At 70.6% G+C, this 112250-nt stretch carries 103 protein-coding genes and 1 riboswitch (1 of these 104 running past the window's edge); of the genes, 57 read left to right on the forward strand and 46 right to left on the reverse strand.

Translation table 11 applies throughout. The features are described 5' to 3' along the window. Window positions 1–266 precede the first annotated feature (266 nt). The 5 genes from F0L46_RS15225 to pgsA form a co-directional block, all read right to left on the reverse strand. Window positions 267–1646, reverse strand: coding sequence for a sensor histidine kinase (locus F0L46_RS15225; RefSeq protein ID WP_240540014.1), 1380 nt, complete (start codon window positions 1644–1646; stop codon window positions 267–269). A gap of 286 nt (window positions 1647–1932) precedes the next feature. Next, window positions 1933–2628 (reverse strand): winged helix-turn-helix domain-containing protein, encoded by a 696-nt coding sequence (locus F0L46_RS15230; RefSeq protein ID WP_149819034.1) that lies wholly within the window; start codon window positions 2626–2628, stop codon window positions 1933–1935. Window positions 2629–2804: 176 nt separating this feature from the next. After that, window positions 2805–4007, reverse strand: a complete 1203-nt coding sequence (locus tag F0L46_RS15235; RefSeq protein ID WP_438646684.1) for a trypsin-like peptidase domain-containing protein — start codon at window positions 4005–4007, stop codon at window positions 2805–2807. Window positions 4008–4333: 326 nt separating this feature from the next. Next, a complete protein-coding gene (moaD, locus tag F0L46_RS15240; RefSeq protein WP_149819039.1) occupies window positions 4334–4591 on the reverse strand; it encodes a molybdopterin converting factor subunit 1 in 258 nt (85 codons plus the stop codon). After that, window positions 4591–5190 (reverse strand): CDP-diacylglycerol--glycerol-3-phosphate 3-phosphatidyltransferase, encoded by a 600-nt coding sequence (gene pgsA / locus F0L46_RS15245; RefSeq protein WP_149819041.1) that lies wholly within the window; start codon window positions 5188–5190, stop codon window positions 4591–4593. The genes moaD and pgsA overlap by 1 nt, the downstream gene beginning before the upstream one ends. Before the next feature lie 199 nt (window positions 5191–5389). On the opposite strand from pgsA, the gene F0L46_RS15250 reads away from it, so the two are divergent. From F0L46_RS15250 to F0L46_RS15300, 11 genes are all read left to right on the forward strand, one after another. Further along, window positions 5390–6823, forward strand: coding sequence for a LutB/LldF family L-lactate oxidation iron-sulfur protein (locus F0L46_RS15250; RefSeq protein WP_149819043.1), 1434 nt, complete (start codon window positions 5390–5392; stop codon window positions 6821–6823). After that, the gene (locus F0L46_RS15255; RefSeq protein WP_240540028.1) at window positions 6823–7326 is read left to right on the forward strand and encodes a DUF29 domain-containing protein; all 504 of its coding nucleotides are present in this window, start codon (window positions 6823–6825) and stop codon (window positions 7324–7326) included. Before F0L46_RS15250 ends, F0L46_RS15255 begins: the two co-directional genes overlap by 1 nt. Continuing rightward, a complete protein-coding gene (locus tag F0L46_RS15260; RefSeq protein WP_149819047.1) occupies window positions 7323–7997 on the forward strand; it encodes a LutC/YkgG family protein in 675 nt (224 codons plus the stop codon). The genes F0L46_RS15255 and F0L46_RS15260 overlap by 4 nt, the downstream gene beginning before the upstream one ends. Window positions 7998–8247: 250 nt before the next feature. Further along, window positions 8248–9669 (forward strand): L,D-transpeptidase family protein, encoded by a 1422-nt coding sequence (locus tag F0L46_RS15265; protein ID WP_240540015.1) that lies wholly within the window; start codon window positions 8248–8250, stop codon window positions 9667–9669. Between the two features lie 121 nt (window positions 9670–9790). Beyond that, complete coding sequence (locus F0L46_RS15270) at window positions 9791–10039, forward strand: (2Fe-2S)-binding protein (RefSeq protein ID WP_149819049.1); 249 nt, start codon at window positions 9791–9793, stop codon at window positions 10037–10039. Window positions 10040–10108: 69 nt separating this feature from the next. Next, entirely contained in the window at window positions 10109–10591 is a 483-nt protein-coding gene (bfr, locus tag F0L46_RS15275; protein WP_149819051.1) for a bacterioferritin, read from the forward strand. After that, complete coding sequence (locus F0L46_RS15280) at window positions 10584–11258, forward strand: cytochrome b (RefSeq protein WP_149819052.1); 675 nt, start codon at window positions 10584–10586, stop codon at window positions 11256–11258. Before bfr ends, F0L46_RS15280 begins: the two co-directional genes overlap by 8 nt. 345 nt (window positions 11259–11603) lie before the next feature. Next, window positions 11604–12050: an NUDIX hydrolase gene (locus F0L46_RS15285; RefSeq protein WP_240540016.1), complete on the forward strand. Its 447-nt coding sequence runs from the start codon at window positions 11604–11606 to the stop codon at window positions 12048–12050. After that, window positions 12047–12499 carry a TIGR02301 family protein gene (locus F0L46_RS15290; RefSeq protein ID WP_149819056.1) on the forward strand — a complete coding sequence of 151 codons (453 nt, stop codon included), beginning with the start codon at window positions 12047–12049 and terminating at the stop codon, window positions 12497–12499. The genes F0L46_RS15285 and F0L46_RS15290 overlap by 4 nt, the downstream gene beginning before the upstream one ends. A gap of 178 nt (window positions 12500–12677) precedes the next feature. Next, window positions 12678–12935 carry a hypothetical protein gene (locus F0L46_RS15295; RefSeq protein WP_149819058.1) on the forward strand — a complete coding sequence of 86 codons (258 nt, stop codon included), beginning with the start codon at window positions 12678–12680 and terminating at the stop codon, window positions 12933–12935. Between the two features lie 139 nt (window positions 12936–13074). Further along, window positions 13075–13641 (forward strand): NUDIX domain-containing protein, encoded by a 567-nt coding sequence (locus F0L46_RS15300; protein ID WP_149819060.1) that lies wholly within the window; start codon window positions 13075–13077, stop codon window positions 13639–13641. 40 nt (window positions 13642–13681) lie between these two features. Here F0L46_RS15300 and F0L46_RS15305 read toward each other — a convergent pair whose 3' ends face one another. Next, window positions 13682–15013 (reverse strand): dihydroorotase, encoded by a 1332-nt coding sequence (locus F0L46_RS15305; RefSeq protein ID WP_149819062.1) that lies wholly within the window; start codon window positions 15011–15013, stop codon window positions 13682–13684. 496 nt (window positions 15014–15509) lie between these two features. Here F0L46_RS15305 and ygfZ point away from each other — a divergent pair, with 496 nt between their 5' ends. After that, window positions 15510–16382, forward strand: coding sequence for a CAF17-like 4Fe-4S cluster assembly/insertion protein YgfZ (gene ygfZ, locus F0L46_RS15310; RefSeq protein WP_149819064.1), 873 nt, complete (start codon window positions 15510–15512; stop codon window positions 16380–16382). Next, window positions 16379–16981: a DNA-3-methyladenine glycosylase I gene (locus tag F0L46_RS15315; RefSeq protein ID WP_149819066.1), complete on the forward strand. Its 603-nt coding sequence runs from the start codon at window positions 16379–16381 to the stop codon at window positions 16979–16981. The genes ygfZ and F0L46_RS15315 overlap by 4 nt, the downstream gene beginning before the upstream one ends. A gap of 236 nt (window positions 16982–17217) precedes the next feature. On the opposite strand, the gene F0L46_RS15320 is transcribed toward F0L46_RS15315, so the two are convergent. Next, on the reverse strand, window positions 17218–17706 hold the full coding sequence (locus F0L46_RS15320; RefSeq protein ID WP_149819068.1) for an NUDIX domain-containing protein: 489 nt from the start codon (window positions 17704–17706) through the stop codon (window positions 17218–17220). Between the two features lie 366 nt (window positions 17707–18072). Between F0L46_RS15320 and mbfA the strand changes: the two genes are divergently transcribed. Together mbfA and F0L46_RS15330 are read left to right on the forward strand one after the other, a co-directional pair. Beyond that, window positions 18073–19044: an iron exporter MbfA gene (gene mbfA / locus F0L46_RS15325; protein ID WP_149819070.1), complete on the forward strand. Its 972-nt coding sequence runs from the start codon at window positions 18073–18075 to the stop codon at window positions 19042–19044. A 54-nt stretch (window positions 19045–19098) separates the two neighbouring features. Continuing rightward, a complete protein-coding gene (locus F0L46_RS15330) occupies window positions 19099–20049 on the forward strand; it encodes a metallophosphoesterase family protein (RefSeq protein WP_149819542.1) in 951 nt (316 codons plus the stop codon). A 16-nt stretch (window positions 20050–20065) separates the two neighbouring features. Here the strand turns inward: F0L46_RS15330 and ccoS are convergent, their stop codons facing one another. The 5 genes from ccoS to F0L46_RS15355 form a co-directional block, all read right to left on the reverse strand. Beyond that, window positions 20066–20215, reverse strand: a complete 150-nt coding sequence (gene ccoS, locus F0L46_RS15335; RefSeq protein WP_149819072.1) for a cbb3-type cytochrome oxidase assembly protein CcoS — start codon at window positions 20213–20215, stop codon at window positions 20066–20068. After that, window positions 20212–22452, reverse strand: a complete 2241-nt coding sequence (locus F0L46_RS15340; RefSeq protein WP_149819074.1) for a heavy metal translocating P-type ATPase — start codon at window positions 22450–22452, stop codon at window positions 20212–20214. Before F0L46_RS15340 ends, ccoS begins: the two co-directional genes overlap by 4 nt. Before the next feature lie 5 nt (window positions 22453–22457). Beyond that, window positions 22458–22976, reverse strand: coding sequence for a FixH family protein (locus tag F0L46_RS15345; RefSeq protein ID WP_149819076.1), 519 nt, complete (start codon window positions 22974–22976; stop codon window positions 22458–22460). 28 nt (window positions 22977–23004) lie between these two features. Next, window positions 23005–24444 carry a cytochrome c oxidase accessory protein CcoG gene (gene ccoG / locus F0L46_RS15350; protein WP_149819078.1) on the reverse strand — a complete coding sequence of 480 codons (1440 nt, stop codon included), beginning with the start codon at window positions 24442–24444 and terminating at the stop codon, window positions 23005–23007. Window positions 24445–24564: 120 nt separating this feature from the next. Continuing rightward, a complete protein-coding gene (locus F0L46_RS15355; protein ID WP_149819080.1) occupies window positions 24565–25392 on the reverse strand; it encodes an alpha/beta fold hydrolase in 828 nt (275 codons plus the stop codon). Window positions 25393–25614: 222 nt separating this feature from the next. Between F0L46_RS15355 and F0L46_RS15360 the strand changes: the two genes are divergently transcribed. Continuing rightward, window positions 25615–25881, forward strand: a complete 267-nt coding sequence (locus F0L46_RS15360) for a hypothetical protein (protein WP_149819082.1) — start codon at window positions 25615–25617, stop codon at window positions 25879–25881. 3 nt (window positions 25882–25884) lie between these two features. On the opposite strand, the gene F0L46_RS15365 is transcribed toward F0L46_RS15360, so the two are convergent. After that, entirely contained in the window at window positions 25885–26607 is a 723-nt protein-coding gene (locus F0L46_RS15365; RefSeq protein ID WP_149819083.1) for an aspartate/glutamate racemase family protein, read from the reverse strand. 173 nt (window positions 26608–26780) lie between these two features. Here F0L46_RS15365 and F0L46_RS15370 point away from each other — a divergent pair, with 173 nt between their 5' ends. The 7 genes from F0L46_RS15370 (at window position 26781) to F0L46_RS15400 (ending at window position 36104) form a co-directional block, all read left to right on the forward strand. Next, the gene (locus F0L46_RS15370) at window positions 26781–28427 is read left to right on the forward strand and encodes an ABC transporter substrate-binding protein (protein ID WP_149819085.1); all 1647 of its coding nucleotides are present in this window, start codon (window positions 26781–26783) and stop codon (window positions 28425–28427) included. A 226-nt stretch (window positions 28428–28653) separates the two neighbouring features. Continuing rightward, window positions 28654–29607 carry an ABC transporter permease gene (locus F0L46_RS15375; RefSeq protein WP_149819087.1) on the forward strand — a complete coding sequence of 318 codons (954 nt, stop codon included), beginning with the start codon at window positions 28654–28656 and terminating at the stop codon, window positions 29605–29607. Between the two features lie 4 nt (window positions 29608–29611). Continuing rightward, a complete protein-coding gene (locus F0L46_RS15380; RefSeq protein ID WP_149819089.1) occupies window positions 29612–30511 on the forward strand; it encodes an ABC transporter permease in 900 nt (299 codons plus the stop codon). Next, window positions 30508–31572 (forward strand): ABC transporter ATP-binding protein, encoded by a 1065-nt coding sequence (locus F0L46_RS15385; RefSeq protein ID WP_149819091.1) that lies wholly within the window; start codon window positions 30508–30510, stop codon window positions 31570–31572. The genes F0L46_RS15380 and F0L46_RS15385 overlap by 4 nt, the downstream gene beginning before the upstream one ends. After that, entirely contained in the window at window positions 31565–32566 is a 1002-nt protein-coding gene (locus F0L46_RS15390) for an ABC transporter ATP-binding protein (protein ID WP_149819093.1), read from the forward strand. Before F0L46_RS15385 ends, F0L46_RS15390 begins: the two co-directional genes overlap by 8 nt. 332 nt (window positions 32567–32898) lie before the next feature. After that, on the forward strand, window positions 32899–34128 hold the full coding sequence (locus F0L46_RS15395) for an HlyD family secretion protein (protein WP_149819095.1): 1230 nt from the start codon (window positions 32899–32901) through the stop codon (window positions 34126–34128). After that, window positions 34110–36104, forward strand: coding sequence for a glycosyltransferase family 2 protein (locus F0L46_RS15400; RefSeq protein WP_149819097.1), 1995 nt, complete (start codon window positions 34110–34112; stop codon window positions 36102–36104). The genes F0L46_RS15395 and F0L46_RS15400 overlap by 19 nt, the downstream gene beginning before the upstream one ends. A gap of 15 nt (window positions 36105–36119) precedes the next feature. On the opposite strand, the gene F0L46_RS15405 is transcribed toward F0L46_RS15400, so the two are convergent. After that, window positions 36120–37733 carry an ABC transporter substrate-binding protein gene (locus F0L46_RS15405; protein ID WP_149819099.1) on the reverse strand — a complete coding sequence of 538 codons (1614 nt, stop codon included), beginning with the start codon at window positions 37731–37733 and terminating at the stop codon, window positions 36120–36122. Window positions 37734–38179: 446 nt separating this feature from the next. Between F0L46_RS15405 and F0L46_RS15410 the strand changes: the two genes are divergently transcribed. The 5 genes from F0L46_RS15410 (at window position 38180) to F0L46_RS15430 (ending at window position 46566) form a co-directional block, all read left to right on the forward strand. Beyond that, window positions 38180–39244 (forward strand): TRAP transporter substrate-binding protein, encoded by a 1065-nt coding sequence (locus F0L46_RS15410; RefSeq protein WP_149819101.1) that lies wholly within the window; start codon window positions 38180–38182, stop codon window positions 39242–39244. A gap of 88 nt (window positions 39245–39332) precedes the next feature. Next, window positions 39333–42386 carry a bifunctional diguanylate cyclase/phosphodiesterase gene (locus F0L46_RS15415; RefSeq protein ID WP_149819103.1) on the forward strand — a complete coding sequence of 1018 codons (3054 nt, stop codon included), beginning with the start codon at window positions 39333–39335 and terminating at the stop codon, window positions 42384–42386. Window positions 42387–42614: 228 nt separating this feature from the next. Further along, a complete protein-coding gene (locus tag F0L46_RS15420) occupies window positions 42615–43274 on the forward strand; it encodes a biliverdin-producing heme oxygenase (protein ID WP_149819105.1) in 660 nt (219 codons plus the stop codon). Continuing rightward, window positions 43271–46078, forward strand: coding sequence for a bifunctional diguanylate cyclase/phosphodiesterase (locus F0L46_RS15425; protein ID WP_149819107.1), 2808 nt, complete (start codon window positions 43271–43273; stop codon window positions 46076–46078). Before F0L46_RS15420 ends, F0L46_RS15425 begins: the two co-directional genes overlap by 4 nt. Window positions 46079–46344: 266 nt before the next feature. Continuing rightward, complete coding sequence (locus tag F0L46_RS15430) at window positions 46345–46566, forward strand: hypothetical protein (protein WP_149819109.1); 222 nt, start codon at window positions 46345–46347, stop codon at window positions 46564–46566. A gap of 192 nt (window positions 46567–46758) precedes the next feature. On the opposite strand, the gene F0L46_RS15435 is transcribed toward F0L46_RS15430, so the two are convergent. The 3 genes from F0L46_RS15435 to F0L46_RS15445 all read right to left on the reverse strand — a co-directional run bounded on the left by F0L46_RS15435 (window position 46759) and on the right by F0L46_RS15445 (window position 47939). Continuing rightward, entirely contained in the window at window positions 46759–47289 is a 531-nt protein-coding gene (locus tag F0L46_RS15435) for a YidB family protein (RefSeq protein ID WP_149819111.1), read from the reverse strand. Between the two features lie 59 nt (window positions 47290–47348). Continuing rightward, the gene (locus tag F0L46_RS15440) at window positions 47349–47648 is read right to left on the reverse strand and encodes a hypothetical protein (protein WP_149819113.1); all 300 of its coding nucleotides are present in this window, start codon (window positions 47646–47648) and stop codon (window positions 47349–47351) included. Between the two features lie 99 nt (window positions 47649–47747). Then, entirely contained in the window at window positions 47748–47939 is a 192-nt protein-coding gene (locus F0L46_RS15445) for a hypothetical protein (protein WP_149819115.1), read from the reverse strand. A 477-nt stretch (window positions 47940–48416) separates the two neighbouring features. Between F0L46_RS15445 and F0L46_RS15450 the strand changes: the two genes are divergently transcribed. The 3 genes from F0L46_RS15450 to F0L46_RS15460 are packed head-to-tail and all read left to right on the forward strand — an operon-like array spanning window position 48417 to window position 51191. Next, complete coding sequence (locus F0L46_RS15450; RefSeq protein ID WP_188311983.1) at window positions 48417–49517, forward strand: TAXI family TRAP transporter solute-binding subunit; 1101 nt, start codon at window positions 48417–48419, stop codon at window positions 49515–49517. A gap of 14 nt (window positions 49518–49531) precedes the next feature. Further along, window positions 49532–50119: a hypothetical protein gene (locus tag F0L46_RS15455; protein ID WP_149819119.1), complete on the forward strand. Its 588-nt coding sequence runs from the start codon at window positions 49532–49534 to the stop codon at window positions 50117–50119. Between the two features lie 19 nt (window positions 50120–50138). After that, window positions 50139–51191: a hypothetical protein gene (locus tag F0L46_RS15460; RefSeq protein ID WP_149819121.1), complete on the forward strand. Its 1053-nt coding sequence runs from the start codon at window positions 50139–50141 to the stop codon at window positions 51189–51191. Window positions 51192–51201: 10 nt separating this feature from the next. Here F0L46_RS15460 and F0L46_RS15465 read toward each other — a convergent pair whose 3' ends face one another. From F0L46_RS15465 to F0L46_RS15475, 3 genes are all read right to left on the reverse strand, one after another. Next, window positions 51202–52224 (reverse strand): methionine synthase, encoded by a 1023-nt coding sequence (locus F0L46_RS15465; protein WP_149819123.1) that lies wholly within the window; start codon window positions 52222–52224, stop codon window positions 51202–51204. Window positions 52225–52295: 71 nt separating this feature from the next. After that, on the reverse strand, window positions 52296–52661 hold the full coding sequence (locus F0L46_RS15470) for a LysR family transcriptional regulator (protein ID WP_188311984.1): 366 nt from the start codon (window positions 52659–52661) through the stop codon (window positions 52296–52298). A 53-nt stretch (window positions 52662–52714) separates the two neighbouring features. Further along, complete coding sequence (locus tag F0L46_RS15475) at window positions 52715–54040, reverse strand: TadE/TadG family type IV pilus assembly protein (protein WP_149819127.1); 1326 nt, start codon at window positions 54038–54040, stop codon at window positions 52715–52717. 227 nt (window positions 54041–54267) lie between these two features. On the opposite strand from F0L46_RS15475, the gene fliF reads away from it, so the two are divergent. From fliF to flbD, 4 genes are all read left to right on the forward strand, one after another. Further along, window positions 54268–55881, forward strand: coding sequence for a flagellar basal-body MS-ring/collar protein FliF (fliF, locus tag F0L46_RS15480; RefSeq protein ID WP_149819129.1), 1614 nt, complete (start codon window positions 54268–54270; stop codon window positions 55879–55881). 49 nt (window positions 55882–55930) lie between these two features. Further along, the gene (locus tag F0L46_RS15485; protein WP_149819131.1) at window positions 55931–56512 is read left to right on the forward strand and encodes a FliH/SctL family protein; all 582 of its coding nucleotides are present in this window, start codon (window positions 55931–55933) and stop codon (window positions 56510–56512) included. Window positions 56513–56593: 81 nt separating this feature from the next. Continuing rightward, window positions 56594–56875, forward strand: coding sequence for a flagellar motor switch protein FliN (fliN, locus tag F0L46_RS15490; RefSeq protein ID WP_438646685.1), 282 nt, complete (start codon window positions 56594–56596; stop codon window positions 56873–56875). Between the two features lie 31 nt (window positions 56876–56906). Continuing rightward, entirely contained in the window at window positions 56907–58271 is a 1365-nt protein-coding gene (gene flbD / locus F0L46_RS15495) for a sigma-54-dependent transcriptional regulator FlbD (RefSeq protein WP_149819135.1), read from the forward strand. Window positions 58272–58289: 18 nt separating this feature from the next. On the opposite strand, the gene F0L46_RS15500 is transcribed toward flbD, so the two are convergent. After that, entirely contained in the window at window positions 58290–58505 is a 216-nt protein-coding gene (locus F0L46_RS15500; protein ID WP_149819137.1) for a hypothetical protein, read from the reverse strand. A 181-nt stretch (window positions 58506–58686) separates the two neighbouring features. Between F0L46_RS15500 and F0L46_RS15505 the strand changes: the two genes are divergently transcribed. Beyond that, the gene (locus tag F0L46_RS15505; RefSeq protein WP_149819139.1) at window positions 58687–60483 is read left to right on the forward strand and encodes a sensor histidine kinase; all 1797 of its coding nucleotides are present in this window, start codon (window positions 58687–58689) and stop codon (window positions 60481–60483) included. A 541-nt stretch (window positions 60484–61024) separates the two neighbouring features. On the opposite strand, the gene F0L46_RS15510 is transcribed toward F0L46_RS15505, so the two are convergent. Then, entirely contained in the window at window positions 61025–61465 is a 441-nt protein-coding gene (locus F0L46_RS15510; protein WP_149819141.1) for a VOC family protein, read from the reverse strand. Between the two features lie 131 nt (window positions 61466–61596). On the opposite strand from F0L46_RS15510, the gene F0L46_RS15515 reads away from it, so the two are divergent. The 3 genes from F0L46_RS15515 to F0L46_RS15525 all read left to right on the forward strand — a co-directional run bounded on the left by F0L46_RS15515 (window position 61597) and on the right by F0L46_RS15525 (window position 68248). Beyond that, complete coding sequence (locus tag F0L46_RS15515) at window positions 61597–63009, forward strand: cation diffusion facilitator family transporter (RefSeq protein ID WP_149819143.1); 1413 nt, start codon at window positions 61597–61599, stop codon at window positions 63007–63009. An 82-nt stretch (window positions 63010–63091) separates the two neighbouring features. Next, window positions 63092–65731, forward strand: coding sequence for an aminopeptidase N (gene pepN / locus F0L46_RS15520; RefSeq protein WP_149819145.1), 2640 nt, complete (start codon window positions 63092–63094; stop codon window positions 65729–65731). 285 nt (window positions 65732–66016) lie between these two features. Then, the gene (locus tag F0L46_RS15525; protein ID WP_240540017.1) at window positions 66017–68248 is read left to right on the forward strand and encodes a PAS domain-containing sensor histidine kinase; all 2232 of its coding nucleotides are present in this window, start codon (window positions 66017–66019) and stop codon (window positions 68246–68248) included. A gap of 286 nt (window positions 68249–68534) precedes the next feature. Here the strand turns inward: F0L46_RS15525 and F0L46_RS15530 are convergent, their stop codons facing one another. The 14 genes from F0L46_RS15530 to F0L46_RS15595 all read right to left on the reverse strand — a co-directional run bounded on the left by F0L46_RS15530 (window position 68535) and on the right by F0L46_RS15595 (window position 84487). Next, window positions 68535–71465, reverse strand: a complete 2931-nt coding sequence (locus tag F0L46_RS15530) for a bifunctional [glutamine synthetase] adenylyltransferase/[glutamine synthetase]-adenylyl-L-tyrosine phosphorylase (protein ID WP_149819149.1) — start codon at window positions 71463–71465, stop codon at window positions 68535–68537. Between the two features lie 88 nt (window positions 71466–71553). Further along, the gene (locus tag F0L46_RS15535; RefSeq protein ID WP_240540018.1) at window positions 71554–71754 is read right to left on the reverse strand and encodes a hypothetical protein; all 201 of its coding nucleotides are present in this window, start codon (window positions 71752–71754) and stop codon (window positions 71554–71556) included. Window positions 71755–71919: 165 nt separating this feature from the next. Continuing rightward, window positions 71920–72864: a 2-hydroxyacid dehydrogenase gene (locus F0L46_RS15540; RefSeq protein ID WP_149819153.1), complete on the reverse strand. Its 945-nt coding sequence runs from the start codon at window positions 72862–72864 to the stop codon at window positions 71920–71922. Continuing rightward, the gene (deoA, locus tag F0L46_RS15545) at window positions 72861–74174 is read right to left on the reverse strand and encodes a thymidine phosphorylase (RefSeq protein ID WP_149819155.1); all 1314 of its coding nucleotides are present in this window, start codon (window positions 74172–74174) and stop codon (window positions 72861–72863) included. Before deoA ends, F0L46_RS15540 begins: the two co-directional genes overlap by 4 nt. Before the next feature lie 236 nt (window positions 74175–74410). Further along, window positions 74411–75175 carry a deoxyribose-phosphate aldolase gene (gene deoC / locus F0L46_RS15550; RefSeq protein WP_149819157.1) on the reverse strand — a complete coding sequence of 255 codons (765 nt, stop codon included), beginning with the start codon at window positions 75173–75175 and terminating at the stop codon, window positions 74411–74413. After that, window positions 75159–75986 carry a purine-nucleoside phosphorylase gene (locus tag F0L46_RS15555; protein ID WP_149819159.1) on the reverse strand — a complete coding sequence of 276 codons (828 nt, stop codon included), beginning with the start codon at window positions 75984–75986 and terminating at the stop codon, window positions 75159–75161. The genes deoC and F0L46_RS15555 overlap by 17 nt, the downstream gene beginning before the upstream one ends. Further along, window positions 75983–76402 carry a cytidine deaminase gene (locus F0L46_RS15560; RefSeq protein ID WP_149819161.1) on the reverse strand — a complete coding sequence of 140 codons (420 nt, stop codon included), beginning with the start codon at window positions 76400–76402 and terminating at the stop codon, window positions 75983–75985. Before F0L46_RS15560 ends, F0L46_RS15555 begins: the two co-directional genes overlap by 4 nt. An 88-nt stretch (window positions 76403–76490) precedes the next feature. Further along, the gene (locus tag F0L46_RS15565; protein WP_240540019.1) at window positions 76491–77972 is read right to left on the reverse strand and encodes a glycoside hydrolase 5 family protein; all 1482 of its coding nucleotides are present in this window, start codon (window positions 77970–77972) and stop codon (window positions 76491–76493) included. 84 nt (window positions 77973–78056) lie between these two features. Beyond that, window positions 78057–78965: an ABC transporter permease gene (locus tag F0L46_RS15570; protein WP_149819163.1), complete on the reverse strand. Its 909-nt coding sequence runs from the start codon at window positions 78963–78965 to the stop codon at window positions 78057–78059. Window positions 78966–78968: 3 nt separating this feature from the next. After that, entirely contained in the window at window positions 78969–80075 is a 1107-nt protein-coding gene (locus tag F0L46_RS15575; protein WP_149819165.1) for an ABC transporter permease, read from the reverse strand. Then, window positions 80072–80512: a VOC family protein gene (locus tag F0L46_RS15580; RefSeq protein WP_149819544.1), complete on the reverse strand. Its 441-nt coding sequence runs from the start codon at window positions 80510–80512 to the stop codon at window positions 80072–80074. The genes F0L46_RS15575 and F0L46_RS15580 overlap by 4 nt, the downstream gene beginning before the upstream one ends. A gap of 271 nt (window positions 80513–80783) precedes the next feature. Then, window positions 80784–82304, reverse strand: a complete 1521-nt coding sequence (locus tag F0L46_RS15585) for an ABC transporter ATP-binding protein (RefSeq protein WP_149819167.1) — start codon at window positions 82302–82304, stop codon at window positions 80784–80786. Between the two features lie 260 nt (window positions 82305–82564). Next, window positions 82565–83572 carry a BMP family lipoprotein gene (locus F0L46_RS15590; protein ID WP_149819169.1) on the reverse strand — a complete coding sequence of 336 codons (1008 nt, stop codon included), beginning with the start codon at window positions 83570–83572 and terminating at the stop codon, window positions 82565–82567. Window positions 83573–83779: 207 nt separating this feature from the next. Further along, on the reverse strand, window positions 83780–84487 hold the full coding sequence (locus F0L46_RS15595) for a hypothetical protein (RefSeq protein WP_149819171.1): 708 nt from the start codon (window positions 84485–84487) through the stop codon (window positions 83780–83782). Window positions 84488–84583: 96 nt separating this feature from the next. On the opposite strand from F0L46_RS15595, the gene F0L46_RS15600 reads away from it, so the two are divergent. Beyond that, window positions 84584–85390, forward strand: coding sequence for a HesA/MoeB/ThiF family protein (locus F0L46_RS15600; RefSeq protein WP_149819173.1), 807 nt, complete (start codon window positions 84584–84586; stop codon window positions 85388–85390). Window positions 85391–85605: 215 nt separating this feature from the next. Here the strand turns inward: F0L46_RS15600 and hppD are convergent, their stop codons facing one another. Genes hppD through F0L46_RS15615 form a run of 3 tightly spaced genes read right to left on the reverse strand, consistent with a single transcriptional unit; the run spans window position 85606 to window position 87853 of the window. Continuing rightward, a complete protein-coding gene (gene hppD / locus F0L46_RS15605) occupies window positions 85606–86724 on the reverse strand; it encodes a 4-hydroxyphenylpyruvate dioxygenase (protein WP_149819175.1) in 1119 nt (372 codons plus the stop codon). A gap of 32 nt (window positions 86725–86756) precedes the next feature. Next, complete coding sequence (maiA, locus tag F0L46_RS15610; protein WP_149819177.1) at window positions 86757–87380, reverse strand: maleylacetoacetate isomerase; 624 nt, start codon at window positions 87378–87380, stop codon at window positions 86757–86759. Continuing rightward, on the reverse strand, window positions 87377–87853 hold the full coding sequence (locus F0L46_RS15615; RefSeq protein WP_210247646.1) for a MarR family winged helix-turn-helix transcriptional regulator: 477 nt from the start codon (window positions 87851–87853) through the stop codon (window positions 87377–87379). Before F0L46_RS15615 ends, maiA begins: the two co-directional genes overlap by 4 nt. 99 nt (window positions 87854–87952) lie before the next feature. On the opposite strand from F0L46_RS15615, the gene hmgA reads away from it, so the two are divergent. Continuing rightward, entirely contained in the window at window positions 87953–89326 is a 1374-nt protein-coding gene (gene hmgA / locus F0L46_RS15620) for a homogentisate 1,2-dioxygenase (protein ID WP_149819179.1), read from the forward strand. 213 nt (window positions 89327–89539) lie between these two features. On the opposite strand, the gene F0L46_RS15625 is transcribed toward hmgA, so the two are convergent. Continuing rightward, complete coding sequence (locus F0L46_RS15625; RefSeq protein WP_149819181.1) at window positions 89540–90628, reverse strand: TRAP transporter substrate-binding protein; 1089 nt, start codon at window positions 90626–90628, stop codon at window positions 89540–89542. 60 nt (window positions 90629–90688) lie between these two features. On the opposite strand from F0L46_RS15625, the gene F0L46_RS15630 reads away from it, so the two are divergent. From F0L46_RS15630 to thiC, 11 genes are all read left to right on the forward strand, one after another. Continuing rightward, window positions 90689–91702 (forward strand): fumarylacetoacetate hydrolase family protein, encoded by a 1014-nt coding sequence (locus tag F0L46_RS15630; protein ID WP_149819183.1) that lies wholly within the window; start codon window positions 90689–90691, stop codon window positions 91700–91702. Next, window positions 91692–92072 (forward strand): VOC family protein, encoded by a 381-nt coding sequence (locus tag F0L46_RS15635; RefSeq protein WP_188311985.1) that lies wholly within the window; start codon window positions 91692–91694, stop codon window positions 92070–92072. Before F0L46_RS15630 ends, F0L46_RS15635 begins: the two co-directional genes overlap by 11 nt. Continuing rightward, entirely contained in the window at window positions 92065–93021 is a 957-nt protein-coding gene (locus F0L46_RS15640) for an MBL fold metallo-hydrolase (RefSeq protein WP_149819185.1), read from the forward strand. Before F0L46_RS15635 ends, F0L46_RS15640 begins: the two co-directional genes overlap by 8 nt. 4 nt (window positions 93022–93025) lie before the next feature. Next, on the forward strand, window positions 93026–94636 hold the full coding sequence (locus F0L46_RS15645; protein ID WP_149819187.1) for an FAD-dependent oxidoreductase: 1611 nt from the start codon (window positions 93026–93028) through the stop codon (window positions 94634–94636). Further along, a complete protein-coding gene (locus tag F0L46_RS15650) occupies window positions 94633–94860 on the forward strand; it encodes a DUF2783 domain-containing protein (protein ID WP_149819189.1) in 228 nt (75 codons plus the stop codon). The genes F0L46_RS15645 and F0L46_RS15650 overlap by 4 nt, the downstream gene beginning before the upstream one ends. A gap of 132 nt (window positions 94861–94992) precedes the next feature. After that, window positions 94993–96042: a TRAP transporter substrate-binding protein gene (locus tag F0L46_RS15655; protein WP_240540020.1), complete on the forward strand. Its 1050-nt coding sequence runs from the start codon at window positions 94993–94995 to the stop codon at window positions 96040–96042. A 65-nt stretch (window positions 96043–96107) separates the two neighbouring features. Continuing rightward, window positions 96108–96596 carry a TRAP transporter small permease gene (locus tag F0L46_RS15660; protein ID WP_149819191.1) on the forward strand — a complete coding sequence of 163 codons (489 nt, stop codon included), beginning with the start codon at window positions 96108–96110 and terminating at the stop codon, window positions 96594–96596. Next, the gene (locus F0L46_RS15665; protein WP_149819193.1) at window positions 96593–97912 is read left to right on the forward strand and encodes a TRAP transporter large permease; all 1320 of its coding nucleotides are present in this window, start codon (window positions 96593–96595) and stop codon (window positions 97910–97912) included. The genes F0L46_RS15660 and F0L46_RS15665 overlap by 4 nt, the downstream gene beginning before the upstream one ends. Before the next feature lie 83 nt (window positions 97913–97995). Continuing rightward, window positions 97996–98727: a pyrimidine 5'-nucleotidase gene (locus tag F0L46_RS15670; RefSeq protein ID WP_149819195.1), complete on the forward strand. Its 732-nt coding sequence runs from the start codon at window positions 97996–97998 to the stop codon at window positions 98725–98727. Between the two features lie 163 nt (window positions 98728–98890). Then, entirely contained in the window at window positions 98891–99172 is a 282-nt protein-coding gene (locus F0L46_RS15675) for a hypothetical protein (protein ID WP_149819197.1), read from the forward strand. Window positions 99173–99258: 86 nt separating this feature from the next. Further along, window positions 99259–99366, forward strand: a riboswitch (TPP riboswitch). Between the two features lie 48 nt (window positions 99367–99414). Next, entirely contained in the window at window positions 99415–101244 is a 1830-nt protein-coding gene (thiC, locus tag F0L46_RS15680) for a phosphomethylpyrimidine synthase ThiC (RefSeq protein WP_149819199.1), read from the forward strand. A 113-nt stretch (window positions 101245–101357) separates the two neighbouring features. On the opposite strand, the gene F0L46_RS15685 is transcribed toward thiC, so the two are convergent. From F0L46_RS15685 to F0L46_RS15695, 3 genes are all read right to left on the reverse strand, one after another. Further along, entirely contained in the window at window positions 101358–103487 is a 2130-nt protein-coding gene (locus F0L46_RS15685) for a P-loop NTPase (protein WP_188311986.1), read from the reverse strand. A gap of 508 nt (window positions 103488–103995) precedes the next feature. Then, window positions 103996–104262, reverse strand: coding sequence for a hypothetical protein (locus F0L46_RS15690; protein WP_149819203.1), 267 nt, complete (start codon window positions 104260–104262; stop codon window positions 103996–103998). Between the two features lie 194 nt (window positions 104263–104456). Continuing rightward, the gene (locus F0L46_RS15695) at window positions 104457–105335 is read right to left on the reverse strand and encodes a branched-chain amino acid aminotransferase (protein WP_149819205.1); all 879 of its coding nucleotides are present in this window, start codon (window positions 105333–105335) and stop codon (window positions 104457–104459) included. A 171-nt stretch (window positions 105336–105506) separates the two neighbouring features. Between F0L46_RS15695 and F0L46_RS15700 the strand changes: the two genes are divergently transcribed. The 3 genes from F0L46_RS15700 to F0L46_RS15710 are packed head-to-tail and all read left to right on the forward strand — an operon-like array spanning window position 105507 to window position 108105. Continuing rightward, window positions 105507–106028 carry a MarR family winged helix-turn-helix transcriptional regulator gene (locus F0L46_RS15700; RefSeq protein WP_149819207.1) on the forward strand — a complete coding sequence of 174 codons (522 nt, stop codon included), beginning with the start codon at window positions 105507–105509 and terminating at the stop codon, window positions 106026–106028. Next, window positions 106025–106744, forward strand: coding sequence for a response regulator (locus F0L46_RS15705; RefSeq protein WP_149819209.1), 720 nt, complete (start codon window positions 106025–106027; stop codon window positions 106742–106744). The genes F0L46_RS15700 and F0L46_RS15705 overlap by 4 nt, the downstream gene beginning before the upstream one ends. After that, complete coding sequence (locus F0L46_RS15710; protein ID WP_149819211.1) at window positions 106741–108105, forward strand: ATP-binding protein; 1365 nt, start codon at window positions 106741–106743, stop codon at window positions 108103–108105. Before F0L46_RS15705 ends, F0L46_RS15710 begins: the two co-directional genes overlap by 4 nt. 282 nt (window positions 108106–108387) lie before the next feature. On the opposite strand, the gene F0L46_RS15715 is transcribed toward F0L46_RS15710, so the two are convergent. Beyond that, entirely contained in the window at window positions 108388–108735 is a 348-nt protein-coding gene (locus tag F0L46_RS15715; RefSeq protein ID WP_149819213.1) for a tRNA-binding protein, read from the reverse strand. Window positions 108736–109308: 573 nt separating this feature from the next. On the opposite strand from F0L46_RS15715, the gene F0L46_RS15720 reads away from it, so the two are divergent. Next, on the forward strand, window positions 109309–110436 hold the full coding sequence (locus tag F0L46_RS15720) for a branched-chain amino acid ABC transporter substrate-binding protein (RefSeq protein WP_149819214.1): 1128 nt from the start codon (window positions 109309–109311) through the stop codon (window positions 110434–110436). 52 nt (window positions 110437–110488) lie between these two features. Here the strand turns inward: F0L46_RS15720 and F0L46_RS15725 are convergent, their stop codons facing one another. After that, complete coding sequence (locus F0L46_RS15725) at window positions 110489–110959, reverse strand: DUF1203 domain-containing protein (protein ID WP_188311987.1); 471 nt, start codon at window positions 110957–110959, stop codon at window positions 110489–110491. Between the two features lie 75 nt (window positions 110960–111034). Next, the gene (locus F0L46_RS15730; RefSeq protein ID WP_149819219.1) at window positions 111035–111763 is read right to left on the reverse strand and encodes a cytochrome c biogenesis CcdA family protein; all 729 of its coding nucleotides are present in this window, start codon (window positions 111761–111763) and stop codon (window positions 111035–111037) included. Window positions 111764–111859: 96 nt separating this feature from the next. Between F0L46_RS15730 and F0L46_RS15735 the strand changes: the two genes are divergently transcribed. After that, window positions 111860–112250 carry the 5' end (the start) of a P1 family peptidase gene (locus F0L46_RS15735; RefSeq protein ID WP_149819221.1) on the forward strand. 608 nt of this gene lie beyond the right edge of the window, so 391 of the gene's 999 nt are visible here — the first part of the coding sequence; the start codon lies at window positions 111860–111862; its stop codon lies off the right edge, out of view.

Genomic DNA, 112250 nt, shown 5'->3' on the forward strand with positions numbered 1-112250 from the left:
GGGGTGAGGGGGTACGACGCTGGTCCAGCGGTCTCCAGCCCCCTCATGCTGAGGCGCCCTGCGCAGCAGGGCCTCGAAGCACGCAGCACCTCGCCACAGCCGTCCGGAGATCCCCGGAGCGCCCTTCGAGGCCCTGCTCCGCAGGGCACCTCAGGACGAGGGTGCGGGCGGGGGCACCGGAGCGGGAGACCGCTGGTTTGCCGTCGTACCCCCTCACCCCCTGGCACTTCGTGCATCCCTCTCCCCTTAGAGGGGAGCCACCCCCGTCACCTCAGCGGGATCGCCAACGTCGCCCGCAATCCCGGACCGTTGTCCTCCAGGATCAGCCGGCCGCCGTGCAGCCCCGCGACGGCGGTAACGAGGCTCAGGCCGAGGCCGAAGCCGGGGCGGGTGCGGGCGGTCTCCAGGCGCACGAAGCGCTCCAGCACCCGGTCGCGCTCGGCCGCCGGGATGCCCGGCCCCCGGTCGGCCACCGTGATCAAGGCCTCGGCTCCCACGCGGCGGGCGCTCACGACCACGGGCTTCTCCCCCTCGCCGGGCGCGGGCGCGCCGTACTTGATGGCGTTGTCGACGAGGTTCGCGATGGCCTGGCCGAGGAGCTCGCGGTTGCCGCGCACCGGCAGGCTCCCCTCGATCCGCGCCTCGAAGCTCATGCCGGCCTCCTCGGCCAGCGCATCGTAGAGCTCCGCCACGCCGCGGGCAGCCTCGGCAGCGTCGATGTCGGAGAGGATGTCCTGCGCGTTGCCCGCCTCCAGCCGCGCGATCATCAGGAGCGCGTTGAAGACGCGGATGAGGTTCTCGCTCTCCTCGATATTAGCCTCGAGCGCGGCGCGCAGCTCGTCGGGGGTGCGGGCGGTGCGCAGGGCCTCGTCGGCCCGGTTGCGCAGACGGGTGAGCGGGGTCTTCAGATCATGGGCGATGTTGTCCGACACCTGCCGCATGCCGGCCATGAGCACGCCGATGCGGTCCAGCATGGCGTTGAGGTTCCCGGCCAGGCGGTCGAGCTCGTCGCCGGTGCCGGCGAGCGGCAGCCGCCCGTGGAGGTGCCCCGCCATGATGAACTGCGTGGTGTCGGTCATGGCATCGATGCGCCGCAGGACGCGCTTCGTGACGAACAGCCCGCCGAAGAAGCCGAGGCCCAGCACGAGCAGCATGGACCAGCCGAAGGCGCGGCGGATCACGTCGCGCAGGCGCGCCCGCTCCTCCACGTCGCGCCCGACGAGGAGGCGGAAGCCCCCCGGCAGGACGAAGACCCGCACCACCGCCCGGTGCGGCTCGCCGAAACGCTCCTCGCGCCGCCCGCGCTGATAGGTGATCTCGCGCTGGCCCGGCCGGTCGAGGACGCCGGGCTCCAGGGCGTCGACATTGCCGGCCACCCGCTCGCCGGCGGGCGTGGTGACGAGGTAGAGCGAGGCGCCCGGCTCGCGCGAGCGCGCCTCCACCACCGCGATGAGCTGGCGCAGGCCCCCCACCCGGTACTGCTCGGCCAGCCCCGTGATCTCCGCCTCCACGGTGCCGACCAGCCCCTGGAACAGCAGGCGCTGCGCGTTCCAGGCCACGTAGCCGAGGGTGCCGAACGCCGACAGGGCAAAGACCACGAGATAGACGAGCGACAGGCGGAAGGCGGTGGAGCGAAAGAGCTTCACGACCGGCCCGGGGCGCCGGAACGCACTCCCCTCTCCCGGATGGGAGAGGGGCCGGGGGTGAGGGTGGGCGGCCGGTCGTGTGGTCACCACGGCGCCGCCCCTTCCCCGGTCATCCCCGGGCTTGACCCGGGGACCCAGGCCGACGCTCCGGGGGGATGGCCGGGTTGCGCCTGGTCATGACAAGCGGAAGGGTTGGAGCGAGCTGGTTTCAGCGCGCTACCCTCACCCCCTGGCACTTCGTGCATCCCTCTCCCATCCGGGAGAGGGGAGCGCGTCGCGTCCGCCCTCACGCGCCCCCCTCCCCACCGACGCGGATCATGTAGCCGGCGCCGCGGACCGTGTGGATGAGGGGGCGGTCGAAGCCGCGGTCGATCTTGCCGCGAAGGCGGGAGACGTGGACGTCGACCACGTTGGTTTGGGGGTCGAAATGGTAGTCCCAGACGTGCTCCAGGAGCATGGTCCGGGTCACCACCTGGCCGGCGTTCTTCATGAGGTATTCGAGGAGGCGGAACTCCCGGGGCTGGAGCACGATCTCGGCGCCGCCGCGGGTGACGCGGTGGGAGAGGCGGTCGAGCTCCAGGTCGCCGACGCGGTAGACGGTCGACTCGGCCGCGGGCGCCGTGCGGCGGCGGCGCGCCAGGACCTCGACCCGGGCGAGGAGCTCGGAGAAGGCGTAGGGCTTGGGGAGATAGTCGTCGCCGCCGGCCCGCAGGCCCTTCACCCGGTCGTCCACCTGGCCCAGCGCCGAGAGGATCAGGACGGGCGTCTCGCCCCCCTGCTCGCGCAGGGAGCGGATGAGGGACAGGCCGTCGAGCTTCGGGAGCATGCGGTCGACGACGAGCACGTCGTAGTCGCCGCTCTCGGCCATGCCGTAACCCGTGAGCCCGTCGGCCGCATGATCCGCCACGTGGCCCGCCTCGCGGAACGCCTTGACGAGGAAGGCCGCGGCCTCGCGGTCGTCCTCGATGATCAGGATGTGCATGGGCGGGCTCCACGGGCGGGGCACGGGGCCGCTCGACGGGTGATCGATCTCATGCCGCCACTGTAACGCTTGAAACGCAAAAGCGGCAGACCGGTCGGGGGGAGGGACCGGTCCGCCGCAGCCTTGCTGCCGGGCGCCCTTGGGGGGGGGTAAGGTTGCGGCGCCCGGCGCCGGCATCAGGCGCCGGAGAGGCGCCCGACCTCGAGATCGAGGGTCTGCTCGCGGCCCTGGCGCAGGACCTTGAGCGGGACCTTGGTGCCCGGCGCGATGGAGGCCACCTTGCGCGACAGCTCGCGGGCGTCCTTGATCGCCTCGCCGTTGACGGAGAGGATCACGTCGCCTGAGCGCACGCCCGCCTTCTCGGCCGGGGTGCCCTTCTGGGCCTCCGCCACGAGGGCGCCGCGGGCCTCCTTGAGGCCGATCGCCTCGGCGATCTCCTTGGTGACCGGCTGGATCTGCACGCCGATGAAGCCGCGGGTCACGGAGCCGTTGGTCTTGAGCTCGGTCACCACCTGCTGGACCACGTGGGCGGGGATCGCGAAGGCGATGCCGACATTGCCGCCCGAGGGCGAGAAGATCGCGGTGTTCACGCCCACGACCTCGCCCTTGAGGTTGAAGGTCGGGCCGCCCGAGTTGCCCCGGTTCACCGCCGCGTCGATCTGCATGTAGTCGTCGTAGGGACCCGAGCCGATGTCGCGGTGCTGCGCCGAGACGATGCCCGCTGTCACCGTGCCGCCGAGGCCGAACGGGTTGCCGATGGCCACGACCCAGTCGCCGACGCGGCCCTTCTCGGGGGCGAGGCGGACATACGGGAAATCGCCGCCCTCGTTCACCTTCACGAGCGCCAGGTCGGTCTTCGGGTCGGTGCCCACCACCTTGGCGTCCAGCGTGCGGCCGTCGTCCATGACGACCTGGACCTCGGCGGCGTTGTCGACCACGTGGTTGTTCGTCACGAGATAGCCGTCGCCCGAGATGAAGAAGCCCGAGCCCTGGCTCATGCCGGGCTGCGCGGGACCGCGGCGCGGGCCCATGCCGGGGCCGTTCGGGCCGCCACGGCCCTGGCCCTCGAAGCGGCGGAACAGCTCGGCGAGCGGGTGGTCGTCGGGGAGGTCGGGCATGCCGAAGCGCCCGCCGCGCTCGCCGGTGTCGGCCGCCGCGACGGCCTTGGTCTTCACGCGCACCGACACCACGGCGGGCTTCACCCGCTCCACCACGTCGGCGAAGGAGGGCACGGCGGCGGGCTTGTCGAGGGAGAGGACCTCGGCGCGGGCGGGCTGGAACGGCACGACGACGCCGGACCCCAGCGCCCCGCCGGTCAGGAGAGCGGCGAGCGCCACGGCGCCCATCCAGCGGGCGCGGCCATTGGGGGGATTGGTCATGGTGGGCATTGCTCCTCGAGGGGGTGAACCATCGTTGAGGCGCACCATGAGCCCCCGCGGATTACGGGGCTTTGGCCGGGGGATGACGATTTCGTAAGGTTGGCGGGTCGCGCGGGAGGCGTGGTGGTTCCCCCCTCACCCGGGCCTGCGGCCCGACCTCTCCCACCAGGGGAGAGGTTGCCGCGCTGCGCGCGGCTCCAGCCATCGGCCGGCGCGCCTCGCGTCAGCTCGGCGGAGCCGAGCCAACCTCCCCCTCGATGGGGGAGGTCGACGCGAAGCGTCGGGTGAGGGTGGCAGCGCCGACGGAGCCGGAGAAGCCGGACCGGCTAGCCCCCCGTCATCGGCGGGAAGAAGGCGATCTCGCGGGCGTCGCCCAGCGCGGTGGCGGGCTTGACGTGGACGTGGTCGATGGCGGCGCGGACGACACCCTCGTTCTCGAAGGCATGCTCGTATTCCTCGCCGCGCCCTTTCAGCCAGCGCACGAGGTCGAGCACCGTCGCGATACCGTCCGGCAGCTCGACGGTCTCCTCTGGCTTGCCCACCCGCTCGCGGACCCAGGCGAAGTACACGATCTTGAGCCGCATCACGGTCCCTCGTCGACGAGGTGCTTCACCCCCGCCCGGAAATAATCCCACCCCGTATAGATGGTGAGCACGGCCGCGATCCACAGGAGCCCGATGCCGACCGCCGTGATGCCGGGCAGGATCGTCTCCCCCGCCGGTCCCGCGATGAGCACGCCGATGGCGGCGAGCTGGAGGGCGGTCTTCCATTTCGCGACGCGGCTCACGGGCACGCTCACCTTCAGCTCGGCGAGGAACTCGCGCAGCCCCGACACGAGGATCTCGCGGCACAGGATCACGATGGCGGCCCACAGGGACCAGCTCGTGATGGTGCGGTCGTGGGCGAGCATCAGGAGGCTCGCCGCCACGAGGAGCTTGTCGGCGATCGGGTCGAGCATGCGGCCCAGCGCGGATTGCTGGGAAAGCGCGCGGGCGAGGTAGCCGTCGAGATAATCGGTGAGGGCCGCGACGATGAAGACCCCGAGCGCCGTCCAGCGGGCCCACGGCTCGGTGGGCCAGAACAGGAGAGCGACCACGGCGGGCACCGCCGCGCACCGTCCGTAGGTCAGCAGGTTGGGCAGGCTCAGCGCCTTGGACCGGGAGAGAGGCGGGGCGACGCTCATGAGACGCCGAGGAAACATGCCGGGGGCGGGGGCGTCAATGGTTGATCCACCCGCGCCGGCCTGCCCGGGGGCCGGGTCGCGCAATCGTTATGGGCAGGCTCTGCGGCTTGCGACGGCGACGAAGCCCCGCACGCGATCGTCTCGCATCCGCGCCGCAATCGGGTTACATAAAGGGCAGTCCGTCACCCCAGAGCCCGCGATGACCGCCCATCCCACCTCGCCGCAGTTCAAGGAGAACGCCGCGCGCGCTCTCGCCGACACGCAGCTCCAGCGCGCTTTAGGCAACGTGCGCAGCGGCTTCATCGACAAGCGCCAGGCCGCTGCCGACCGGCTGCCCGAGTTCGAGGAGCTGCGGGACCAGGCGCGGGACATCAAGAACCACACGCTCCAGCACCTCGACCTCTATATCGAGCGCTACGAGGCCAAGGTGAAGGCCGCGGGCGGGCACGTCCACTTCGCCCGCACGGCGGAGGAGGCCCGGGCGCTCGTCCTGCAGATCTGCCGCGACCAGGGGGCCCGCACGGTCACCAAGGGCAAGTCGATGATCACCGAGGAGATCGGGCTCAACGCCCATCTCGAGGGCGCCGGCATCACCCCCGTCGAGACGGATCTGGGCGAGTACATCATCCAGCTGCGCGGCGAGATGCCGTCCCACATCATCGCGCCCGCCGTCCACCTCAACGCCACGCAGGTGGAGGAGGACTTCCGCCGGGTCCACACCCATCTCGACGCGGAGCGCGACCTCTCCGAGCCGGTGCAGCTCCTCACCGAGGCCCGCGCGGTGCTGCGCCAGCGCTTCCTCGCGGCGGATGTCGGCATCACGGGGGCGAACTTCCTCGTCGCCGAGACGGGCACCTCGATCATCGTCACCAACGAGGGCAACGGCGACCTCACCCAGATCCTCCCGAAGACCCACATCGTGCTCGCCTCCATCGAGAAGCTCGTGCCGACGCTGGAGGACGTGAGCCAGATCCTGCGGGTGCTCGCCCGCTCGGCCACGGGCCAGGAGCTCTCCGTCTACACCACCTTCTCGACGGGCCCGCGCCGGGAGGCCGACCTCGACGGCCCCGAGAACTACCACGTCATCCTTCTCGACAACGGGCGCTCCTCCATGCTCGGCACGAGCTTCGAGGAGATGCTGCGCTGCATCCGCTGCGGCGCCTGCATGAACCATTGCCCCGTCTACCACGCGGTCGGCGGGCACGCCTATGGCTGGGTCTATCCCGGCCCCATGGGCGCGGTGCTCACCCCGACGCTGATCGGCGTCGACAAGGCGGGGCACCTGCCCAACGCCTCCACCTTCTGCGGCCGGTGCGAGAGCGTGTGCCCCGTGCGCATCCCGCTGCCGAAGCTCATGCGGCACTGGCGCGAGCGCGAGTTCGAGCGCCACCTCACCCCCGCCACCGTGCGCTCGGGGCTGAAGACCTGGGCCTTCTTCGCCAAGCGCCCGGGGCTCTACCGGCTCGCGACCCGCATCGGCATGGGGGCGCTCGCGCTCGCCGGCCGCGCCAAGGGCCGCTTCGCCTGGCTGCCCTTCGCCGACGGCTGGACCAAGCACCGCGACTTCCCCGTGCCCCAGGGCGGCACCTTCCAGGCCCGCTGGGCGCAGGAGCGGGCCAAGAGGGCGGCGTGATGGACGAGCCGGGGCGCCGCCGCGACAGCCTCTACGAGACGGATTTCTTCCGCTGGACCCAGGAGCAGGCCGAGCGCCTGCGCCGCGCCGGCGCGGAGCGCGTGAACGCGCCGCTCGACTGGGAGAACCTCGCGGAGGAGATCGAGAGCTTGGGGCGGCGCGACAGACGGGAGGCGACGAGCCTTCTCTCCCTCATCCTGATCCACCTGGTGAAGCTCGCCCACTCGCCCCGGAGCGAGCCGCGCCGCGGCTGGATCAAGGAGCTGCGGGCGTTCCGCAAACGCCTCGATCGCGTCCTGCGCGACAGCCCGAGCCTTGCCGCGCGCGTACCCGACTTCGTGAGCGAGGAGCGCGGGCGGGTGACCGAGCTGACCGAGGGGCTTTTCCTGGAGCAGGGGGAGCCCGTCGACGAAGGCCGCATCGCCGCCTATCTCGACGCGCTGCCCATGGACGCCATCCGCGACGAAGCCTTCATCCCCGACCCGCCAGAGCCCCTGCCATGACCTCCGCCCGCGACGACATCCTCTCCAACATCCGCCGCTCGCTCGGCGTCACGGGCGCCGAGCGCACGCGCCAGGGCATCGTGGACGAGCGGATCGACCGGGCGCCCCGCGGCGTGATCCCCAAGCGCGGCCAGGTGAGCGGGCGCGAGCGGCTCGATCTGTTCCGGGCGCAGGTCGAGGGGGCGCTCGCGACGATCACGGAGGTGGCGAGCCCCGACGAGGTACCCGCCGCCGTGGCCGAGTTCCTGCGCGGCCACAACCTTCCCGCCACGATCCGGCGGGGCGACGACCCGCGCTTTGCCGCCATGCCCTGGGCCGAGACGGCGCTGGAGGTGAGCCAGGGCGTGAGCGAGGGGCGCGACCTCAACGCCGTCTCCCACGCCTTCGGCGGCGTCGCCGAGACGGGCACGCTCGTGATGGTGTCCGGCCCCGAGAACCCCTCGACCCTCAACTTCCTGCCCGACAACCACATCGTCGTGGTCGAGGCCAAGGACCTGCAGGGCGACTACGAGAGCGCCTGGGCCAAGGTACGCCGCGCCTACGGCAAGGGCGAGATGCCCCGCACGGTGAACTTCATCACCGGCCCCTCCCGCTCCGGCGACATCGAGCAGACCCTCCTGCTCGGTGCTCATGGCCCCCGGCGCCTGCACGTGATTGTGGTGGGCGGCTAGCCCGCTCTTCACTCCGCGGATGTGATCTCCCACCGTCATCCCCGGGCCTGACCCGGGGAACCAGGCCAACGCGCCGACTGGATAGCCGGGTCAAGCCCGGCCATGACAAGCGGAGCGGTTTCCATAGCCTCCCGATCTGGCCCGCCAGCCATCCCGTCCCAATCTGACCTCCGCCTCCCCCCGGCACCTTACGCTTCGTTCACCGCCGTCGGGCACACTCGGTTAAGGTAAACGGACCGAGTACCCCTGGATGCGCCGGATCTCCCTTCCCCTGCCAGCCCTGCTGGCGGCCCTCGCGGCCATGCCGGCCCATGCCGTCGAGCCGAAGCCGGCACCGGAGCGCATCGAGAGCGCCGCGCCGCGGGCCGAGGGCCCGCCGATCCCGCAGGCCCTGCGGCCGGCCGAGCCCGGCACGGCGTTCGTCGGCCCTCCCCTGCCCGCGTCCGTCGCCCCGACCGCCGCCGCAGGCAACGGCCTCCCCACGCTCAGGCCCGCGCCGGTTCCGGTGAAGCTGTCGCAGGACCCGCGCCCGGCCTTCACGGCCGACACCTACCTCGCCACCCTGCGCGCCGCGGAGGCCTATCGCGGCATCGCGGAGGCTGGCGGCTGGCCCGTCCTGCCCGCGGGCCCCGCCATGAAGGCGGGCGACCGAGGTCCCGGCGTCGCAGCCCTGAAGGCGCGGCTCGCGGCCTCCGACGACCTACCCCTCGCCGCCCTGCCCGGCGACGTGTTCGACTCCCGCATCGTCGAGGCTGTGCAGCGCTTCCAGTCCCGCCACGGCCTGCCCGAGAGCGGCCTCGTGGCGGCCCGGACGCTTGCGGCGCTGAACGTCCCGGCGGACATCCGCGCCCGCCAGCTCGCGGGCTCGGCCCGGCGCATCGCCGAGTCCAAGTTCCCCTTCGGCGAGCGCTACGTGGTGGTGAACATCCCCTCCGCTACCGTCGAGGCGGTGGAGCGGGGCGAGGTGGCGCGCCGCTACGTGGCGGTGGTGGGCAAGCGCGAGCGCGCCTCCCCCACGATCGAGGCCCGCATCCAGAACGTGAACTTCAACCCGACCTGGACCCTGCCCGTCTCCATCGTGAAGAAGGACATCGTCCCGCGCCAGCGCAAGGACCCGGGCCACCTCGCGAAGATGCACATCCGCATCCTCGACGGCTATAACCGGGAGATCGATCCGGCGACGCTCGACTGGAGCACGGACGCGCCGCTGCGCTACACCTTCCGCCAGGATCCGGGCACCTCGAACTCGCTCGGACAGGTCCGCATCGACATGCCGAACAAGCTCGCGGTCTACATGCACGACACGCCCTCCAAGGGTCTGTTCGCGCGCGACGACCGTTTCCATTCCTCGGGCTGCGTGCGCGTCGCCGACGTGCGCGCCTTCACGGAATGGCTGCTCCAGGGCACGCCCAACCCCGACGCGCCGGGCGGCCCCACCCCCTGGACGGCTGGCGACATCGACGCGGCCATTGCGGCCGGCGTCCGCCGCGACGTGCGCCTCACCCGGCACGTCCCCGTGGCATGGGTCTACCTGACGGGCTACGCCACCGCCGACGGCACGGTCCATTTCCGCGACGACGTCTACGGCCTCGATCGCCCGGATGCCGCGCCCCTGCCCCAGCCCTCCCCCGACGACCTCGTCACCTCGTCGATCAAGAAGCCCACGCTCTGAGCCGCGCCGCCTGCGTCACACGACCACGCGCGGGACGGGGCGGGAGCGGTGGCGCGGGGGTCGGGATCACGCTAACCTGTTGAAGGATATCGCACTTCATAATCATTCCAAACTGGCGCCCATGATCGTCTGCTCCTGCAACCGCCTCTCGGACCGCGACGTGAGCGGCTGTATGAGGGCGGCGGACGGCACCTGCCCCCAGACGCCGGCGCAGGTCTATCGCTGCCTCGGCTGCAGCCCGCAATGCGGGCGCTGCGCCGTGACCATCCGCGCCATCATGGACAAGGCGCTTGCCGCCGCCGCGGCCGAGGCGGCCCCGGCCTGCGGAGGTTGCGCCGCGTCCTGCTCCGCCGCGACCAACCTTCCCTAACGGAACATTCCCCCGCCGCCCCGCTTTAAGCTTCGGAGCGCGACGCGTCCGTCCGAAGCGAGGGGATCTATGAAGGGTGAGCCTAAGGTCATCGACTATCTCAACCGGGGCTTGCGCAGCGAGCTGACGGCGGTCAACCAGTACTGGCTGCACTACCGGATCCTCGAGGATTGGGGCTACCTCAATCTCGCGAAGACCTGGCGCAAGGAATCGCTGGAGGAGATGGGCCACGCCGATCGCTTCATCGAGCGCATCATCTTCCTCGACGGCTTCCCGAACCTCCAGGTCCTCGATCCCCTCCGCATCGGCCAGACCGTGCAGGAGATCATCGAGTGCGACCTCGCGGCGGAGCACGACGCCCGCTCGCTCTACCTGGAAGCCGCGAAATATTGCGACGAGGTCAACGACCGGGTGTCGAAGCGCCTGTTCGAGGACCTCGCCGAGGACGAGGAGGGCCATATCGACTTCCTCGAAACCCAGCTGGAGCTGATCAGCCAGATCGGCCTGCAACTCTACGCCCAGAAGCACGTCGGAGGCCTTGAGAATGACTGATCCCCGGACCGACACCGCCCCGCGCCGCGTCGTCGTGGCCGACGCCGCCGCGACCCGCTCGCCCCAGGCCAGCGCCATCGCGGCCGAGTATGACGAGGTCTATGCCGACGCGCAGGACAACGGCACGGGCGGCTCCTACGACAACGTCATCAAGGCGCTTCACTGGACCATCGTCGCGGTGGTGCTGCTCCAGCTCTTCATGGGCTACACGCTCGGCGGCGCGGAGCCGGGCCAGCCGGCGGGCTACGTGCTCGGCTTCCACATGGGCACTGGCGCCACGATCCTCGCCATCATGCTGTTTCGCCTGGGCTGGCGCCTGACGCACCTGCATCACGTGCCGCCCTCGCCGAAGGACCTGCCGCGCTGGCTGCAGATCGTGTCGCGGGTGAACCACTATTATTTCTACGCGGCCCTCATCGCCATGCCGGTCCTCGGGCTCGCCTGGGCCTCGTCCCGGGGCTGGCAGCCCACCTATTTCGGCCTGTTCCCCCTGCCGAAGATCCTCCCCAACGGCTCGCCGCTGGGCAATATCGCCGCGATCGGCCACAGCGTGCTGGCGCATCTCACCGTGTTCGCCATCGCGCTCCACGTGACGGGCGCGCTCTACCACCGCTTTGGCAAGCACGACCGGGTGATCCACCGCATGCTGCCCTCGAACCGGGCGTGAATGGGGGGATTGGAGAGGGTTAGGCTCTGCCTCTTCAACCTCGTCCTGGGAGGCTGTCCGACCCTCCCGACTCGTCCTGAGGTGCCCTGCGGAGCCCGGCCTCGAACGGCGCTCCAGGGATCGCCTACGCTGCTGGAACGTGGTGCGCGCTTCGAGACGGCCTGCTCCGCAGGCCGCCTCAGCATGAGGGGGTGGGGAGATCGCTTGATCAGCGTGGCACCCCCTCACCCCCGGCCCCTCCCCCATGGGAGAGGGGAGCTGCGCGTCATCCAGGGAAGCCTTCGGGGCTGCAAGACAGCGCCCCGGCGATTGACGCCGCGCCCCGCTTGCGTGCATCCCTCCCCCGTGACCCTCGACCGCACCTATCCCGCGCGCCCGTTCCTTGCCGCGTCCGTCGCCGTGTTCCGCGACGGACGGGTGCTCGTCGCGTCGCGGTCCAAGCCGCCCGCGCAGGGGCTGTTCAGCCTTCCCGGCGGACTCGTGGAGCCCGGCGAGACCCTGGCGCAGGCGGCGCTTCGGGAGCTGCGCGAGGAGGTGGGCGTCGAGGCGGAGATCGTCGGCTTCGTGAACCATGTCGAGATCGTCGAGCGTGACGAGCGGGATCGCGTGCGCCACCATTTCGTTGTATGCGCGCATGCGGCGCGCTGGGTGTCGGGCGAACCGAGCCCCGGCGCCGAAGCGATCGAGGTACGCTGGGTGACGCAGGCCGAACTCCAATCGCTCCCGGCCACGCCGGGGCTTGCGTCCCTCCTGGGCGAGGCCTTCGCGCGGATGGAGCGCGTGGGCGCATGAGGCGGCTCGTCCTCGTCGCGCTGGGCGTGGCCGCCCTTCTCGGGGCCGTCGAGCCCGCCCCCGCCCAGAGCCAGCGGCGGTCCGCCCCGCCGGCGCAGGCCGCGCCGGCAAAGCCCGAGACGCCTCCCCCGGCGCCCGAGCCGCCCGGAGCGCCCTACGAGAAGGAGCTCCTGCGGCTGTCGGAGATCCTGGGCTCGCTCACTTTCCTGCGCACGCTGTGCAAGGAGTCAGACGCCGGCGACTGGCGGGCGCGCATGGAGGCCCTGCTCACCGCCGAGGGCACCACGCCCGGACGGCGCGAGCGCCTGGCGGGGGCCTACAACCGGGGCTTCAAGGGATTCGCCCTCACCTACCGGGCTTGCACCCCCAACGCGCAGGCCGCCGTCGCGCGCTATGTCCGCGAGGGCGAGAGCCTGTCGCGCACGCTCGCGGGCCGATTCGGCGGATAGAGGCGGCGTCCGAGCGCGCCCGCCTGGGGACAAGTCGCCCCCATAGGGCGGAATTCCGCATGGTGCACAGACTTGGCCCGGCTCCATTAACCTCTTCGCAACTTGGCTCTGGCGGACGGCGCACCCCCGCCGTTAAATGAAGGCCCGGGCGAGAGCCCGCCCGACGTTAAGCTGAGCCATGACCGAGAACGACTTCATCCCGACGAACCTGGAGTCCGCGAGCGAGGACAAGCGCGCCGCCCTCTCCTATGTCGTGGAGGCCTTCGTCGAGGGGCAGCTCGACGGGATCGACGCCGACTGCATGGCCCAGGCCGCCCTCTTCGCCGCCTTCCAGGAGCTCGTCGAGACCTATGGCGAGGAGGCGGCGGCCGTCTATGCCGAGACGCTGCCGAGCCGCATCCGCTCGGGCGCCTTCTCGACGGCGCTGCGCCACTGAGCCGGAGCGCCGCACCGAACCATCCGTCGTCCCAGGCGTCACCGCGTCCGCTCGGGCGCAGTGTGGACGGTGCGCGCCACTGAACCTCCCGCGGTCTCAGGCGTCTTAAATCCGGGGGCCCGTCGCGCCCGGAACGCTCATGGCCTATCAGATCACCCGAATCGACCCGATCCACGAGGGCTGGTGCAAGCTCGTCGTCGCGACGATCCGCACCCCCGACGGGGAAATGCTCCGCCGCGAGATCGAGGACCACGGGACCGTCATCGCGGTTCTCGCCTACGACCCCGAGAGGCGCGTCGCGATGCTGGTGCGCCAGTTCCGGCCGCCGCCCTTCTTCGCCGCCGGACAGGCCGAGACGCTGGAGGCCATCGCGGGCGTCATCGACGACGAGGAGCCCGCCGAGACGACCGCCCGCCGCGAGGCGGAGGAGGAGGTCGGCCTGCGGCTCGAGACCGTCGAGCCCGCCGGCCTCGTCTGGACCACCCCCGGCCTCTCGACCGAGCGCACCCACCTCTTCCTCGCCACCTACACCCCGGCCGACCGGGTCGCCGAGGGTGGCGGCGTGGAGGGCGAGGGCGAGGACATCACGCTCGCCGAGACCGCCCTGTCGGAGCTCGCCGCCCGCGCCGACGCCGGCACCCTCGACGACTTGAAGCTCCTCACCCTCGTCCAGACCCTCCGGCTGAGGCGCCCGGACCTGTTCTGAGGCGCCTCAATCACCGGCGCGTCGTCGGGCAGATCGCGGCCTATCCCAGCGTCTCCTCGAACGCCGCCGGCTCGCCCATGGAGGGGCCCGCGAGATCCCCGTCCCACATGGCGACACGGCCGCGCAGGACGGCGCCGACGGGCCAGCCCGTGACCGTGACGCCGTCATAGGGCGTCCAGCCGCAGCGGGAGGCGACGCGGGCGTTCGTGATCGTCTCGCGGCGCTTCAAGTCCACCACGGTGAAGTCGGCGTCGTAGCCCACAGCGATGCGGCCCTTGCGGGCCAGGCCGAAGAGTCGCTTGGGCCCCGCCGAGGTGAGGTCGACGAAGCGCTCCAGGGTGAGGCGCCCCGCGTTCACGTGGTCGAGCATGATGGGCACGAGGGTCTGCACGCCCGTCATGCCCGAATGGGTGTCGGGGTACTCGTGCTCCTTCTCCTCGCGGGTGTGGGGCGCGTGGTCGGAGCCGAGCACGTCGATGATCCCGGCGCGGACCGCCTCCCACAGGCCCGTCCGGTGGCGCTCCTCGCGCACGGGCGGGTTCATCTGGGCGTAGGCGCCGAGGCGCTCGTAGCAATCGGGCGCCACGAGGGTGAGGTGGTGGGGCGTGGCCTCGCAGGTCGCTACGTCCTTGGCGGCGGCGAGCAGGGGCAGCTCGTCGGCGGTGGAGATGTGGAGGATGTGGATGCGCGCGCCCGTCTCGCGGGCGATGCGCAGGAGGCGCGTGGTGCAGCGCACGGCCGTCTCCACGTCGCGCCATTCGGGATGCGAGGACGGGTCGCCGCGCCGGCGCAAGGGGGCCCTCCCCCGCAGCCGGAACTCGTCCTCGGAGTGGAAGGCCGCCCGCCGCCGGGTGCGGCGCAGGATCTCCCGCACGCCCTCGTCGTCCTCGACGAGGAGCGAGCCCGTCGACGAACCCATGAACACCTTGATCCCGGCCGCGCCGGGCAGGCGCTCCAGCTCCGCCACGTGCGCCGCGTTCTCGCGCGTGCCGCCGACCCAGAACGCGAAGTCGCAATGCATGCGGTGGCGGCCCCGGCGGATCTTGTCGGCGAGCGCCTCGGGCGTCGTGGTCTGCGGGTTGGTGTTGGGCATCTCGAACACGGTCGTGACGCCGCCCAGGATCGCGGCCCGCGATCCCGTCTCCAGGTCTTCCTTGTGCTCCAGCCCCGGCTCGCGGAAATGTACCTGGCTGTCGATGACGCCCGGCAGGACGTGCAGCCCCGTGCAGTCGATCACCTGGCCCGCGGACGCGGTGCCGAGCGAGCCCAGAGCCGCGACGCGCCCGTCGCGCACGCCGACGTCGCCCGGCGCCACGCCGTCCTGGTTCGCGATCGTGCCGCCCTTGAGGATGAGGTCGAAGGTCGCCGTCATGCCCGCTGTCTCCCGTGTTCCGCTCCCCGCATTAAGGCGAGCGGGCGGAGGTTGTCACGGGGGTAGGAGGAGTTGGCGTCAGGGCTCCGCTCGACGGCGCTGTTCCCCCGGTCAATCTGCCCGGACGAACGTCGAGCCAAGACGAGGCGCCTCCCCGTTGGACAGCGTTCCACGGCGCCAGGACCATACCCCCCTCCCCCCTTGCGGGGGAGGATGCGGAGGGGGGTCGGCGCGATAGCGCCGGACCTACGGTGATGGCAGCGGCTAGCCTGATCGTTCGGTCGCGCGGCGAGGCGAACGCCTCGCCGACCCCCCTCTGCCCCTGACGGGGCATCTCCCCCGCAAGGGGGGGGAGGGGCCAGCCGCGCTTGGGATCGGCGTTTGGCTAGAGAACAGCAATGAAACGGCGGACTGACCTCCGCCTCGTCGTCACCCTTGAGGCCGCGCCACGGGCGGCTTATGTCACGGCAGCGGTTCGACCGAGCGGAGAGTTTCCTTGCCCACGGCCCATCTGACGAATCGCGGCGTGGTGCGGGTGGCGGGAGCGGATGCCCGCACGTTCTTGCAGGGCCTCGTCACCTGCGACATCGACCGCGTCGCCCCGGGCGAGGCGCGCTACGGCGCCCTGCTGACGCCCCAGGGCAAGATCATCGCCGACTTCATCGTGATTGAGGCGCCGGAGGATGCCGGCGGCGGGTTCTATCTCGACGCGCCCGTGGTCCTGTGCGCCGATCTCGCCAAGCGGCTCGGCTTCTACCGCCTGCGCGCTAAGGTCGAGGTCGCCGACCTGTCGTCGGCGCTCGCGGTCGTGGCCGGCTGGGGCGACGCCGCCCGCCCCGCCGACGAGGCTGGGCTCGTCCACGAGGATCCGCGCCTGCCGGCCCTGGGCTGGCGCGCCATCATGGCGGGCGAGGAGGCGGCGGGGCTCGCGGATGCGACCTGGGAGGAGTACCTGCCCCACCGGGTGCGCCTGGGCATCCCCGAGGGCGTGGCCGACTTCACCTATGGCGACGCGTTCCCGCACGAGGCGCTCCTCGATCAGCTCGGCGGCGTCGACTTCGACAAGGGCTGCTATGTGGGCCAGGAGGTGGTCTCGCGCATGCAGCACCGCGGCACCGCCCGCACCCGCATCGTATCCCTCGTCTACCCCGAGGGATTCTCGGCCGAGGTCGGCAGCCCGGTCGTGGCGGGCGAGCGGGGCCTCGGGACCGCGGGCAGCGGCGCCGGCGACCGGGGCCTCGCGCTGATCCGCGTCGACCGCGCGACGGACGCGCTCGCGGCGGGCGAGGCCATCCTGTCGGGCGGCATGCCCGTGCGCTTCGAGCGGCCGGACTGGGCGCGCTTCCCCTATCCGGGCGAGGGCGCGTGAGCGACGGGCTGATCCACCACCCGGACGGGCTCGCCCGCTGCAGCTGGTGCGGCACCGATCCGTTCTACATGGCCTATCACGACACCGACTGGGGCGTGCCCGAGCGCGACGACCGCGCCCTGTTCGAGAAGCTCATCCTCGACGGCTTCCAGGCGGGCCTGTCCTGGATCACGATCCTGCGCAAGCGCGAGGCCTTCCGCGCCGCCTTCGCGGGCTTTCAGCCCGACGCCATGGTGCGCTTCGACGAGAGCGACGTGGCGCGGCTCATGAACGATCCCGGCATCGTGCGAAACCGCGCCAAGATCGAGGCGGCGATCCGCTCCGCGCGGGCCTATCTCGCGATCCAGGAGCGAGGGGGCTTCTCGGCGTTCCTGTGGGATTTCGTCGACGGTAGCCCTCTGCAGCCGGGCTTCGCCACCCGCGCCGAGGTTCCCACCGAGACCGAGATCTCCCGGCGCGTGTCGAAGGCGCTGCGGGCTCACGGGTTCAACTTCGTCGGCCCGACCATCGTCTACGCCTTCATGGAAGCCACGGGGCTGACCAACGACCACCTCACCGAATGCCACCGGCACGCGGCCTGCCGGGCGATGGCGGGTTGAGACGATAGCCTTATCCCATCCCTCACCCTCGTCCTGAGGTGCCCGCCGCAGGCGGGCCTCGAAGGGCGCTCCAGTGGTCTCCAGACGGCTGTGGCAAGCGTTGTGCGTGCTTCGAGACGGCCTGCCACGCAGGCCTCCTCAGCATGAGGGGGAGGTAAGCTGGATGGGCGTGGTACCCCCTCACCCCCTGGCACTTCGTGCATCCCTCTCCCCATGGGAGAGGGGAGCGGAGCGCGTCACCAGATCGGGTCGCGTGGGCGGCCGGAAGTGATTTCCTGCAGCCGGCGCCGCGTGGAGCTCGTCGTGCCCTCGGGCAGGGCGTCGAGGGGGAAGAAGCCGGTCTCCGCGATCTCGCGGTCGGGCGCCTTCACGCCGAGGATCGTGAAGTCCCGCACCACGTAGACCAGCACGTGATCGCGATTGGCGAGGCCGGGATTGAAATAGGCGCCGTGCAGAACCGCCGGGGCGTCGAGGCGGATCAGGGCCTCCTCCTCCAATTCGCGGGCGAGCGCCGCCTCCGCCGTCTCGCCGATCTCGACGCCGCCGCCGGGCATGTGCCAGCCGTTCACGTAGGTGTGGCGGATGAGGAAGACGCGGCCCTCGCCGTCGAGCACCGCGCCGCGCACGCCGAGCGTCAGCGCCCGCGTGAGGCGGAAGAGGAGCGGCAGGGCGCGCCGGAGCAGCGCGTGGCGGATGCCATCCTCAGGGTGCGGGTCGTCGGGCATGGGTTCTCACGGTTGGCGAAAGATTATGACCAAGCGGTAAATGTGCGCATGCGCACAACACATGACTGAGGCGCCAAACGCGCGCAACGCGCGCCTTCCTTTGCGCTCAGCGCAGGCGTATAAGCTGGGCCTAAGACAAAAGGTGCTGTCATGTTTCTCTCGTTCGTCCTCTCCTACCTCTCCCGCCCGAGCCGCTACGTCTGGTCGCCGTCCCTCGACATGACCAACAACGAGGTGGTCTCGACGCTGATCCCCGGCGCCCAGTACTGAGCCCCGGCGGACCGCCCCGCCGCAACGCGGGGGCATCCTGGCGCATGGCCGGTCCGCGGCCAAGCCGCTAAGGTGGGCCACCCGACCGGAGGGCCCATGAAGTCGTTGTCCGAACTGACCGAGCGCGAGGTGGTCGCGCTCGCCATCGCGGCCGAGGAAGAAGATTCGCGGATCTACCAGAGCTTCGCGGACCGCCTGCGTGCCGATTTCCCCGCCTCCGCCCGCCTGTTCGACGACATGGCTGGCGACGAGCGCAACCACCGCGATTCGCTCTACGAGCTCTTCCGGTCCCGCTTCGGCGAGCATCTCCCGCCCATCCGCCGGGAGGACGTGCGCGGCTTCCTGCGCCGCAGCACCCCGTGGTGGAACCCCAATCTCGACGCCCCCAAGATGCGCCGCGAGGCCGCCATCATGGAGATGCAGGCGGCGACCTTCTACGAGCGGGCGGCCGAGCAGACGAGCGACGTCGCCGTGCGCGCCCTCTTCACGAAGCTCGCGGAGGTGGAGCGCGGCCACGAGCGGCGCGCGGGGGAGCTCGAGGAGGCTCATCTGTCCGGCGACGAGGCCGCGGCCGAGACCGAGGCCAAGCGGCGTCTCTTCGTCCTGCAATATGTGCAGCCGGGGCTCGCGGGCCTCATCGACGGCTCGGTCTCCACCCTCGCCCCCCTGTTCGCGGCGGCCTTCGCCACCAAGCACAATTGGGAGACCTTCCTCGTGGGGCTCGCGGCCTCGGTGGGCGCAGGCATCTCCATGGGGCTCACCGAGGCGCTCTCGGACGACGGCATCATCACCGGGCGCGGCTCGCCGTGGCTGCGGGGCGTGGTCTGCGGCGTGATGACGGCGGTGGGCGGGCTCGGCCACACCCTGCCCTACCTCGTGCCCGACGCCTGGGAGAACGCGTTCGTCATCGCGACCGTGATCGCGGCCGTGGTCGTCGTCGTGGAGCTCTTCGCAATTTCCTGGATTCGGACGAAATACATGGATACCCCGTTCCTGCGCGCCACCTTCCAGGTGGTCGTCGGCGGGTTCCTCGTGCTCCTCGCCGGCATCTTCATCGGCAGCGCCTGATCGGATCCGTGCGCCCGCCATCGAACCCGCGGGGGCACCCGACGTTTGATGTCCATGTTCCGCATCGCGCACCTGACGGACCCCCATGTGGGTCCCCTGCCCCGTCCGCGGCTCCGGCAGCTGCTGTCCAAGCGGCTGACCGGCTACATCAACTGGCGCCGCGGCCGCGACAAGTTCCACGACATGGAGCTGCTCGCGGCCCTCGTCACCGACATGCTCGACCATGAGCCCGACCACATCGCCTGCACGGGCGACGTGTCGAACATCGGCCTGCCGGACGAGTGGACCACCGCCAAGGTGTTCCTCGACAGCCTCGGCCCCCCCGACCGGGTGAGCTTCGTGCCCGGCAACCACGACGCCTATATCGACGGGGCCCTGGACGGGCTTCTCGCGGTCTGCTCCGACTTTACCTCCGACGATTCGGGCGTGCTGGGGCAGTTCCCTTACGTGCGCCGGCGCGGATCCGTGGCCCTGATCGGCCTGTCCTCGGCGATCCCGACCGCCCCCTTCGTGGCGAGCGGGCGCATGGGGCGGCGCCAGATGGCGGAGACCGAAGCCCTGCTGGCGCAGCTCGGCGCGGAGGGCCTGTGCCGGGTGGTGATGATCCACCATCCGCCCCACACGGCGGGCGCCTCGGCTGGGCGCAACCTCACCGATTCGCGGGCCTTCGAGACGATGATCGGCAAGGTCGGGGCCGAGCTCATCCTGCACGGCCACAACCATATCGGCTCGGTCGCGACGATCCTGGGGCCGTCCCTGCCCGTGCCCGTGGTCGGCGCGCCCTCGGCCTCGTCCCGGGGCGGCACCATCACGCACCGGGCGGGCTACCACCTGTTCGACATCGCGCAGGCGGAGGACGGCTGGCGGATCGCGGCGCAGCTGCGCGGCCTGCTCCCGGACGGCACGATCGGCCTCATCGAGGAGCTCTCCCTCGTCCCCGAGAAGCTGCCGCTGCGCGAATCCCTCGCCCGCCACCGCTCCAAGGCGAAGGTGAAGCCGCGCTGAGGGGCGCGGGGTCACCCTATTTCCCGAGGTCGTCATCCTCCAGCACACGCAGGGCCGAGCCCTCCAGGTCGTCGTACTGCCCGCTCTTGAGCGACCAGAGAAACCCGCCGAGGCCCGCGAGGCCGAGGGACAGGGCGACGGGGAGCAGGAACAGGAGCACGTTCATGAATGAGCCTCCCGCAATTCAGGCAAGCCGCGCGGCGCGGCGGGCTGCGGCCGGGCGCCCGTGCCGGCCTGGGCCCGCAGGGCGTTGAGGGTGACGATGACGGAGGAGCCCGACATGGCGGCGGCCGCGACGAGGGGCGTGACGAAGCCCGCCACCGCGAGGGGCACGGCGACGAGGTTGTAGGCCACCGAGATCCAGAGGTTCTGCCGCATCAGCCCGAGGGCGCGGCGCGACAGGCGCACGGCGTCGAGGGCCGGGCGCAGCCGCTCGCCGAGCAGGAGCGCGTCGGCGCACCCTTGCGCGGCGTGGGAGGCCTGGATCGGCGAGAGCGAGGCGTGGGCGGCGGCGAGCGCCGGCGCGTCGTTGAGCCCGTCGCCCACCATGAGCACCCGGCGCCCCTCGCGCTTCAGGCCCTCCAGGATCGCCACCTTGTCGCCGGGACGGCAGCCGGCGCGCCAGGCCGCGACGCCGATGGCCTCGGCCGCGCGGCGGACCGGCCCCTCCCGGTCGCCGGAGACCACGAGCACGGTCAGGCCCAACGCCTTGAGGGCCGCTACGGTCTCGCGGGCATCGTCCTTGAGCGCCTGGCGGACCAGGAGCACGGCGCTCTCCGCGCCCCGGCGCACCACGATGGGCGTCGCGTCGGGTTCGCCCGCAAGCGCGATGGCAGTTTCGAGCGCCGCGTCGCAGAACTCGGCGCTGCCGAGGCGCACCTCCAGGCGGTCGACGATCGCCCGGATGCCGCGGCCGGGCTCCTCCACGGCGCCGGGCACGGGCGCGAGCGCCGCCCCGTCCCGCGCCACCGCGCGGGCGAGCGGATGGCTGGAGGAGAGGGCGAGCCGGGTGGCGAGCGTCAGCAGATCGGCGTCGATCGCGGCCCGGTTCGTGACCCGCGCCTCGGGAGAGGTGAGCGTGCCGGTCTTGTCGAGCACGACCGTGTCGCAGGCCGCGATCCGCTCGATGCCGTCTCCCGCAGTGAGGAGCACGCCGGAGCGGAACAGGGCGCCCGACGCCACCACCTGCACGGCCGGGACCGCGAGCCCTAAGGCGCAGGGGCAGGTGATGATGAGCACCGCGATGGCGGTGACGATCGCCATGTGGGGCCCGGCTCCCATGGCGAGCCAGCCGATCGCCGTCATGAGGGCCGCGCAATGGACGACGGGCGAATAGAGCCGGGCCGCGCGATCCGCGATGCGCACGTAGGTGGAGCGCGAGGCCAGGGCCTCGTCCATGAGACGGTTCACCTCCGCCACAAGGGAGTTCTCGGCGGCCTGGGCAGCCCGGATCGTGAGCGTGCCGCCGATGTTGAGGGTGCCGGCATGGACCTCGCCATCGACCCCGACGGCCTGCGTCAGGGTCTCGCCCGTGACGAGGCTCGCGTCGATCTGCGAGGCCCCCTCGGTCACGACACCGTCCACGGGCACGCGGTCGCCCGGGCGCACGAGCACGTGGTCGCCCGGCTTGATGGCGAGGATCGGTACCTCGACCACGGATCCGTCCGGGTCGACCCGCCGGGCGATCTCGCCCCGCAGCGCCAGGAGGTTGCCCGCCACCGCCCGCGTCTTGCGGCGCATCATCCCGTCGAGGGCGCGGCCGGCGAGGAGGAAGGTGAGCAGCATCGCGGCGGAGTCGAAATAGGCGTGGCTCTGCGAGTGCAGGGTCTCGTAGAGGGAGAGCGCGATGGCGAGGCAGACGCCGAGCGAGATCGGCACGTCCATGGTCATGGCCCGCGCGCGGATGGAGCGCCAGGCGCCCAGGAAGAACGGCTGGCCCGCATAGGCGATGGCGGGGATCGCGATCAGCGCCGAGATCCAGTGGAAGAGGTCGCGGGTCTCGGGATCGATGTCGGTGGCGTTGCCCGACCACACGGACACCGAGAGCAGCATCACGTTCATGGTGGCGAAGGCGCCGACGCCGACGCAGCGCAGCAGCCACCGCATCTCGGCGGCCTCGATCTCCTCCTCCCGCGAACGGGTGAAGGGATAGGCCTTGTAGCCGAGCCGCTCCAGGCGCTCCACGACAGCGTGGGGATCGCACGCCTCGCCCTCCCAGCGCAGGGTCAGGCGGCGGAGCGTGTAGTTGAGGCGGGCGGAGCCCAGGCCCGGCACGGAGGCGACGCCGCGCTCGATGTCGCCGATGCAGGCCGCGCAGGTGACGCCGTCCATGGCGAGCTCGAGCGCCGCGCCGCCCTCCCCGTCCCGGCGCACGAAGGCCGAGTAGTCGATCCGGTCCGTCATGGCGCTCACTCGACCATGGCGCGGGTGCGCGACAGGAAGAGGCGCTCGCCCCCGCGCTCGAACGTGATCACCACGGTCCATTGACCAGTGCCGACATCGTCGAGGGAGGCCTCGTAGCGGCCGGCGCCCGCGAGCACGAGGTCGCCCGTGCGGTCGCGCCGGCGGTCGGTGGGGTGCGACAGGCGCAGGGTGCCCGTCAGGTCGCTCAGCGCCGCGCCGCCGCTCTCGGCGGCCGAGACGGCGACGTGCGCGCGGCCATGGGCGTCGCGAACGATGGACGCCTCCACGCGCCAGCCGCGGGCGGCCTGCGCCTGAGCCGCCAGGGTCTCGGCGTTGAAGCGCTGGCCCTCGCGATAGGCGCTGTCCGTCTCCAGCCCCGGAAAGGTCGAGGTGGCGAGGCGGAGCATGACCGTGTTGACCGCGATGATCGTCCCGAAGAACAGGACGAAGGCGGCGAAGACCATGCGCCCGGTGATGGGGCGTCCTGGGGCGGGGGCGGTCTCGAGCCGTGCGGGGGAGGTCATGGCCCTGTCTCCTATCGGTGTGGCGGGGTCAGTCCTTGGGGCCGACGAAGTGGTCGCCCGCGAGCGCCCGGTCGGATCCGGCGGGATCGGTGACGAGGAAGGTGATGTCGTGGGAGCCGGTGGTGCCGCGCGGCGCCGTGACGAGGACGCGAAGCTCGCGGGTCTGGTCCGGCTCGACGCGCACCCGCAGGCGCGCGGCCTCCGCGATCTCGGCCCCGACGGCGTCGATCTGCGCCTGGGCAAGGCCGGCCACCTCCAGGGTGAGGACGCGCTCCTCGTGCGCCTTGTTCATCACCCGCACCGTGTAGGCGTTGCGGACGGTGCCGTCGGAGAGGCGGACGAAGACGGGGTTGCGGTCGTGGACCGAGCTCACGGCGAGCGAGGAGCGGCCGAGCAGCGACCACGTCATGAGGCCACCTACGCCCACGATGAGTGCGGCGTAGAGCACCGTGCGGGGGCGGACCACGCGGACGGGCTCGGGGGCGAGGCCTGCCGCCCGGCGCTCCACGTTCACGTCCGTGTCGTAGCCGATGAGGCCCTCGGGCCGGCCGATGCGGCGCATGACCGTGTCGCAGGCGTCGATGCACAGGCCGCACTGGATGCAGTCGACCTGGAGCCCGTTGCGGATGTCGACCTCGTGGGGGCAAGCGAACACGCAGGCCATGCAGTCGACGCAGTCGCCCGCGGGCTCGCCGGCCTCCTTCAGGGCAGCGTTCTTCTTCACCGAGCCGCGCGGCTCGCCGCGATCGTACCGGTAGGTGATGGTGAGGGCCTGCTCGTCGGTGAGCGCCGCCTGGATGCGGGGCCAGGGGCACATATAGGTGCAGACCTGCTCGCGCATGTGGCCGGCCAGCAGGTAGGTGGTGCCGGTGAGGATCGCGATCCAGGCATAGGCCACGAGGGGCGCCTGGACGGTGGCGAGCTGCCACACCAGGGTCGGCGCGTCGGCGAAGTAGAGCACCCAGGCGCCGCCGGTCCACCAGGCGATCACGAGCCAGGCCGCGTGGGTCGCGAGCTTGAGCCCGACCTTGCGGGGCGTCCAGGGCGCCGCGTCGAGGCGCATGCGGTCGCGCCGGTCGCCCTGGATCACGCGCTCCACGGCCATGAACAGGTCGGTCCACACGGTCTGGGGGCAGAGATAGCCGCACCAGATGCGGCCCGCGACCGCGTTCATGAGGAAGAGGGCGAGCGCGGCAAGGATCAGGAGACCCGCGATGTAGGTCACCTCCTGCGGCCAGATCTCGATGAAGAAGAAATAGAACCGGCGGCCGGGGAAATCGAGCAGCACCGCCTGGTCCGGCGCACCCGGTCCCCGGTTCCAGCGCACGAAGGGCAGCAGGTAATAGACCCCAAGCGTCAGGGCCATGATGGCCCACTTGATCGTGCGGAAGCGGCCGCGGACGGCTTGCGGGTAGATCGCCTTGCGGCTCTCGTAGAGCGGGACGTCGTCGGGCGCGGCGGCGGTCATGACGGGGGATCTCGACCCTGTGGAAGGCCGGACCCTAGGCCGCGCGGGGGTGTGGGGCCTTGATCGGGATCAATGGCCGGCTAGGGGGGATCCCGGAGGGGCAGGTCCCCTGCCCCGCCCTCAGCCGCCGATCGGATGCCGCCCGGCATGCTCCCTCACGGCCGCGTTGAAAGCCGCCGGCGCCTCCAGCGGCGCCATGTGGCCGATGCCGGCCAAGGTGAGCTCCCGGGCGCCGGGGATCGTCGTGGCGAGCAGCTTCGAGGCGGCGCGGCAGACCTGGTCGGCGTCGCCGCGCAGCACCAGGGTGGGCACACGAAGCCCCCGCAGGGCGCCCGTCATGCGAAACAGCGAGGTGCGCTTGGCCAATACCTCGGAGAGCGTGTGCAGCACGCCGTGGAGGGGCGTGGAGCGGATGAGGGCGCGCATGTGGCAGCGGGCACGCGGGTCGCGGGAGGCGTAGGCCTTGAAGAACTCGCCCCGCAGCATCTCCTCGGCGAGCACCTCCGCGCCGCTCTCGCGCCCCACCATGCCCCAGCGCCGGGCCGTGGAGGTCATGAGCATGGGGCTCTCCGCCCCCGCCCCTACGTCGGCGAGGACAAGCGAGGCCACCCGCTCGGGTTTTGCGAGCGCGAAGCCCAAAGCGGGCCCGCCCCCGAGGGAAAAACCGACGAGGTGGCAGCGCTCGATCCCGAGATGATCGAGGAGCCCCGCGAGATCGCGCCCGAGATGACCTGGCGAGTAGCCCTCAGCCCGCTCCGGCGCTCCCGACAGGCCGTGGCCGCGCTGGTCGTAGGCGATCACCGTGTGGTCGCGGGCGAGGTCGCGGAGCTGGTGCACCCACATCCGGCGCCCGCAGGCGAAGCCGTGGACGAGCACCAGGGGCGGCCCCGCTCCGGCGATCGTGTAGGCGAGGTCGATCCCGTTCACGGACGCGAGGGAACAGCGCATGGGCTCAGCGCTCCGCCGAGGGGCGGCCGGGACGGTGCCGGGGAACGCTCGTCCAGGGGTGCGGGGTGCTCATGATGTCCTCCGGCGCTGCATGCGGCGCGGAGCTTTGCGGCGCCCGAGGCCGGAGGGCAAGCCCGCCCGTGAGGCCGGGGCGGTCCTTCGCCGCAGACCGGGCCGGCGGGCTCCCGTGTTACGTTGCGGCAACAAACGGGGAGCCATGTCATGAGCCATCATGCGGAGCTGCGGCGCGTGATCGAGGAGGGCGAGATCGCGACAGGTCTTGCGGCCCAGCGCTTCCTGCCGCGCTTCGCGCGCAAGCTCGCCCGTTACCGTGAATTGTGCGAAACCACGCGCAACCCCTTGGCACGCCGCTATTATGCCTGGCAGGTGGAGCGTTATGGACGCCTCGCCGCCGACGCCGAGCAGGACATCGCGCGGGCCCGTGACATCCGCTCCGCCCGCCACGGCGGCCTGCTCCCGCGCCGCTAAGTTTCATCCCAGCGCCCGGGTCAGGGCCTGCGACAGGCCGATCGCCTCCACGGGCGGCGCACGGCGGGCGACGGGGCCGGAGCGCGCGGCGGCGGCCCGGATCGTCGCCTCGACGGCCGTGCCGGTGGAGCAGAGCACGGGGACGGGCACGCGGTCCGCGATTCGCCCGGCGAGCCCAGCGAGCGCGGCGCCCCCGAGCACCACGGCACCGGCCCCCGCCGCGGCGGCGTCCCGGCAGGCGCGGGCCAGCATGTCGAGGGCGCCGTCCGGGTCGCGGGCGATCTCGCCGCCGGTGGGCGCCACCGTGTGGACGCCGCTCAGGCGGTCGGAGAGGCCGAGGGCGGCCACGAACTCGGTGAGCATCGGTCCCCAGAGCACGCCCCCCGTGACGATGGCGAAGCGGTCGGCCAGGCCGGCCGCGGCCTGGCACGACGCCTCCGCCATGCCCACCACCGGCACGGGCGACATCTCCTTGAGGGCGAGGAGCCCCGGATCGCCGAAGCAGGCGAGGCACACGGCATCCTGATCGGCGCCGTGCTCGGCGAGCGCGTCGAGGGCGGCGTGCCCCGCCACGGCCGCGGCGGCGCGGCTCGAGATGTAGCGCGCGCCGAAACGCCCCGTGACGGCGTCGATCCTCACCCCGGGCGGAGCGAGCGCGCCGGCATGCGCCGCCACGAGATCCGTCACGGCGGGGGTGGTGTTCGGGTTGATGAGCAGAATCCGCATCGTCCTCGTCCCGTCGGCGCCCGCCTGCCTCTTTGGGGGCACCCTGCCTAAACCTTGCGCACACATGCCGTTACGGCAGTGAGGCGAAGCCCTGGGCCAGCCTCGATTGGCACGTCCGTTGCTCCGGGTCCTTGCAAGAACCGGGCGACGAGGTCGCCCACAGGGAGAGACCGATGACCACCAGCCTCAAAGCCTTGACCCTCGCGCTCGCCCTCGGGACGGGCCTCGCGACCGCCGCCCTGGCCCAGGAGAAGACCCTACGGATCGGCATGACGGCCGCCGACATCCCCCGCACCCTCGGGCAGCCCGACCAGGGCTTCGAAGGCAACCGCTTCACCGGCATCCCGATCTACGACGCTCTCACTCACTGGGACCTCTCCAAGGCCGACGCGCCCTCGATCCTGATCCCGGGCCTTGCCACCGAGTGGAAGGTGAACGACGCGGACAAGACGAAGTGGACCTTCCGCCTGCGGCCGGGCGTCAAGTTCCACGACGGGTCGCCGGTCGATGCCGACGCGGTGGTCTGGAACGTCCAAAAGGTGCTCGACAAGCAGGCCCCGCATTTCGACGCGAGCCAGGTCGGCGTCACGGCCTCGCGCATGCCGACCCTGCGCTCCGCGAGCAAGATCGACGACATGACCGTCGAGCTCGTCACCTCCGAGCCCGACTCGTTCCTGCCCATCAACCTCACCAACCTGTTCATGGCCTCGCCCAAGCACTGGGAGGCGAAGCTCGCCGCCGTGCCGGCCTCGGTGACCGACCCGGCCGAGCGCGCCAAGCAGGCCTGGACCGCCTTCGCATCCGATCCGTCGGGCTCGGGCCCCTTCCGCGTCACCCGCTTCGTGCCCCGCGAGCGGCTGGAGCTCGCCAAGAACCCCGCCTATTGGGACGAGGCGCGCCGGCCGAAGATCGACCGCGTGGTCATGCTGCCCCTGCCCGAGGCGAACGCCCGCACCGCCGCGCTGCTCGGCGGACAGGTCGACTGGATCGAGGCGCCCGCTCCCGATGCCGTGGCGCAGATCAAGAGCCGCGGCTTCGTCATGTACCAGAACGCCCAGCCGCACGTGTGGCCGTGGCAGCTCTCCTTCACCGAGGGCTCGCCCTGGCTCGACAAGCGCGTGCGCCAGGCCGCGAACCTGTGCATCAACCGCACGGAGATGAAGGAGCTGCTCGGTGGCCTCATGGCCGAGCCCAAGGGCACGGTGGGCCCCGGCCATCCCTGGTGGGGCAACCCGGGGTTCGACATCAAGTACGACCCGACCGGGGCGAAGAAGCTTATGCAGGAGGCGGGCTACTCGGCCGCCAAGCCCCTGAAGGTGAAGGTCCAGACCTCCGCCTCGGGCTCGGGCCAGATGCAGCCCATCCCCATGAACGAGTACGCCCAGCAGGCGCTCAAGGACTGCTTCTTCGACGTCGAGCTCGACGTGATCGAGTGGAACACCCTGTTCACGAACTGGCGCCAGGGCGCCAAGGATCCGAGCGCGCGCGGCGCCAACGCCATCAACGTGTCCTTCGCGGCCATGGACCCGTTCTTCGCCATGGTGCGCTTCACCTCGACGAAGACCTTCCCGCCGGTGTCCAACAACTGGGGCTATTTCGGCAACGCGGAGTTCGACGAGCTCATCGCCTCCGCGCGCACGAGCTTCGAGGACAAGGCTCGCGACGAGGCGCTGGCGAAGCTCCACGCCCGCATCGTCGAGGAGGCCCCCTTCGTGTGGATTGCGCACGACGTCGGCCCGCGCGCCATGTCGCCGAAGGTGAAGGGCGTCGTCCAGCCCCGCAGCTGGTTCATCGACATCGCGACGATGTCGATGGAGTGAGGTAACACCTCTCCCCGCCGGGCGGGGAGAGGGCTTCGCCGGCGGAACGGCGGGCGAAGCAAGCGAGCTGAAGGCGAGCGGGGATGAGGGGGTCTGGAGGGTCGAGCTCCTCCGTCCACGCCCCCTGACCTTCGGGCTGCCGCCCTCGCCTCAAGCCCCGGCGAGGGGGCTTTCGGCCCTCTCCCCGCGCGGCGGGGAGAGGTGAACGCATTCCCAACGGTGTTCCATGCTCGCCTACCTCGCCCGCCGCGTCCTCTATACCCTGCCCATCCTTCTCGGGGTGTCGCTCGTCTGCTTCGCCCTGGTGCACATCGCGCCGGGCGATCCCTTGAGCTCGGTCCTGCCGCCGGACGCCTCGGCGGACCTCCAGCGGCAGCTGCGGACGCTCTACGGGTTCGACCGCTCCTACCCGGAGCAGTTCGCGATCTGGATCGGGCGTGCCCTCCAGGGCGATCTCGGCGCGTCGATCGCGTCGGGGCGGCCGGTCGCGACGGAGGTGATGCGGGCGGTGGTCAACACGCTCCGCCTCGCGGTGCTCGCCACCGCCATCGGCTTCTTCTTAGGGGGCCTGTTCGGGTTCGTGGCGGGCTATTTCCGCAACTCCGTGGTGGACAAGCTCGCCTCCATGCTCGCGGTGCTGGGGGTCAGCGTGCCCCATTACTGGCTCGGCATGGTGCTCGTGATCGTCTTCTCGTCGCAGCTCGGCTGGCTCCCCGCCACGGGCGCCGGCCCCGGCGGCTCGTCGGACTGGGCCTGGGACTGGGCGCACGTGCAGCACATGGTCCTGCCCGCCGTCACCATGTCGGTGATCCCCATGGGGATCGTCGCCCGCACGGTGCGGGCGCTCGTGGCCGACATCCTCTCGCAGGACTTCATCACCGGCCTCAAGGCCAAGGGGCTGACGGGCTTCGGCGTGTTCCGCCACGTGGTGAAGAACGCCGCCCCCACGGCGCTCGCCGTCATGGGCCTCCAGCTCGGCTACCTGCTCGGCGGCTCGATCCTCATCGAGACGGTGTTCTCGTGGCCCGGCACGGGCTTCCTCCTGAACTCGGCGATCTTCCAGCGCGACCTGCCGCTCCTCCAGGGCACGATCCTGGTGCTCGCCCTGTTCTTCGTCGTGCTCAACGTCGTGGTCGACGTGATCCAGAGCCTTCTCGATCCTCGCGTCCAGCGGAGCTGACCCCATGAGCGCCGCCCTCGAGGGGAGCCCCGCCCTCCCCGTCCCCGCCGCCGCGCCGTCTCAGGCCACGGGCTACTGGACCTCCGTGTGGCGCCGCCTGCGCCGCGATCCCGTCGCCATGGGCGCCGCCATCGTGCTGCTCCTGTTCGTCCTCGCCGCGATCCTCGCGCCATACATCGCGCCCGCCGATCCCTACCGCTCCTCCATGCTGCGGCGCCTGCGGCCGATCGGGACGGCGGGCTATCCGCTGGGCACGGACGAGCTCGGGCGCGACATGCTCTCGCGCCTCATCTTCGGCGCGCGCTACTCGCTCCTCATGGGCATCACCCCCGTGGCGCTCGCCTTCGGCATCGGGGGCACGATCGGCATCGTGGCAGGCTTCGCGGGCGGGCGCGTCAACACCGCGATGATGCGCACCATCGACATCTTCTACGCCTTCCCCTCGGTGCTCCTGGCGGTGGCCCTGTCGGGGGCGCTCGGCGCGGGCTTCGGCAACGCGCTTCTCTCGCTCACCATCGTGTTCATCCCGCCCATCGCCCGCATCGCCGAGTCCGTGACCACGCAGGTTCGCTCTCGCGATTATGTCGAGGCGGCCCGGGCCTCGGGGGCGGGCGCGCTCACGCTCCTGCGCGTCCACGTGCTCGGCAACGTGCTGGGGCCCATCTTCGTCTATTCGACGAGCCTCATCAGCGTCTCGATGATCCTCGCCTCCGGCCTCTCGTTCCTCGGCCTCGGCGTGCGCCCGCCCGAGCCCGAATGGGGCCTCATGCTCAACACGCTGCGCACGGCGATCTACGTCCAGCCCTGGGTGGCGGCCCTGCCCGGCCTCATGATCTTCATCGTGTCGATCTCCTTCAACCTCCTCTCCGACGGCCTGCGCTCGGCCATGGACGTGAAGCAATGAGCACCCTCTCGATCCCGGCCACCCTGCACGAGGATCGCGGCGGGCCGGGGCAGCCGCTCCTCACCGTGCGCGACCTCTCCAAGGGCTTCTCCGTCAAGGGAGGCCTGTTCGGCCGGGGCGCCGGCCGGGTCCGCGCCGTCGACCGGGTGAGCTTCGACGTGCTGAAGGGCGAGACCCTGGGCGTCGTCGGCGAGTCCGGCTGCGGCAAGTCCACGACGGCGCGGGTCCTCATGGGGCTCCTCGACGGCGACGCGGGCGAGATCCTGTTCGACGGCGAGGGCGTGGGCTCGCGGGCGCTGCCCCTGCGCGCCTATCGCCGCCAGGTCCAGATGGTGTTCCAGGACTCCTATTCCTCCCTGAACCCGCGCCTCACCGTCGAGGCCTCGATCGCCTTCGGACCCGGGGTGCACGGCGTCCCGAAGCGCGAGGCGATCGCCCGCGCCCGCTCGCTGCTCGCCCGTGTCGGCCTCGAGCCCGCGCGCTTCGCCGATCGCTATCCGCACGAGCTCTCCGGCGGCCAGCGCCAGCGGGTGAACATCGCCCGCGCCCTGGCGCTGGAGCCCCGCCTCGTGATCCTCGACGAGGCGGTGTCGGCCCTCGACAAGTCGGTGGAGGCACAGGTGCTGAACCTACTCCTCGACCTCAAGGAGGAGTTCGGCCTGACCTATGTCTTCATCAGCCACGACCTCAACGTGGTCCGCTTCATCTCGGACCGGGTGATGGTGATGTATCTCGGCCAGGTCGCCGAGATCGGCGAGACGGAGGCCTTGTTCGAGCGTCCGCGGCACCCCTACACGGCGGCCCTTCTCTCCTCCATGCCCTCCCTCGACCCGGACGCCCGCACCATGGAGGCGCCGCTGGCGGGCGATCCGCCGAGCCCCATCGACCCGCCCCCAGGCTGCCGCTTCCATACCCGCTGCACGTTCGCCGAAGAGGTGTGCAGCGCCCGCGAGCCGGCGCTCTTCGAGATGTCCGCGAAGCACCGCGCCGCCTGCCTCATGCTGCCGCCGGGCTCCGGCCATTCCCGCGCGCCCGCCACCCCGGAGGCGGCCCATGTCTGACGCCCTCGTCGAGGTCCGCGACCTCAAGGTGACGTTCATGGGCGGCGCGAGGCCCGTGCGCGCGGTGGACGGCGTCGACCTCACGCTGGCGCGCGGCGAGGTGATGGCGCTCATCGGCGAGTCCGGGTCCGGCAAGTCCGTGACCCTGCGCCAGCTCATGCGCCTCAACCCGGAGCGCAAGACGCACGTGGAGGGCTCGATCCGGGTCGCCGGCGAGGACGTGATGGGGCTCTCCTCCGCGCGGCTGACCCATTATCGCGGGGCCGAGGCCGCGATGATCTTCCAGGAGCCGCTGCTTGCCCTCGACCCGGTCTACACGGTCGGCGCCCAGATCACGGAGGCGATCCGGCGCCACGAGCGCGTCTCGAAGGCGGATGCGCGCGCCCGGGCGCTCGCCCTCTTCGAGCGGGTCCGCATCCCCTCGCCCGAGCGCCGCCTCGACGCCTATCCGCACGAGATGTCGGGCGGCATGCGCCAGCGGGCGATGATCGCGCTGGCGCTCGCCTGCCGGCCGAAGCTCCTGCTCGCCGACGAGCCGACGACCGCGCTCGACGCCACGGTCCAGATCCAGATCCTCTTGCTGCTGCGCGAGCTCCAGCGCGATCTCGGCCTCTCCATCGTGTTCGTGACCCACGATCTCGGCGCGGCGGTCGAGGTCGCGGACCGGATCGCGGTGATGTATGCCGGCCGCATCGTCGAGGAGGGCACGGCCCGCGACCTCATCCGCACCCCGCGCCATCCCTACACGATCGGCCTCCTGAAAAGCCGCGCCCACGGCGCCCTGTCCAAGGGCAGCCGCCTGGAGGCCATCCCCGGCTCCCCGCCCGACCTCGCGAACCTCCCTCCGGGCTGCGCCTTCGCTCCCCGCTGCCCCCTCGCCGCGGACGCCTGCCGCGCCGCCGCGCCGCCCGCCCTGGATGTCGGCCCCGGCCACCGCGCGCGCTGCATCAGGACGGAGGACGCGGCGGGGCTGCTCATGACGCAGGCCGCCTGACTCCCCTCCCCCTTGTGGGGAGGGGCTGGGGGTGGGGGTCGCAAAGTCGGAGCGGGCGGTGAGGTGGGGAGCGCGCAGGTCCGTACAGCTCAATCCTGTGACGGCATGATCTCGCGTCCCGACCCCCACCCCTAACCCCTCCCCGCAAGGGGGAGGGGGATCGGCCTTCCCGGCCAATACACACCATCCCCGAAACGAAGCATTCACCCCGTCCGCAAAGACCCGGGAACCTAAACCCCGTACACTCGATGTAGATCATTCCCCCCTATACCGTTGAGACATGTCGCTGCGGCCGGTCCGGTGCGGCGATCCGAGTAGTCGAGACGGCGCCGATGTTCCTCAATTCGCGACCCACCCGCTCCCTCGTCGGCGTCCTGCTGTTCGGCGTGGCCGTCCTGGCGCTCCTGCCGGGCATGAAGGGCTATACGAGCCTCGACGGCACCGTGAACGCCCGCGTCGCCGTGGTGAGCGCGCCCATCGACGGCACGATCCAGTTCACGCCCGCCAAGGTCGGCACGCCCGTGGCGGACGGGCAGGCGCTGGTGTCCATCCGCAACGACCGCGTCAACCGCGCCGTCCTCGCCTCCCTCGCCGCGGAGGCGAGGACGGCCGGGGAGCGGGCCGACGCCCTCGTGCGCGAGCGCGACGAGCTCGTCCGGCTGCGCGCCACCCTCGGCGAGCGGCTCGAGGCCTACCAGGCCGCGACGGTCGAGACCCTGGAGCGCGAGGTCACCATCCTGCGTCGCCGGATCGAGGTGTCGCGGGCTCAGGAGATCGCGGCGCAGTCCGAGTTCACCCGGCGCCAGACGCTCGGCGGCTCGGGGATCGTGTCGGCAAGCGCCGTGGAGCAGGCGCGCGCCGCCGAAATCACCTCCACGGGGCAGATCGACGTGACCCGCCTCCAGATCGAGCAGCTCGAATACAAGCTCGCGGCGGTGCGCCGGGGCGTGTTCGTCGGCGACGGCCAGAACGACGTGCCCTATTCCCGCCAGCGCGGGGACGAGGTGAGCGTGCGCATCGCCGACATCGACACCCGCATCGCCGAGAACCTCACCCGCGCGGCGCAGATCGAGGAGCAGCGCCGGGAGGAGGACGCCCGCGTGCGCAGCCTCACGGCGGCCGTGCTCTCGTCGTCCTTCACGGGCGTGGTGTGGCGCAACAACGTGGTGAGCGGCTCGAACGTGGTGCTCGGCAACGAGCTCGTGCGCCTCCTCGATTGCCGCGACCTCTTCGTCGACATCCTCCTGCCCGAGGTCGATTACGACGAGATCTATCCCGGCCGCGCGGCCGAGGTTCGCCTGCTCGGGCGGTCCGCCACGGTTCCGGCGGAGGTTCTCTCCGTGCGCGGCAGCGCCGCCGCAACCGAGGAGGTCACCCTCGCCGCCGTCCCGCCCGCCGCCAAGGGCCGCAGCGCCCGCATCCGGCTCGCGCTGCACCAGTCGGACCTCAACACAGATTTCGGCAATCATTGCCAGGTCGGCCGCTCCGTCCAGGTGCGCTTCGAGAGCCGCAGCCTCCCCCTCCGGCGCTGGATGAGCAGCCTGTGGTTCAGCATCTCGTAAGCCTGGCGCCGACCCTCCTCGTCGCCTCCTTCCTCCTCTTCACCTTCGGGCGGTCGCGGCGGGACTCGTCGGCGCGCGCCGTGACCTGCGCCGTCGTGCTCGCGGTGGCGTTGCGCTATCTTGTCTGGCGCTTCACCGATACGGTGCTGCCGGCCTCGAGCGACGAGGGCTTCGGCTTCTACTGGATCTGGTTCCTGTTCGGCGTCGAGCTCCTCGCCTTCACTGACATCCTGCTCTTCCTCGTGATCATGAGCCGGTCCGTGGACCGCAGCGCCGAGGCCGACCGCCTGGAGCCCGCCTATTTCGCTCAGGCCCAGGACGGGCTGCCCACGGTCGACGTGTTCATCCCCACCTACAACGAGCCCCTCGACGTCCTGGAGCGGACCATCGTCGGGGCGCTCGCCCTCGACTACCCACGCGACAAGCTGCGGGTCTACGTGCTCGACGACAAGCGCCGGGACTGGCTGCGGGCCTATTGCGAGGAGAAGGGCGCGATCCACGTCACGCGCCCCGACAACGCCCACGCCAAGGCCGGCAACATGAACAACGGCCTCGGGGTCTCGTCCGGCGACTTCGTGGCGGTGTTCGACGCCGATTTCGTGCCCTACCGCAACTTCCTGCGCCGCACCCTGCCCTTCTTCTCCGATCCGACCATCGGGATCGTGCAGACGCCGCAGCATTTCTTCAACGCCGACCCGGTCCAGGCCAATCTCGGCCTGGAGCATCTGTGGCCCGACGAGCAGCGCCTGTTCTTCGACGAGATGGCGCCGAGCCGCGACGCGTGGGACGTGAGCTTCTGCTGCGGATCGTGCTCGATCAACCGGCGCGCCGCGCTCGACGAGATCGGGGGCTTTCCCACCGAGTCGATCACGGAGGACCTCCTCACCACCCTGTCGATGCTCAACAAGGGCTTCAAGACGCGCTACCTCAACGAGCGCCTCTCGATGGGGCTCGCGGCCGAGAACCTCGAGGGCTACTTCGTCCAGCGCGAGCGCTGGTGCCAGGGCGGCATCCAGACGATCTACCTCAGGAACGGCCCCCTGCGCGGCCCCGGGCTGACGCCGTTCCAGCGGGTCATGTTCCTGCCGATGTCCTGGCTCGTGCAATATGTCGTGCGCTTCGGGATCCTCGTCGTGCCGGCGGTCTATCTCTGGAGCGGGATCGCGCCGCTCCACTTCACGGAAGCGGGCGATCTCGTCTCGCACCAGCTGCCGGTGCTCGCGGCCTATTTCCTGCTGATGACCTGGATCACGCCCACGCGCTACCTGCCCGTGATCTCCAGCGCGGTGGGGGCGTTCTCGACCTTCCGCATGCTGCCGACGGTTCTGTCGAGCATCGTGCGTCCCTTCGGCAAGCCCTTCAAGGTCACCCCGAAGGGCAGCGGCAACGAGGAGGGGAGCTTCGACAGCTACACCTTCATCTGGCTCGCCGGCCTCACCACGGTGAGCGCGCTGGGCCTCGTCATCAACATCGTGCCCGAGTGGGCGCAGGCCTCCGATCGCGGCTTCTCGACCGTGGCGGCCTATTGGACGGGGGTGAACACCCTCGTCCTCACCATCGCGGCCTTGATCTGCTTCGAGCGCCCGAGCCGGTTCACGGACGCATTCCGGGCGGACGAGCCCGCAGGCCTCGACGGCCTCACCGGCCGGGCCGTGAGCCTCAGCTTAGGAAAGGCCGTGGTGCAGGTGCCGATCGGCACCCGGTTCGCCTCCACCTCCGTGACGCTCGCCCTGGACGGCGTCGAGCCCCTGCGCGCCGAGATTCGCCAGATCACCCGCCGTCGCCGCCGCCTCGGACGGGCCGGCGACGGTGCGGTGCACTTCCTTCACCTCCATTACGAGCTCGCCGGCGCCGCGCGCGATCAGATGATCCGCAAGCTCTACACCGGCGGCTACTCGCAGGACGTGGCCGAGATCGACAAGTCCGCGCTCTCGGTGGGCCTCATCGGCCGCGCGCTCGGGCCCGAGCGCGCGTGAGCTCACCCCGCCGGGTCAGCCCATGCTGATCGGCGAGAAGTCCTGATACCAGTTCTGCGCCTGCACGAAGCCCCGCACCTTCGGCGAGAGCGCGCGGGGCGCCACGTCGTGGGCCACGAACAGGAACAGGGCCTCGTCGACGAAGCGCTCGTGCGCCCGGCGGATCGCCTCCACCTGCTTCTCCGGATCGAAGCTCGCCCGGATCGCGTCGAAATGCCCGTCGAGCACCGGGTCCTCGTAGAAGCCCCAGTTGGTGCCCCGCGGCGGCGCGAGCCGCGAGTCGAGGTGGCGGATGAGGGCCGTGAACGGGTCCTGGCTGAAATAGGAGCTGTTCGTGGAGTGCGCGCCTTTCGAGCGCGGGTCCTTGGCGCCCGCGCGCCAGGAATCGGTGAGCGAGTTCCAGTCCATCACCTCGAAATCGACCTTGATGCCGATCTCGGCGAGGTTCTCCTGGATCATCTCGTTCATGGGCAGGGGCTGCATCTGCCCTGAGCCCGCGGGCGAGATGATCGCCTTCACGGAGACGGGGCTGCCCTTCGAGACGCCCGCCTCGCCCATGAGCTTGCGCGCCGCGTCGACGTCGTGGCGCACGTCGAAGGCGGGCTTGCCGAACCAGGGCGAGTTGGGGGGCACCATGCCCTTGGCCGGCACCATCAGCCCGCCGAGCAGCGCCACCATGCCCTCGCGGTCGACGGCGAGGTTGGCGGCCTTGCGCATGCGGATATCCGTCCAGGGCGAGCCCGGCACGCGGCTGAAATGCCAGGTCCAGTTATGGGGGTAGACGTTCTGCGTGATCTGGAACCCGCGGGCGCGCAATTGCGGCAGGGCGTCGGGCGACGGCGCCTCGATCCAATCCACCTGACCTGACAGAAGGGCTGCCGTTCGGGCATTTGCCTCCGGGATGGGCAGCAGGACGAGCCGTGCGAGCCTCGGCCGGCGCGCCGGATCCCAGTAGTCGCGGTTCGCCGCAAGCTCCGCCCGCTCGCGGGGCACGTAGCGCTCGACCTTCCACGGGCCGGTGCCCGACGGCGCCTTCAGGAAGGCGTCCCAGCTGCGCCCCACCTTCTCCCATTGCGCCGGGGAGGACATCTGGATCCAGGCGAGCTCGTAGGGCGTGAGCGCGTTCGGCGCCGCCGTGGTGAACTCAACCGTGAGAGGATCGACGGCGCGATAGGCGCGGATCGAGGGAATGCGCGAGCGCCCCTGGCCCGCCTGCCGGCGGTCGAAGTGCGGCGCGTCCTCCCGCAGGAGCTTGTCGAAGTTCCACACTACCGCGTCCGCGTCGAAGGGCGAGCCGTCGTGGAAGCGCACGTTCTCACGCAGCTTCACGATCCACTTGGTCCGGTCCGCCGGGTCGACGGCCCAGGACACGGCGAGGTTCGGCACGAGGCGCGAGGCCTGGTCGTCCCGCGACAGGTCCCATTGGATGAGGGCGTCGAACGCCGTGAGGCCGATGAACCGCATGCCCTCGGCGCCCTGGTCGGTCTGGCCGTTGGGGAGCGGAATGTCCGACACGGTCATGCCGATGCGCAGCGTGCCGCTCTCCTGCGCCCGCGCCGCGAGGGGATGGAAGGCGCTGGCGGCGCCCAAGCTGAGGCTGCCGAGCAGGATATCGCGACGTGAGGGCATGATCCGGGGTCTCCTTGGGCCCCTTCTGGGGACCTCCACCCCTGGCAATCGACATGCCACGGCGAGCGGCCTCCGTGCGACTACGGACGCGATCACGGGCCCGGGCCGGGACCTAGCCGCAAGAGCGCAAGTCGAGCCTGGCATTGGCGCGCGCCGTCAGAACAACCCCGGCGGCCATCCGAGTTATCACGTACCGGGGCCAAGTTGCATGACGTTTGGTAAGGTCGCGTATGGCCTCGATATTGGGAGCCCGCGAGCCCCGTGACGGTCGATTTCAGTATTCAACCGGGGCGGACGGGCAATCTTTACGCGACTCGTTCCGGCTCGCGGAAAATTAAATTAACACCTCGCGCATAGGCTCCCCCCTGGCAGCCAAGACGCCCCGCGAGCGTGCGGGTGCGGCGGATCGGAGAACCATGGTGGCGTCACGTCAAGGAGCTGGAGACATGCGGCTCGGCCGGCCTGCGCGCTCGCGTGGCTGGCTGGCGCTCGCGGCCGTCCTCCTCGGCCTGTCGGCAGCGCCCGCGGCCGCGGCGGAGCCCATTCGGCTCAAGATCGTCGGCGGGCTTGCCGGCATCAGCCAGTACAGGCAGTTCGAGGAGCCCTTCTGGACGAAGCGGCTCGAGGAGATGTCGGGCGGCCGTCTCACGGCGGCGGTCCACCCCTTCGACCGCAGCGGCCTGCGGGCGCAGGACATGCTCCAGCTCATGAAGCTCGGCGTCGTCCCCTTCGGCACGGCCCTGCTCGCCCTTGTGGCGGGCGACGAGCCTGAGCTGAACGTCATCGACCTGCCGGGCCTCAACCCCAATTTCGAGGTGCTGCGCGAGACCGTGGCGGCCTACCGGCCGCACCTGCGCGACGTCCTCAAGGACCGCTACGGCATCGAGTTGCTCGGCGTCTACGCCTATCCGGCGCAGGTGGTTTATTGCGCCAAGTCCTTTCGCGGCCTCAGCGACCTCGCCGGACGGCGCGTGCGCACCTCCTCCGTGAGCCAGTCCGAGCTCGTGAGCGCGCTCGGCGGCGTGCCCGTGCTCGTGCCCTTCGCCGAAACCGTGTCCGCGGTGTCGACGGGGGTCGTGGACTGCGCGATCACGGGAACGCTCAGCGGCTACGAGATCGGCCTGCCCGAGGTCACCACCCACATCCACGCCATGGCGCTGAGCTGGGGCCTGTCCTTCTTCGGCGCCAACCGGAGCGCCTGGGAGGCCCTGCCCGCCGACCTGCGCGATGTGCTGCGCGCGGGCATCGCGCGCCTGGAGCAGGACATCTGGACCTCGGCCGACCGCGACACCGCTCGCGGCCTCGCCTGCAACGCCGGCACGACCGCCTGCGATGGGCGGCAGGGCCGGATGACCCTGGTTCCCGTCACCCCGGAAGACGAGGCGCGCCGCCGTCGCCTGCTCGTCGAGGCGGTGCTCCCGAGCTGGCTCGACCGCTGCGGCACCGATTGCGCCGCCGTGTGGAACGAGCACATGGCGGAGCGCGCCGGGATCCGGCTCAAGGCGGAATGATCGTGCAGGCGCTCCCCTACCCCAAGACGTCCGGTCTCCGGACGACCCGCCCGGCGGGGACTTGCCCCCTGGCCGGAGGATCGCGCCCATGAACAAGGGACGCCGCCTCGCCACCTCCGTCACGCTCGTCGCGGGCCTTCTCTCCGTCACGCTTCTGGGCGGCGCGACCCTCGTGCTCGAGAAGACGTGGCACACCGCGCACCGCTCGGCGGAGGTGTCGCTGGAGCGCACGGCCCGGGTGGTCGAGAGCACGGTCAACCGGCAGCTCCTCCAGGTCGACATCGCCCTGGCGAGCCTGCCGACGCTGATCACCGCCCTCTCGCGCTCGAACGGCGACGTCACGTCCGAGGCGGCGAACCGCCTCCTGCGCGGCCTCAACTTCCAGGCCTACGCCTTCCGCGACATCCTTCTCGTCCGCCCCGACGGCACCGTCTGGGCGAGCGCCCGCCCGCGCCCGCGCAGCCGTGCCCTGCCCATCAATCCGGGGGAGCTCTCCACGGGCCCCGGGACGGGAGCCATCGCGGTCAACGGACCCGTGCGCAACCCGCTCACGGGCGAATGGGCGCTGTTCCTCTCCCGCCCCGTCTCCCTGCCGGGCGCCGACACACTGCTCGCCGTCGCCGAGGTGCCGCTCTCCACTCTCGGGACGCTGCTCGCCGAGGCCGGCGAGGCGCCGGGATTGCGGGTGATGCTGGAGCGGGACGACGGTACGCTCCTGGCGAGCCTCCCCCACGACGAGCTGCAGATCGGCAAGGTCCAGCCCGCCGCCATCGGCCGCCTGAGCCGCGACGGCACGGCCGTCGAGGTGCCCGGCACGCCCGCCGGGACGCCGATGATCGCCGCCGCGCGCCCCTCGCTCTACAAGGACATCACGGTCGCCCTCACCCTTGAGACCGCGACCGCGATGACGGACTGGAAACGCGACCGCGACCGGCTCCTCGCCGTGGTCCTGCTGGCCGAGATCCTCGTGCTCGCCTCCGCTGGCGCGCTTCACGCCGCGTTCCGGCGCCAGCGCCGGCTCGAGCGGGAGCGCGCCGTCGCGAGCACCCGCCTGGAGAACGCGATCGAGGCCATGTCCGACGGCTTCGTGATGTGGGACGCGGACGACCGCCTGGTCACCTGCAACCAGAAATACCGCGAGCTCTACGCGGTCAGCGCCCCGGTCATCCAGGTCGGCGCGCATTTCGAGGACGTGCTGCGCCAGGGCGCCGCCCTCGGCCAGTACCCGAACATCGGCTCGGACGTCGAGGCCTGGCTCGATCACATGATCGGCTGGCACCGCGAGAGCCAGGGATCGATGGAGCGGCTCCTGCCGGACGGCCGATGGGTGCTCATCACCGAGCGGCGCACCGCGAGCGGCGAAATCGTCGGCACCCGCACCGACATCACCCCGATCAAGACCGCGCTGAGCGATCTCGAGGCCGCCAACGAGCGCGCCCGCCACCAGAACCGCCTGTTCGACGCGGCGCTCAACAACATGTCCCACGGCCTGCTCATGGCCGACGCGGGCCGGCACGTGATCGTCTGCAACCGCCGCTTCATGGAGCTGTTCGGCCTCGCCGAGGCCGACGTGGCGCCGGGCACCCACGTCGCCGAGGTCTACCGCGCCATCGTGGCCCGCGGGATCTGGGAGGCGGGAACCGTGGACGACATCCGCCGCCGCCAGGAGGACCTCACGCTCGCGCAGCGCAACGGCACCTTCAAGACCAGCGACGCGGACGGCGCGACCCTCTCGATCACGCAGCGCCCCATGGACGACGGCGGCTTCGTGGCGATCTATGAGGACGTGACCGAGCAGCAGCACGCCGAGAGCCGCATCCGCTTCCTCGCCCACCACGATCCCCTGACGCGGCTGCCCAACCGCATCCTCTTCCGCAGCCGCCTCGAGGAGATGCTGCACGCCTCGCGCACCCGCGGCCAGGGCCTCGCCCTGCTCTATCTCGACCTCGACAAGTTCAAGGACGTGAACGACACCCTGGGTCACCCGGTGGGCGACGCGCTCCTGGAGGCCGTGGGCAACCGGCTGCGGGCGTGCCTGGGCGACTCGATCATCGTGGCGCGGCTCGGCGGCGACGAGTTCGCGGTCGCCTGCCTCTCGCCCGACCTGCCCGCCGAGGCGGCGCGGCTCGGCGAGCGCATCATCGCGTCCCTGAGCGCGCCCTACGGCCTCGACGGCCGCCAGGTGACGGTGGGGGTGAGCGTCGGCATCGCCATGGCGACGCCCGACATCGCTCTCGACGCCGACACCCTCCTGAAGAACGCCGACATGGCGCTCTACGAGGCCAAGGCGAGCGGACGCGGGGTGAGCCGCTTCTTCGAGCCGGGCATCGAGTCGAAGCTCTACGCCCGGCTGGAGCTGGAGCGCGACCTGCGCGCGGCGCTCGCCGCCGAGCAGTTCGAGCTCGCCTATCAGCCCGTCTTCGATCTCGTGGCCGACCGGGTCTGCGGCTTCGAGGCGCTGATCCGCTGGCCGCACCCCGAACGGGGCCTCGTGAGCCCGGCCGAGTTCATCCCGCTCGCCGAGGAGACGGAGCTGATCGGCGAGATCGGCGCCTTCGTGCTCAACCGCGCCTGCGCCGACGCCGCGCGCCTGCCCGGCGACGTGCGAATCGCGGTGAACCTCTCGCCCGTGCAGCTGCGCACCGACGACATCGTGGACGCGGTCGCCTCCGCGCTCCAGCGCTCGGGTCTCGACCCGCGCCGCCTGGAGCTGGAGATCACGGAATCCGCGCTCCTGGAGGACAACGAGCGCATCGCCACCCTGCTGGAGCGCCTGCGGGGCCTGGGCACCCGCCTCGTGCTCGACGATTTCGGCACGGGTTATTCGAGCTTGAGCTATCTGCGCCGCTTCCCCTTCGACAAGATCAAGATCGACCAGTCCTTCGTGCGGGAGATGACCACCCGCTCGAACTGCGTCGCCATCGTGGGAGCGGTGGTGGGCCTCGCCGACGAGCTCGGGATGACGGCGACCGCGGAAGGCGTGGAGACTGCCGACCAGCTCGACCTCGTGCGCCAGGTCGGCTGCCTGGAGGCGCAGGGCTACCTGCTGGGCCGCCCGAAACCCATCCTGGCCGCCTTCGAGCTCCTGCGCGGCGCCGGCAGCGCCAAGCCGACGCTCCCGCTCGCAGCCGTGGGAAGCTGAGCCGCCCGGACCTGGCGGATCGGCTTGTTTCCAGGCATTCGGGTGACATCTTTCGGCTGGAGGAAAATCGAATACTCAACCCTGGAGCGCCCATTACTGAACGACATGCCGTTACGTCATCCAATTTTTCGATACTTCGATCGCGTTACGTTTCTTTCATACGTTAAGTTCTAGGGTCTCGCGGACCGTGACTGATATGTCCATCGACGGCCTGGAGCCCTGTCCCATATGCCGGCCCTGGAGAGCCTTTCCCCCAATCCCACCCTCGCGCCTGCCCCGTACCCGCACGGGCGGTCCCCTGAGCGCCTGAGCCTTGCCCTGCGCGCCGGCACAGGGGCTGCCCACGAGGCCGTCGAGCACGCCACGGGCCTGCCCGGCTCGGTGGCGACGCTCGCCGAGTACCGCGCGTGCCTTGCCGGGTTCGCCCGGGTGATCGGGCCGCTGGAGCAGTCGCTTCGCGCCGTCCCGGGCTTCGCGGCCTACGGGATCTGCCTCGACGAGCGGGCCCGCATGCCGGCCCTGCGCGCCGACCTGCGCCATCTCGGGATCGACGCCGACGCGCTCGCCCCGGTCTCCCCGCCCCGCCTCGGCGATCTCGCCGCGGGGCTCGGCGCGCTCTACGTCGTCGAGGGCTCGGTCCTCGGTGGCCGCGTGATCCTTGATGCGCTCTCGGGGCGTCTGGGCGACGAGATCGCCGCCGCCGCCGCCTTCTTCGGCGGCCGGGGCCCGCGCACCGGGCTCCTCTGGCAGACCTTCCGCGCCGCCCTCGACCGCTTCGGCGAGGACCACCCGGGGCGTGCGAGCGACGTGATCGCGGGAGCGGAGCGCACCTTCGACGCCTTCACGGCCGCCTTCCGCGCCCACCCGATCGCCGGAGGGCAGCCATGAGAGCCGATCCGGCCCCGCGTCCGCGCGACGCCACCGACGCCGACCTCGCGACCTGCGCGAACGAGCCGATCCATATTCCCGGCGCCATCCAGCCCCACGGCGCCCTCGTCGCGGCCGATGCCGAGACGCTGCGGGTCACCCATGTGAGCGCCAATCTCGGGCGCGCGACGGGCGTGTCCGGGCGCGCTGGGCTCGGGCGGCCCCTCGCGGAGCTCCTCGGGGCCGACGCCGTGACGGCGATTCTGGCCGCCCTGTCGGGCGAGCGCTACTCGCCGGGCAACGTCCTCACCCTCGACCTGCCCTTCCCCCGCGATCCGCGCCGCAACGTGATGGCCCATCGCTCGGGCGGTCGGATCGTCGTCGAGATCGAGCCCGCGAGCCCCGAGGCGAACTTCGAGGTCGCCCTGGCCCGGGCCCAGGCGGTGGTGGGCGGCTTGCGCCGCACGGGGTCGCTCGGCGAGCTGTGCGACCGGGCGGCCCGCGAGATCCGCGCGCTGACGGGCTACGACCGGGTCATGGTCTACCGGTTCAATCCGGAGGGCCACGGCCAGGTGGTGGCGGAGGATCGCCAGGCGGACCTGGAGAGCTTCCTCGACCTTCGCTACCCGGCCACCGACATTCCGGCCCAGGCGCGCCGCCTCTATCTCCTCCAGCGGGTGCGCACCATCGGGCGCGTCGACTACGAGCCCGTGCCCGTCCTCGCCGACGCGGCGCTGGGCGACGCCGCCCCGCTCGACATGAGCTATTGCGCCCTCCGCAGCGTCTCCCCCGTCCACCTGGAATATCTCGCCAATATGGGCGTGGGCGCGACCTTCGCGATCTCGATCGTGCAGGACGAGACCCTGTGGGGCATGGTGGTGTGCCATCACGGCGCGCCGCGCACGCCCTCGGCCGACATGCGCGCCTTGTGCGACCTCATCGGCCAGCTCCTCGGTCTCCTCGTGGGCGAGGCCGAGGAGCGCGAGGACCTGCGCGTCCGGATGCAGCGCCAGGAGACGCTCTCCGAGCTCGCCTCCGCGCTGGAGGGGGCTCGTGGCGTCGCCGACGGGCTCGCCGGGGCGGGCCACGCCCTCCTGCGTCTCGTAGACGCCACCGGCGCCTTCGTGCGCCTTGGCGGGCGCATCCGGGCCATCGGCGCGACGCCGCCCGAGAGCGCGGCGGAACGGATCTTCCAGGCGGTGCTCGGCCCCGTGGGCGACGACGCCGCCGCGATCGAGGCCCTGGGCGAGCGCTCGCCCGATCTCGCGGGCTTCCGCGCGGAGGCAAGCGGCGTGCTCGCCCTGCCGGTCGCGAACAATCCGGGCGATGGTGTCGTGTGGTTCAGGCCCGAGGTGGCCCGCACCGTGACCTGGGGCGGCGATCCCGGGCGCAAGGCCGAGATCGACCCCGGCACGGGCCGCCTCTCGCCCCGCAAGTCCTTCGCGGCCTGGACCGAGACGGTCCGCGGCCGCTCCCTGCCCTGGTCGTCCGGCGACCGGCGCGCCGCGGCGGATCTGCGCCGCCTCGTCACGCGGGCGCTCCTGCGCCAGGCCGAGGCCGAGCTGATGCGGGTCGCCAACATCGATCCCCTCACGGGCCTGCCCAACCGCCGCCTCTTCGAGCAGCAGATCGCCCGCTGGCGCTCGGGCACGCCGCCCGCGCCGGCCGCCCTCCTGTTCTTCGATCTCGACCGGTTCAAGACGGTGAACGATTCGCTCGGCCACGCGGCCGGCGACGAGCTCCTCGTCCAGATCGCCGGGCGCCTCGGAAGCCTGGTCGGCCCCGCCGACCTCGCGGCGCGCATCGGAGGCGACGAGTTCGTGGTGTTCTGCGAGGGCGCCGACGTCGCCGCGGCGACGGCTCTCGCGGAGCGGATCATCGCCTCCTTCGACGAGCCCCTCGCCGCCGCCGGGCGCCCGCACCGGGCCGCGGTCAGCGTCGGGATCGCCTGCGCCTCGGCGTCGGGCGCGGCCGATCTCCTGCGCGACGCGGACGCCGCCATGTACGCGGCCAAGCGCGCGGGCGGCAACCGGGCCGTGGTGTTCCAGCCCGAGCTGCAGGAGACCGCCCTACGCACCTTCAAGACCGAGCAGGATCTGTTCTACGCCCTCGACCGCGGCGAGCTCGTCCTGTTCTACCAGCCCATCGTGGCGCTGCCCGGGGAACGGATCATCGGCTTCGAGGCCCTGATCCGCTGGCATCATCCCGAGCGCGGCTGGATCACGCCCGCGGAGTTCATCCCCCGCGCCGAGGAGACGGGGCTCATCGGCCGCATCGGGCAATGGGTCGTCGAGGAGGGCCTGCGCGAGCTAGCCGCCTGGCCCGGCACCGAGCTGCGCCTCTCGGTCAACGTCTCGCCGCGCCAGCTCTCCGACGGGGCCCTCCACGACGCGCTCGCGCGGGCCCTGGAGCGGGAGGGCGTGGAGCCCGGCCGGATCATCCTCGAGGTCACTGAGGGCGCGCTCATGGACCAGGGCGCGGTGCGGGAACTCGCGCGGCTGAGGGAGCTCGGCTGCCTCGTCGCCGTCGACGATTTCGGAACGGGCTATTCCTCGCTGGCCTATCTCCAGCGCCTTCCGATCGACGTCATCAAGATCGACCGGGAGTTCGTCTCGGCGCTCGGGGAGGATCCCAAGGCCGACCGCTTCATGCGGGCTCTCGTGGGCCTCGCCCATACCCTCGAGCTGCGCGTGGTGGCGGAGGGCGTGGAGACCGCGGCCCAGCGCGACGCGCTGACCGCGATGGGCTGCGAGACGGGCCAGGGCTATCTCTTCTCCCGGCCCGTACCGAGCACCGAGGCGCGCGCCCTGATCGCAGGGGCCTGATAGCCGTCGCGGACCTTAGAGGCTGGCTCATGAGTATGGCCTACCCTTCACCCTCGTCCTGAGGTGCCCGCCGGAGGCGGGCCTCGAAGGGCGCTCCAGGGATCTCCCCCGATTGCGGCATGCTGCTGCGTGCTTCGAGGGGTCCGCTGGCGCGGGCACCTCAGCATGAGGGGGACAGGAGCAAGCCCTGTCGGGGCAGGCTCTTAGATCCTATGGCACGAAGGGGCTCAGCCACGGGACCCAGCTCTGACAGCCGTGGACGACGATTGGGCTTCGACGCGGCGGAGCTCGTGGAGGCGGCCATCGCACGGCTGGAACGGGCCGAGGCGCGCCCGCTCACGACGGCAGCCGGATCCGGCGAGGACGGGTTCCGCCCCAGGGTAGCGAGATCCAGCCGCTCCCGGGCCGCGGGACTGATCGTGCTCGGCACGACGAGGATGCCGGAGCTCTCCCTCGTCTCCATCACCGAGCGGATGGGCCCTTCCTGAAGCAGGCGGCGGAGCCATGCCGGTCTGGAGCGTCGAAGGGCAGCCCGCCGCGAGGCTGCCGCCGCACCCGACGGGCGAGGATCCCCCGGTCGGCGTCCAGCCGGTTCGGGACGAGGGCACGCTCTCCCCTGCCCCGCCGGATCGAGATCGCCCGCCCCTGGGCGGAGCGGGCACTTCCAGGGTTCTAGGCGCTCAGCGCCACTCGTCCTCGCGCGGGATGCGGCCGTGCGGTGTGTGGTCGTCGATGGCGCGGGGGAGATCGCGCGAGAGCCGGGACAGGAGCTCGTCGCGGGACAGGCCCGTGCGCTGCTGCAGGTCGGACAGCACGTCGGGGCCGATGGCCTGCTCCAGCTGATGCGGGGCGATCTCGCGGTTCGGGCCCGGGGCGACCCAGGAATCGGCGATCTCGCCGTGGCCGCTCTGGCGGAAGCGGTCGACGGTCTCGTTCATGCCGCCGCCGAGCAGGCTGCCGAGGCCGCCGCCCGCGCCGCCGAGCAGCCCGCCCAGCAGGCCGCCGAGGCCGCCGCCCTGGCCCATGCCGCCGCCGCCTGGCCCGCCCTGGCTCATCCCACCTTGAGGCATGCCGCCGCGCGGGTTCATACCGCCGCCCTGGCCGCCGCCCTGGGCGCCGCTGACCATCTCGGCGAGCTTGTCGCGGTTCTGGTAACCGGCGACGGCGAGGAGGCCCAGAAGGGCCGTCATAGACGGAAATCCGTTGTTCATCGGGGTGCTCCTTGCAGAATCCGGGATGGGAACACCCAACCCGCCCCCTGGTTCCGGGATCAGCGCTGCGCCGCCTGGCGCCAGGGCCGCACCGTCACGTCGCCTTCCGTGTAGAACACCACCCGGTAGGCGCGGTGATCGGCCTCGTCCGGGGCGAAGCCGCCGCGGCAGACCACGAGGGCCACGCGGCCCTCGTTCTCGAAGCCGAGCTCCGCGACATGACCCACCACGGCGCAGCCATAGCCGGCGTCGCGGATCGAGGTGGCGAGCGCGTGGGTCCAGGGCTGCACCATCCCGTCCTCGCCGCTGGTGGGCGAGACGGCGAGGAACGCCGCTACGAGATACGGTGCAGGCTGCATGGGCCGATCCGCCGGGCTCGTCGCAGGCATCGTACTCCCGTTTCCCGCATCGGGGAATCGGGCCGTGCCCGCCCGCGACGGGCCTGCCGGCAGACCCGCTCAGATCACGTCGCAGGGCGTTCCCTCGGGCGGCCTTGCCGTGTGCATCATCGCGAGCGGATCGACCGACGCGGCGACGCTCGCCTCGCCCGCCTCCTCGGCCTGGGTGACGGGCGGGTTCGTCAGCATCGTGCCCCAGAAGGCGAGGGTCGCGACGAGGAAGGCGGCCGTGAAGATCGCGGGCTTGCGCATGGGTGAAGCTCTCCGGATGGCGGGTCGTCGGAGGGGCGGGGCGCGCACGTCCCGCCCGATGGGTCAGGCAACCGGGGGCGGAGCGGGGTCGATCTTTGGGCGCGTGGGCATCGTCGGCCTTGCTCGGCGAGCGGTCGTCGCAGGAGCTCAAGGTGCGCAGCTTCCATCGGACGCCGCGTCAGCCGTTTGGCGGATGCGCGGGATCAATTTCCGGGGAGCCCCGCGATGGCCGAGGGCGGACAGGCGGACCGCCGGCCCGCCGAGGGCTTGCGGAAGCGCTTCCCGCACGCTCACCAAAGCCCTGAAGCGCCCTTCAAGCTGGAACAAAACAGGTTCCAACGGACTTCATGGTGAAGGTTTGCGAGCGCACCGACTCCGATTTCGCAATTCTGGCGTCAGGATTGCCCAAGTGGATTTCGCCCGATGGCACACGCGTTCTCACGGCTGTCCCACTGTCTCGGCTTGCCGCGTGCCCTGGTGTCCGTCGCCCTGCTCGCCGCCGTTGCCCTGCCCCCCGCGCCCGCTGACGCCGCCGAGACGTCGACGGCTCAGGCCCGCTCGGTGGGGCAATCGACGTTGCGAAAGTCCGGCGGCGGCAATCCGAGGGTGGTCGAGATCGTCTCCAATGCCCTCGGCGAGACCGAGTTCCGCTTCGCCGACGAGATGGCAGCTGCCGTGGCCTCGGCTCAGGAGACGGGGCCGAACGGCGAGGTCGCGCTGCGCGTCACCCCCGTCACGGGGCCCGGCGGCATCCACACGGTGCGGGACGTGCTGACGCTTCCTAACGCGGATTTCGGCATCGTCTCCACCCGCGTCCTGGAGCGCCTGCGCGAGACGGGCGAGTTCGGCGACATCACCCGCCGGATCACCTACGTGGCGCCGCTCTATATGGAGGAGGTGCACCTCCTGGCAGGCCCCAAGGTGCGCTCGCTTGGCGATCTCGAAGGTCAGCCGGTGAGCATCGGGCGCGACGAGAGCACAACGCAGGTGGTGGCCCGCGAGATCCTGGCGAGCGCGGGCGTGAAGGTCCAGGAAGAGCGGCACGATCTGCGGGGCTCCATCGCGGCCCTCAAGGCGGGCGAGATCGCGGCGGCGTTCATCGTCTCGGGCAAGCCCATCGACGGTCTCAAGACGCTGTCCCCTGCCGACGGGCTGCATCTCGTGCCGCTCGACGTCGCCTCGCCCGAGCCCGACTACCTGCCGAGCGCCATCAGCGGCGAGGATTACCCTGAGCTGCTCCGTCCGGGGGAGAGCGTCGACACCCTCGCGGTGCAGAACGTGCTCTTCGCCTATGACTGGCCGAAGCGGTCCGCGCGGGCGCAGCTCGGCGAGGGGTTCATCCAGAGCCTCATCTGGCGCCTGTCCACGCTTCAGAAGCCGCCCGGCCACCCGAAATGGCAGGAGGTCAACCTCGCAGGATCCCTGCCGGGACTGCGCCGCTACGCGGGCATGGAGGCCTATCTCAAGAAGGCGGGGCTTCGCGGGCCGGAGCCCGCCAGCAAGATCGCGGGCGACGCCGCCCCCACCCGCACCATCCCCCTTCGCCCGGACGTCCCCCCGACCACCGGCTCCCGCTGACGAGGACTTCATCGATGAGACTTCATGCCCTGCTCACGGCCGCTGCCCTTTGCGCCGGCCCGGCCCTCGCCCAGGAGGCGCCCCAGAACGCCCATCTCGAGCACCTCGGGCATTCCGGACTCGGCAAGCCGGTCGACCTGCGGGATCCTCAGCACCGCCGTGTCGCGCAGGCACTCGGGCAGAGCAGGGCTGCGGCGGCGCCCGCGCCGAAGCGTACGGGCTCGATCAAGCCGGGCGGGCGTACGAGCCTCAACCCCCGCCTCGTCGCCGAGCGCCGCGGGTACAAGCGGGTGTCGTCGCTCGTGAACTTCCCGGCCTTCTTCCCCGGGATCGGGGTGGTCTACGTGAAGCCCGACACCCTGCCCGTTGGGCCGTTCCTATCCTTCGACCGCAAGGACCGTCTCGTCAGCACGATCTACATGCTGCCCCTGGACCAGATGAACGAGCGCAAGCGCTTCGAGGCGGAGACCGGCTTCCAGGGAGCCCGGGTCGACCACACCACGATGTACTTCAACGAGGGGCATCCCGGCGTCGACATGCCCCACTACCACTACGTTCTCTGGCACGTGAGCAAGAAGAACGAGGCGCTCGTCGCGAAATAGTCCAGCAAGGCCCATCGTCATGCGTCGCAGCAGAACCCTCATCGACGACTGGCAGGCGCAGCACGGCCGGGCGCGCGGGCGCCGTCGCCTCGCCGTGGCCGCCGGCGCCATGCTGGTTCTCGGCGGCGTGGCCACGATGGCGCTCACGCTGCCACGGCCCGGGGAGCGCGTCGCCGAGGCGCCTGCCGCGCCTGCTTCCGTGCCTCGACAGGAGATCGCCGAGGCCCCGTCCCCGCCGCCTGGGCCGTCCCTTCGTGAGGAGCGCGTCGCGGAGATCCCTGCTGTCCCTCTGCCCGCACCCGTCAGCGAGGAGATGATCGCCGCCATCCCGGCCCTGCCCACGCCGGCGCCCGCCCCGACGCTGGAGATCACGCAGGCGCCCGCCCCTTCACCGCCGGTCCGCGTGGCTCAGGCGACTCCCGCGCCCGCGCCGCCCGAGCCGCAGGTCGCTGTGGTGTTGCCGCCACCGGCACCCGAACCGGATCTCCGCGGGCAGGCCGCACAGGCACCGCCCGCGCCGGTCGTCGAGGCGCGTGTCGTGGAGGTGCCCCCTGTACCGCCGCCGCCCATCCCCGAGGTGCGAATCGTGGAGGCGCCGCCAGCCCCCCTGGTCACAGAGAGGACCGCCGAAGCCGCGCCACAGGTAGCCGCGGCACCGCCCGCGCCGGCGCCGGTTCCCGCGCCCGAGGAGCGGCGCGCGGAGGCGGCTATGGCGGCGCGGGATCCGGAGGCGACGGGGACGACGCCGCCGCAGCCCGGCGTGGTGCCGGCACCCGCGATGCAGAACCGGACCGTGAGCGCCGCGAACGCGGACTTTCAGCGGGCTGAGGGGTTGCTCCAGCAGGGCAACATCCCCGGCGCCCGGCTCCTGCTCTCCCGCGCCGCCGGCCAGGGCAACGCGCTCGCGGCGTACCGGCTCGCGGAGACCTACGATCCGGAGGTGCTCAAGCGCTGGGGCGTGGTGGGTCTCGCCGGAGATCCCGACCGGGCCCGCGAGCTCTACCGCAAGGCCCGGGACGCCGGCCAAGGCCGGCCCGACGAGAACGTCGCCCGCGCCGCCGCGGAGCCGTGAGGGCGTTCGCCTAGCCCGCCAGCTCGGCGCGCACCAGGGCCGCGCCCTTGGCCAGGGCCGCGAGCTTGGCATAGGCAATGTCGCCGTTCATGGGCGCCATGCCGCAATTGGTGCAGGGGAAGAGCTTCTCGGGGGCCACGTAGCGCAGGGCCTCGCGGATGGTGGCCGCGACCTCCTGGGGCGTCTCGACCTGGTTGGAGGCGACATCGATGGCGCCGACCAGCACGTCCTTGCCCTCCAGAAGCCGGATCAGCTCGATGGGAACCCGGGAGTTGCGGGCCTCCAGCGAGACCTGGTCGATGGAGCTCCTCGCGATGACGGGGAAGGTCTCCTCGTAATGGCGCCACTGGTCGCCCAGCGTCCCCTTCCAGTCCACGTTGGCCTTGATGCCGTAGCCGTAGCAGATGTGGACGGCCGTGGTGCAGGTAAGGCCGCGCTTGGCCTCCTCCAGCGCCGCCATGCCCCATTCGGCGACCTGGGGCATGTAGACGTTCCAGGCCGGCTCGTCGAACTGGACCACGTCGACGCCCAGCGCCTCCAGCTCGCGGGCCTCCTCGTTGAGCACCCGGGCGAAGGCGTGGGCGAGGTCCTCGCGGCGGCCGTAATGCTCGTCGGCGATGGTGTCGACGATGGTCATGGGGCCGGGCAGGGTGAACTTCAGCGGCCGCGTGGTGTGGGCGCGGGCGGCCTGGGCCTCGCGGGCATGGACGGGTCCCTTGCGGCGGATCTCGCCGACGACGGTGGGCACCTCCGCCTTGTAGCGGTCGTTGCGGATGCCCATGACGGTCTTCTTGTCGAAGTCGATGCCGTCGAGATTGGCGAGGAAGCCGTGGACGAAGTGGACGCGGGCCTGCTCGCCGTCGCCGACGATGTCGAGGCCGGCATCCTCCTGGAGCTTCACGGCGAGGATGGTCGCGTCGAGCTTCGCCTGCGCGAGCTCCGGCTCGGGCACCTTCCAGGGCGCCCACAGGCGCTCGGGTTCCGCAAGCCAGCGGGGCTTCGGCAGGCTGCCGGCGATCGTGGTCTTCAGCATGGGTCTCGATCCTCTCCGGGGCCTGCCGCCGGGCCCGACGGCCGGGCTTGTAGCAGGTTCGTGCCGCGGCGTCAGGCGGCGGGATCGTGCGGGCCGTCCAAGGCCGTAAGCCGCTCCTGCAGGCGGCGGGTCTCAGTCTCGACCAGGGGCTCGAAGGCCCGCAGCGTCTCGGCGATCGCCTCCCGGAGACCGGCGCCGTAGGGGGTGAGGCTCGCGCGCCCCTCGGTGCCCTCGCGCCGGGCGACGGGGCGGCCCAGCGCGCCCTCCAGCACCGCGAGGCGCTCCCAGGCAGCGGCGTCCGACACCTCCAGGAGGCGCGCGGCGCCGCCGATGGCGCCCTCCTGCGCGATGCCGTCGAGAAGCGCGAAGGTGCGTCCCATGGCGAGCGAGCGCTCCCCCACCGTGATGAGCCCGCCGAGCTTCAGCTCCACCCGCATCCGCGATCCCTCCGCCCGCGACCGGCATAGCATGGCGCACGGCACCCGAGGGGCTATTGCGTTAACTTAGCCTGCGCCACGGCCTTCTGGAACAGGGCCGCCATGGCCTCGGAGATGCCCTGGGTCGGGCTCACCTCGAAATAGAGCCCCGGCGTCGCGCAGGCCTGCATCTGGGTGCCGATCCTGGATGCGAACGGGGCGATCCACGTGTTGTACCAGCCGTTGGTGGGAAGCGGCAGGTAGGTCGTGTAGAGGACGGCGATGCGCACGCCCCGCGCCTTGAGGGCCGTGCAGGTCGCGATCTTCATAGGCTCCTGGCAGCGTCCGCCGGTGGTGGGCTGCGAGCAGGTGGTCGGGTAATAGGCGTCCCCCACCCCGTCGGACACCAGGAACAGCACCTTCTGCGCGCTCCCGGCCGAGCCCCCGTCGCCCGCGGCGGGGATCGCCTTCTCCATCGCGGCGAGGATCTTGTCGAAGTCGGTGCACTGGTCGTTGTTGTAGTTCTGGTAGGGGATCGTCATCAGGCCGATGGCCGAGGCATCCGACTTGGCGGCGGACAGGTTCGCCGTGAGCGCGCTCACCGGGGTGAGCTTCACGTCGGTGCAGGACGTGCCGAAGGTGTAGATCGCGGTGCGGAACTGGTTGGGGATCAGGGCGGTCTTCGCCGCCGTGTCCATGAGGTTCTGGGTCGCCTGGCGCACCACGTCGATGCGCATCTGGACGCCAAGCTTCTTGGCAAGCGTGTAGTAGTCGTCCTTCTTGCTCGCCGAGAGGTCATGGCAAGCAAAGGCGCAGCCGTCGGGGGTCTTGGCGACGAGGGTAGCGATGTCGGCCGTCGTGGCGCCCAGGCCCATCGAGGGCGTGTTGTCGAGGAGCAGGTAGAAGTCCATGTAGCTCGGGATCCCCGACCGGCCCACCGAATCGCCCGCGACGGTCAAGACCTTGGTGCCGGTGAGGCCCATGAAGGTCACGGGCACGCTCGCCTCGTAGGTGAGGGTGGCGCGGCGCGTCGTGCCCTCGTCGGTGACGTTCACGTTCAGGGCCGTGACCGAGGCGCTCGCGACCGATCGGGCGGCGGCCGTGAACATGAGGCGCGCATTGTCCTCCGCGGCCTTGCGGTCGCCCGCGAGCGCGACGCGGCGGATCGCCGACATCACGGCCGCGTCCGCGGCCACGTCGAGAGACGCCTTGGCCCGGCTCACCCGGCTGTAATCCACCGCCGCTCCGACGCCCAGGAGGATCGGCACGAGCATCAGGGCGAACAGCACCGCCACGACCCCGTCCCGGTCCGCGCCGAAGCGGCAGATCGCTCCCCGCCGCCCATGGCGGTCGCGAGCCGGCGCGGTGCCCGGCAAGAGGGGAGACGTGGTCTCGTTCATGGCAGCCATCCTGGCGGGCGGCCGTCATCAAAGGATGAATCCGATTGTCGAAACCCTTGTGCAGATTGCGATAATTGTCGCGGATGAGCCAACGACCGGGCAGGATTCCGGCGGGTTCCCCGCCGTCCTGGGAGCCGTCGTTAAACCTTTGCTAACCACGTGATCGGCAAAACTTGCCGGGTGGGCGGCGCGCGGTGCGCCGCGCCGGCAGAGGGCGGATCGCGGGCGTGCAGGGGATTCTCGAATTCCTCAACAAGCTGGGGCCGCAGCGCATCGCCGCGATGGGTGCGGTGACGCTCGCGCTCGTGGCGTTCTTCGCCTTCGTGATCATGCGGGTGTCGCAGCCCGCCATGGGCCTGCTCTATTCCGAGCTGTCCCTCCAGGACGCCAATGCGGTGGTGAAGGACCTGGAGGCCAAGGGCATCCGCTACGAGACCCGGGCCGAGGGCACCACGATCCTCGTGCCCCGAAACGACCTGCCCCGCGTGCGCATGGAGCTTGCCGGCAAGGGCCTGCCGTCGGGCGGGGGCGTGGGCTACGAGATCTTCGACAAGGGCGACGCCTTCTCGTCCACGAGCTTCGTTCAGGGCATCAACCATCTGCGGGCGCTGGAGGGCGAGCTTGCCCGCACCATCCGCGCCATCGGGCGCGTCCAGTCCGCCCGGGTCCATCTCGCGATCCCCGAGCGCCGCCTGTTCGACCGCGACCGGGAGGGCCCCCGCGCCTCCATCGCCCTCAAGCTCGCAGGCGAGCTGGAAGCGGGCCAGGTGCGCGCGATCCGCCATCTCGTGGCGTCCGCCGTCGAGGGCCTGAAGCCCGAGCGCGTCTCCATCGTCGACGAGCGCGGCCGACTGCTCGCCGACGGCGCGCAGGGCGACGGCGCGGGCGACGCGCTCGCCATCAACGAGCGGCAAGCGGGGCTCGAGCGGCGCCTGCGGGGCCAGGTCGAGGAGATCGTGGCGGGGATCGTCGGCGCCGGCCGCGCCCGCATCCAGGTCGCGGCGGAGCTCGAGAGCAAGCGGGTCGAGACGCGCTCGGACACCTTCGATCCCGAAAGCCGCGTCGTGCGCTCCACCCAGACCCGCACCGAGAACCAGGTGAGCGGCCAGGCCGAGGGCGGGGTCACCGTAGGCAACGAGCTGCCGGGCGCTCAAGGCCAGGGCGGCAATGGCGGGCGCGACGCGAGCAACAAGAACGAGGAGATCGTCAATTTCGAGATCTCCCGCACCACCCGCACCGAGGTGCAGGAGGGCGGCCGCCTCAAGCGCCTGTCGGTGGCCGTGCTCGTGGACGGCGTCTATACCCGCAACCCCGCGGGCGAGACCGCCTACCAGCCGCGCTCGCCCGAGGAGCTGGAGCGCATCGCGGCCCTCGTGCGCTCCTCCATCGGCTTCGACCGCAACCGGGGCGACCAGGTCGAGGTGGTGAACCTGCGCTTCGCCGAGCCGCCCCCCGCGCCCGAATTCCAGGAGCAGAGCCTCATCGCGTCCCTGCTCGCGCCCTCGCGGGAGGACATCCTGCGCTTCGTCGAGCTCGGCGTCATCGCGCTTCTCACCCTCATCGTGCTCCTCACCGTGGTGCGCCCGATGGTGAAGCAGATCGTCGCCCCCGACACCCGCCCCGGCAAGGGCGGCGCGGAAGCGATCGCGGGCGGCGGCGGCCTTCCGGCGCTTGCGGGCGCCTCCCCCAACGACGCCATGACGGCGCAGCTCATGGAGATCGCGAAGGCCCAGAGCGCCGAGCACGCCGCCTCGCTCGCCCGCGTCGGCGAGCTCGCGCGGGGCAACGCGGTCGAGACGGTGGCCGTGCTGCGCCAATGGCTCCACGAGCAGCCCAAATGAGCGCGGCCCCGATGAAGCTTGACGCCCAGGCATGCCCGGGAGCCCCGCGATGAGCGGCGCCAGCCATTTCCTCTTCGACCGCGACTTCCGCAGCCCTACGAGCGGCGACGCCAAGCGCCTCGCGGCGCTCCACGAGGCGGAGGCAGAGGGCTACCGCCGCGGCCTGGAGGACGGCCGCCGGGACGCCGAGGCGCAGATCGCGGCGCGGCTTGCCGACGCCCTCGCCCGCCTCTCCGCCGCCTCGGGCCAGCTCCTCGCGGCGGCCGACGCCGACCGCGCCGCCATGCAGGCCGAGGGCCTGGCCTTCGCCATGGCGCTCGGCCGCAAGCTCGCCGGCGAGGCCCTCGCCCGCCAGCCTCTCGCCGCCATCGGCGAGGTGGCCCGCGAAGCCTTCCAGCACCTGCGCGGCGTGCCCCACCTCGTGGTGCGGGTGAACGAGGGGCTCGTCGACGAGGTGGAGGGCCTCATGAAGGGGCTCGCCCGCGAGCGCGGCTACGAGGGCCGCATCGTCGTCATGGGCGAGCCCGACATCCCGGCCGGCGACGCCCGCCTCGAATGGGCGGACGGCGGCATGGCCCGCGAACTCTCCCGCCTTCACGCCGAGGCCGCCAAGGCGGCCGGCACGCCCTGATCCCGAGGACCGCCCATGGCCCACGACGACAACCTCTCCCTCCCCGAGCTCGACGGCAGCGACATCGGCTTCGACACGCCCATGGGGCTGACCTCGACCCGCGAGGCGCCCGTGAGCGCCAAGGCGGCGGCGGACCTGGAGCAGATCTTCGACGTGCCCGTCATCGTCTCGGCGGTGCTCGGTCACTCGCGCATGCCCGTGGGCGACCTCCTGAAGCTCGGGCCCGGCACCGTTCTGGAGCTCGACCGCAAGGTCGGCGAGGCGATCGACATCTTCGTCAACAACCGGCTCGTGGCCCGCGGCGAGGTGGTGCTCGTCGACGAGCGCCTCGGCGTCACCATGACCGAGATCATCAAGGGCTAAGGCCCCGGCCGCGCTTTAGGGAATCACCGCCATGCGCCTTCTCATCATCGGCCGTCTCAACAGCGAGCTCATCGGCGCCTCGAAGATCGCCATGAGCCGCGGGGCCGGCGTCACCCATGCCGAGGGGATCGAGCAGGGCCTCTCGGTGCTGCGCGCCAAGGGCGCCGACCTCATCATGGTCGACGTGACGCTCGCCGTGCGCGACCTCGTCCAGGCCCTCGAGACCGAGCGCATCCGCACGCCCGTGGTGGCCTGCGGCCTCGGCACCGACGCTCGCGCGGCGGTGGCGGCGATCCAGGCGGGGGCCAAGGAATATATCCCCCTCCCCCCGGATCCCGACCTCATCGCCGCCGTGATCGAGGCCGTGGCCGCAGACGGGCGGGCCTTCGTGTGGCGCGATCCCGCCATGGAGCGGGTGGTGCGCATGGCCGAGCAGGTGGCGCGCTCGGAGGCGAGCGTGCTCATTACGGGCGAGAGCGGCACCGGCAAGGAGGTGCTGGCACGCCATCTCCACGCACGCTCGAACCGGGCGGGCAAGCCCTTCGTCTCCGTGAACTGCGCCGCGATCCCCGACGCGCTCCTCGAATCGGAGCTGTTCGGCCATGAGAAGGGCGCCTTCACCGGCGCGGTGGCCCGGCGGATCGGGAAGTTCGAGGAGGCGAACGGCGGCACGCTCCTTCTCGACGAGATTTCCGAGATGGACGTGCGGCTCCAGGCGAAGCTCCTGCGCGCCCTCCAGGAGAGGGTGATCGACCGCGTCGGCGGCTCGGCGTCCGTGCGGGTCGATATCCGGGTGCTCGCCACCTCGAACCGCAACCTCGCGGAGGAGGTTCGCAAGGGCGCGTTCCGCGAGGACCTGCTCTACCGGCTCAACGTGGTGAACCTGCGCATCCCGGCGTTGCGGGAGCGCCCCGCCGACGTGGTGGAGCTCGCGACCCATTTCGCCCGCAAATACGCCGACCTCAACGGCGTGCCGCAGCGCCTCCTTTCGGCGGACGCCCAGCGCGCGATCGTGAGGAACCCGTGGCGCGGCAACGTGCGCGAGCTGGAGAACGCGATCCACCGGGCGGTGCTCATCGCGGCGGGCCCCGAGATTGGCGCCGACGCGATCCAGACTCCCGACGGCGAGGCGCTGGACTCGAGCCCCCTCGCCGATCCGGCCCTGCGGGCCGCGCGCACGGCGGAGGCGGTGACCCGCGCCCTCGTGGGCCGCACGGTGGCGGATGTGGAGCGCGACCTGATCCTGGATACACTCGATCATTGCCTCGGCAACCGCACCCACGCGGCGAAGATCCTCGGCATCTCGATCCGCACCCTGCGCAACAAGCTCAACGAATACACCGCGGCGGGCGTGGCGGTGGCGGAACCTGGACAGATGCGGGCGGTCGCGGGCTGAGCGCGCCCGCAGCGTGCCTCAGCGGCTTGCCAGCGTGATGGTCGTTCCGCCCCAGCGCAGGTCGAAATCGGGGCGGCTGATGGAGGCAACGGGCTCACCCGAGCGCGTCAGCGTCGGGGCGCTGATGCCGACGGGGCCGCGCGGGCGGGCCTGGGCGCTGAGCGTCGCCGCAACCGCGATGAGGGCGGCGAGCATGAGCCCGAGGAAGAGGATCTGGCGGGGGGCGGTGATCATGGCAACCTCGTCTGGCGGCCGGCGTGTCGTGTCGCCACCATGCGTCCGCCGCCAGCCGCGTTCGGTGCGCGGGCGCACGAGGTGACGCAACGGCGCAACGCCGGCCCGCCATCGGCGCCCGCCGCGCCGCCGCACCCTCCCCGCCGTTGCCCGCGGCCCGGCGATTGGCTACTCCGTTAGGATGCTCGCCCCGCCGCCCGACGAACGCTCAGCCCGGCAGCCCGACATCGCCCCGGACGCGCTCTCCGGCGGGCGGGCGAACGGCTTCGCGCTGCTGTGGGCCGGCGCGGTGGTCATCCCCCTGCTCCTGTTCCTGGCCGCCGCCGGCATGGCCTGGACGGGCGTCGAGAGCGAGGCGCGGGCGCGGCTCCTGCGCACCGTCGACATGCTGCACGAGCATGCCCTTCGCTCCTTCGAGACCCAGGAAACGGCCCTGGAGGCCATCGACGAGCGCATCCGCGGCCTGTCCTGGGACGAGATCGCTGGGTCGCGCGACGTCCAGAGCTTCCTTGCCGCCCTCGACCGTCGCAGCCAGCCCTCCGGCGGCATCGCGATCGTCGGGCCGGACGCACGGCTGAGGGCCCTGTCGGGCGGGTTCCCGGCCCCACCCGTCGACCTGTCGGACCGCGCCTATGTCCAGGCCCACCGGGCGGGGGAGCCCGGCACCCATGTGGGCGAGGTGATCGTCTCGCGCCCCTCCAACGCCACCGTCTTCTCCTTGAGCCGGAGCCGCTCCGGCTCGGAGACGCCGTTCGACGGGATCATCGTCGCGACCTTCAAGCCGAACTATTTCGAGGAGTTCTACAAGTCCGTCACCGAGGGGCAGTGGGACGTGGTGACCCTCGTGCGGGCGGACGGCGCGGTCCTCGCCCGCACGCCCCCGTCCGCCGACCCGGCGGATTACCGGCCCGGACGCCTGAGCGCCCTCGTCGATGCCGCCCGGGCGGTGCCCGCGGGCGAGCTGCTGCGCGAGCTCTCGCCCATCGACGGGATCGAGCGGCTCTACGGCTTTCGCAAGGTCGGGCCCTATCCGGTCTACGTCTTCTATGGGCTGAGCCCGCGGGTGCTGCGCGGGGCCTGGCTCAGCCGGCTCGTCGCCCCGGGGCTCGTCTGCGTGGTGGCGGGCCTGCTGCTCGGGGCGCTGACCCTGCGGGTGCAGGGCTCGGTGCGCCGCGAGAAGGCGGCGCTCGCGGCGGCGGGCGCCGAGGCCGTGCGGCGGGCGGACGCGGAGGCGCGCCTGCGCCATGCCCAGCGCATCGAAGCGCTGGGCCAGATCGTCGGGGGCGTGGCGCACGACTTCAACAACATCGTCCAGAACGTCCAGGCTGCCACCAACCGGCTCCAGCGCAAGGCCGAGGAGCCCGAGGAGGTGCGGCGCGTCGCGGGTCTCATGGGCTCGGTGGCCGAGCGCGGCGCGCGGCTCACGCAACGCATGCTCGCCTATGCCCGCCGGCAGGAGGCGGTGACCGAGCGCTTCGACATGATGGGGGCGCTGAGCGGCGTCCACGATCTTCTCAACGACACCCTGGGATCGCGCTACCGCGTCGACCTCCAGCTCGCCCCCGACCTGCCGCCCACCCGGGCCGACCAGTCGGAGCTCGAGACGGTCGTGGTCAATCTCGTCCTCAACGCCCGCGACGCGATGCCGGAGGGCGGCACGGTGACGGTGGCGGCCTCCGCCGAGAGCGTGCCCGAGGGTACCCCGCCCCCGGCGCCCGCCTTGAAGCCCCGCCTCTACGTGCGCGTCTCGGTGATCGACACAGGGACGGGCATGGATGAGGCGACGCTCGCGCGGGCGGCCGAGGCCTTCTTCACCACGAAGGAGCCGGGCCGGGGCACCGGCCTCGGCCTCGCCATGGCCCGCGCCTTCGCCGAGGGCGCCGGCGGCGCGCTCGCCATCGCCAGCCGCCCCGGCGAGGGCACCACGGTCACCCTCTGGCTCCCCGCCGCCCCGGACGAGACCGGCCTCGCGGGCTGATGAAACCAGGGCGTATGCCCACAGGTCTGAGGACGGGCGTCGTTTCCAACCGTGAGCACCTGTCATCCCCGGCCGGAACTCGCGAAGCGAGTGGAGGGGAAGGGGATCCAGCGCAATCATGCTGCCGCGCAGCGGCTCACTTGGGCCCTGGACGGGCGTAAGGCGTCGCTTCGCGACATCAAGATGCGCTGGATCCCCTTCCCCTCCACGCGACAAGCGCGCTCCGCCCGGGGATGACACCGGCGAGCCCGCGGCCGCCCGGAAGGCCCCGCCCTCACGAGGAGAGGCAGCACAGCGCTCGCCCGGCGTCGCGTAACCAGTCCTGCACTAAGCGTTCGGACGGGTCGCGACAGGTTCCCCTCACCCTTGCGGGGAGGGGTTATGGGTGGGGGTGACGGCTGAGGTGGTGCAGAACGGGGCGCACCCGTTCGGCTGGAGACCTCTCCGGACCCGGCACCGCCGTCACCCCCCACCCCAACCCTCCCCCGCAAGGGGGGAGGGAGCAGGGCGGCGGCCTGTCACGGACTCGCCGCCCCCTGCCCTACCACTCGCCCGTGTTCGCCATCGAAGACCAGGGCTCCATCGGCGGCTTGGGCTCGCCGCGCTGGAGGAGCTCGATGGAGATGCCATCGGGGGAGCGGACGAAGGCCATGTAGCCGTCGCGGGGCGGCCGGTTGATGGTGACGCCCTGGTCCATGAGCCGCTGGCAGGTGGCGTAGATGTCGTCCACCCGGTAGGCCAGGTGGCCGAAGTTCCGGCCGCCCTTGTACTCCTTCTCGTCCCAGTTGTGGGTGAGCTCCAGGAGCGGCGCGCGGCTCTCGCGGGCGCGCTCGACGTCGCCCGGGGCCGCGAGGAAGACGAGGGTGTAGCGGCCCTTCTCGTTCTCGACCCGGCGGGTCTCCACCAGGCCGAACTTGTTGCAGTAGAAATCGAGGGCGCGGTCCAGGTCGCCGACGCGGACCATCGTGTGAAGGTATTCCAAGGCAGCTCTCCTCAGGGGGCAGGCGTGATGCAACGCGCGACCCGGGCCTCCGGCCTCACCCGGGCGCGACCGGACTTGATTTGATCCGCCGCCCCGTCGCAGATGCCGGTCGGAACGGCAGGCGAGGGCGCGTGGATCAGGCGGCTGACAGGCAAGCGGAGCGGGCGGCGCTCGTCAAACGCAAGGAGCGGGCCGCGCTGTGGTCCATCGTGGCGAGCGTCGCGATCACGCTCGCCAAGGGCGCGGTGGGGCTCGGCACGGGATCGCTCGCGCTGATCTCGGACGCCGCTCACAGCCTTCTCGACGTGGCCTCCACCACCATGACCTGGCTTGCCGTGCGGGCCGCCGACAAGCCTGCCGACGAGCAGCACCATTACGGCCACGGCAAGCTCGAATCGCTCGCAGCCCTCGCCGAGACCGCGTTCCTCTTCCTCCTGTCGGGGATCGTGGCCTGGGAGGGCGTGCGCCGCCTCATGGAGGGCGAGGCGGACGTGCGCCCGAGCTGGCTTGCGGTCGGCGTCCTCGTCGGCGCCATCGCGGTCGACGCCTGGCGCTGGGCGGCGCTCAAGCGGGTCGCGCGCGAGACGGGCAGCGACGCGCTCGACGCGGACGCTCTCCATTTCGCCGCCGACCTCGTGAACTCCGTCCTCGTGCTCGGCGCCCTGGGGCTGGCGGCCCTCGGCTATCCCCAGGCCGACGCCGCCGTCGCCATCGGCGTCTCGCTCTTCATCGCGCTCGCGGGCTTCCGCCTCGCCCGCCGCACCATCGACACCCTCCTCGACACGGCGCCCGAGGGCGTCGCCGAGCGTGTCCGGGACGCCGTGAAGTCGGTCCCGGGCGTGGTGGAAGTGGATTCGGTGCGGGCGCGGCCCATGGGCGGGCGGGTCATGGGCGAGGTGCGGGTGCGGGTCTCGCGCACCCTCCCCCTCGACCGGGTGACCGCGATCAAGGCCGGCATCGACGCCGCGATCCACCGCGAGCTGCCCCATTCCGAGTTCACGATCACGGCCAACCCCATCCAGCTCGACGACGAGACCATCCTCGAGCGGGTGATGCTCATCGCGGCGCACCTGCGCGTGCCCGTCCACCACGTCACCGTCCAGGAGATCGAGGGCCGGCTGTCCGTGAGCTTCGACGTGGAGGTGGACGGGCGCATCGCCTTGAGCGCCGCCCACGCGCTCGCCAGCCGCGTCGAGTCCGCGATCCAGGACGAGCTCGGCCCGACCGTCGAGGTCGAGAGCCACATCGAGCCCCTTGAGATGGACCACCTCAAGGGCCGGGAGGCGGACGCCCGCACCGCGGCGGCCGTGGCGCTCGCCCTCGCCGAAGCCGCGTCGGGGATCGACAAGCTCACGGACGTGCACGGGGTGCGGGTGCGCGAGACGCCGTCGGGCCTCGTCGTGAACTACCATTGCCACGCTCCCCCGGACCTCGACGTCGCCACGGTCCATGCCTGCGTCGACGAGCTGGAGCGGCGCGTGCGCACGCAGCATCCGGAAATCCTGCGCGTGATCGGGCACGCGGAGCCGGCCGGACGGGAATGAGGGCCGGCGCCCCAACGCTCGCGTTGCGCCCGGCCTAGCCTGTCCCCATAAATGTCAAGACACACGAACAAGGATCGCCGTCATGCGCACCGAAACGGCTCCGGTCGTCCGCCTCGTCGATTACCGCCCGAGCGACTTCCTCATCGACCGGGTCGAGCTCGACGTCCGGCTGCACCCGAGCGAGACGCGCATCAAAGCCATCCTGTCGATCCGCCCCAACCCGGCCGGGCGGGCGGACGCGCCGCTGATCCTCGATGGGGACGAGCTGCGCCTCCTGGACCTCGCCGTCGACGGCACCGCCCTGCCCCCGGACGCGTTCGCCGCCACGCCCCAGAACCTCACCCTCTTCGACCCGCCCCGCGCGCCGTTCCGGCTCACGATCGAGACGGTGGTCGACCCGTCCGCCAACACGAAGCTCATGGGGCTCTACCGCTCGGGCGGCGTCTATTGCACGCAATGCGAGGCCGAGGGCTTCCGCCGGATCACCTATTTCCTCGACCGCCCCGACGTCCTCTCCGTCTACACCACGCGGATCGAGGCGGAGGCCGGCGAGGCGCCGGTGCTGCTCGGCAACGGCAACCCCGTCGCGGCGGGCGCGATCCCGGGCACGAGCCGGCATTTCGCCGTGTGGGAGGACCCGCACCCCAAGCCCGCCTATCTCTTCGCGATCGTCGGCGGCCGCCTCGACCGGGTGGCGGAGCCCTACCGCACGGCGGACGGGCGGGACGCAGAGATCGCGGTCTATGTCGAGCCCGGCAAGAGCGAGCGCGCGGCCTTCGCCCTCGACGCGCTGCGCCGCTCCATGCGCTGGGACGAGCGCGTCTTCGGCCGCAACTACGATCTCGACGTGTTCAACGTCGTCGCCGTGTCCGATTTCAACATGGGAGCGATGGAGAACAAGGGCCTCAACATCTTCAACGACAAGTACGTGCTGGCGAGCCCGCAGACCGCGACCGACACGGACTACGCCAATATCGAGGCGATCATCGCCCACGAATATTTCCACAACTGGACCGGCAACCGGATCACCTGCCGCGACTGGTTCCAGCTCTGCCTCAAGGAGGGGCTGACCGTCTTCCGCGACCAGGAGTTCTCGGCCGACGAGCGCTCGCGGGCGGTCCAGCGCATCGGCGACGTGCGGACCCTGAGGGCGCGCCAGTTCCCGGAGGACGCAGGCCCCCTCTCGCATCCCGTCCGGCCCACCGAATACCGCGAGATCAACAACTTCTACACGGCGACCGTCTATGAGAAGGGCGCCGAGATCATCCGCATGCTGAAGAGCCATATCGGGGCGGCGGACTTCGCCCGGGGGATGAACCTCTATTTCGAGCGCTGCGACGGCACCGCGGCCACGGTCGAGGAGTTCCTCGCCTGCTTCGCGGAGGCGAGCGGGCGCGACCTCTCGCACTTCGCCCGCTGGTACGCCCAGGCCGGGACGCCGCGGGTCGTGGTGAGCGGCACCTACGACGCGGGCGGCCGCACCTACCGTCTCGACCTCGCCCAATCCACCGCGCCGACCCCGGGGCAGCCCCTCAAGGAGCCCGTCGTCATTCCCGTGGCCCTCGGCCTCGTGGCGGAGGATGGGGGGCGGCTCGACGCCCACAGCCCGCGGGTGCGCGACGACGGCGTCTTCGTCCTCGACCGGGCCTCCGACAGCATCCTGTTCTCCGATGTCGCCTCGCGTCCGGTCCCCTCCGTGTTCCGCGGCCTGTCGGCGCCGGTGCGGGTGGCGCTCGATCTCTCCGACGCCGATCTCCTGACGCTCCTGCGCCACGACACGGACCCCTTCAACCGCTGGCAGGCCGGCCAGAGCCTCGCGACGCGGCTCCTCGTCCGCCTCGCGGGCGTCTCGCGCCCAGACGGCGCGGAGGCCGAGGGCTTGGCCCAGGCGCTGCTCGCGTTCCTGCGGGGCAACGCGGAAGCGGATCCCGCCTTCGCGGCGCAGGTGCTGAGCCTGCCCTCCGAGGCGGAGATCGCCCAGGAGATCGCGGCCGACGTCGATCCGGATGCGATCCACCGCGCCCGCAAGGCGGTGCGGGCCCATGTGGGAGGGGCGCTCCGGGGCGAGCTCATGCGCCTGCGCGACGCGCTCGCCTCCTCGGCCCCCTACAGCCCGGACGCGGCGAGCGCCGGCCGGCGCTCCTTGCGCAACATGGCGCTCGAGCTGATCGCGGCGGGCGATTCCGGGGCGGGAGCGGGCCTCGTGGCGGCCCAGTACCGCGACGCCGACAACATGACCGACCGGCTCGCGGCGCTTGCCGTGAATGCCGGGCTGCCGCCCTCGGCGGAGCGCGAGGCCCTGTTCCAGGACTTCTACGACCGCTACCGCGCGGAGCCGCTGGTGCTCGACAAGTGGTTCGCCATCCAGGCCGCGATGCCCGAGGACGGCACCCTTGAGCGGGTGCTGCGCCTGATGAACGACCCGGCCTTCTCGATCACCAACCCCAACCGCGTCCGCTCCCTCGTGGGCAGCTTCGCGCTCAACAACGCGACGCAGTTCCACCGCGCGGACGGCCGGGGCTACGCCTTCCTGGCCGACATGGTGGTGGCGCTCGACGGGACGAACCCGCAGGTGGCGGCCCGCCTGCTCACCGCCTTCGGCACGTGGCGGACCATGTCTGCCGAGCGGCGCCAGGGGGCCGAGGCGGCCCTGCGGCGGGTGGCCTCCAAGCCGGACCTCTCCCCCGACGTCTCCGACATCGTGCACCGCTCGCTCGGCTAGGGCGGGCGGCGCGGTCCCGTTGATTTCATTGACGTTTCGGGAGCCGGCGCCCTCCCTTGGGGAAGCGCGGCAGAGCTGCCACAGGGGTTAACAAACCGGAAATGCGGCGCTCCTGCCAAGCTGGACAAATCACCTCCCCAGGATTCTAGTGAGCGTGATTCGGAGAGATGCGGCACGTCTCCCGAACGGGACGGATCTGACTTTCCGAAGGGGTTTCGCATGGCAGGTGCGGACGCCGCGTGCGCTTCTGCGCGCGCTGCTACGATTCTGGGCATCGCTCGCAAGATGCCCCATCCGGCCTATGGCCGGCTTGAGCGGATCGAGCCCTGGCTGCGGCTGGCGGTCCCTCCGCTGCTCGCCCTCTTTCTCCTCACCCTCGCGGCGAGCGCCTGGATCCAGGCCCGCGACGGCCGTGTCGAGGCGCTCCAGGACGCCATCAGCGACATCGACGTGGTGGCGACGCTCGTCGCGGGCGAGCTGCAGCGGACGGGCCTTTCGGGCGGCTCGAACGCCCAGCTCGAAACCCTCGCCCGCGGGCTGCCGGCGGCCGCGCTCGCCCGCGGGCGCACGCTTCTCGTCGCCGCGCCGGACGGCCGCATCGTCGGCACCTATCCCGACCTCCAGCGGCGTCCCGCGAACCTCGACGAGCTCCTAGGCGAGACGCAGCCCCTCACCGTCTTCGCCGACCGGGCGGGCGTGCTCACCATCCGGCTTCCCGGCGGCGAGGAGGCGATCGCCACGGTGCGGCGCCTCGCCCAGAGCGGCCATGTGGCCGTGGTCCAGCCCGTGCCGCGCGTGCTCGCCACATGGAACGCCCGCGCCATGGCGCAGGTCATGCTGCTGGGCGGCACGGCGGTGGTGCTCCTAGGCCTCGGCGGCGCCTATCTCCTCCAGGCGAGCCGCGCCCGCGCCGCCGACCAGGTCTGCGAGAAGGTGCGCCGCCGGATCGACGGCGCGCTCTCCCGCGGCCGCTGCGGCCTGTGGGACTGGGACGTGGCCCGGGGCCGGATCTACTGGTCGGATTCGATGTACGAGCTTCTCGGCTACCAGCGCGCCGACGAGTTCCTGTCCTTCGGCGACGTCAACGCGATGATCCATCCCGAGGACGCCGACTTCTACGCGCTTGCCGACCACCTCGCCTCCCAGCCCGCCTCCATCGTCGACCACGAGTTCCGCATCCGCTCCTCCGGCGGCGAGTGGGTGTGGCTGCGCGCCCGCGCCGAGATCGTGGACGAGCCCGACGAGGGCCGCCATCTGGTGGGCATCGCCATCGACGTCACGGAGCAGCGCGGCCTCGCCGAGCGCTCGGCCCAGGCCGACATGCGCCTTCGCGACGCCATCGACGCGATCTCCGAGGCCTTCGTCCTGTGGGACGCCGACAACCGCCTCGTCCTGTGCAATTCGAAGTTCCAGGAGCTGCACGAGCTGGCGCCCGACACCGTGGCGCCCGGCCGCTCCTATGCCGAGGTGATGCAGGTGGGCCGCCAGCCCGCCGTGCAGCAGCAATCGCTGCGCGCCGAGCGGCCCGAGACGGGCGGGCGCACCTTCGAGGCGCAGCTCGCCGACGGGCGATGGCTCCAGATCAACGAGCGCCGCACCAAGGACGGCGGCTACGTCTCGGTGGGCACGGACATCACGCCCCTGAAGCACCAGGAGGGCCGCCTCCTCGAATCCGAGCGCCAGCTAAAAGCCACCGTCCTCGACCTGCGCCTCTCGCGCCAGAAGCTGGAGCAGCAGGCCCAGCAGCTCGCGGACCTCGCCGAGCGCTACCTGGAGCAGAAGGCGCACGCCGAGTCGGCGAGCCGCGCCAAATCCGAGTTCCTGGCCAACATGAGCCATGAGCTCCGCACGCCCCTCAACGCCATCATCGGCTTCGCCGAGGTGATGGAGACGGGCATGTTCGGCCCCTTGGGCGCGCCGAAATACGGCGAGTACTGCCACGACATCCGCACGAGCGGCGAATATCTCCTGTCGGTGATCAACGACATCCTCGACATGTCGCGCATCGAGGCCGGCCGCATCATGCTCACGAAGACGAACGTGGAGCTGGAGGGCGCCGTCACAAAGGCGACACGCCTCGTGAGCGAGTTTGCCCGCTCCAAGGGCCTGGGGCTCGAGGTAGAGTGCCAGCCGGGCCTGACCGTGCTAGCTGACGACCGGGCCCTCCAGCAGATCCTCGTCAACCTGCTCCAGAATGCCGTGAAGTTCACCCCGGAGGGCGGACGGATCGTGGTGCGGGCGCGCTTGGCTGGGGACTGCGCGAACATCTATGTCGAGGACACCGGCATCGGCATCCCGCGCGAGGCCCTGCACAAGCTCGGCACCCCCTTCGAGCAGGTCGAGACCGAGTTCAACCGCACCTACAAGGGTTCGGGCCTGGGCCTCGCCATCGCCAAGTCCCTCGTCGAGCTCCACGGCGGTGGCCTGCGCATCCGCTCGCAGGTGGGCGTCGGCACGATCGTGCTGGTCCACCTGCCGCTGCGCTCGGTGCAATCCGCCGAGCTGAAGGTGGCGTGACGGGAACTCCCGTCTCCTAGGGGGAGCGGGACCGGGGGTGAGGGGTTGGACGCTGATCCAGCGATCTCCCACACCGCTGATCCTACCCTCCCCCTCGTCCTGAGGTGCCCACCGCAGGTGGGCCTCGAAGGGCGCTCCAGAAGTCTCCGGACGGCCGTGGCAGCGTGGTGCGTGCTTTGAGACGCGCTCTACGAGCGCTCCTCAGCATGAGGGAGTGGGAGCCCTCTGAATCGGCGTGGTACCCCCTCACCCCCGGCCCCTCTCCCCCTGAGAGAGGGGAGCAGCGCTACCCCAGCAGCCTGTCGAAGATCTGCCGCACGGCGCGGCGGGTGTCGTCGAGGTGGCGCTGGAGGCGCTTGGGGTCGGGGAGGTTCGCCTCGGCGGCGATGCGGCGGAGGATGGCGGGCGGGACGGTTTTCGGGTCGAACGCGCCCTCGATGGTCAGCCGCTGCCAGTGGAACACCCCCGTCATGAGGGCATGCGCCTCCGCGAGGGTCGCGGCGTCGCGGTCAGCCAGCAGCCCCGCGGCCGAGGCGGCGGCGAAGACCTCGCCGGGCGGAAGGCCGACGAGGCCCGGATGGCGCGCGGCGTGGCTGAGGACGAGGGTCTGGGCGATGAAGTCAAGGTCGGTGAGGCCGCCCGGCGCGAGCTTGAGGTCGAGGGCGTGCCCCTCCCCCTTCTCGCGGGCGATCAGCGCCCGCATGGCATAGGCCTCGCGGGCCACGAAGGCCGGATCGCGTGGGAGCGCGAGGGTCTCGGCGATGGCGGCCTCGACGGCGGCCCGGAGATCGGCGTCGCCCGCGATGGTACGGGCCCGGGTCAGCGCCATATGCTCCCACAGCTCCGCCTCCTCGCGCTGGTAGGCGAGGAACCCACGGAACTGGGCCGCGATCGGCCCCTTGTTGCCGGCCGGGCGCAGGCGCAGATCGACCTCGTAGAGCCGCCCCCGCCGGCTCGGCACGGTGAGCGCCGAGACCAGGCGCTGGGTGAGGCGGGAATAATAGACCGCCGCGTCGAGGGGCCGTGCGCCCGACGAGGTGCGGTCGTCGGGATCGAAATCGTAGAGCACGACGAGGTCGAGATCCGAGCCCGCCGTGAGCTCGCGGGTGCCGAGCCGTCCCAGCCCCAGCACCGCCATGCGCCCGCCGGGCACCCGTCCGTGCTCCGCCGCGAACGCCGCCTCGACGGCCTCCAGCGAGACCCTCACGATCGCCTGCGCGGTGGCCGCGTAGGACAGGCCGGCGCGGGCGGGCGCCAGGATGCCCGAGAGCATCCGCGCGCCGGTGACGAAGCGGGCCTGACGCGCAGCGTCGCGGGCACGGTCCAGGAACTCCTCGAAGGAGGCGGGCCGGCCGATGGCGCCGCGGATCTGCGCCTCCATGGGCGCCTCATCCACCACCGGATCCACGAAGTCCGGATCGATCACCGCGTCGAGGACGTGCGGCGTGACGGCCACCGTGTCGGCAAGGCGCGGCGCGGTGCCAAGCAAATCGGCGAAGAGGAGGAGGAGCCGCTCGTGGTTGAGCAGGATCGTCATCAGTTCGACGGCCGCCGGCATGCGCGAGAAGGCGGTGTCGAGGGCGGCGAGCGCATGGTCCGGATCGGCGGTGCCGCCCAGGGCCGTGAGGAGGCCCGGCACGAGCTCCGTCAGCACCTCCCGGGCCCGCGCGCTCGTGACGGCGGCGCGGCGCCCGAAGTGCCAGCCGCGCACCGTCTCCGCGACGCGCTCGGGATCCTTGAAGCCGAGGCGCCGCAGGGTGGCCAGGGTCTCGGGATCGTCGCCCGCGCCCGTGAAGACGAGGTTCCCCGCCTCCGAGGCGAGTTCTCCCGCCTCCTCGAACAGGAGCGCGTAATGCTTCTGCACGACACCCGCCTGCCGGGTCAGGGCCTTGGCGAAGCCGGCCGTCGAGGGATAGCCGCAGAACCGGGCGAAAGCCTTGAGGTGGGCTTCGTCGTGGGGCAGGCGCTGGGTCTGCTCGTCGGCCACCATCTGGAGCCGGTGCTCGATCCCGCGCAGGTATCGGTAGGCCACGGTGAGCTCGTCGCGCGCCTCCGCCGTGATCCAGCCCTCCTCGTGCAGCTCGGCCAGCATGTCGAGGGTGCGCCGCCCGCGCAGGGCCGGGCGCCGGCCGCCGAAGACGAGCTGCTGGGTCTGGACGAAGAACTCGATCTCGCGGATGCCCCCGCGCCCGAGCTTGATGTCGTGTCCCGCCACCGCGATCCGGTCGTGCCCGCGCACCGCGTGGATCTGCCGCTTCATGGCGTGGACGTCGGCGATGGCCGCGAAGTCGAAATATTTGCGCCAGATGAAGGGGCTGAGATCCGCGAGGAAGCGCTGCCCGAGATCGAGGTCGCCCGCGACGGGACGCGCCTTGATGAGGGCCGCGCGCTCCCAGTTCTGGCCCACCGTCTCGTAGTAGGAATAGGCGGCGGGCAGCGACACGGCGACGGCGGTGGAGCCCGGATCGGGGCGCAGGCGGTAGTCGACCCGGTGGACGTAGCCGTCGGGGGTCCGCTCCTGAAGAAGGCGCGCCACGGTCTGGGCGATGCGGGCGTAGAAGGTGGGCGCCTCGACATTGGCGGACAGCGCGCTCGCCGCCGGATCGAAGAACACCACGAGGTCGATGTCGCTCGAGTAGTTGAGCTCGCCCGCGCCGTGCTTGCCGAGCGCCAGGATCACCACGCCGCAGCCGGGGCCCGGATCGTCCGGATCCGCGAGCGTGATCCGCCCGAGGCCCGCCGCCTCGTGCAGGGCGATGGCGAGCGCGCTGCGCACGGACGCGTCGGCGAAGTCGGAGAGCGCGCCCGTGACCCGGTCCACGTCCCAGACGCCGCCGATATCGGCAAGGCCCACGAGCAGCGCATGGTCGCCGCGAGCGACGCGCAGGGCTCGCATCAGCTCGTCGCGCGAGGCTCCCGCCATCGCGGCGCGGTGGCGGCTCCCCTGCTCGCTCACGATGGCGCGGTGCAGGTCGTCGGGCGCCATCGTCGCGATACGCGCCAGGCGCGCCGGGCGACCATAGGCGAGGTGCCAAAGGTGGGGGGAGTGGTCGGCCACCGCGAGCATCAGCTCGCGCAGGGGCCCCTCGCGTAGGAGCACAACGAGCTCGGGCGCCTGGCGCTCGGCCCGCTCCAGGAGGTCGCCGAGCCGCGCCCCGGCGCGCTTCGCATCGATGGGGGACGGCGCGGCGGCGAGGCGGTCGACGAGAGCGGTCATCGCGTGAGGTGAGCCCGTGTTGCGGGCCGGACGTTAGACCAGGAGCCGTACGCCTGCCATGCCGGGCATGCGCTGCCGCCTGCGCTGCTTAACCGGCCGACTGCACGAGGCGGAGGGCGGGGCGGGCGCGGCCGGAACGCAGGGTGACCTCGGTCCAGGACTCGTCGGAGGTGCCCGTCACGAGGCGGTAGCCGAGGCTCTCGGCGAGGGCGCGGGCCTGCTCGACGTTGACGCTGGAGATCCAGCGCGTGAACTCGCGGTTGCCCTGATCCATGAGGACCGCGAGCATTCCGATCTCAACGCCGAGATCGAATGTTTCGTCTTGCCCCGGGAAACGGAGGCGCAAGCCCTCCGTGATGTGGATGTGCCGCATGATTCTGCCCCGATTGCGGTACTTGTTGGTCTTGTGCCCTCTATACGAGCCCCACCTTTCTCAACGAAGTCGTAACTTCCCCTAATAGCCCCGGGCAGGATCGACGCGATGCCGCAGGGGCATGCCTGATTCCATGGTGAAAATTCCGTCCGCGACCTGCGCCCCCACGGCGTCCGGCGCGCTCATGGCGGCGTTGTGTGGCGTCACGGTCACAGCCGGATGGCCCCAAAGCGGCGAGGCGGCGGGCAGCGGCTCGGTCTCGAACACGTCGAGGGTGGCGGCCTTGAGCACGCCGGCATCGAGGCAGCGCAGGATGTCGGCTTCCACCTGGAGCCCGCCGCGGCCCGCATTGACGAGAACGGGGCCGCCGAGACGGCCGTCGCGGGCGAGCCGGGTCAGCAGCGACTCGCGCAGGATGCCCCGGGTGTCGGGGGTGAGCGGGAGCAGGCAGACCAGGATGTCGGTGCGGGCGAGGAATGCATCGAGCCCCGTCTCGCCCGCGAAGGTGGGCAGCCCCTCGACGGATTTGGGGCTCCGGCTCCAGCCCGCCACGTCGAAACCCATCACCTGGAGCTTGCGGGCGGCGTCGAGCCCCAGGACGCCGAGCCCCATGACGCCCACCCGAACGTCGCGGGCGGCGGGCTGGTGGCGGTCGTCCCACCAGCGGCGCTCGCGCTGGAGCCCGTCATAGAGGCGCGCCTGGCGCAGATGCGCGAGGCAGTGGAGCACCACGTACTCGCTCATCCGGTTGGTGAGGTCCTCGTCGACGACGCGGACCACGGGCACGTCCGGCAGCGCCGGATCCCCGACGAGATGGTCCACGCCCGCGCCGAGCGAGAAGATCGCCCGCAGGTTCGGCAGCCCCGCGAAGGTGCCGGGCGGGTGCTTCCAGGCGGCGGCGTAGAGGATCTCGTCGGGCTCGTAGGGCTCGCCCAGGGCCACGACGCGCCGGTCCGGCAGGAGGCGCCGGAAGCGCTCGACCCACGGCGCGACCTCCCAGCCCGTGATGGCGACGAGGAGCGTCATGCGCCGATCCGCTCGAGCACGAGGGGCCGCTCGCCCGGTGCGGCGCCCAGCCGGTAGGCCGCCCGAAGGGCTCGCGCGGCGGCCTCGGCGCCCGCCTCGTCGCGCGCATGCACGATCCCGAGCGGACGCCCGGACCCGACCGCCGCGCCGACGCGGGCGAGATCGGTGAGCCCGACCGCGTGATCGATGGCGTCCTCGGGCCGCGTGCGCCCGCCGCCGAGCGCCACCACCGCCACGCCGACATCGCGGGTCGCGATGGCCTCGACGACGCCCTCCCCCTCGGGCTCGACGGCGCGGATCACGGGGGCCTTCGGCAGGTAGCGCTCGGCGCCGGCCACGAAATCGCTCGGGCCGCCGAGCGCCATCACCATGGCCGAGAACGTCTCGCAGGCGCGCCCGCTCTCCACGGCATCCTCGATGCGGCGCGCCCCGTCGGCGGGATCGAGGGCGAGGCCGCCAAGCGCCAGCATCTCGCCCGCCAGCGCCACCGTGACCTCGTGGAAGCGCGGCTCGCGCCGCCGGCCGGTGAGATAGTCGACCACATAGGCCATCTCGACGGCGTTGCCCGCCGCCGAGGCCAGGGGCTCGTTCATGTCGGTGAGGAGCGCGGAGGTGGGGAGCCCTGCGCCGTTCGCCACCGAGACGAGGCTGCGGGCGAGATCGCGCGCGCCGTCCGTGTCGCTCATGAAGGCGCCCGTGCCGAACTTCACGTCCATGACGAGGCCCTGGAGCCCCGCCGCGAGCTTCTTCGACAGGATGGAGGCGGTGATGAGATCGATGGACTCCACCGTCGCCGTCACGTCGCGGATGGAATAGAGGCGCTTGTCGGCCGGCGCGAGGTCCGCCGTCTGGCCGATGATGGCGCAGCCCACCTCCCGGGTCACCCGCCGGAAGGTGGCGATGTCGGGCTGGGTCGCGTAGCCGGGGATGGAATCGAACTTGTCGAGGGTGCCGCCGGTGTGGCCGAGGCCCCGGCCTGAGATCATCGGCACGTAGCCCCCGCAGGCCGCGACCGCGGGGCCGAGCGCGAGGCTCACCGCGTCGCCGACGCCGCCCGTGGAATGCTTGTCGAGGACGGGCCCCGGCAGATCCCAGGCCAGCACCTCGCCGGAGCTCATCATGGCGCGGGTCAGCGCCACCCGCTCGTCGAGGGACATGCCGCGGAAGAACACGGCCATGGCGAAGGCCGCCGCCTGCCCCTCCGAGACCCGCCCGGCGGTGAGCCCCTCGATGAAGGCCTGGATCAGCTCGGGGGCGAGCGTCCCGCCGTCGCGCTTCAGGCGGATGATTTCCTGCGGCAGCAGGGTCATGGCTTTGTCCCTCAACGATGGTCGTTCGGCGCCCCCTCTCCCCGCGGGCGGGGAGAGGGCTCCGGCTGCGGAATGGCAGCCGGAGCGAGCGAACGCAAGTGAGCGGGGGTGAGGGGGTGTCGACGGTGGAGTTCGACCGTCAAAGCCCCCTCACCTTCGCGCTGCCGCGCTCGCTTCAGGCCTCGGAAAGGGGGCCTGAAGCCCTCTCCCCGCACGGCGGGGAGAGGAGCGCCTGACTAGTAGGCGGCGCTCGAGCTTTTAGGCGTGCCGCCCTCGATCTCGGCCAAGAGCGCGTCGAACAGGCCGCTCGCGCCGAAGCGGAACGTTGCTGCCGTGGCCCAGCCCGGCCCCATGATCCGGTCGGCGAGAGCCAGGTAGGCGGCCGCGTCGTCGAGGGTGCGGATGCCGCCGGAGGGTTTCAGGCCGACGGGGCGGGGCGCGTCGCGGATCACGCCGAGCATGATCTCGGCGGCGGGGAGCGTGGCGGAGACGGGGGTCTTGCCCGTGGAGGTCTTGATGAAGTCGGCGCCCTCCGCGACCGCGAGGCGGCTCGCGGCTTCAATGGCTGCAGGATCAGCGAGGATCCCCGTCTCCAGGATCACCTTGAGTGTGCGCCCCCCGTCGACCATGTCGCGCACGCCCGCGATCAGGGCGCGGGCCGCCTCCTTGTCCCCGGCGAGGAAGGCGCGGTAGGGCAGCACCACGTCGATCTCGTCGGCACCGTCGCTCAGGGCTTCCTGCACGCCGTCGATGACGCGCTCCACGTCCTCGTCGCCGCCAGGAAAGTTCGCCACCGTCGCGATCCGGACGGGCGAGCCCTCGAGCATCCGCCGGGCCTGGCTCACGAATTGCGGCCACAGGCAGATGGCCGCCACGGGGCCCTGCGGGCTCGTCGCCCTGGCGCAAAGCGCCGCCGTGCTCCGGTCACTCGGCGCGTCCGACAGGTCGGTGAGGTCGAGAAGCCGGAGCGCGCGGCGGGCGAGATCAGGCCGAGGTGTCATCGAGCCCTCCCACGAAGCCCCGGATGAGGCGGCGCAGGCCCGCGGAGGCGCCCGTCGCCACGTCCTTGGTCTCGCCGTGCGAAGGCGAGGCGCCGCCGATCCCCGCCGCCATGTTGGTGACCACCGACACGGCGCAGACCTTCAGGCCGTAGTAACGGGCGAGGATCACCTCGGGCACCGTCGACATGCCGACGAGATCGGCGCCGAGCGTGCGAGCCATGCGGATCTCGGCCGGCGTCTCGAAGCTCGGCCCGGCGAACCACATGTAGACGCCCTCGTGCAGGGTCACGCCCGTCACGCTCGCGGCGAGCTTCAGCTTCTTGCGCAGCCGCTCGTCATAGGCGTTCGTGAGCGAGACGAAGCGGCCGTCCGAGGTGTCCTTGAACAAGGGGCTCATCCCCGAGAAGTTGATGTGGTCGGTGACCGACACGAGGCTGCCGGGCCGGTAGTCGAGCTTCGTGGAGCCTGCGGCGTTGGTGAGGACGAGGGGCGGCGCGCCGAGCGCCTTCACGAACGCGATCGGCACGCGCATGGCGGCGGCGTCGCCCGTCTCGTAATAGTGCGCCCGGCCCTGGAAGATGAGGATGCGCTTGCGGTCCATCCGCCCCGCGATGAGCTGGCCCGCATGGCCCGACACGCCGCTCTCGGGGAAGTGCGGGATCTCCGCGTAGGGCAGGCTCACCACCTCCTCGAGATCGTCGACGAGCCGGCCGAGCCCCGTGCCCAGCACCATGGCGCAGTCGAAGCGCCCGTCGAAGCCCCGCTCTCGGACGAACCGCGCCGCCTCCTCGGCCTTTTCCTCGAACGTCATCGCGCTCCCCTCCCGGTGTCGGCCAGGTTGTCGGGTCCGAAGGAGAAGGGCAACAGCTCGTCGAGGCGGAACGTGCGGCGCACGCCCTCGAGCCCCGCGATGTGCACCGGCGTCTCAGGCGTCGCGAACTCCCGGATGCGCTGGCGGCAGCCGCCGCACGGGGTGACGAGGTGCTCCCCCTCCCCCACCACGAGGATCTCGGCGATGGCCCGCCCGCCCGCCTGGATCATGGCGCTGATCGCGCCCGTCTCGGCGCAGGCGCCCTGCGGATAGGCCGCGTTCTCCACGTTGCAGCCGGCATGGACCCGGCCGTCCGTGTCCCGGACGGCGGCCCCGACGGTGAAGCCCGAATAGGGCGCATAGGCGCGGCCTTGCGCGGCGCGGGCGGCTTGAAAGAGGTCGTCGAGCGAGGTCATAGGCCGGTTTGTCCATGCCCGGCGCAGGTGTCAAGCGCCGTGGCCTGGCCGGAGGCAAGCCCAAGCCCCGCTCCGAGGCCGAGCCGCCCTATGGACCCGTCTCTGCCTGGATCGCTAGCGCCAGGTCGGCGGCGAAGGGCGGAGCCTCGACGACGAGGCCTCCCTCAGGGCCCGCCTCGGCCGTGAGCGTGCCGCAGGCCCGTCCGGCCACCGTGTCGAAGGCCGTCACGCGGTAGTGCCCGGGCCCCAGACCCGGCACGCTCAAGCGGGGCCGGACCGGCGCCGCGTCCCGGCGCAGGCGGCCGTCGGTCCCGAGCGTATCGCGGCGGACGAGCCAGACCACGGCCTGCCTCTCGTCCCCGCACGCGACAGCGGCGAGGTGAGGCGGGGCGTCCTCCACGGCCACCTCGATCGGCCGGCGCCGGAAGCGGGGCCAGTCGATGAGGGGCAGGAAGGCAGACAGGGCGCGCTGCGCGTCGTGCATCCCGGCGGTCAGGACGTGGGGGCGGCGGTTGGGCCAGCGCATGCCGCCGCCCGCGCCGCCGGCCGCCAGGTGCGCCCATTGGATGTGCCGGAAATATTCGTCGTCGAACGCTTCCGCGAGGGTGAGCTTGCGGTCCTTGAAGGCGTGGATGGGCCCGTGCTCCGTGTCGAGGAAGGGGCGCCCGTCCGTGATCTCGGCGATGCTCTCGCGCACGATGCGCGCCATGCCGAGCGCCGGGGCGACGGTGTCGCGCGGGTCGTCGATCGTGCCGTGCTCGTAGATGTGGATCGTCGCGAAATCGAGGCTCGGGTGGCGGAAGATCGGCTCGGCAAGCGGCATGTGCGGCCGCCAGCGCAGCTCCGGCCCGAAAATCGAGACGGTCTGAGGATGGGAACGGCCGTAGAGCCGCATCTCCAGGTCGCGCACGTGCCGGCTGAGGTCGGCGATGAAATCGGGAAAACCGTCGGCGCTGTCGCCCCCTTGGGCCGGGTGGATCTCGTTCCAGAGGTCCCACGCAAACAAGGCTCCCGAGCCGCCCCAGCGCTCCACCGCGAAGGCGAGCCGCGCCTTGATGGCCGCGCGCGTCGCGGGGCAGAGCAGGAGACGGGAGGGGTGGTCGAGGGGCCCGCCCTGGGCGCGGCAATAGGGGTGGTGGCGCCAGTGCAGCCAGGTCCAGAACGTGTCGACGGGGGTGAGGAGGATGCGCAGGCCCACCCGCTCGCAGACGGCGAAGAGGTCGTCCCAGAGCCGAACCATGGCGGGCACGAAGCGGCCCACGGGACGCTCGATGTAGCGGTGGCGGACCTGCGCGTATTCCAGCATGAGGCGCAGCACCGTGACGCCCGACGCGGCGAGCCCGCTCAAATAGGCCTCGACGCCGGGCAGGTCGCGGCGTCGGAACATGCCGTCGAGGGTCGTCCAGCTGATGGCGTCGTTGTGGCCCACAGGCGTCCAGGCCTCGCCCGTCTCGGTCACGAAATAGGGCGCATTCGGCGCCACCGCGATCCAGGGGAGCGGGCCGCGTCCGGCGGGAGGCAAAGGCCGGGCTGCCCCCGGGCCGGTCTCGGCGAGGAAGTCTCGATACATCTGGGTCCTGAGGCTGCGGGAGGCGCGCCCGAAAACACGGAAGGCCGGAGGAGAGTTCCTGGACGGCGTGCGAAAGAACGCCGCTCAGCGCTCCTTGACGTAGGGCACGCCCGCCGCGCGGGGCGGGATCGCCCGGCCGCCGAAGCCCGCGAGCAGCAGCACGGTGATCACGTAGGGCATGGCCTGGATCGCCTGCACCGGCACCTCGCCGATCCCTGGCAGCGGCACGCCCTGGAGGCGGATCGACATCGCCTCCAGAAAGCCGAACAGGAGGCACGCGCCGAGCGCAGGCCAGGCGCGCCACTTGGCGAAGATGAGGGCCGCGAGCGCGATGAAGCCGCGCCCCGCCGTCATGCCGGGCAGGAAGCCCGCCGACAATGCCGCCGCCAGATAGGTGCCGCCTAAGCCGCACAGGACGCCCGCCACGACCACGGCGGCATAGCGCAAGGCGGTGACGGAGATGCCCGCCGTGTCGACCGCCGCCGGCTTCTCGCCCACCGCCCGCAGCCGCAGGCCAAAGCGCGTCCGGGCGAGGACGAAGGCCGTGACCGGCACCATGGCGAGCGCGATATAGACCAGGGCCGAGTGACCGAGGAGCACCCCCTCGAAGCGCCCCGCGCCCTCCAGGGGCGGCGTGCGTCCGCCCTGGCCGTACCACGCGTTGCCGATCGTCGCCGTGAGCCCGGCGGCCAGCATGTTGATGGCGACCCCCGACACGATCTGGTTGCCGCGCTGGGTGATCGAGGCGAAGCCGTGGACGAGGGCGAGGGCCACCGAGGCGCCGATGCCGGCGAGAAGCCCCATCCAGGCGGAGCCGGTGAGGTGGGCCGCCGCGCCCGCCGCGAAGGCGGCGGCGAGCAGCTTGCCCTCGAGCCCGATGTCGACCACGCCCGAGCGCTCGGACCAGAGCCCCGCAAGGCAAGCGCAGAGCAGCGGGATCGACAGGCGCAACGTCGAGTCGAGGACCACGAGAACGGAGGAGAGCGCGTCCATGCCCTACGCCTCCACGGCGCGCGGGCGGCGCGTCAACGCGCCTGCAACGAGGCGCCGGAACAAGCCGTCGAGGGCGCCCGCGAACAGGATCAGCACGCCGCCGATCACCACGATCATGTCGCGGGTGATGGCGGGCTTCTCGAAGGCGAGCTCGGCGCCGCCCTGGTAGAGCATGCCGAACAGGATCGAGGCGAAGACGATGCCGACCGGATGCGCCCGCCCCATGAGGGCCACCGCGATGCCGATGAAGCCGTAGCCCGCCGTGAAGTCGAGGAGCAGGCGGTGCTGGTAGCCCATCAGCTCGTTGACCGCGAGCCCGCCCGCGAGCGCGCCGGAGACCGACATGGCGATGACGGTCACCCGCGTCGCCGAGATGCCGGCATAGGCCGCGGCGGTGGGGTTGGCGCCCACCGTGCGGATCGCGAAGCCGAGCCGCGAGCGGTAGATGAGGAGCCAGACGGCGACGCAGGCCGCGAGCGCGACGAGCAGCGTGAGGTTGAGCTGCGAGGTGGGGATCGCGACGCCGAACAGGCCGAGGAACTCGTGCAGGGCGGGGACGTGGCTCGCCTCCGGGAAGGCCCGGGTCTCGAGGCTCATGGAGCCCGTCTCGCGCAGGACGTTGCCCAGCAGGTAGACCATGAGCACCGTGGCGAGCCAGTTGAACATGATCGTCGTGATGACGATGTGGCTGCCCCGCCGGGCCTGGAGATAGCCCGGCACGAAGGCCCACGCCGCCCCGAAGGCCGCCGCCGCCAGGATGCCCACGGGAATGAGGAGGAAGCCCGGCAGGAAGCCGAGGTTGAGGAGCGCCAGCGCGATGCCGAGGCCCCCCAGCGTCGCCTGCCCCTCGCCGCCGATGTTGAACAGGCCGGCATGGAACGCCACCGCCACGGCAAGCCCCGTGAAGATGAAGTTCGTGGCATAGAACAAGGTGAAGCCGAGGCCTTCCCCTGAGCCGAGCGAGCCCTGGAGCAGGATGCGCGTCACGCTCAACGGATCCTCGCCGATGAACAGGACCACGAGGCCCGCGACGAGGAAGGCGCTGGCGACGCTGACGAGCGGCACGAGGACCACGTCGGCCCAGCGCGGGATGGTGAGGGGAGCGCTCACGGCGCGGGATCTCCGGTGGGCAGGGTCAGGTTGCCGTGGGCGTCGAGCGGGAAGAACGGGTTGTGGGCGACCTCCCAAAGGTGGCCGTCCGGGTCCGCGAAATAGCCCGAATGGCCGCCCCAGAACACCGCCCGCGGCGTCTTGACGTTGCGCGCGCCGAGCGAGAGCGCCAGGGCGTGGACGGCGTCCACCTCCTCCACCGAGCGGGCGTTATAGGCGAGCGTGATCCCGGCAAAGCCCGTCGGCACGTCCGGCAGGCCCGCATCCGCCGCGAGCTCGGCGCGGGGGAAGAGCGCGAGCGCGAGCCCGTTCCCCTGATAGAACGCGACGCCCTCCTGGCTCGCGGGGGAGAGGCGCCAGCCCAGGCCCTCGTAGAAGGCTCGGGCGCGGGCGAGATCGGCGACGCCGAGGGTGACGAGGGAGAGACGGGGCTCCATCATGGGCGCGCTCCCTCCCCTATCCCGGATGGGAGAGGGGTCGGGGGTGAGGGTTGGACGCTGCGAGCTTCGCTGCGCGGATCCGTGCTCCTACCGTCATCCCCGGGCTTGACCCGGGGACCCAGCCCAACGCGTTGACTGGATGGCCGGGTCGAGCCCGGCCATGACAAGCGGAGTCGTCGAGAGAGCTGGTCCGACCTGGCCACCCTCACCCGCTGGCACTTCGTGCATCCCTCTCCCATCCGGGAGAGGGGAGCTGGCGCCATCCCCCTCACGCCGCATCCTCCACGCCCGCCATCAGCAGCCCCAGATCCCGCTCGTCCGTCCCGTCGGGGCGGCGCTCGCCGGTGAGGCGGCCGCCGCAGAGCACGAGGATGCGGTCGGACAGGCTCATCACCTCCTCCAGCTCCACCGAGACGAGGAGGATGCCGACGCCCGCGTCGCGCAGCTCCACGAGGCGGCGGTGGATGAACTCGATGGCGCCGATGTCGACGCCGCGGGTCGGCTGCCCGATGAGCAGCACCTTGGGGCCGCGCTCGATCTCGCGGGCGAGCACGATCTTTTGCTGGTTGCCGCCGGAGAACAGCGAGGTCTTGAGGCGCGGCGACGGGGGCCGCACGTCGTATTTCTCCATCTTGGCCGCCAGATCCTCGACCATGCGCCCGTGATCGAGGAGCGGGCCCCGGGCAAAGGCGGGGTCGTCGGTGAAGCCGAGCGCCGCGCTCTCAAAGGCCTCGAACTGGGGCACGAGGCCCATGCGCAGCCGGTCCTCGGGTACGTGGAGCAGGCCGCGCCGGCGCAGCTCGTGCGGGTCGCGGTCCTCCGCCGCGAGCTCGCGGCCCTCGAAGCGGATCGTGCCGGCCGCGACCGGGCGCATGCCGGCGATGGCTTCCAGAAGCTCGCTCTGCCCGTTGCCGGCGACGCCCGCGATGCCGACGATCTCGCCCGCCCGGACCTGGAACGACACGTCCTGCACGCGGAACACGCCGAGCATGTCGGCGACCGAAAGGCCCTCCACCTCCAGGAGCGGCGCGCCCGGCGCCCGGGCGCCCTTCTCGACGCGCAGCAGCACCCGGCGCCCCACCATGGCCTCGGCGAGCTCCGGCGGCGACGTGCTCGCGGTGTTGAGATGCGCCACCATCTCGCCCCGGCGCATCACCGACACCCGGTCGGTGATCGCCATGATCTCGTGGAGCTTGTGGGTGATGAGGATCACCGTCTTGCCCTGCGCCCGCAGCGCGCGCAGCAGGCCGAACAGGGCCTCGGCCTCCGGCGGCGTGAGCACGGCGGTGGGCTCGTCGAGGATGAGGATGTCGGCGCCGCGATAGAGCGCCTTGATGATCTCGACCCGCTGCTGCAGCCCCACCGACAGATCACCCACCTCGGCGTCCGGATCGATGACGAGGCCGTAATCGTCGGAGAGGCGGCGGAGCTCGGCCCGCACCCGCGCGGTGCCGCGCGCCAGCAGCGCCCCGCCCTCGGCGCCGAGCATCACGTTCTCCAGCACCGTCAGGGTCTCGACCAGCATGAAATGCTGGTGGACCATGCCGATGCCGGCCTCGATCGCGTCCGCCGAGGAGCGGATCCTGACGGGCTCGCCGTTCACCCGGATCTCGCCGGAATCGGCCTCGTAGAATCCGTAGAGGATCGACATCAGGGTCGACTTGCCCGCGCCGTTCTCCCCCACGATGCCGTGGATGGTGCCGCGCTCCACCCGCAGGTCCACCGCCCGGTTGGCATGGACGGGGCCGAAGCTCTTGTCGATCTTGATGAGTTCGATGGCGGGGTTCATTGGCACGCTTCTCCCCTCTCCCGGACGGGAGAGGGGGCGGGGGTGAGGGTTCGACGCCGGGAGGTTCGCTCGGGAAACAAACCCCGTCGTCCCCGGGCTCGGCCTGGCGACCCAGGGCCACGGTAGGCATGGATGGCCGGGTCAAGCCCGGCCATGACAGGTGGGGGCGGGGGAGCGGGCTGGTGTCAGCGCGCCACCCTCACCCCCTTGGCACTCCGTGCATCCCTCTCCCATCCGGGAGAGGGGAGCTGCGGCCTACCTCACAGCGCCGGGCACTTATTGTCCGACATGAAGTCGTGAACCTGCACCTTGCCCGACGCGATGTCGGCGGTGGCCTGGTCGACGGCCTTACGCATGTCGGCGGTGATGAGCGGCTTGTTGTGCTCGTCGTCCGCCCAGGCGACGCCCTGCTCCTTGAGGCCGAGCGTGACCTGGCCCGCCTTGAACGTGTTGTTCTTGGCGTCCATGAAGGTCGAGTAGGCGGCGTTGTCGACGCGCTTGAGCATCGAGGTCAGCACCTTGCCGGGGTGCAGGCCGTTCTGGTTGGAGTCGACGCCGATGCCGAGCTTGCCGGCGTCCGCCACCGCGCGGAGCACGCCGATGCCGGTCCCGCCCGCCGCGTGGTACACGACGTCCGCGCCGCGATCCATCTGGCCCTTGGCGAGCTCGCCGCCGCGCACGGGATCGTTCCAGGCCGCGCCCGTGGTGCCCGTCATGTTGACGAAGACCTCGGCGTCCTTCTTGGCGGCCTTCACCCCTTGGGCGTAGCCGCAGGCGAAGCGGCGGATGAGGGGGATGTCCATGCCGCCCACGAAGCCGACCTTGCCGGTCTTCGAGGCCATGCCGGCCAGCATGCCGACGAGGTACGAGCCCTCGTGCTCCTTGAAGAGGATCGACTCCACGTTGGGCTTCTCGACGACGCTGTCGATGATCGCGAACTTCAGGTTCGGGAACTCGGCCGCAACCTTCTCGAGCGCGCTCTTCTGGCTGAAGCCGACGGCGAGGATCGGCGAGAAGCCCTCGCGGGCGAAGCGGCGCAGGGCCTGCTCGCGCTGCGCGTCGTTCTGGGGCTCGAAGTCACGATACTCGACGCCCGTCTCCTTCTTGAAGCGCTCGGCGCCCGTATAGACGCCCTCGTTGAAGGATTTGTCGAACTTGCCGCCGAGATCGTAGACGATCGCCGGCTTGGGCGCGGCGCCCTGCGCGAGGGCGACGGCCGTGGAGGCCACCATGCCCGCGAGGGCAAGCCCGAGTGCTTTCAAAGTCATGCGTGACGTTCCCTTGAGACGTGCGGGCGCTCTTTCGGCGTCCGATCGGGCGTCACGATGGCACGGCGCTTCCCCCTCGGTAAAGACCCGGACGGGGGGAGGCGTGTCGCAGTCCAAAGCCTTGTGGGGGTTGGGGTCCGCGGGCCGCGGTCCCCGGGGCCGCCGCGCTCCCGGCCCGGGAGAGGGCGTCGGGAGCGCGGCGGGTGGTCAGCGGAACAGCTTCGGATCGAGGGCCGAGAGGGCGAGAAGCGGGATCGGCATGTTGACCCCGGCGCGCCGCAGCTTCTGCGCCTGCTCGCGGCAGGCCGCCTGGTTGTTCGTGCCCACGAGCGCGTCGGCCCGGTCGACGGGCAGGAGCTCCGTGACGGGGGGCGCCTTGGGGGCGGGCGGGCCGGGAGGGGCGGCCGGCGCGGGCGCGGCGCCGGGAGCCGGCGGGGGCGGCGGCGCGGCGGCCTTGGCGGCCTCCGCCTTCACGAAGGTGGCGAGCTCCCGGCACAGGTTGGCCGGGCCGACCTGGGGCGGCGCGGCGGGCGCCGCCTGCTGGACGGGCGCGGGGGCCGCGGGCGCAGCCTGCTGGGCGGCCGGCGGGGGCGTGGCCGGCGCGGCCTGCTGGGCCGGGGCGGGAGCCGGAGGCGTGGCGGGTTGCGCCGTCGCGGCGGCTGGAGCGTCGGGCGGCGGCACCTGGGCGGCTTCGGCCGGCGGGGGCACCTCGATGGGCTGGAGCGGGCGCTCGGCCCCCACGGTCGCGGGCGTCTCGGGTGCGGGAAGCGGGGGCACGGGCACCGTGGGGGTGGTCACGTTGCCGGCGGGCGGGGGGGCCGCCTCGGGCTGCGCCGCGGGCGGCGCCGTCTGCGCGAAGGCGGCGGGAGCGAGGGCCGCGCCGGCCAGAAGCGCGGCGAGGAGAATCGGCTTCACGGGTTTTCCTCCTGGTTTTGCCGCCCATCTGAGGGCATGGGGGGCGTTCTGTCCATATCCGCCCGCCATTTCGGCCCGCATCGTGACGGTGACCCCATGAGCCTCGGCCCCGACGAGATCGACCGCTATGCCCGCCACCTCGTCCTTCGCGACGTCGGCGGCCCCGGCCAGGCGCGCCTCAAGGCCGCCCGCGTGCTCGTGGTGGGGGCGGGCGGGCTCGGCGCGCCGCTGATCCAGTATCTCGCGGCCGCCGGAGTGGGCACCATCGGCATCGTCGACGACGACGTGGTGTCCCTCTCCAACCTCCAGCGCCAGGTGATCCACGGCACCCCGGAGATCGGCCGGCCCAAGGTCGCGAGCGCGGCCTCGGCGGTGCTGCGGCTCAATCCGCACGTGCGCGTCGAGATGCACCAGCGCCGGATCGAGCCCTCGAACGCCGCCGCCCTCGTCGGCGGGTTCGACATCGTGGCCGACGGCTCGGACAATTTCGACACACGCTACGCGGTCTCCGACGCCTGCTTCCACGCCGGCCGGCCCCTCGTTACGGCGGCGCTCGGCCAGTTTGACGGCTCGCTCACCACGATCCGCGCCCACGAGCGCGACGCGCAAGGCCGCCCGAACCCCACCTATCGCTGCCTCTTCCCCTCCCCGCCCCCGCCCGGCGCCGTCCCGGCCTGCGCGGAAGCCGGCGTGCTCGGCGCGCTCGCGGGCGTCATGGGAAGCCTCATGGCGATGGAGGTGATGCGGGAGATCGTGGGCTTCGGCGAGGGCCTGGTCGGGCGCCTCCTCATGGTCGACGCGCGCGGCATGCGCTTCGAGACGATGCGCTACGGCTGGGACCCGGAGAACCCGCTGAGCGGAACCTCCCTCCCCTCTCCCGGAGGGGAGAGGGGCCGGGGGTGAGGGTGGCCAGGTCGAACCAGTTCTCGGCCCGCCTTCCGCTTGTCATGGCCGGGCTTGACCCGGCCATCCAGTGGACGCGCGGCCCTGGGTCCCCGGCCTCATCCTGAGCCTGTCGAAGGACAAGCCCGGGGATGACGGTAGGAGCACGGATTCGCGCAGCGAACCTCGCAGCGTCCAACCCTCACCCCCGACCCCNNGGGAGAGGGGAGCCCCCCCTACTCCGCGGCATCCGCCTTGAGCACGCCGCGGCGGATCTGGTCCTCCTCGATCGACTCGAACAGCGCCTTGAAGTTGCCCTCGCCGAAGCCGTCGTCGCCTTTCCGCTGGATGAACTCGAAGAAGATCGGGCCGATGGCGGTCTTGCCGAAGCGCTGGAGCAGCACCTTGGTGTAGCCGCCCTCCACCACGCCTTCGCCGTCGATGAGGATGCCGTTGCGCTGGAGCCGGTCCACGGGCTCGCCGTGGGTCTTCAGGCGCTGGCCGATGCGCTGGTAGTAGATGTCGTTGGGGGCGGGCATGAACTCCAGCCCCGCGCCGATGAGCGCCTCGATGGACTCGTAGAGGTCCGTGGAGCCGAGCGCGATGTGCTGGATGCCCTCGCCCTTGTACTCCTCCAGGTATTCCTGGATCTGGCCCGTCTCGCCCGCGTCCTCGTTGATGGGGATGCGGATCTTGCCGTCGGGGCTCGTCATGGCGCGCGAGAGCAGGCCCGAGACCTTGCCCGAGATGTCGAAATAGCGGATCTGGCGGAAGTTGAAGAGCCGCTCGTAGAAGCCCGCCCACTCGTTGAGCCGGCCGCGATAGACGTTGTGGGTCAGGTGGTCGATGTAGTGCAGGCCGACGCCGGCGGGCTTCGGATCGCGCTCGCCGAGCCACTCGAAATCCACGTCGTAGATCGAGCCCTTCGCCCCGTAGCGGTCGACGAGGTAGATCTGCAGGCCGCCGATGCCCTCGATCGCCGGGATGTTGAGCTCCATCGGCCCGACCTGGGTCTGGGCGGGCTTTGCGCCCATCGAGAGCGCCCGCTCGTAGGCGTATTTCGCGTCCACCACCCGGAAGGCCATGGCCGGCGCCGAGGGGCCGTGGGCGGCGGCGAAGTTCGCGGCGAAGGAGCCCGGCTCCGAGTTCAGGATGAAGTTGATGTCGCCCTGGCGGTAGAGCGTCACCTTCTTCGAGCGGTGCCGCGCCACGGCCTGGAAGCCCATGAGCTTGAAATAGGCGTCGAGCTTCTCGGGCTCGGGGTGGCAATACTCGACGAACTCGAAGCCGTCGGTGCCCATGGGGTTCTCGTCGGAGATCGCCGGGGGCGGGGCGTCGTGCGGAAAGGGACCCATCTGGTTGCTCCGTTACGGGGGGAGAGGAGGTGTCAGGCGGCGTCGGGCTGCGCCTCGGGGGCGGCATCCCGGAAGGCGGGAAGAGCCAGGCACGCGGCGTCCGCCGCCTGGATCCGCGGATAGGGGTCGAGGGGCACGGCGAAGCGCCGGGCGTTGTAGAGCTGGGGCACGAGGTAGAGGTCCGCGAGCGTCGGGGCCTCGCCGAAGCAGAACGGCCCGCCCTCGATCATCGCCTCCACGGCCTCCAGGCCCGTGACGACCCAGTGGCGATACCAGTCGTCGATGGCGGGCTGCTCGTGGCCCATGGCCTTGAGCCGGCGCAGGACCGCGAGATTGTTGAGCGGGTGGATGTCGCAGCCGATCAAGGCCGCGGCCGCGCGCACTCGGGCCCGCCGGACGAGATCGCGGGGCAGGAACGGGGGCTCGGGGAAGCGCTCGTCGAGATATTCCAAGATCGCGGGCGACTGGACGATAACCGCGCCGTCGTGATCGAGCGCCGGCACACGCCCCTGCGGGTTGACGGCGAGATACGCGGGTGCCGACTGCTCGCCCTTCACGAGATGGATCGGCACCGATTCGTAGGGCACGCCTTTGAAGTTGAGCGCGATGCGCACCCGGTAGGCCGCCGAGGAGCGGAAATAATCGTACAGCTTCATTCCGCGGCCTCCCGAAGCGCCGCCGCGCCCATGACGTCCGCCTGCCGGTCGAGGCGGGCGATCAGCGCGAACAGCGTCTCGCGCTCCCCGTCCGTGAGGGGCGCCAGGAGCTTGCGCTCGAAGGCGAGCGCCTCCGGGGCGAGCGCCTCGTAGACCGCCCTCCCCGCCTCGGTGAGCGCCAGGAAATCCTCGCGCAGGTCCTCCGGGTTCGGTTCGCGCCGCACGAGGCCGCGCTCGACGAGACCCGCGACGGCACGCGACACGGTGGATTTGTGCATGACCGCATGGGCCGCCACGTCGCGCCCCGTGCGCACCCCGTACTGGCCGAGCGTCGCGACCACCCGCCAGCCTGGGATCGTGAGGCCGAAGCGGTCGGCGTAGATCTGCGCGAGCGCGTTCGATACCGACGCCGCCAGGACGTTGAGCCGGTAGGGCAGGAAGCGCTCGAGGGCGATCAGGGGATCGTCGGCCATCGTTGACAAGAACTCGTTGCTCGTGCAACCAACTATGCCATAATTGGTTGCGATGGCAACCACCTCGCGGGACGCATCCCCGCCGGACAGGAGACCGCCATGAATCTCCACACCCCCACCGGGCTTCAGACGGCGCAGGCGCGCTCAGGCCAGTCCGCCCTCGTCCCGGGCTACATGTCGGGCTTCGGCAATTCCTTCGAGACGGAGGCGCTGCCCGGCGCCCTGCCGGTCGGCCGCAACTCGCCGCAGAAAGTGAATTACGGCCTCTATGCCGAGCAGCTGTCGGGCTCGCCCTTCACGGCGCCCCAGGCCACGAACCAGCGCTCCTGGCTCTACCGCATCCGCCCCGGCGTTAAGCACCAGAGCCGCTTTGCCAAGGCCGACCGCGGCCTCATCCGCACGGCGCCCGGCGCCCGCGACGAGGCGGACCGCCCGATCGGCCAGCTGCGCTGGGACCCGATCCCGATGCCAGACGAGGCGACGACCTTCCTGACGGGCCTGCGCACGATCACGACGGCGGGTGATTCCGACACGCAGGTCGGCATGGCGGCCCATGTCGTCCTCGTCACGTCCGCGACGGAGAACGAGTTCCTCTACAACGCCGACGGCGAGTTCCTCGTCGTGGCGCAGGAGGGCCGCCTGCGCTTTCGCACGGAGTTCGGGATCATCGAGATCGAGCCGGGCGAGATCTGCGTGATCCAGCGCGGCGTCATCTTCGCCGTCGATCCCGTGGACGGGCCGGCGCGGGCCTATGTCTGCGAGAACTATGGCGGCGCCTTCACGCTGCCGGATCGCGGCCCCATCGGCGCCAATTGCCTTGCCAACCCCCGCGACTTCCTCACCCCCGTGGCGGCGTTCGAGGATCGCGAGGAGCCCTGCCGGCTGTTCGTGAAGTGGGGCGGCGAGCTCTACGTCACCGACATCCCCCAGTCGCCCCTCGACGTGGTGGCCTGGCATGGGAACTACGCGCCCTACAAATATGATCTTCGCACCTTCTCGCCCGTGGGTGCCATCGGCTTCGACCACCCGGACCCGTCGATCTTCACGGTGATGACCGCGCCCTCCGAGACGCCGGGCACCGCCAACATTGATTTCGTGATCTTCCCCGAGCGCTGGATGGTGGCCGAGAACACGTTCCGCCCGCCCTGGTACCACCGCAACCTCATGAGCGAGTTCATGGGGCTAATCTACGGGGTCTACGACGCCAAGCCCGAGGGCTTCGTGCCGGGCGGCTTCTCGCTCCACAACCAGATGCTGCCGCACGGCCCGGACATGCAGGCCTTCGAGCACGCCTCGAACGGAGAGCTCAAGCCCGTGAAGCTCACGGGCACCATGGCCTTCATGTTCGAGACCCGCTTCCCCCAGCGCCTCACGAAATATGCCGCCGAGCTGCCGCAGCTGCAGGAGACCTATCTCGACTGCTGGGACGGCCTCAAAAAGCACTTCGATCCGAGCCGGCGGGAGCCGAAATAGCTCCGGCACCGTCAAGCGATGACCGTCGGGGTTCCCCCCTCACCCGGCGCTTCGCGCCGACCTCTCCCACCAGGGGAGAGGTTGCGTGCGCCTTCGGCGCCCGCTCGCGTCGCCGGCGCGCGGAGCGCGCCAACCTCCCCCTTGATGGGGGAGGTCGGGCCGAAGGCCCGGGTGAGGGTGGCAGCGCCGCCCTCCCGGGCCTCGCTCCGCTTCTCACGCCCGCCCGCGCGTCCGCACCATGAAGGTGTCGTAGGAGTATTCCGCGACCTGCCACCAGAGCAGGTTCTCACCCCGGAAGGCGACCATGGAATCGAGCGCGCGCTTGAAGTCGGCGTTCTTGGCCGCGGTCTCGGCGTAATACTCGTTGGCGGCCTTGAGCGACGCCTCCATGACCGGCAGCGGGAAGGGCTTGAGCTCGGCGCCGTTCGCCACGAGGCGGCGCAGGGCCGGCGGGTTCACGGCGTCGTACTTGGCGAGCATCCAGTTGTTCGCCGCCTCGCAGGCCTGGGAGACGATGGCCTGGTAGTGCTTCGGCAGCTCGTTCCACTTCGCCTGGTTCATGACGAGGTGCAGCATGGCGCCGCCCTCCCACCAGCCCGGGTAGTAGTAATATTTGGCGACCTTCTGGAAGCCGAGCTTCTCGTCGTCGTAGGGGCCGACGAACTCCACCGCGTCGATGGTGCCCCGCTCCAGCGCCGGGTAGATGTCGCCGGGCGCGATCTGCTGGGGCACGACGCCGAGCCGCGCCAGTACCTGCCCGCCCATGCCGCCGATGCGGAACTTGAGGCCGTTGAGGTCGGCGACCTCCTTGATCTCCTTGCGGAAGAAGCCGCCCATCTGGGTGCCCGAGTTGCCGCAGGGGATCGAGTAGGCGCCAAGCCGCCCCAGCACGTCGTTGATGATCTTTCCGCCATCCGCGAAGTGCCACCAGGAATGCTGCTGGCGGGCGTTGAGCCCGAAGGGCACGCCCGTGCCGAAGCCGAGGGCGGGCTCCTTGCCAATATAGAAGTAGGTCGGCGTGTGGGCGCACTCGATGGCGCCGCTCGTGACGGCGTCGAGGGCCTGCAACCCGCCGACGATCTCGCCCGCCGGGAAGGTCTGGATCTGGAACTTGTTGTCGGTGGCTTCCGCGACGTACTTGGCAAATGTCTGCGCGGTGCCGAAGATCGTGTCGAGCGAGCGCGGGAAGCTCGAGGTCAGGCGCCAGCGGATCTCAGGCGCGCCTTGCGCGATCGCTGGCATCGCCACGCTGGTGCCGGCGGCCGCGAGGCCCGCGCTCGTCAGGAACGTTCGACGCTTCATGGTGCTCGTCATCGTGAGGTGCCTCCCTTGGCTGTTCATTGAAAGCGACAGGTCCCGCCCATGAAGCTCGCGTCACTCAAGCATGGCCGGGATGGCCGCCTCGTCGTGGTCTCGAAGGATCTGACCCGCGCCACCGATGCTTTCACCGTCGTGCCGACCTTGCAAGCGGCCCTGGACGATTGGGAACGGCATGCCCCGCGCCTCCTCGACCTCTCCGAAAGCCTCGGTCACGGCTCGGTGCCCTCGTTCCGCTTCCACGAGCACGATTGCGCCTCGCCCCTGCCCCGCGCCTTCCAATGGGCCGACGGCTCAGCTTACGTGAACCACGTCGAGCTCGTGCGCAAGGCCCGGGGCGCCGAGATGCCCGCCTCCTTCTGGACCGACCCGTTGATGTACCAGGGCGGATCCGACTCGTTCTTAGGCCCCCGGGAGCCGATTCCCATGGCGGACGAGGCCTGGGGCATCGATTTCGAGGCCGAGATCGCGGTGGTGACGGGCGACGTTCCCATGGGAGCCACCCGCGAGCAGGCCGCGGCCGCCATCCGGCTCGTCATGCTCGTGAACGACGTGAGCTTGCGCAACCTCATCCCAGCGGAACTCGGCAAGGGCTTCGGCTTCTTCCAGTCGAAGCCCTCCTCCGCCTTCTCCCCCGTGGCCGTCACCCCGGACGAGCTGGGCGACGCCTGGGACGAGGGCCGGCTGCATCTCCCCCTCATGTCCTTCGTCAACGGCCGCCCCTTCGGCCGCCCGAACGCAGGCCAGGACATGACCTTCGACTTCCCGACCCTCATCGCGCACGCGGCCAAGACCCGGCCGCTCGCCGCGGGATCCGTCATCGGCTCCGGCACCGTCTCCAACAAGGACGCGGACGGCGGCCCGGGGCGCCCCATCGCGCAAGGGGGCGTCGGCTATTCCTGCATCGCCGAAATCCGCACCATCGAGACCATCAAGGAGGGCAAGCCCTCGACGCCGTTCTTAAGCTTCGGGGACACGGTGCGGGTGGAGATGAAGGACGGGGCCGGGCACTCGATCTTTGGGGCGATCGAGCAGGAGGTGGTGCGGTATGGCGTCTAGCCTCGCGATGCTCGCGATCGACCACGTGCAACTCGCCATCCCGGCGGGCGGCGAGGAGGTCTGCCGACGCTTTTACATTGAGGTTCTGGGCATGTCGGAGATCCCAAAACCCGCCATCCTGGCGGCCCGCGGCGGCCTCTGGGTGCAGAGCGGCGCCGTGCAGATCCATCTCGGGGTCGAGGCCGACTTCCGCCCGGCCCGTAAGGCCCATCCGGCGATTGTCGTGGCGAACCTCGACGCCCTCGCAACCCGCGTCAGCGACGCCGGCCACGCGCCGACGTGGGACGGCTCTATTCCGGGCCTGCGGCGCTTCTTCGTGTCCGACCCGCACGGCAACCGCATCGAGTTCATGGAGCCCCCGCATGGCTGACAAGGCTTTCGCCTCCACCGCCGACACCGCCGCGAAAACGATCTCCTTCGACGAGATCGGGCCGGGCCTCTACGCCTACACGGCGCAGGGCGATCCGAATTCCGGGATCATCGTCGGCGACGACGGGTGCATGGTGATCGACGCGCAGGCGACGCCCGCCATGGCCGGGGACGTGATCGCCCGGGCCCGGGAGGTCACCGACAAGCCGATCAAGTACGTGGTGCTGACCCACTACCACGCGGTGCGGGTGCTCGGCGCCTCGGCCTATGGCGCGCAAGGGATCATCGCGTCGGACGCGACCTTGGGCCTCATCCACGAGCGCGGCGAGCAGGACAAGGCGTCCGAGATCGGGCGGTTTCCCCGGCTCTTCCGGGGCGAGGACTCGATCCCGGCGGGGCTCACCTGGCCGACCCTCACCTTCGACACCGAGATGTCGGTGTTCCTAGGCAAGCGCGAGGTGAAGCTCATGCATCTGGGCGCCGGCCATACCGCGGGCGACATCGTGGCCTGGGTGCCCGACGCGGGCGTCATGTTCTCCGGCGACCTCGTGGAATATCACTCGGCCTGCTATTGCGGCGATGCGCTCCTGCGCGAATGGCCCGGCACCCTCGACAACATCCGCGAGTTCGCCCCCCGCGCCCTCGTGCCCGGCCGCGGCGACGCGCTCCAGGGCGAGGCTATTGTGCGCGAGGCCGTCGCCATGACCCGGGATTTCGTGACGACGCTCTACGGCGCGGCGGAGCTCTCCGTGGCGCGCGGCCGCTCGCTCAAGGACACCATGGCCGCGACCCGCGAGGTCATGGACCCGAAATTCGGCTCCTTCGCCATCTACGAGCACTGCCTCCCCTTCAACGTCTCGCGCGCCCATGACGAGGCGAGCGGCATCGACCATCCGGTGATCTGGACGGCGGAGCGGGACCGGGAGATGTGGGCGGCGTTGCAGGGGTGATGCCATGAACAGCCGCCGAACCCTCTACCAGTTCGCCTATGCCCGCCACCCCGACCAGGACGCCGCCTCACCCGCCGTCCGCCCCGTCGTGGTGATCGGCGCCGGGCCCGTGGGCCTGTGCGCGGCGATCGATCTGGCGCAGCGGGGCGTGCCCGTGACCCTCCTCGACGACGCGGACCGGATCGGCGAGGGCTCTCGGGGGATCTGCTACGCCAAGCGGACGCTTGAGATCCTGGACCGGCTCGGCGTCGGGGATCCGTGCGTCGAGAAGGGCGTGACCTGGCGTCTCGGCCGGGTCTTCCAGGGCGGGGACCTCCTCTACTCCTTCGATCTGCTCCCGGAGGACGGCCACAAGCGCCCGGCCTTCATCAACCTCCAGCAATATTACCTCGAGCACCACCTGGTGCGCCGCGCGCTCGATTGCGGCGTCGACCTGCGCTGGCGCAACCGGGTGAGCGCGATCGAGCCCCGGAACGACGGCGCGCGCCTCACCGTCGAGACCCCCGACGGCCCCTACCCGCTCCAGGCCGGCTGGGTCGTGGCGGCGGACGGCGCGCGCTCGCCCACGCGCGCCATGCTCGGCCTCGACTTCACGGGCGAGGCGTTCGAGGAGCGCTTCCTCATCGCGGACGTGCGCATGCGGGGTAATTTCCCCACCGAGCGCTGGTTCTGGTTCGATCCGCCCTTCCACGCGGGCCGCTCCGCGCTCCTGCACAAGCAGCCCGACGATATATGGCGCATCGATCTGGGCCTGGGGCCGGATGCGGATGCGGCGGAAGAGCAGGATCCCAAGCGCGTGATCCCGCGCATCCGCCAGATGCTGGGCCACGACGCCTTCGAGCTCGAATGGGTCTCGGTCTACACCTTCCAGTGCCGGCGGCTGGAGCGCTTCGTCCACGGGCGCGTGGTGTTCGCGGGCGATGCCGCCCATCAGGTCTCGCCCTTCGGCGCGCGGGGCGCGAATTCCGGCATCCAGGACGCGGACAACCTCGCGTGGAAGCTCGCCCTCGTGGTGAAGGGCGAGGCGCCGGCCAGCCTCATCGACACCTACGACCTGGAGCGGTCAGCAGCGGCCGACGAGAATATCGGCCACTCGACCCGCTCCACCGACTTCATCGCGCCCCGCACCCGGCAGGAAGCGCGCTTTCGCGACGCCGCCCTGGCGCTCGCCCGCCACGCGGATTTCGCCAAGCGGCTCGTCAATTCCGGCAGGCTCTCGGCGCCGAGCGTCTACGACACGCCGCTCTCCACGCCCGATCGCGACGCGTGGGCGGGCAGCGCCCGGCTCGGCGGCCCGCTTCCCGACGCGCCCCTCACCGACGCGGAGGGCCGGCCCGTCTGGCTCCTCGACTTCTTGAGCGGCGAGCCGACGGCCATCCACGTGCCCGACGACGCGCCGCCGCCGGCCGTGGACGGGGTGAGGACGCTCGCCATCGGCCGGGACGTGCACGATTCCGCGGGCGTCTTCGCACGGCGCTACGACGCGACGCCCGGCGCCATCTATCTGGTGCGGCCCGATCAGCATCTCGCGGCCCGCTGGCGGCACCCCGATGCGGACGCGATCGCGGCGGCCGCGCGCCGGATGCGGGGGCATGCCCTGGAGGAGACCCCATGACGGCGCTCGCCCTGGAGAACCGCCTCCCTGATCCCGACGGGGGCTACCGGTCCCTCATCGAGGCGCATCGCGGCCTGTCCGACGAGGACAGCGCCCACCTCAACACCCGCCTCGTCCTCATCCTCATGAACCACATCGGCGACCACGAGGTGCTGCGCGAGGCCATCGCGCTCGCCCGCACCTCCGGACCCGCTGCGAGCGAGGAGCCGCGACTCGAAGCTTAAGCATTCCTGCTCTATTCTGACGGCGCGATCGTTGCCCGGCGGCATGGCGTCTGCCAGGGTGACGGCACGTCAGGCTCCCGCCGGGAGCCGCTGACATCAAGAAACGCTCAAGAACAGCCGAGGAGGACGCCTTTGACCACCCGCCGCAAGTTCCTCGCCCTCGCGGGCTCGACCCTCGCCATGCCGGCACTGCTGCGGGAGGGCTATGCCCAGTCCGCCGAGGTGCAGCTGCGCATGCACCACTTCCTGCCGCCCGTCGCCAACGGCCAGACCAAGTTTCTGGCCCCCTGGGCCAAGAAGGTCGAGGAGGAGTCCAAGGGCCGCATCAAGATCCAGATCTTCCCCGCCATGCAGCTCGGCGGCTCCCCGCCCCAGCTCTTCGACCAGGCGCGCGACGGCGTGGCCGACCTCGTCTGGACCCTGCCCGGCAACACGCCCGGCCGCTTCCCCGGCATCGAGACCTTCGAGCTGCCCTTCGTCCCCCATCGCCGCGCGATCGTGAACTCCCTGGCGGTGCAGGAATTCGCCGAGGCGAACCTCCGGGACGAGTTCAAGGAGGTGAAGCCGATCTGCTTCTGGGCGCACGACCACGGGCTCATCCACGCCAACAAGCCCGTGCGCACCATGGAGGACATGAAGGGGCTCAAGCTGCGCTTCCCCACCCGCCTCGCGGGCGAGGCCCTGCGCGCCCTGGGCGCGAGCGCGTTGGGCATGCCGATCCCGCAGGTGCCGGAATCCCTGGCGCAGCGCGTCATCGACGGCACCGTGATCCCCTGGGAGGTCGTGCCCTCGATCAAGGTGCAGGAGCTCGTGAAGAACCACACGGAGATCCCGGGCTCGCCCACGCTCTACACGGCCACCTTCGTCCTCGCCATGAACCGAGCGAAGTATGAGGGCATGCCCGCCGATCTGCGCGAGGTGATCGACCGCAACTCGGGCCAGGTGGCCGCCGCCATGGCGGGCCGGGTGTGGGACGAGCAGGCGGTGGTCGTCTCCGACATGGTCAAGAAGCGCGGCAACACCCTCATCACCCTCGACGAGGCCGAGGCCAAGCGGTGGCAGCAGGCGACGCAGCCCGTCATCGACAACTGGGTGAAGAGCACGAAGGAGCGCGGCCTCGATGGGCAGAAGCTCCTGGAGCAGGCCCGCGCGGCCCTCGCCAAGCACGAGAAGGCCGCCTGACCGCAGCCCGGGCGGGGGGAACGCCCCCGCCCCTTCCACGCCGATCCTCCCTCCGGACAGACCCGATGGATTCCACACCCCGAGAGGGTCCGCTCGCGCGGCTCTCAGGCGCCCTCGCCCTGGCGGGCGGCGGGCTGGTCGTCGCCCTCGCCATCGTCGTGACGGGCAGCGTCCTCAAGCGCTGGGCCACCAACGAGGGCCTCAACGGCGACTTCGAGCTCGTCCAAACGGGGCTGGCGCTCGCGGTCTTCGCCTTCCTGCCGTACTGCCAAGCCCGGCGCGGCAACATCATGGTCGACACCTTCACGGGGCGCCTGCCGCTGCCGGTGCAACGGGCGATCGACGGCGTGTGGGATGTCGTCTTCGCCGGGGTCGCCGGGCTCGTCGCTTGGCGGCTGGCGCTCGGAGCGATGGACGCGTTCTCGAGCAACACCACGTCCATGGTGCTGGCGCTTCCCATCGGCTATGCCATCGCGGCCTGCGCCGCGATGGCGGGCCTTCTCACCGTCATCTGCATCGCCACCGCATTCGACCGCTTCCGGAGCCCGCGATGAGCGGAATGACCATCGCGCTCATCGGCTTTGCCGGCATGCTGGGGCTGATCGCGCTTCGCATGCCCGTGGGCCTCGCTCTCTTCGTCACGGGGAGCCTCGGCTACATCCACTACACGGGCCTATCCGTCTTCATGAGCTACCTGAAGACGACGCCCTACTTCCTGTTCTCGAACTACACCCTTTCGGTCATCCCGCTCTTCATCCTCATGGGAGCCTTCGCCGAGCGCTCGGGCCTGTCGCAGGACCTGTTCCGCGCGGCCAACGCCCTCGTCGGCCACCGGCGCGGGGGCATGGCCATGGGGGTGATCGGCGCGTCGAGCGCCTTCGGGGCGATCTGCGGATCGTCGGTCGCCACCACCGCCACCTTCGGGCGCGCGGCCCTGCCCGAGCTGCTGCGCTACCGCTACGCCCCGAGCCTCGCCACCGGCACCATCGCGGTGGGCGGCACGCTGGGCATCCTGATCCCGCCCTCCGTGATCCTCGTGGTCTACGCGATCTCGACCGAGCAGAACATCGTCAAGCTGTTCCAGGCGGCGCTGCTCCCGGGGCTTCTCGCGACCCTGTTCTACATCCTCACCATCGCCATCGTGGTGCGCCGCAATCCCGACCTCGCCCCGCCCCACGAGCGCGTCACCTCCGCCGAGCGGCGGCGGGCGCTGATCGCGGTGTGGCCCGTGATGGTGGTGGCCGTGCTCGTGGTGGGCGGCATCTATGGCGGCGTGTTCACGCCGACAGAGGGCGCGGCCGTGGGCTCGGCGGCGATGCTCGCGATCAGCCTCCTGCGCCGCTCGCTCTCCTTCGCGGACTTCAAGACGAGCCTGCTCCAGACCGCCGAGACCACGGCGCTCATCTTCCTCATCCTGCTCGGGGCCGAGGTGTTCAACGCCTTCCTGGCCTTCACCCAGCTCCCCACCGACGCCGCGACCGCCATCGCGGGCCTCGGCTATCCGCCCTACGCGGTGCTCGCCATCCTGCTTGCCGCTTACATCGTGCTCGGCGCGGTGATGGACGAGCTCGCGATGATCCTGCTCACCCTGCCGGTGTTCTTCCCCATCGTCTCAGCGCTTGATTTCGGGCTCCTGCCCGACGAGACAGCGATCTGGTTCGGGATCCTGGTGCTCATCGTGGTGGGGATCGGCCTCACGGCGCCGCCCATCGGCCTCAACGTGTTCGTGATCAGCGCCATCGCCCGCACGGTGCCGATCACGCAAACCTACCGGGGCGTCCTGCCCTTCCTCGCGGCCGACATCGTCCGTCTCCTGCTGTGCGTCGCCTTCCCGGGCCTGTCGCTCCTCTTGGTGCGGCTGTTGAGCTGAAGCCCCTACGGCAGAAGCACCGCCCCTTCCCAACCGCCCCGCTCGCCCCCATCTCCCTGAGCCGCCTCCAAGCGACGAGCGTGATGACTGCCCCTGCCCTGCCCCCGCCTCACGTCTCCGCCCCGAATGCCCGCGGCTTCGATCATGTGGACACCTGGGTCTTCGATCTCGACAACACGCTCTACCCGCACGACGCGCGGGTCTGGCCGCAGGTGGACGAGCGCATCACCCTCTACATCGCCAACCTCTTCGGGCTCGACGGGCTCTCGGCCCGAGCGCTGCAGAAGTTCTTCTACCACAAGCACGGCACGACGCTTCGCGCCCTGATGGAGGACTACGAGGTCGATCCCTACGACTTCCTCGACTTCGCCCACGACATCGACCACTCGGCGATCGAGCTCAACGAGGCCCTGGGGGCGGCGATCGGGCGCCTGCCCGGCCGCAAGCTCATCCTCACCAACGGCTCGCGCCGGCACGCCGAGAACGTGGCCCGCAAGCTCGGCGTGCTCGAGCACTTCGAGGACGTGTTCGACATCGCGGCGTCCGATTTCGTGCCCAAGCCCGAACGGCGCGCCTACGAGATCTTCCTCGACCGCCACCACGTCGATCCGGCGCGCTCCGCCATGTTCGAGGACATCGCCAAGAACCTCGTCGTGCCCCACGATCTCGGCATGACCACCGTTCTCGTGGTGCCCAAGACGCTCGATCCGTTCCGCGAGAGCTTCGAGCAGGAGGCGGTGCACGCGCCGCACATTGATCACATCACGAACGATCTGGCGGATTTCCTGGTCTCGCGCCGTGACGTTCCAGCGTAACGGACAAGCCTCCTCAGGCTTGAGCGTGCGAACACCCTGAACATTCGTTCAGTATTTCATCCCTGTCATCATTCGTGATTGCCTTCGCGCCCGGCAGCTCAGGAACCCCATCCGGGCCGCGACGTTGCCTCTCCAAACGACGACACGTTTGAGAGGTGTTATCATGTCGAAGTTCATTCTCGTCTCGACGGCCGCGGCCATGACGCTCGGTGGCGCCCTTCTGGGCTCGGCCGCTCCCGCGCAGGCCCAGGTCGGCGTCGAGTTCGGCCCGGGCGGCGTCCGCCTCGGCATCCAGGACGACCGTCCCTATCGCCCCGTCATCGAGCGCCGCGAGCGCCGCGTGATCGTGGACGAGAACGACGAGGAGGAGTGCCGGATCGTGGTGCGTCGCCGCACCAACCAGTTCGGCGAGGTGGTCACCCGCCGCACCCGCGTCTGCGATTAAGCCGCACCCTTCAGAAGCGCCTGCGAGAGCCCCGCCCCCCGGCGGGGCTTTTCGTTTGACAGGCCGCCGGCCCGGGCCCAAGGTCGACCCGTTCCGAGGGGGGTCCCAAGAGGGGCTGAGATTCGGCTGATCCGCCGTGACCCTTGAACCTGATCCGGGTCACGCCGGCGGAGGGACTGGAACCGCGCATCGCGCCCCCGCATGTCTGAACACCCGGATCTCTCGACACTTGGGAGAGATCCATGAACGCCCACGCAAAGCCCCAGCCCCAGACCGTCACCACGGGCCCGATCCGCGGCTCGCGCAAGGTCTATGCCGCGCCCGAGGGCCGGCCCGACATCCAGATTCCCTTCCGCGAGATCACGCTCACCGACCCGAACGAGGCGCCGGTGCGGGTCTACGACACGTCGGGGCCCTACACGGACGAGAGCGCCGCGATCGACCTCGCCCGGGGCCTGCCCGCGGTCCGCGAGGCCTGGGTGGCGGCGCGGGGGCACGAGACGATTCCCGGCCGGGCCGTGCGCCCGGAGGACAACGGCAACGTCTCGGCCGACGCCCTCGTCGCCCCCTGCCCGGCCGAGCGCACGCTGCGCCGCGGCCGCGAGGGGCAGTTCGTCACTCAGATGGAGTTCGCCCGCGCCGGCATCGTCACGGACGAGATGATCTACGTGGCGCACCGCGAGAATCTCGGCCGCGCCGCCATGCTGGCGGAGGCGCAAGCCCGCATCGCCGACGGCGAGAGCTTCGGGGCCGACATCCCGCCCTTCATCACGCCCGAGTTCGTGCGCGACGAGGTGGCGCGCGGGCGCGCCATCATCCCGGCCAACATCAACCACGTCGAGCTCGAGCCGATGGCGATCGGCCGGAACTTCCTCGTGAAGATCAACGCCAATATCGGCAACTCGGCCGTCACTTCCGGCGCGGCGGAGGAGGTCGAGAAGCTCGTCTGGGCGACGCGGTGGGGCGCCGACACGGTGATGGACCTCTCCACCGGCCGCAACATCCACAACATCCGCTCCTGGATCCTGCGCAACTCCCCCGTCCCCATCGGCACGGTGCCGATCTACCAGGCGCTGGAGAAGGTGGGCGGCGACCCCGTGAAGCTCGATTGGGAGGTCTTCCGCGACACGCTCATCGAGCAGGCCGAGCAGGGCGTCGACTATTTCACGATCCATGCGGGCGTGCGCCTGCCCTACATCCCGCTCACCGCGCGCCGCGTCACCGGCATCGTCTCGCGCGGCGGCTCGATCATGGCGCGCTGGTGCCTGGCGCACCACAAGGAGAGCTTCCTCTACGAGCGCTTCGACGAGATCTGCGACATCATGCGGGCGTACGACGTCTCGTTCTCGCTCGGCGACGGGCTTCGCCCCGGCTCGCTCGCGGACGCCAACGACGCGGCGCAGTTCGCCGAGCTGGAGACCCTAGGGGAGCTCACGAAGATCGCCTGGGCCAAGGGCTGCCAGGTGATGATCGAGGGCCCCGGCCACGTGCCGATGCACAAGATCAAGGTCAACATGGAGAAGCAGCTGCGCGAATGCGGCGAGGCCCCCTTCTACACGTTGGGCCCGCTCACCACCGACATCGCCCCGGGCTACGACCACATCACCTCGGCCATCGGCGCGGCGCAGATCGGCTGGTACGGCACCGCCATGCTCTGCTACGTGACTCCGAAGGAGCATCTGGGCCTTCCGAACCGCGACGACGTGAAGACCGGCGTCATCACCTACAAGATCGCGGCGCATGCCGCCGACCTCGCCAAGGGCCACCCGGCCGCGCAGCTGCGCGACGACGCCCTGTCGCGCGCCCGCTTCGACTTCCGCTGGGAGGACCAGTTCAACCTGTCGCTGGACCCCGACACGGCCCGCGCCTACCACGACGAGACCCTGCCGAAGGACGCCCACAAGGTGGCCCACTTCTGCTCCATGTGCGGTCCGAAGTTCTGCTCGATGAAGATCACGCAGGATCTGCGGGCCGAGGTGCAGGCGATGGGAGACGAGGAGCGCGCGGCGCTGGAGGGGATGGCGCGGAAGAGCGAGGAGTTTTTGGAGGGGGGTGGGAAGTTGTATATTTAAGGGATAACGATTGCTACTACTCGCCCAATGATACATTAATGCGAGTAGTAGCAATTTGATAATCACGAAGAGGCAACCGTTTTCAGAAACGCAAGAAAATTCCCTCGACAAACTCATATACGTTGAGTCAGATCTTTCGCGAGTATTAGGATTGTGCTGTCATAGCCGAATAGTGACTGCGCATTGTCTAGATGCTTGCGCATCTTCTCTGTTATGGCGCGCGGCAACTTGCCCCCGCCCTTAAGATATGAGCTAGTTCCAGAGAAGATCGCCATGTACGGGTGTATGGCGATCCTACTCATTTTGCCCTCGCGAGTTATGGCCTCATCAAGTGCCTCGAAGGCCTCCTTGTATGCGCTGCTCGCCCGCCCCGGATTCTGAGACATATCCTCAAGCAAAATCTTACCTAAAGTGGTAAGTGGATGAGGATGTCTTTCTATTCTAACAGCGTGCTTTGCATGGGAGAGGGCCTGACTCAGGGCATTACTCGCGTTCTTCGGATCAGCCTTTTTGGATTGATCTAGTTTCATCAAAGCGAACTGCTCCCAGTATCGAGAGTTCCACTCCCAGTGCCGTTTCATTCTGAGATAGAAGGTTTCCGCCTGCTCCGGAATCATCTCTGTAACAACGTCGTCGAAATCAAATAGGCGACCGGCTACGCGAGCTTCTGGCGTTTGCTTCACTACAGCGCTTCGGTTGACATACGGTGCGATGTGAGCTCCTACTGCGCAATATATTTCCAATACAAGTCCCTGATCGGAGATCACTGCCTCGCGCAGAACGCGCTGCCCGAGAAGCGGGTTCATTGGCACGACATACTTACGCTCCACAGAGTCAGAGTAGGTAAGCGGCAGCACGTCCCGGGCTACGAACTGGCGCGACATCTCATCGCCACCGAACGCCGCAGCAAGTATATTATAAGAAATACCAGAACGATAACAATATGCTGCTAGCGATGCAGCAAGATATCTTTCCTTTCTTTTGATATCAGCATCGCGGAACACTGATCTAACGATCTCTTCAGCCGGTCTGAAATCATTCATGATACGACAAACCGCAAGCGCAATCGGATCACTAGCTATGTCGTGTGCTAAGTTTGGCAGCTTGGAGGGAGCAAAGCTTGTTAGCCCGTAACGGTCCATCTTTATGATAAGATCTGCTGCTTCAGCGGCGTTGAAGGCAGCTGGCGAGAATCGTCGAAACCCCGTACCCGCCATAATCTGAGCAACGTGGTTCATTCTGTACGAGCGTTCACATCCGATGATCATGAAGTCTGGCCGGTGGATCGCACGGTACAGTGTCATGATCGAGCTTAGGTGGTCAGCAAAATTATCCACAAATATCACGAATGGGCTCTTGAATCGATTAAACAGAGATGACGCGAGACTGATGTCTAGCATTGCCGTAGCTGTATAGCTGAATACAGCAATCCCCTCAGCAGCAAGATCATAGAGAGTACGCTCAGCCTGTGTGGTTTTACCAGCACCAGCGGAGTCTTCAAGCACTACTATATTATCTGTCCACTGTTCGTTCTTGAATTTGCCTCTTACAAACCCTTTCAGTTTAGACGTTGCTTCGCGTGAGATGTCACGGTTGAGAGATATATCCGTCCAGGAGGGCGGACGACCGACGTAGAAACCGAGATCGGCATTCTCAGGTACCTGCACTGGGACGACGAACGCAAAATCCCGTGAGAAGAGAGCTAACTCGCGCCGCTTTGGCATCGGCGAGAACATCTCTTCCTTCAGATGTGTAACTGCGCCGACAGGAAGAGGCCGAACAGGCACAAGGGCGGCAGCCTCATTTAAAAATTCCTCGAATGTACCATGGTAAAGTGTGAGCCCATGCCGTTCGCAATCGCGAAGCGTCCCAGCATCTGGGAACGGCTCTACAAGAAACGACGGACCTCGATCGCGCCGGACAGTACCGGACTGACGGCCAGCCAGAAAGTATTCAAGATCGGGCTCCTCCAAAGTTGTACCAGCAATAATGAAAGGCTCGGTTGCAAGCGTGTGCGCCAGTACAGTGATCCAAGGGCTACTCGGACCCATTGTAGAAGCGTACTCTGGCAAGGAAAATACGTACCCATCTTCGGGCTTCCGAGACCAACCATGCACGTGGATGAGATGAACTCTCGCCGGATCGGACGGCTCAATGTACTCGGAAAGGTGGGTGAGCGGGTCATGTAATTGGTGAACCTTGAACGCCTTGTACGCATTTTCGAGACAATCGTCGATGTTCAACGTATAGATACGACGCCAAACAAAGCCGGGAATTAATTTGGAGGCGGACCCTGGGATACAATTAGAAAATCTTTCCGTGATATAAGTGTCTTTCTCAGCTTGGGTTAGTTGATTGTAAGCTCGCGCTAATGAGGAGTTGATGCCAAGATTTTTTATTCGGACTAACTCTCGACGCAATGTGTCCCCGAGTGGAAGGTCCTCGTCATTGCGATCCTTACCACCATAACTGGCCCCAGCTCCCAGTAGGAGGGAGTACCTTCCCGCCAAAAGTGTATCCCTGAACGCCGTGATCGTCGCTTCGTCAGTCAATTTCGGCATAGTGAATCCCATTGTCGAGGCGACACGCGCGAGTTGAGTTTCCAATCACACCGGGTTTGGGTCAAGAGCACCCTTTGGGGTTGTTATTCTCGGTGTTGGAAGTGCCCCACCACCTCCCCCCGCACCCCATTTAAAATGAAATGCTCATGCTCCGGCCCCACGAACACGTCGGGCATGACATGATACGGCGTCACGCCCGTCCGCAGCGCCACGTCGTACTTGCCATGCAGCAGGGGCGGGTCGGGGCCCGTGTGACCCATGAGTTCGGTATAGCCGCTGGCCGCGTCGTCATGGTGGAGTCGGGGGTGGGTTCGTAGCCGAGGTGCCGGAAGGCGGCGAGGCCGTCGACGGCGTGGTCGGGGAGCCAGGCCAGCGCCGCGATCACGGCGTTCTCGCCGATGCTCAGTTCGGGGAAGCGGGGGAGCGCCAGCACCGCGTTGAGGACCGGACGGCTCACCCAAGACATCCTCTCTTAAAGGGCATCGTAGGGCCCTCGGGCTCGATGAGGCGCCGGAAGGCGAAGGTCTTGCCGTCGCCGAGCTACACAGAATGGGGGCAGCGGCATCCGCTGTGTGAACGCTGTCGCCGTCCAGCCGTCACCCCTCACCCCAACCCTCCCCCGCAAGGGGGAAGGGAGCGCGTCGAGGTTCGTCACGCATGCGGCGTGACCTCCCCCGCATAATCCTCCATCAACACCTTCGTCATGTTCCCCGGCTGGAACCGCCACGGCCCGATCTCGCTCACCGGGGTCACCTCCGCCGCCGTGCCCGTGATGAAGCACTCGTTGAAGCTCTCCAGCTCGTCCGGCATGATCCGGCGCTCCTGGATATCGAAGCCGCGGCGCTTGGCGAGGTCTATGACGGTGCGGCGGGTGAGGCCGTCGAGGAAGCAGTCGGCCAGCGGCGTGTGGATGGCGCCGTCCTTGATGAAGAACACGTTGGCGCCGGTGCACTCGGCGACGCGGCCCTGCCAGTCGAGCATCAGGGCGTCGGCATAACCTTTACGCTCCGCCTTGTGCTTGGAGATCGTGCAGATCATGTAGAGGCCCGCCGCCTTGGAGTGGCAGGGCGCCGTCTGCGGGTCGGGGCGGCGGTACTCGGCCATGTCGAGGCGGATGCCCTTCATCTTGGTGGCCGGGTCGAAATAGCTCGGCCATTCCCAGACCGCGACCGCCACGTGGATCGTGTTGTGCTGCGCCGCGACCCCCATCATCTCCGAGCCGCGCCAGGCCACGGGGCGGACATAGGCGTCGGTGAGCCCGCTCTTCTCCAGCGTCAGGCGCTTGGCGGCGTCGATCTCGGCCACCGAATAGGGGATCTCGAAGTCGAGGAGCTCGGCGCTCTTGCGGAAGCGCTCGGAGTGCTCCGTGCACTTGAAGATCTGGCCGCCATAGGCGCGCTCGCCCTCGAACACGCAGGAGCCGTAATGGAGCCCGTGCGAGAGCACGTGGAGCTTGGCATCCTTCCACGGCACGAGTTGACCGTCGTACCAGATCCAGCCGTCGCGCTGATCGAAGGGGATGACCGACATGGGGGAGCTCCTCGCGTTGTTCGTTATGGTCGGCAAGCCCGTCCGGCCCGACAGGGCATTGCCGTTCGCAGGCGAGATACGTTCTAATCTGTCGCGCCGCGGGGTTGACGAGTAACGATCGGACTGAGATATGTCAACAAGGCTGACTTAAAACACGAGGGAGTTGCCCCGTTGAGCGAACCGGCGCGGCTGCAGCGCGTCCCCGGCGATCCCACGCCCGGAGACCCGCCGGCCTACGACCTCATCGAGCTGTTCTTCTTCGCCTATCGCGACTTCGTGGGCGACCCCGACCGCATCCTCGCCGATTACGGCTTCGGGCGCGCGCATCACCGCGTGCTCCACTTCGTCGACCGGCAATCGGGGCTCACCATCGCGGAGCTCCTCGACATCCTCAAGATCACGAAGCAGAGCCTCAACCGGGTGCTGAAGGAGCTGATCGAGAAGGGCTTCGTCGAGGTGCGCACGGGCACGCAGGACCGGCGCCAGCGCCTCCTCTTCACCACGGCCCAGGGGCACGAGCTGGCGCTGCGGCTCGCCCGCCTCCAGACCCGGCGCATCGAGCGGGCGCTGGAGAACGGCGCGCCGGAGCTGCGCGAGGCCGCGGGCCGCTTCCTCCTCGCCATGATCGATCCGGCCGAGCGCGGCGAGGTCATGGAGATCCTGTCCGGGCGCACCAAGGAGGCCGCCCAATGAGCGAGGCGCCCCGCCCGGAGCTCCCCGACCACGCGCCCCACGTCCTCGTCGTCGACGACGACCGGCGCCTGCGCGAGCTCCTCGCGCGGTTCCTGGGCGAGAACGGCTACCGGGTCACCACGGCGGCGAGCGCCGCGGAGGCGCGGGCGAAGAGCGAGCACTTCGTGTTCGACGCCCTCGTCCTCGACGTGATGATGCCCGGCGAGAACGGCTTCGACTATGCCCGCCGCGTGCGCCAGGATTCGAGCGTGCCGATCCTCATGCTCACCGCGCGCGCGAACCCCGCCGACCGGGTCACGGGCCTGGAGATCGGCGCCGACGACTACCTGCCCAAACCCTTCGAGCCCCGGGAGCTGATCCTGCGGCTCGGCAACGTGCTGCGCCGCAACGCCCCCGCCGCCCGTGCCGAGGCGGCGCCCGTCGCCGACACGATCCGCTTCGGCCCCTTCAGCTTCCAGATCGACCGGGGGCTCCTCACCCGGGGCGAGGAGGTGATCCGCATCACCGAGCGCGAGCGCGAGATCCTCACCATCCTCGGCCATCGCGGCTCGGAGAACGTGGCGCGCGAGGAGCTCACGGGCGGGGGCGAGGCCAACGAGCGCACCGTCGACGTGCAGATCAACCGGCTGCGGCGCAAGATCGAGGTCGACCCGGCCAACCCCGTCTTCCTCCAGACCGTGCGCGGCGTCGGCTACCGGCTCGTCGTCGAGCGATGAAGCTCGCCCGCGTCCTCGTCGGCCGCCCGGGGCGGATCTACCAGCGCTTCGCCCGCTGGTTCTCGGGGCTGATGCCGAAGGGGCTCTATGCCCGCTCGCTCATCATCATCATCGCCCCGATGGTGCTGCTGCAATCGGTCATCGCCTACGCCTTCATGGAGCGCCACTGGCAGACCGTGACCCGGCGCCTGTCGTCCGCCGTCACCGCCGATATCGCGGCGCTCATCGACGTCTACGAATCCTATCCCCAGGAGGGAGGCACCGACACCCTGGAGCGGATCGCCGCCGAGCGCCTCGGCCTCGACGTAGAGATCCTGCGCGGCACCGACCTGCCGCCCCCCGCCCCGCGCCCCTTCTTCTCCATCCTCGACGAGGCGCTCTCGGAGGAGCTGCAGCGCCAGATCAGCCGGCCGTTCTGGACCGACACGGTGGGCCGCTCGAACCTCATCGAGGTACGCATCAAGCTCAACGGCGACGTGATGCGGGTGATCGCGCGGCGCAGCCAGGCCTATGCCTCGAACTCGCACATCTTCCTGGTCTGGATGGGCGGCTCGTCCATGGTGCTGCTCGGCGTCGCCATCCTGTTCCTGCGCAACCAGATCCGCCCCATCCTGCGTCTCGCCGACGCCGCCGAGAGCTTCGGCAAGGGACGCGACGTGGAGTTCCGCCCTCGCGGCGCCCGGGAGGTCCGCCAGGCGGGCCACGCCTTCCTCGAGATGCGGCGGCGCATCGAGCGCGCCATCGACCAGCGCACCACGATGCTCAACGGGGTGAGCCACGACCTGCGCACCATCATGACCCGCTTCAAGCTCTCGCTCGCCCTCGTGGAGCAGACGCCGGAGGTGGAGGACCTGAAGCGCGACGTGGACGAGATGAGCCGCATGCTGGAGGGCTATCTCGCCTTCGCGCGCGGCGACGCGGGGGAGGCCGCCGTCACCACGGACCTGCGCACCTTGCTGGAGGAGCTCCAGGGCGACGCCCAGCGCCAGGGGCACCACACCACCCTGGAGATGGTGGGCGACCCTATGATCACGGTGCGCCCCGACGCCTTCCGCCGGCTCCTGTTCAACCTCGTCGCCAACGCCGCGCGCCATGGCGACGAGATCGCCATCTCGGCCAACCACGAGACACGCTGGCTCGTGGTCACCGTGGACGACGACGGCCCCGGCATCCCGCCCGACCTGCGCGAGGAGGTGTTCAAGCCCTTCGTGCGCCTGGACGAGGCGCGCAACCAGGACGAGGGCGGCTCGGGCCTCGGCCTTGCCATCGCCCGCGACATCGCCCGCTCCCATGGCGGCGACATCTCCCTCTCGGACGCGCCCCTCGGCGGCCTGCGCGCCACGGTACGGCTGCCGGCCTGAGGCACGGGGTAAAAACCCGGGACGCGCGGCGCCGGGGGGTTCCCATCAAGGCCAAGCTTCGCCTAACGTCCCCTCACGACGCGATGATTCCGAACGGAACGGCGTCGGGTTAACCGGCCGTTAACCAATCTGGGGGACGATGCTCATGGGTTTCGCTCCCGCCTTGGGGATCGCTATGGAACTGTTCGTACTCACTTTTCTCGCCTGCTTCAGCACCGTGATCGGTCTCGGCCTCGCGCTCGACCGCTGGGAGACCGGCCGTCGCTACTCGCGCACGGCCCGTTAATAGAGGCGTCCGCCGACGGGAGCCTCCCGGCTCGGCTCGATCAGCACCACCTCGCCCTCGGCGTCGGGAACGCCGAGGGTCAACACCTCCGACATCATCGGCCCGATCTGCCGCGGCGGGAAGTTCACCACCGCGAGCACGAGGCGCCCCGGCAGCTCGTCGAGCGCATGGTTTCGCGTGATCTGCGCCGACGACCGCTTGATGCCGATCTCCTCCCCGAAATCGATCGTGAGCCGGTAGGCGGGCTTTCGCGCCTGCGGGAACGGCTCGGCCGCGACGATGCGTCCGACGCGGACATCCACCTTCAGGAAGTCGTCGATCGTGATGAGGGGGGCTGTGGGCATGGGCACCTCGGTACGGGAGGACCGGGAGCGTCGCATGGGCAACGGTAACGAGGCCAGAGGGCGCTGCTGGCTGCCCCGATAGCAGGCGCTTCCGGACGTGGCTCCCGCTTTGCGTGGGAGGACGTCGATGGGTCGGCGCCGGACCATGGCACTTAGAAGCGATGTCTGGCGCGTTCTATAGCGCGGCGAAGCTGTCGCCCCGCTGATCCCCTCTCCCCCCTTGCGGGGCACCTCCCCCGCAAGGGGGGAGAGGGCGCGCACGCCGGTCTCAAGCGAATTCGAGCGGTCTGCGCTGGGTATGCCCGTGATCCCTCTCCCCCCCCTTGCGGGGGAGAGATGGAGAGGGGGGTACGGCGCGACAGCGCCGCCTGCACCGTTTCCGTCAAGCGATCGATCGAGATGCGGCTCCCCGCTCCGCACGTCTCCATCCCCCGAAGGGAATCGCGAACCCACGTCTGGTTGCCCCAGGGGGAGTGACAAGGCTTCGAAAACAGGCAAGATTGCGCCCCGACGGCGGTCCACGCCGACCCGGGCCATGGAAAAGGGCCAGGATATATCCAGAGGAGTGACCTCATGAAGAAGACGCTGGTGACGGGCCTCGCGCTCGGTCTCGGCTTGGCGCTGACGGGCGCCGCGAATGCGCAGGTGAAGATCGGCGTCGCCGGTCCGATCACGGGGCCGAACGCGGCCTTCGGCGCGCAGCTGCGGATGGGCGCCGAGCAGGCCGCCGAGGACATCAACGCCAAGGGCGGCATCAAGGGCCAGAAGATCCAGATCACGATCGGCGACGACGTGTCGGACCCCAAGCAGGGCGTGTCGGTCGCGAACAAGTTTGCGGGCGAGGGCGTGAAGGGCGTCGTCGGCCACTTCAACTCCGGCGTGTCGATCCCGGCCTCGGACGTCTACAACGAGTCGGGCATCATCCAGATCACCCCGGCCTCCACCAACCCCCGCTTCACCGACCGCAACATGTGGAACACGTTCCGCACCTGCGGCCGTGACGATCAGCAGGGCGCGGTGGCCGGCACGTATCTCGCCGACAAGTTCAAGGGCAAGAAGGTCGCGGTCGTCCACGACAAGACCCCCTACGGCAAGGGTCTCGCCGACGAGACGCAGAAGACCATGAACGCCAAGGGCCTCAAGGAGGTCGTGTACGAGGGCGTGAACACGGGCGAGAAGGACTTCTCGGCCCTCGTGTCGAAGATGAAGCAGTCCAACGTGGACGTCGTCTATTTCGGCGGCCTGCACACCGAGGCCGGCCTCATCATCCGCCAGATGCGCGACCAGGGGCTGAACGCTCCGCTGATGTCGGGCGACGGCATCGTGTCGGCCGAGTTCGTGTCCATCGCCGGCCCCGGCGCCGACGGCACGCTCATGACCTTCGCGCCCGATCCGCGCAAGAACCCGGCGGCCCAGGAGGTCGTGAAGAAGTTCCGCGCCAAGGGCTTCGAGCCGGAGGCCTACACCCTCTACTCCTACGCCGCGCTCGAGATCATGGCGCAGGCGGCGGACGCGGTGGGCTCCTTCGACCCGAAGAAGATCGCCGAGTACATGAAGTCCGGCAAGACCTTCAACACGGCGATCGGCCCGATCTCCTACGACAAGAAGGGCGACATCACCCGCCCCGACTACGTCGTCTATGCCTGGAAGAAGGGCGCCGACGGCAAGATCGACTACTCGGGCAACGAGCTGACCCAGTAAGCGGCGCGCAGCGCCGAGCGAGGCCCGCCCCGGGAGACCGGGGCGGGTTTTTTCATGCCCGCACCACGCGCGCCGCGAAGCATCCCCGGCGGGCGAAATGGACGTGGACCTCGGCGACGTCCGGGCGGTCCATGTAGCGCTCGATCAGGGCCCTGGTGCCCTCCCCCTCCGCCACCTCGGCGTCGACGATGAGCGCCTCGCCGTCATACGCGCGCAAGCTCACCAGGCGCTCGGCGATCATCGGCGGCAGCTCGCCCTCGTGGCGCGCCGGCGCCAGCGAGCCCTGCGCCACGAAGATCGGGCCGCTCGCATGGTAGGGCGAGGCCGGGTGGGGCTGGTGGGTGAAGTTGAGGAGGATCAGGGTCTCGCCCTCGTCCGCCCAGCGCAGGCCCACGCGGCAGGGATAGGCGCCGCCCTTGTCGGCGACCACGCGGCGGGCGTTGCGGCGGGCAAGCGCCGCGTCGTCGAGGGCGAAGAGGTCCTGGAAGAGGTCGGGCGCGAGGCCCTCGATGCGGTAAGCCATGGCGGTCTCCATCTGCGAGACCGTCACCGTGGCGAAGGAGCGGGCCGGCGCCCACCCGATTCCTGCCGGGCGCGGCTAGCCGAGCCGGCCGAGCACCGGGAAGGTCTCGAGGAGCCAGAACGAGACCGTCGTGATCCATCCCGTCAGGAAGGCGATGCCCGTGAGCACCAGGAGCGCCCCCATGGCCTTCTCGATGTGCGAGAAGCGCGAGCGCATGCGCTGGAGCAGCGCCACGAAGGGCCGCATGGCGAAGGCCGCGAGGAGGAACGGGATGCCGAGCCCCGCCGAATAGACCGCCAGAAGGGCCGCCCCCTTCCACACGCTCGTCTCCGATCCCGCGACCGCGAGGATCGCGGCGAGGATCGGGCCGATGCAGGGCGTCCAGCCGAAGGCGAAGGCGAGGCCCATCACGTAGGCGCCCCAGACGTCGACGGAGCGGTTCACCTGCACCCGCGCCTCGCGGTAGAGCAGGCCGATGCGGAAGACCCCGAGGAAGTGCAGGCCCATGGCGATGATCATCACCCCCGCCAGGGTCCCGAGCACGTCGAGATATTGGCGCACCACCTGCCCCAGGGCGGAGGCCGTTGCGCCGAGAACCACGAAGACCGTGCTGAACCCGGCGACGAACAGGAGCGCCGTCAGCATGGCCCGTCGGCGCACGCCCCAATCGTCGCCGTCGCGCAGCTCGTCGAGGGTGACGCCCGCCAGAAAGGAGAGGTAGGGCGGCACGAGCGGCAGCACGCAAGGCGACAGGAAGCTGATAAGGCCTCCGAGCAGCGCGGCGAGGAACGACACTTCGATCATGGCCCAGCCTTGTAGCGGGCCGTTCCCCGGGGCGCCAGCGATGCGGGGCCGCATCTCCGCTTCGTGATAGGTCGGCACGATCGGCTATGATGGGGCATGATGCGCAACCTCATCACCGACGTGCCCGGCATCCTGGTCGGGCACGCCCACGATCCGGGGCTCGGCTCCGGCGTCACCGCCGTGATCCTCGATCCACCGGCGGTGGCTTCGGCGGCCGTGATCGGCGGCGCGCCCGGCACGCGCGAGACGGACCTGCTCGCGCCCGACGCCGCGGTGGAAGCCGTCGACGCGATCGCCCTGTCGGGCGGCTCGGCCTTCGGGCTCGACGCCGCGGCGGGGATCCAGGCCTGGGCGCGGGAGCGGGGGCGCGGCTTCGCGATCGGCCCCGTCCGGGTCCCCATCGTGCCGGCGGCGATCTGCTTCGATCTCCTCAACGGGGGCGACAAGAACTGGGGCCGGCATCCGCCCTACAGGGAGCTCGGCTTCG

The sequence above is a fragment of the Salinarimonas soli genome, assembly GCF_008386575.1.
Lineage (GTDB): Bacteria > Pseudomonadota > Alphaproteobacteria > Rhizobiales > Beijerinckiaceae > Salinarimonas_A > Salinarimonas_A soli.

Bases quoted from the DNA above. Each gene is read 5' to 3' on its own strand.
- F0L46_RS15730 (WP_149819219.1), bottom strand. From the start codon at position 111,763: ATGATCGAAGTGTCGTTCCTCGCCGCGCTGCTCGGAGGCCTTATCAGC.
- flbD (WP_149819135.1), top strand. From the start codon at position 56,907: ATGCGCCTTCTCATCATCGGCCGTCTCAACAGCGAGCTCATCGGCGCC.
- F0L46_RS15555 (WP_149819159.1), bottom strand. From the start codon at position 75,986: ATGACGTTCGAGGAAAAGGCCGAGGAGGCGGCGCGGTTCGTCCGAGAG.
- F0L46_RS15445 (WP_149819115.1), bottom strand. From the start codon at position 47,939: ATGCGCAAGCCCGCGATCTTCACGGCCGCCTTCCTCGTCGCGACCCTC.
- F0L46_RS15470 (WP_188311984.1), bottom strand. From the start codon at position 52,661: ATGCGGGTGGAGCTGAAGCTCGGCGGGCTCATCACGGTGGGGGAGCGC.
- pgsA (WP_149819041.1), bottom strand. From the start codon at position 5,190: ATGAGCGTCGCCCCGCCTCTCTCCCGGTCCAAGGCGCTGAGCCTGCCC.
- pepN (WP_149819145.1), top strand. From the start codon at position 63,092: ATGCGCACCGAAACGGCTCCGGTCGTCCGCCTCGTCGATTACCGCCCG.
- F0L46_RS15460 (WP_149819121.1), top strand. From the start codon at position 50,139: ATGCGTCGCAGCAGAACCCTCATCGACGACTGGCAGGCGCAGCACGGC.
- F0L46_RS15465 (WP_149819123.1), bottom strand. From the start codon at position 52,224: ATGCTGAAGACCACGATCGCCGGCAGCCTGCCGAAGCCCCGCTGGCTT.
- mbfA (WP_149819070.1), top strand. From the start codon at position 18,073: ATGAAGTCGTTGTCCGAACTGACCGAGCGCGAGGTGGTCGCGCTCGCC.
- F0L46_RS15380 (WP_149819089.1), top strand. From the start codon at position 29,612: ATGAGCGCCGCCCTCGAGGGGAGCCCCGCCCTCCCCGTCCCCGCCGCC.
- F0L46_RS15290 (WP_149819056.1), top strand. From the start codon at position 12,047: ATGAGGCGGCTCGTCCTCGTCGCGCTGGGCGTGGCCGCCCTTCTCGGG.
- F0L46_RS15345 (WP_149819076.1), bottom strand. From the start codon at position 22,976: ATGACCTCCCCCGCACGGCTCGAGACCGCCCCCGCCCCAGGACGCCCC.
- moaD (WP_149819039.1), bottom strand. From the start codon at position 4,591: ATGCGGCTCAAGATCGTGTACTTCGCCTGGGTCCGCGAGCGGGTGGGC.
- F0L46_RS15485 (WP_149819131.1), top strand. From the start codon at position 55,931: ATGAGCGGCGCCAGCCATTTCCTCTTCGACCGCGACTTCCGCAGCCCT.
- F0L46_RS15230 (WP_149819034.1), bottom strand. From the start codon at position 2,628: ATGCACATCCTGATCATCGAGGACGACCGCGAGGCCGCGGCCTTCCTC.
- F0L46_RS15415 (WP_149819103.1), top strand. From the start codon at position 39,333: ATGAACAAGGGACGCCGCCTCGCCACCTCCGTCACGCTCGTCGCGGGC.
- F0L46_RS15375 (WP_149819087.1), top strand. From the start codon at position 28,654: ATGCTCGCCTACCTCGCCCGCCGCGTCCTCTATACCCTGCCCATCCTT.
- F0L46_RS15720 (WP_149819214.1), top strand. From the start codon at position 109,309: ATGAAGAAGACGCTGGTGACGGGCCTCGCGCTCGGTCTCGGCTTGGCG.
- F0L46_RS15530 (WP_149819149.1), bottom strand. From the start codon at position 71,465: ATGACCGCTCTCGTCGACCGCCTCGCCGCCGCGCCGTCCCCCATCGAT.
- F0L46_RS15615 (WP_210247646.1), bottom strand. From the start codon at position 87,853: ATGGCCGACGATCCCCTGATCGCCCTCGAGCGCTTCCTGCCCTACCGG.
- F0L46_RS15270 (WP_149819049.1), top strand. From the start codon at position 9,791: ATGATCGTCTGCTCCTGCAACCGCCTCTCGGACCGCGACGTGAGCGGC.
- F0L46_RS15355 (WP_149819080.1), bottom strand. From the start codon at position 25,392: ATGCGCTGTTCCCTCGCGTCCGTGAACGGGATCGACCTCGCCTACACG.
- F0L46_RS15235 (WP_438646684.1), bottom strand. From the start codon at position 4,007: ATGACCAATCCCCCCAATGGCCGCGCCCGCTGGATGGGCGCCGTGGCG.
- F0L46_RS15560 (WP_149819161.1), bottom strand. From the start codon at position 76,402: ATGACCTCGCTCGACGACCTCTTTCAAGCCGCCCGCGCCGCGCAAGGC.
- F0L46_RS15725 (WP_188311987.1), bottom strand. From the start codon at position 110,959: ATGGCTTACCGCATCGAGGGCCTCGCGCCCGACCTCTTCCAGGACCTC.
- thiC (WP_149819199.1), top strand. From the start codon at position 99,415: ATGAACGCCCACGCAAAGCCCCAGCCCCAGACCGTCACCACGGGCCCG.
- F0L46_RS15675 (WP_149819197.1), top strand. From the start codon at position 98,891: ATGTCGAAGTTCATTCTCGTCTCGACGGCCGCGGCCATGACGCTCGGT.
- F0L46_RS15255 (WP_240540028.1), top strand. From the start codon at position 6,823: ATGGACGAGCCGGGGCGCCGCCGCGACAGCCTCTACGAGACGGATTTC.
- F0L46_RS15645 (WP_149819187.1), top strand. From the start codon at position 93,026: ATGAACAGCCGCCGAACCCTCTACCAGTTCGCCTATGCCCGCCACCCC.
- deoA (WP_149819155.1), bottom strand. From the start codon at position 74,174: ATGACCCTGCTGCCGCAGGAAATCATCCGCCTGAAGCGCGACGGCGGG.
- F0L46_RS15330 (WP_149819542.1), top strand. From the start codon at position 19,099: ATGTTCCGCATCGCGCACCTGACGGACCCCCATGTGGGTCCCCTGCCC.
- F0L46_RS15600 (WP_149819173.1), top strand. From the start codon at position 84,584: ATGAGCCTCGGCCCCGACGAGATCGACCGCTATGCCCGCCACCTCGTC.
- F0L46_RS15320 (WP_149819068.1), bottom strand. From the start codon at position 17,706: ATGCCCGACGACCCGCACCCTGAGGATGGCATCCGCCACGCGCTGCTC.
- deoC (WP_149819157.1), bottom strand. From the start codon at position 75,175: ATGACACCTCGGCCTGATCTCGCCCGCCGCGCGCTCCGGCTTCTCGAC.
- F0L46_RS15440 (WP_149819113.1), bottom strand. From the start codon at position 47,648: ATGCAGCCTGCACCGTATCTCGTAGCGGCGTTCCTCGCCGTCTCGCCC.
- F0L46_RS15570 (WP_149819163.1), bottom strand. From the start codon at position 78,965: ATGGACGCGCTCTCCTCCGTTCTCGTGGTCCTCGACTCGACGTTGCGC.
- F0L46_RS15640 (WP_149819185.1), top strand. From the start codon at position 92,065: ATGGCTGACAAGGCTTTCGCCTCCACCGCCGACACCGCCGCGAAAACG.
- F0L46_RS15410 (WP_149819101.1), top strand. From the start codon at position 38,180: ATGCGGCTCGGCCGGCCTGCGCGCTCGCGTGGCTGGCTGGCGCTCGCG.
- F0L46_RS15525 (WP_240540017.1), top strand. From the start codon at position 66,017: ATGCCCCATCCGGCCTATGGCCGGCTTGAGCGGATCGAGCCCTGGCTG.
- F0L46_RS15715 (WP_149819213.1), bottom strand. From the start codon at position 108,735: ATGCCCACAGCCCCCCTCATCACGATCGACGACTTCCTGAAGGTGGAT.
- F0L46_RS15420 (WP_149819105.1), top strand. From the start codon at position 42,615: ATGCCGGCCCTGGAGAGCCTTTCCCCCAATCCCACCCTCGCGCCTGCC.
- ccoG (WP_149819078.1), bottom strand. From the start codon at position 24,444: ATGACCGCCGCCGCGCCCGACGACGTCCCGCTCTACGAGAGCCGCAAG.
- F0L46_RS15395 (WP_149819095.1), top strand. From the start codon at position 32,899: ATGTTCCTCAATTCGCGACCCACCCGCTCCCTCGTCGGCGTCCTGCTG.
- F0L46_RS15405 (WP_149819099.1), bottom strand. From the start codon at position 37,733: ATGCCCTCACGTCGCGATATCCTGCTCGGCAGCCTCAGCTTGGGCGCC.
- hmgA (WP_149819179.1), top strand. From the start codon at position 87,953: ATGAATCTCCACACCCCCACCGGGCTTCAGACGGCGCAGGCGCGCTCA.
- F0L46_RS15650 (WP_149819189.1), top strand. From the start codon at position 94,633: ATGACGGCGCTCGCCCTGGAGAACCGCCTCCCTGATCCCGACGGGGGC.
- fliN (WP_438646685.1), top strand. From the start codon at position 56,594: ATGGGGCTGACCTCGACCCGCGAGGCGCCCGTGAGCGCCAAGGCGGCG.
- F0L46_RS15705 (WP_149819209.1), top strand. From the start codon at position 106,025: ATGAGCGAGGCGCCCCGCCCGGAGCTCCCCGACCACGCGCCCCACGTC.
- F0L46_RS15300 (WP_149819060.1), top strand. From the start codon at position 13,075: ATGGCCTATCAGATCACCCGAATCGACCCGATCCACGAGGGCTGGTGC.
- F0L46_RS15625 (WP_149819181.1), bottom strand. From the start codon at position 90,628: ATGAAGCGTCGAACGTTCCTGACGAGCGCGGGCCTCGCGGCCGCCGGC.
- F0L46_RS15295 (WP_149819058.1), top strand. From the start codon at position 12,678: ATGACCGAGAACGACTTCATCCCGACGAACCTGGAGTCCGCGAGCGAG.
- F0L46_RS15505 (WP_149819139.1), top strand. From the start codon at position 58,687: ATGCTCGCCCCGCCGCCCGACGAACGCTCAGCCCGGCAGCCCGACATC.
- F0L46_RS15565 (WP_240540019.1), bottom strand. From the start codon at position 77,972: ATGTATCGAGACTTCCTCGCCGAGACCGGCCCGGGGGCAGCCCGGCCT.
- F0L46_RS15660 (WP_149819191.1), top strand. From the start codon at position 96,108: ATGGATTCCACACCCCGAGAGGGTCCGCTCGCGCGGCTCTCAGGCGCC.
- F0L46_RS15580 (WP_149819544.1), bottom strand. From the start codon at position 80,512: ATGGAGCCCCGTCTCTCCCTCGTCACCCTCGGCGTCGCCGATCTCGCC.
- F0L46_RS15665 (WP_149819193.1), top strand. From the start codon at position 96,593: ATGAGCGGAATGACCATCGCGCTCATCGGCTTTGCCGGCATGCTGGGG.
- F0L46_RS15585 (WP_149819167.1), bottom strand. From the start codon at position 82,304: ATGAACCCCGCCATCGAACTCATCAAGATCGACAAGAGCTTCGGCCCC.
- F0L46_RS15710 (WP_149819211.1), top strand. From the start codon at position 106,741: ATGAAGCTCGCCCGCGTCCTCGTCGGCCGCCCGGGGCGGATCTACCAG.
- F0L46_RS15385 (WP_149819091.1), top strand. From the start codon at position 30,508: ATGAGCACCCTCTCGATCCCGGCCACCCTGCACGAGGATCGCGGCGGG.
- F0L46_RS15370 (WP_149819085.1), top strand. From the start codon at position 26,781: ATGACCACCAGCCTCAAAGCCTTGACCCTCGCGCTCGCCCTCGGGACG.
- F0L46_RS15250 (WP_149819043.1), top strand. From the start codon at position 5,390: ATGACCGCCCATCCCACCTCGCCGCAGTTCAAGGAGAACGCCGCGCGC.
- F0L46_RS15365 (WP_149819083.1), bottom strand. From the start codon at position 26,607: ATGCGGATTCTGCTCATCAACCCGAACACCACCCCCGCCGTGACGGAT.
- F0L46_RS15500 (WP_149819137.1), bottom strand. From the start codon at position 58,505: ATGATCACCGCCCCCCGCCAGATCCTCTTCCTCGGGCTCATGCTCGCC.
- F0L46_RS15390 (WP_149819093.1), top strand. From the start codon at position 31,565: ATGTCTGACGCCCTCGTCGAGGTCCGCGACCTCAAGGTGACGTTCATG.
- F0L46_RS15590 (WP_149819169.1), bottom strand. From the start codon at position 83,572: ATGACTTTGAAAGCACTCGGGCTTGCCCTCGCGGGCATGGTGGCCTCC.
- ccoS (WP_149819072.1), bottom strand. From the start codon at position 20,215: ATGAACGTGCTCCTGTTCCTGCTCCCCGTCGCCCTGTCCCTCGGCCTC.
- F0L46_RS15340 (WP_149819074.1), bottom strand. From the start codon at position 22,452: ATGACGGACCGGATCGACTACTCGGCCTTCGTGCGCCGGGACGGGGAG.
- F0L46_RS15635 (WP_188311985.1), top strand. From the start codon at position 91,692: ATGGCGTCTAGCCTCGCGATGCTCGCGATCGACCACGTGCAACTCGCC.
- F0L46_RS15535 (WP_240540018.1), bottom strand. From the start codon at position 71,754: ATGCTCGCGGTCCTCATGGATCAGGGCAACCGCGAGTTCACGCGCTGG.
- F0L46_RS15360 (WP_149819082.1), top strand. From the start codon at position 25,615: ATGAGCCATCATGCGGAGCTGCGGCGCGTGATCGAGGAGGGCGAGATC.
- F0L46_RS15280 (WP_149819052.1), top strand. From the start codon at position 10,584: ATGACTGATCCCCGGACCGACACCGCCCCGCGCCGCGTCGTCGTGGCC.
- hppD (WP_149819175.1), bottom strand. From the start codon at position 86,724: ATGGGTCCCTTTCCGCACGACGCCCCGCCCCCGGCGATCTCCGACGAG.
- F0L46_RS15475 (WP_149819127.1), bottom strand. From the start codon at position 54,040: ATGAACGAGACCACGTCTCCCCTCTTGCCGGGCACCGCGCCGGCTCGC.
- F0L46_RS15435 (WP_149819111.1), bottom strand. From the start codon at position 47,289: ATGAACAACGGATTTCCGTCTATGACGGCCCTTCTGGGCCTCCTCGCC.
- F0L46_RS15695 (WP_149819205.1), bottom strand. From the start codon at position 105,335: ATGTCGGTCATCCCCTTCGATCAGCGCGACGGCTGGATCTGGTACGAC.
- maiA (WP_149819177.1), bottom strand. From the start codon at position 87,380: ATGAAGCTGTACGATTATTTCCGCTCCTCGGCGGCCTACCGGGTGCGC.
- F0L46_RS15260 (WP_149819047.1), top strand. From the start codon at position 7,323: ATGACCTCCGCCCGCGACGACATCCTCTCCAACATCCGCCGCTCGCTC.
- F0L46_RS15265 (WP_240540015.1), top strand. From the start codon at position 8,248: ATGCGCCGGATCTCCCTTCCCCTGCCAGCCCTGCTGGCGGCCCTCGCG.
- F0L46_RS15540 (WP_149819153.1), bottom strand. From the start codon at position 72,864: ATGACGCTCCTCGTCGCCATCACGGGCTGGGAGGTCGCGCCGTGGGTC.
- bfr (WP_149819051.1), top strand. From the start codon at position 10,109: ATGAAGGGTGAGCCTAAGGTCATCGACTATCTCAACCGGGGCTTGCGC.
- F0L46_RS15425 (WP_149819107.1), top strand. From the start codon at position 43,271: ATGAGAGCCGATCCGGCCCCGCGTCCGCGCGACGCCACCGACGCCGAC.
- F0L46_RS15630 (WP_149819183.1), top strand. From the start codon at position 90,689: ATGAAGCTCGCGTCACTCAAGCATGGCCGGGATGGCCGCCTCGTCGTG.
- F0L46_RS15455 (WP_149819119.1), top strand. From the start codon at position 49,532: ATGAGACTTCATGCCCTGCTCACGGCCGCTGCCCTTTGCGCCGGCCCG.
- F0L46_RS15670 (WP_149819195.1), top strand. From the start codon at position 97,996: ATGACTGCCCCTGCCCTGCCCCCGCCTCACGTCTCCGCCCCGAATGCC.
- F0L46_RS15305 (WP_149819062.1), bottom strand. From the start codon at position 15,013: ATGACGGCGACCTTCGACCTCATCCTCAAGGGCGGCACGATCGCGAAC.